The sequence below is a fragment of the Roseovarius sp. MBR-154 genome (assembly GCF_053628595.1).
Map to the genome: position 1 here is coordinate 54,028 of NZ_JBRJGR010000009.1, position 84,504 is coordinate 138,531.

The window sequence follows — 84,504 nt, forward strand, 5'->3', positions numbered from 1 at the left end:
ATCTGGCCGGGCCGGTTCGAGCATGAATTCCTACGCGACGGGCCCGAGGTCTGGCAGGTCGCGATTGCCCGCACGGCAAACCGCGAGGGATGAAACATGCGCCATGACAAGGACAGGACGATGCAGCTCGAACGCACCGGAAACGGGTTCCAGATCGATGCCGTTGACCTGGGGCCCCTGCTCGGCGTGGCCCCCGAGGAGGTGCAGCGGCTGATCCGCGAGTGTCAGATCTCCACCCTGTGCGAGGAAGGACGGGACGAGGACGCGGGCCGCCACCGGATCACCTTCCGGCACCGGGGGACGCGCGTCCGGCTTACGGTGAACGACGCGGGTGAGGTGCTGCTCCGCACGCGCACGACGGTCGCCCCGCATCCCGATGCACAAGTCCGCGCGACCGGGGAGGCGTAGCGCGGTTCAAGCGGGCGTCTCGAGGCGCGGCGTCCAGTCCTCCGTCCGCCCGCAGGCCAGCCGGCGCTCGGCCATCACGCGCCAGCGCTCGGGCAGACCGGGAAGTGCGGCGAAGGCCGCAAGCGCGTCCCGGTCCAGCCGCTCGCGGTAGAGCAGTTGACCCACGCGGGTGAGGTTCCATTCGGGATGCGGGCGGGCGATGCGCTGCGCCGTCTGCCCGGCCCCGATTTCGCCAGGCTCCAGTACCCGAAAATACCAGCCACAGCGCCCAGTGTCCTGAACGCGGCGTGCCATGTCGGGCACTCCGAAGCGCAGGTTGAGCCGCCAGCAGGGCTGACGCGACTGGGTGACCTCGAGCAGCGCTGTGCCGAGCCGCCAGCGATCGCCGAGGCAGAGATCTGCCTCGATGACGCCTTCGACCACGAGATTTTCGCCGAACGCACCCGGTGCGAATTGATCGGCAAGGGCGGGCAGGTCTGCGGCCCAGTCCGCGTAATGCGCCATCGGGTAGGCGTGAACCGCCTTGTCGCGGCCGCCGTGATTGCGCGGGTCGCCCTGTTCATCACCGGCCATTCCCTCCACTCCAACGGCCACGGATCCTGGCGAGGGCGATTTCCGGATGCCGCTCGGAACCTGCCGCGGTCCGAGCGGCCGGACCTTTCCGGTCCGCACCTCGGCGACCACGAACTCCTTCATCAGGCTGTTGCTCATGCAATCCTCGCGCGCATGGTCAGCGGTTATCCTTCCAAAAGTCGTTCGCCGCAGCCACAGTCGCGAAGTGTGTCGCGACGACTTGGCTGGAGGCGATCAGGGCATCGGCATCCTCGGCGTAGACCGGGCGCAACTTTTCGCGCACCGCAGGGTCGGGCTGGGTCAGGCCGACCGCCTTGCGCGCGAGAGTGAGCGCGAGTTCATAGCCTTCCTGTGGGGTCGCGGTCTTCAGGGTGGGGAGCCAGGTGGTCATCGGGCGTTCCTTCCGTTTCGGGTGGGGAGGCTTTCGGGTGATCTTCCGTTGTGAGTACACGCTGCGCGTTGCCTTCGGGATCGTCGAACTGGTCGGTCCTCATTGCCCAGAAAAAGGCACACAGCCCAATCAGCCCCATACCAAGCGAGACCGGGATGAGGACCGCCAGCGAGGTCATGCGTCCCGCGCGCTAATTGCGCGCCAGGCATGCCAGGTTCCGTAACCGAGCACCGGGAAAACGACGATCAGCCCCAGCAGCCCGGTCGCGGCGCTAAGCGCCATACCAGCGGCGACGATCCCGCCCCAGGCCAAGCAGGGGCGCAGATTCTGGTTGGTCATGGCAAAGCTGAGCCCGAGTGCGGTCAGCGCGTCGCGCCGTTCGACCAGCAGCATCGGCACCGCGAACAGGCTGAGCGCGAAGGCAAAGGCGGCAAACAGCCCGCCGATCGCCGATCCCACCAGCAAAAGCCCCCAGCCGCGCGGCGTGACGAATACATTCGACAGTGCATCGCCCGCCCCAGGCAACGGCGCGTAGCCGAAGAACAGCGCATAAAGCAGGTCGGCCGCGCGCAGCCAGAACAGCACCAGCAGCCCCAGAAGCAGCCCGGCATAGGCCAGCTGCGGTCCGGCGGCGGGGCGCACCAGCAGCATCTGGCGCAGCGTTGTCGTTTTCCCTTCGGCGCAGCGGCGGGACAGCGCGTAGAGCCCTATGGCCAGGAAAGGCCCGACGATCAGGAAGCCCGAGATCGCCGGCAGCGCCAGGTAGAGCAACCCCGCGGCCGCAAGCCCCCACAGCACGGCATAGGACAGCGCGACGAGGAACCCGCCATAGGCAAGGCTTTGGCTGGGCGCGGCGCGGAAGTCGGCCCAGCCCGCGACAAGCCAGTCCAGCGCGGCCCGCGTCGGCAGATCGCGCGTTAGCATCGAGGCGGGGCGTTGCGGCGGGCGGACGGTAGGAAGCGGTTCGAGCATAGTCTGGTCCCTTCAGCAGGCGCGCCTGGCCGGTGTCGCGGCCGCGCTGTCGTCGACGGTCACGCAAGCGGTCTGCGAGGTGAACGCCGCCGACACCATCGCTGCCTTGTAGGCGAACAGCAGCGCCATCAGCGCGAGCGCACCGCCAATGGCGAGGCGCTGTTGCGTACGAGCCGTCATTGCGTGGCCTCCGCAGGGGTTCCCGAGGATACCTGCGCGGTCTCCGCCCCGTCCGCAGCGACATCGTCCGGCAGACGCGAGACGTAGAGCGACAGCGCGTTGATCTCGGCATCGCTCAGCCGCGCGGACCAGTAAGGCATCACGCCCTGCCGACCGTTCAGGAGCGTCGTCATCACGGTCTCGGAATCCTGGCCGTAGATCACCGCGTCGTCGACCAGCGAGGGCGCGCCGTTCATCAACCCGCCCGCGCCATCGTCGCCATGGCAGGCCGCGCAGTTTTCGACAAAGAGGGTGGCAGCTTCGCTGTCGGGGTCGGCCTCGCCCGACGGCATCGCGGCGACGTAATCCGACAGCGACGAAAGCTCCTCGGGGTCCATCCAGTCGAAGGCGGGCATCTGCGCCCAGCGGGTTTCGGGATGCGCGGCGTTGATCCCTACCTGCAGCGTCATGGCAATGTCTTCGGGCGCGCCACCCCAGAGCCAATAGTCATCGTGCAGCACCGGATAACCCGGCCCGCCGCCGCCCTCGCGACCGTGACAGGCCGAGCAGTTGTCCTGATACAGCCTGTTGGCCGCTTGCATCGCCTGCGCCATCAGCGCCGGATCATCCGAAAGGGCGGCGAAATCCGGGTTTTCGAATCTTCCCAGCCAACCTTCACGCAAAACAGCCAGCTCGCGCAGGTGATCCCGTGCCATTTCCTGTTGGTCGAGCCCCAGCAGCCCACGTGTATAATCGCGTCCCATCGGCCAGGCAGGCAGCAGGAACCAGGTGATGACAGAATAGATGACAGTCAACACGAGCGCGATCCCGGCGATTCTGGGAAACGGGGTATTCAGCTCCCTGATGCCGCCCCAGTCGTGGCCCGTGGTATCATAGCCGGTGACGGGGTCGATTTCTCGATTGCCAGTATGCGGGTCGGCACCGGGCAACGTCTTGGGATCGGTGCTCATGCGCGCTCCTCCGCATCAGCGTCGGGCAGGATCGAGCGCGCGATCCGTTCCTGTTCGACCTTCCTGCGCGGGTTGTAGGCGCGGATCAGCACGATCAGCAGGAAACCGCCCATCCAGATCGGCCCGAAGACCTTGGCGATCAGCACCAGCGTCTCATGGCTCATGGCGCGTCCTCCTCGAACATCTCGTGGGCGGCATCGGTCAGGGTGCCAAGCGATTGGAGATATGCCACCAGCGCGTCCATCTCAGTCAGACGGTCCGGATCGCCGTCGAAGGCACGCACTGCGATGTCGTCGCCGTAGCGGTCGCGGACGCCGTCAGCGCCGTCGGAATCGGGCCTGCTCTGGGCGCGCGCGTCGGCCATGGCATTGTCAATCATGGCGTCGTCATAGGGCACGCCGAGCCGGGCGAGTGTTGCGAGGTTGTCCTCGATCAGGCCGGTATTGAGATCGCGGGTCAGCCAGGGATAGGCCGGCATGATCGACACCGGGATCACGGCGCGCGGATTGATCAGATGCGCGACATGCCAGTCGTCAGAATATTTCTCGCCCAACCGGGCGAGGTCGGGCCCGGTGCGTTTCGACCCCCACAGCATGGGGTGGTCATAGGCGCTTTCCGCGGCTAGCGAATAGGGGCCATAACGGTCGAGCTCGTCGGCAAGACTGCGCACCATCTGGGAATGGCAGGCATAGCAGCCCTCGCGGATGTAGATCTCGCGGCCTGCCAACTCCAGCGGCGTGTGCGGGCGCATGTCATCGGGGATCACGACCGTTTCTTCGATGGTGAAAAGCGGTGCGATCTCGACAATGCCCCCGACGGACGCGACCGCGATGATCGCGGCTACCAGCCCCATGGAGACCTTTTCGAGGTTGTAATGCAGCTTCAACATCGGCTCACTCCGCAGGTTGGGCGACAAGAGGACGGTCGGTTTCGTCCACCTTGTCACCAGCGGCGCGCATCGTCGCGCGGCAGTTCAGGGCGCAAAGCACCGCGCCGGTCAGAAACAGCGCGCCGCCAAGTGTCCGGGCCGCGTAATATGGCAGCATCGCCTCGACCGACTCGATGAAGCTGTAGGACAAGGCACCGCCCTCGTCATAGGCGCGCCACATCAGCCCCTGGGTGATCCCAGCATTCCAAAGCGATACGACATAGATCAGCGTCCCGGTTATCGCGAGCCAGAAATGCCACTCGACAGCCTTGGGCCAGGCCATGTCCGCGCGCCCCCAGAGCTTAGGCACCAAGCTGTAGATTGCGCCGAAAATGATCATCGCCACCCAGCCCAGTGTTCCGGAATGGACATGCCCTACTGTCCAGTCGGTGTAGTGAGACAGCGAGTTGACCGGGCGGATAGCAAGAAACGAGCCCTCGAAGGTCGACAGGCCATAAAACACCGCCGCCACGAACATGAACCTCAGCACGGCGTCGTCGCGCACCTTGTGCCAGGCACCGTTCAGCGTGGCGATGGCGTTGCCCGCCGAGGCCCAGCTTGGCACCAGCAACATGATCGAGAACGTCATCCCCAGCGTCTGCACCCAATAGGGCAATGCGGTGTAATGCAGGTGGTGCGAGCCGGCCCACATGTAGAAAAACACGATCCCCCAGAAGCTCAGGATCGACAGCCGGTAGGACCAGATGGGCCGCTGCGCCCGTACCGGCAGGAAGTAATACAGCATCCCGAGGAACCCGGCGGTCAGGAAGAACGCCACCGCGTTGTGCCCGTACCACCACTGGATCATCGCGTCCTGCACGCCCGACCAGATCGTGAAGCTTTCGCCCGAACCCCAGGTGACGGGCAGCGCCAGGTTGTTGACGATGTGCAGCATCGCCACCACGAGGATGAAGGCCATGTAATACCAGTTGGCTACGTAGATATGCGGCTCAGCGCGGCGCGCGAGCGTGCGGATGTAGAGCACGAAATAGGTCACCCAGACGACGACCAGCCACAGATCGGCATACCATTCCGGTTCCGCGTATTCCTTGGACTGCGTCTGTCCCATCACGTAGCCGGTCGCGGCCCAGACGCAGAACAAATTGAAACCGATCAGCACGAACCACGGGCTGACCGCATCTGCCAGCCGCGCCCGAGACGTGCGCTGCAAAACATAGAACGAGGTGGCGATCAGTGCGTTGCCGCCAAAGCCGAAGATCACGCCTGAGGTGTGCACGGGCCGCAGCCGCCCGTAGCTTGTCCAAGGCACAACCGGTGTCGCCTCCGGCCAGTACATCAGCGCCGCGAGCCAGACGCCAACGCCCATTCCGACTACTGCCCAGATCAGCGTCATGACGATGCCGAAGCGGGTTGGCGCGTCGTAGTATTCGGCAAGGCGCCGCACAGGTGGCTCCGGATGGTCGTAGAGCGCACCGCCCAAGTAAAAAACTAGCGCAATCCCCAGAACGAGGGCGATGCCGCCATGCAGCGCCATCGGCCCGGTCTTTGCGACTGCCGCCATCAGCAGCCCAAGGATGGCAAGTCCCACGGAAAGCACCATGCCGATCTGGCGTTCTTGGACTGTTAGCGCTGCTACCATGGCTTGTGTCCTGTTCCTGCTCATGTCACCGGCGCCGAGTCTAAAGCGATGTCAGCGAGGGTCGACTGATCCATGTCAGCGAAAAAGGCGCGCTCGGCCGAGCGAAGACGCGCCTTCAGGCGGCAGCGACCGTCAAGCGTGCAGGCGCCGCCGTCAGCGCCGAGACATTCCACGAGCGGCTGACCCTCTTCGAGCAGGCGCACAACGGTGCCGAGCCGGATCTCGGATGCGGGCCGGGCCAGCGCCGCACCGCCGCCGCCGCCGCGGCGCGTCTCCACCAGCCCGGCCTGCGCAAGGCGCTGCACGATCTTCGCCAGATGGTTGCGCGACAGCCCAAACTCGGCTGCCAGATCTGCGGTCGAGAAGGCGCAATCAGGCGCGCTCGCCATGCGCATCAGCATGCGCAGGCCGAAGTCGGTGAAGGAAGTGAGGCGCATCGCCGCGAATATCCCGTATGAATTGGTATTTACAATACCTATTATCAGGTTTAGCATTGATTGCAAGACCCGAACCGCGAGGCCGTCATGTCTACCGCCGAACCATCCGCACAGATCGCCTCCGCTCGACCGGAAATGACGGCCGCCATCATGGCGGAAACAGGCCTCGACGAGGAGATTCTGCGGGACCTTGTCCATTCCTTCTACGACAAGGTCCGCCGCGATGCGGTGCTCGGCCCGATTTTCGCCGCGCGCATAACCGACTGGGGGCCACACCTCGAGCGCATGGTCGCCTTCTGGTCCTCGGTCGCGCTGATGACCGGGCGCTACCACGGCCGCCCAGTGCCGGCACATACGCCGTTGCCGATCGATGGGGCGCATTTCCAGCGCTGGCTGGGACTGTTCCGCGAAACGGCCCACGAGGTCTGCACACCGTCAGGTGCCTTGCATGTCATTGAGCGAGCCGAACGCATCGCCCGCTCGCTCCACATCGCGGTCAAGGAGGCGCAGGCCGCCCCCGACGCCATCCCTGCCCTTCGCTGAAGAAAGAAAGGATGCCCGAATGTCCGATGCTGCCCCGACCCACGACGCCGCCGACCTGACCCGCCACATCGAGACGCGGCATCACGCCCGGCACCGACTGCAGTTGTCCGAGCTCGTCAAACTGGCCGAGATGGTCGAGGACCTGCACGAACCCGACCGCGACGTACCCGAAGGGCTGACCTCCGTCCTGCGCCGCATGAGAGGCAACATGGAGGTGCACATGAAGAAGGAAGAACTCTTGGTCTTTCCGCTGATCCGCCAGGGCGGCGGGGCAGTTCTGGCCGAGCGGATCACCCATATGCGCGCCGACCATGACGACCACGACTGCGAGATTGCCAAGATTCGCCACCTGACCGACAATCTAACTCTGCCCGAAGGGGCCTGCACACCCTGGGCAACGCTCTACGAGGGACTGGCAGAGTTCATCGCAGACCTGAGCGAGCATATCCGGCTGGAAAACGACGTGCTTTTCCCGCAATTCGAGCCTGAAAGCGCTGCCCATGTCTGAACTTCATTTTCCGCAGACAACCCGCGCCCATACCGAGCGACGGCACGCCCTTGCACCGGAGACCGACGACGCCTTCCGCGCCTTCTCGAAGGCGGTATTCGCCGAGGGCGCGCTTGATGCGCGCACCAAGCAGATCATCGCTGTCGCTGTTGCCCATGTCACGCAATGCCCTTGGTGCATCGAAGGTCATGTGAAAGCCGCCCGCAGCGCAGGCGCCACGCAAGAGCAGATCATGGAGGCGATCTGGGTCGCAGCCGAGATGCGCGCAGGCGCAGCCTTCGCCCATTCGATCAAGGCACTGGACTTAATGGAGGACGACGCCGCGGGATGACGAACGCGCCGGATATCGACCACGCACGGGTCTATGACGATCTTGGCAAGACACAAGGTGCTCGGCTGCTGGTCGACCGTGTCTGGCCGCGCGGTGTCAGCAAGGTCGATCTCGACCTCGACGACTGGATCAAGGAGGTCGCCCCGAGCGCCGACCTGCGCAAGTGGTTTGGCCACGACGCGGACAAATGGGAAGAGTTCCGGCGCCGCTATCGCGCCGAACTGGACGAGAACGAAGAGGCGGTGGAACGCTGCCTCGCCTGGTGCCGGAGGGGCCCGATCATCCTGCTCTACGGGGCGAAGGACCGCGATCACAATCAGGCCGTGGTGCTGCGGGAATATCTGCGCGAGAGGCTGGCGAAGGTGGACGCGACATGACGGACTGCCTGCATCCCGCGCTGCGCACACCGCTCTGCGACCTGCTGGGCTGCGATGTGCCGATCCTGCTGGCCGGCATGGGCGGCGTGTCGCGTTGGGAACTGGCGGCGGCTGTGGCCAATGCCGGCGGCTATCCGACGCTCGGCATGGTCCGCGAGGCGCCGGAGTTGATCGAGCGCGAAGTTCAGGCACTGCGGGCGGCGACCGACCGGCCCTTCGCGGTCAACCTGATCCCGGCGGCGACCGACCCGGACCTGCTCGACGCCCAGATAACCTGCAGTCTCGACCTCGGCGTCAGGGCCTTCTCGTTCTTCTGGGACGTGGTGCCCTCGGCTGTGGAGCGCGTGAAGGCGGCGGGCTGCCTCGTCCTGCACCAGATCGGCACGCTGCAGGCGGCGCGCGATGCCGAAGCAGCCGGTGCGGACGTGCTGGTCGCGCAGGGCATCGAGGCGGGCGGGCATGTCCATGGGCGCACCGGCGCCTTCGCGCTGACCGCCGAGGTCCTGGCCGGAACCCGGCTGCCGGTCGTCGTCTCCGGCGGGATCGTCGATGGACGGGGCCTCGCCGCCGCCCTCGCCATGGGGGCGGCGGGCGTGCATTGCGGCACAACATTTCTCGCAACCACCGAATCCTTCGCCCACGACATGCACAAGCGCCGACTGGCGGTGGCGCATGCTGCGGACACGGTTCTCACCGACGTCTTCATCCTGAACTGGCCACGCGGCGCAGCCGTTCGCGTTCTGGCCAACAGCGTGACGGAGGCGCTCGGCGACCGGCTTCTGGGCCACGACCCCGAGACCCTGCCGCGCGATCCCATCGCCTGGGACGAGGGCGTGCCCCGCCCGCGGTTCAGCACGGATTCGCCGCTGCGTACGACGACGGGGGATTTGGAGGCGATGGCGCTTTATGCCGGTCAGGGCGTGGGCCAGATCACGGACGTCGTTCCCGCCGACGAGCGCCTGCGCCGGATGGCGGACGAGGCGGCAGCCTTTCTGGGTCGCTTCCGGTTCGACGGTTGCGGGCACACGGAGGCACGTCATGGCGGGGAATGACGGGTCCGAGGGCCGCTACGCCTCTCCGCCCTGCATGGCGGGCGAGATCGCGCCCGACTATTTCGACCCGCTGGGCGTCGACCCGGAACAGGCGCGCGATGTGGCGCGCTGGCGCAGAGCCGAGCGGGTGCGACTGCGCGCCGAACGCCAGGCGCTGAGCGTAGAGGCGCGCGGCGCCGTGGGGGCCGCGTTGTCGGGTCACCTGCGCGACCTTCTGGCAGACCAATTTGGCGACATGCGGGATCGCGTCTTCTCGGCCTACTGGCCGATCAAGAGCGAGCCCGACCTGCGCCCCCTGATGGCTGATCTGCACGGGACGGGCGTCCAGGTCGCGCTGCCCCTCGTCGAGGTCAAACAGGCCCCGCTCGTCTTCCGCCGCTGGACGCCGGAGACACGCATGGTGCGGGGTGACTGGAATATCCCGGTTCCGCCGCCGCAGGCAGAGGTCGTGACGCCGGACGTGACGCTCGCCCCGCTTGTCGGTTGGGACCGGGAAGGCTATCGGCTCGGCTACGGCGGCGGCTACTTCGACCGCACGCTCGCGCACCTGTCGCCGCGTCCCTTCGTCATCGGCATAGGCCTGCAGGCGGCCGAACTCGCGACGATCTACCCGCAGCCGCACGACGTGCCGCTTGACGCGATCATCACCGAGGATGGTTTGCAGGTCATGCACCTGCCCGAGCCTGCGGAACAACCCATGGAGGGAACGCGATGGCCCTGAAACATGCCACCCCAGGCGAGGTCGTCGATCTCCGCCCGCTCGGGCCACGGCTCTCCGCCGCCAGAACGCATGCCATCGTCCGCACATCGAGCTTCGAAGCGGTGCGCTTCATCGTGCCTGCAGGTGTCGAGATCCCCTCGCACAGGGTTTCCGGCCGGATCACCCTCCAATGCATCGAGGGGCACACACAGCTCGGGCTAACTGACGAGACAATCGACTTGCGGGCGGGCGATTGGGTCTATCTCGACGGCAATGAGCCGCATTCGGTCAAAGGCATCCAGGATACATCGCTGCTCCTGACAATATTGTTCGAGCCCGATGGCAGGACACCGAAGCCAGCTCCGGAATAGGCAAGTCCCGGGTCAAGTACCGCGGCCCTGCATCCCAAGCTGCGCCAAGCCCGGACGGCAACGTTTCCTGCGACCGACGAACACACTCCGGCGCCAGATTAAGGCAATGGAGAACTATTTTCCTGTTATTTATCAGTCTTTTGCTACTGAAAGAGCGTCCGACCTCGATCTCCTGCCATCCCGCATTTGCCCATCAGACCATAATCAGCAAGGGGATGCCCGTTACTGGAAAACCGGTCAAACGGCCCTACGAAATCAGGCTTGCAACAAGTGAGGATGTGCAAATCATGTGCAGTTCGAACTGAAGGATCTCAAAGTGTAATAAACCAGATCCTGGCGCAAGAGCAGCGAAATGGTAGTTTCTCCCCCGTGTCGGCCATTCCGCCGCCACCAAGATTTCGCTAGCGCCGCGAATGTTCGGCTCGGTGAGCTGCAACGCAGCGCAGCCTAGTGTCGATGAACGACTGGTAAGGTCCGTCACCGCCGCCCTAACCTCCCCAACCGTGCCAGTTGCGCCAGCATTTTTGATCCTGAGTCTGCGGATCCTGTGCCGCCTCCGGAACCCGCCTGTCCCATGCCTTGCCGCACTGGCATTTGCTGCACGCCAAAGAACTGCCGCGCCCTGAGGGCTGCGTATTCTGCGCCGCTTGCACCGCCGATCAGATAGCGGTTGTAGGCTTGCTGGCTGCCCATCACTGCGCGAGCGAAGCTGTAGCCGCCGCCGAGACCTCCGGAGAGGGCGGGCATCATGATGTTGCCGGAGATCGCGCGGACGATAAAGGGTGTTGCGATTATGAACCCTTTGGCCATGAGGACCATCATAAAAAAGGGGATGAGCGCGCCGATGTTGGAAGCCCCTTCCGGATCACCCAACTCGCCTATGAGAGCCGAGGCCACCCCGGTGATGGTCGCGAAGACCCCTGCGACCACGATAGGGTAGATCGCGAAGGAGATAAGCGCGGATAACCAGCGCGCGAAGTAATCCTTGGTCACCTCGAACAGCGTCAGGAAGATCATCACTGGCGCGATCCCGATCAGGAGCGCGATCATCAGTCGGGAGGCCACGAGGATGAAGGCGGCCAGCCCGCCGAGGATCGAAAGCAGAAGGACGCCAACGATGTCCAGCATGGCCCCGGCCATCCAGTTCAGCTCGGACCCGGCGGCATTGAGGTAGTCGCCGAGTTCAGCGATCAACCGGTCGAATTCTTCCGCGAAGGTACCAGAAGGGCCGGGAGTCCCACCCCCGACCGAAGCCACGAGCGCCCCTGCAATGCTGTCGATCCCGGTCAGGATGGCGGAGGAAAGCGCGTTGAACTGCATCCAGTTGGTCGCGAATATCCCGATGAGCCCGATCTTGACCGCGATCCAGAAGGCCGTGTGCCCATCCATGGCCCGATATTGATAGATCATGTTGATTCCGACGAGGATCACCACCAGCGTTGTCCCCAAAACCAGGAGCGTGCCGACCGTTGCCGCAACCGCACCAAACTGGGTTTCGGCAGCGGTATCGAGATAGGCTTGGGAGGTTTCAACGAAATAGGTGACGACGCTCATCGGGGATCAGCCTTACCAATTACCTGCGGCGTCGCAGATGGCCTTGGCGGCAGGGCGGGCGGCGTTGGCGCGGCGGTTGTAGGCGTCCGAGGCCTGCAGCATCTCCCATCGTTCGTCACTCGCGTGGACCTCGCGAAACATCGCCTCGGCATCGTCCCAGGACGGGAACCGGATCTCGCAATCGCAGCTGCCAGTCTCGACGATGCGCTCAAGGTTTTGGGCACGGTATATATCTTGGACCAGCACGCGCTGATAGGCTTGGCGCAGGGGGATTTCTTGCATCCAGCTAAGTTCAGTGGGGCGGTCCGGACAGACATCGAAGCGGCGCTCCAAGGTAGGGACTAGGTCGCGCTCGGCGAACGCGGGGGTGAACGTCAGGCTGAGGCCGAGGGCGAGCGCAGCCAGGATGAGGCGAAACCGCGTCACTCTCATGCCGTGACTCCAGCGGCTGTGGTCTCACGCTTCAGGAAGACCGTGTGTCCCACATTGGCGAATTCCGAGGAGCTGATCGACACCACCTCCCAGCCTTCCGCACCTTTGGCATTCAGGCTGGCTTGCATGTCGGCAAGGCTGGTTTTGCGGGTCATGGGAAAGGACAGGATAACGTATTCAAAGGTCTTCATAGGGAAGTTCCAATCTCATTAGCGCCGGGGAGGTAGAATTCCGTGATGCCGCGTTTGCCGTCATGCCGGCCTGCCTGGATGATCACATCGATGGAATTTTCGATGTACTGGATCATGTCGGCATAGGTCATCGGGATCTCGGTCTTCAGTGCTGCGATCGCAAGCCGCTGCACGGCCAATTGCGGGGTTTCGGCATGCAGCGTGGTCATGGACCCGCCATGGCCGGTGTTGATGGCTTCCAGAAAGGTCATGGCCTCTTTGCCGCGCACCTCGCCCAGGATGATCCGGTCGGGGCGCATGCGCAGCGTGGCGGTGAGAAGCACATCGGCGGTCTGGAATTCCGCGTCACGATTGGCGATGAGGGTCACGGCATTGGGCTGCGTCGGCAGCAGCTCGGCGGCTTCTTCGATGGTCACGATGCGTTCCTCGGATGGCACGTGAGATAGGATCTTGCGCGCGGCCACGGTCTTGCCGGTGGAGGTGCCACCCGAGACGATCATGTTGAGTTTGTTCTCGACGCAGAATGCGAGCGCGTCATCGATCAAACCCGCGGCCACCACGGCGCGCAAGGCGCGCTTTTTTTCGACGCGCAGGTCTTCGAGCTTGCGCTCTTTTCCGTAGAGGAAATCGAGCGCAATACCCTCGAGTGGCAGGCTTGAGAAGAACCGCAGGCTGATCGACATGGCCGAGAGCACGGCGGGCGGGGTGATGACCTGTGCGCGGATCGGGCGACCCTTATAGGTGATCGAAACCGAGACGATGGGGCGGACCTTGCTCATCGTGGTATTGGCCGATGAGGCGATCTGGTTGCCGAGGTCCCTGACCTGAACGCCCGTCAGCCTCTGGTCCAGCGCGCGCATGAAGTGATCACCCTGGAATTCTCCCCAGCAGGTCCCGTCGGGGTTGATGCAGATCTCGATGACATCGTCGCGGGCGGCGGCGTTAATCCGGTCGAGCGAGGTTTCGAGATAGCTCAGCGACATGGGCTCAGAATATCTCCAGATCGCGGTCGACCATGACCGTGACGCGGGCGCCCTGGTCGACATAGATGACGGGGCCGATGGAGAGGTAATCGCCAATGACGCTGTCCGTGGCATCTGCCAGATCATCGCCCACGTCTTCGAGAACGTCGGCGGCAGTCTCATCCTGGACCTCGGAGGCGGCGGCACTTGGGGCGGCCGAAATCAGCGAAATCAGGGCGGCCGACCCGAAACGCTCGGCAAAGCGCGTGTCTATGAGGCCGGTGACGCCGGAGCGGCCCAGTTCATCGCCCCCGAAGGAGCTGATCTGGACGGTTTGGCCCGCGGGCAGGATGATCCGGTCCCAGGCGATCGTGACGCGGCGCTGCGCGATATCGACGCCCGAGCGATAGCGCCCGATGAGACGGGATCCGCGCGGGATCAATAGGCGCGCGCCATCGACGCTGTAAACATCCTCGGACACCACGGCACGGGTCTGGCCGGGCAGGGAGCTGTCGAGGGCGGTTTCCATGACGGCCTGGATCATGGTGCCCTGGATGATGGTGTTGGAGGGATTGGCGATCACCTCAGCCTGCGTCACCGTCGAGGGCAGCGCGCCGTTCAGCACGAAATCCGTCACCTCGCCGAAGGTGCGTTCGGTCAGAGCCGTTTCATTCGCTCCGGAGGCACCGCCAAAAGCGATGGTGGGCGAGGCGATGCGCCGCTCCTGGAAGGCGCGTTCCTCCGCGGCGCGGCGCTCCAGCTCGGCCATGCGCCGGGCTTCTTCCTCGCGGCGCAGTCGCTCTTGCTCGCGTGCGCGCAGCTCATCTTCCGTGGGGCCCGCTGGGGCGGGTTGCGGTCGGCTGGCCTCGAGTTGGGCCAATTCCAGATCCATGCGGAGTTGTTCAAGACTTCGATCCCGCGCCGTCAGTTCGTCCTGAAATCGTTGCTGCGCTGCTTCCGAGGCAGCTTGCAGCGCCGCGATTTGAGCGGTCAGCGCGTCGATCGCCTCCGCGGCGGCGGTGTCTTCCTCCACGACCGGTTCGGGGGCGTTGCGCAGCTCCTCGATCTGGGCCTGCAGGGCGGTGATCTGTGCCAGAAGCTCTGCGTTGGGCTCGACGGGGTCTGGTCCGACGAACACAACCTCGGGCTCGGGCGGGGGCAAGGTCTCGATAGCGCCAAAGCCATCCCCTTCGTTTTGGAAGACGTCCGGCGTGGCCGTCGGCAAGGCTTCCTCTTCTTCGGGCTGTGAGAGGAGATAAAGCAGTGCACCACCCGCGCCGATGACGAGGACCACGACCAGCGCGAGAAGGGGCGACCGGCGCTGCGCCGCTATGGGCGCGCGGGCACTGCCTTTCTCAAGGGCGGCGAGGCGCCTTTCCAGCTCGGTGTTCTCGGTATCGCTCATGAGGCCACCTCCGCGGGCGGGATCGCCTCGATGCAGACCACTTCTTCGCCAAGTCGCAGGACCCATTGGCGGTTCACGCCGCTGACGCGGATCACGCCGTCTTCAGGGGTTTGCGTGTTGACCGTGCGTTCACGGCCGCCCGCGTAGCGGAAGATCGCTGGCACAGGTGCGTTTCTCGGAAACGCGAAATACGTGAACGTCCCGTCATCCCAGATGCGGGTTGGCGTAAACTCGGTCCGCGCGCTGGCACCGTAATTGTAGTTTGGCGCTTGGGCGGCGATGGCCCGGGTCGGGCGCGCAGCGTCGTCCGGATAGCGGAACTGCACCACGTAGAAGGTCGGGCTGCGGAGCTCCTCGACGTTGAAATAGTAGCTTCGCCTGTTCGTGTAGACCGTCACATTGGTATGGACGCCGCGCGCGACGGGCTTGATTGCAAATGCCTGACCACCGGGCACGCCATCGATCTCAAACCCTTCCGTGTCGCCCGCGATGATCGAGCGGATGCTTTCGCCCTCCCCGAATTCGACCGTGGTGACATGGGTGAGCGACACGTTGAGACGGTAGACCTGACCCACCTGGTAGGTGGCCAAGCGCACTCGGCTGTCGTTGGGACCGCCACGCGGGATGGCTTCGGCAGAGGCGAGGCCGGGCAACAGGGCAATGACAAAAATAAGCAATCTTATAAACAACAACGTCAGTTCTCCAATCTGTCGGAGCGGATGGAATATTCGAGGACCGTGAAGCCGAAGGGGTTGGTCCAGACCTCGTCGATGGACCGGCGGGTCTCGGGACGGAACTCGAAGAGAAGCGTGGCGGTGAAGAGCCCGGTCTGGGTGCCGCCCAATGATGTCAGACGCTTGCGCAGGCGCACCGTGGCGCGGTTGGTGCCGATGCGACTGATGCTGAGGATTTCCACGTCGAGCCGGGCATTGGGGCCATAGACGGTCGGCGGATAGTCCTCATTTGCGCTGTTCCAGATCTGGCGCAGCCCGCTCTCGGCGGCCCCGTCCGAGCGGCGCAGGACGCTGCGGATGCGCAGATCGTTATCGAGCTGGTTGTAGACCTCCCGGTCGGTCACATAGCGGAAGACTTCTGCCTCGATGATCGCCTGGTTGGCGGTCACCGAAGTCGCGCCCACCGACGCCTCGGGGAGTGCAAAGCCGGTGGCGGGATCATAGGGGACAACGACGGGGGGCGGATCGACATCGAGGATCGAGACAGCCGCGGCACTCAGACAGCCGATGATACCGAAAACAAGGCCCATCAGGGCAAGGCGTTGCCAGAGCCGTTCGCGGCGCAGGGCACCGTAGACCAGTTCTTCCTCGATGATTTCTTGTTCAGTCGCCACCCGTCATGCCCCCACGATCAGTCTGCCCGGAGGTCTGGCAAGGTGAAATCCATGAAGCGCTGCTCTTCGGCGATGGTGGCGGCATCGATCACGCCGCCGGTGCCGTCACCCACGGTTTGAATTGCTTCCAGTTGCCACATCGCCACGAGGGCGATGGCCAATTCTGCTGTCACGCGCGTGTTGAGATCGACGCTTTGCTTGAGTTCTTCCATGTCGTCGATGAGCCCGACGAGGCGGTCTACCCGCTCGAGCGATTGGCCGGCATCTTCATAGCTGTTCTGGGCAGCGGCTGAGACGAGTGCGCCGGTTGTGGCCTGCGTCGCCACGCGGTTGGCCCCGGGATTGCCGCTGGTGGCCATTTCCGAGAGCGTGTCTTCATCGAAGCCGAGATCGGCCAGCACCCGGTCCATCTGGGTTTCGATTTCGCCTGCGCCGGAGCCCAAGAGGCCCGAGAAATCCCCAGTCTTGATCGCCTCAATCGTGGTGAGGATGTCGCCGAACTCCTGGTCGAGCAGGCCATTGAGTTCGTCTTCCATCTCGGTGCGGATGATTTCGGGAAGCTCGGCAAGTCGGGTGAGGGCCTCGTAGGTGCGCTGCAATTCGCCAAGTTGATCCGTGAGAAGGCCGAGCTGTTCGCGGAGCTGCGTCAGTTGCTCGTTTTGCAGGATCTCGTCTTCGATCATCTGCCGCAGCTGCTGGATGTTTTGCGCGATGTTCTGGGTGTCGACGACCGGTACACCTTGTGCTGCGGCAGGGGGTAGGGCGCTGAACTGCAAGCCAACGCCAAGTGTCGTGGCCAAGGCCGTCCTCACGAGCAAATGTCCCATCATTCAATCTCCCTGATCGTAAAATCCATGAACGCGCCTTCGGCCATGCGGGCGCTGGCCTGGGCCAGCTCCTCGGCAGAAAGGACGCGGGTGCGTGCCGCCTGAAGCCGGATGCGTGCAGCGACGAGGCGCACGAGTTCGGCGCGGGCATAGGTGTTGAGTGCGATGCTTTCCTGCACGTCTTCAGTCTCGGAAATCCGTTCGACGATGTCGGAAATGCGCAGGGCGGCTTGGCGGATCGCGGCTGGTGAGTTGCTGCCATAAAAGGCCGCCCCATGACCCGTGAGCGAGAGGTTGGCATTGGCCAGAAGCGCGGGGTCGATCGTGCCAAGCGCATCGATCCCGCCGATACGGCTTAGATAGAGATTGTAGCGTTCAGGGATGACCGACACGTAGTGCTGGGTCTCGCGGAAGGGTGGCACGCCGCCATACTCGAAAACCCGGCCGGGTCCGGCGTTATAGGCCGCGAGCGCGTTGATGATGTTGCCATCGAATGTGTTGAGTTGGGTCGCGAGATAGCGCGCGCCGCCATGCACCTGCAGGTAGGGGCTGTCATAGTATTCCGGGTTGATGCCGAGATCGCTGGCCGTGCCAGGCATGATCTGGGTGAGACCATAGGCGCCGACGGGAGACCGTGCCCCAATGGTGAACCGGCTTTCCTGCCAGATCAGCGCTTGCAGCAACGCGCGCCATTGGACGGGGGAGAGCCCTGCGCGGCCAACACCCGCAAAGCCGCTGGTCTCCTGAGCCACGCGGATGATGAGCTGCTCGATGGTCTCAGACGCATCCCCGAACATCTGTTCACCGCCGGGATTGGGGTCAATCTCGCCCGTGCCATAGACGGCTTCCACCGAGCGGTCGGGATCGCCGCTGCCGCTTTCCAGCCCCGAGACCATCGCGGGCAGGCCTTGCCCCCCGAAGCTGGTCTGAGCATCGAGAATGCGTTGCAGGGTTTCCAGCTGTTCGCGCTCGATCTCCGCGATGAGTTCGCGCACGGCAAGCTTGTCGGCCTGAACGGCCAAGTCAGCCTCGCGATCGCCGGTCTCGACGATATCGCGCGCGGTCAGCCCGCTGTCATTGGTCGGCACACCTTGGGACAGGGCGAGACCGGGCATCAGGCAAAGCGCCAGGATATGCGAGAGCCTAGACTTCAATGTCGTCCTCCGGCGCGCCGAGCGGTGCGAAGTGGCAATCCTGGGCTGTCGCTGCCGTCGAGGCGAGAAAGGAAAAGCAGTTGGCCTGCGGTTCGCGATACTGCGCACAGGAAGCGAGCAGGCCGAGTGCGGTCAGGGACAAGAGAATACGGATCATGAAAACCTCCAGAAGTCCGTGCGGTCGCGGTAATCGGTGCCAACAAGCGCTTCGCCCTTTTCCATGCCGCCAAGGATGGTGAGATTGGGCCCGAGAGCACTGAGATCGGCATCGACCACGATCGAGCCCTGATCGTCGCGGATCAGCGCCAAACGGCTGTTGCTGCCCGTGTTGAGAAGGACGTCGAGCTCCTTCTCCGTTAGGTTCAGCATGGCGTAATCCGCAGGCTGCGCGCGGATATTGGGCAGCAGGATCTGCGTCGGCACTGCTTCGACGATTGTCTTGCCGGTCCGGGTGCGCTCGAGCTGGCTTGCGTATTGCGTCATCATCACCGCGACGGTGTTCTGCTTGCGCGCGGTCACCAGCCAGTTCGACAGCCGTTCGGCGAAATACGCGTTATCGAGGGCCTTCCAGGCCTCGTCGATCACGATGATGGTGGGGCGGCGATCCTCGATCTCGCGTTCGACCCGGCGGAAAAGATAGGAGAGAACCGCCATCCGCTCCTTGTCGGCCTCGCTGTCGAGAATGCCGGTCAGATCGAAGCCCACCACATCGCCTTTGAGCGAGAACGTGTCCTCGAGGCTCTGCCCGAAGATCCAGCCATAGCGGCCGTCTTCGGTCCACTCGAGCAGGCGCTGTTGCAGATCGCCGCCATCATCGGTGGACACAAAAAGCGATGCGAAATCCCGCCAGTTCCGCAGGGCCGGGTTTGTGGCCTGCGCGTTCTGGCGCACGACTTCCTGGATGCGATTGGTCTGTGCCGGTGTGAGCGGCTTGTCAGCGCGGTAGAGCAGTGTGGCGAGCCAGTCCGAGAGCCAGGCGGTGCCGCGCGCATCGGTCTCGGTCCAAAGCGGGTTGAGACCCGTGGGCTTCCCGGCGTTCAGGGAGGCGTAGCGCCCACCATTGGCGCGCACCGCCATTTCCATGCCGAGGCGGTAGTCGAAGACGAAGATCCGGGCGCCCGCGCGACGGGCCTGGGTCATCAGGAAGGCCGAGAGCACGGATTTGCCCGACCCGGGCCGTCCCATGATCAGGGTATGCCCGCTGGTGGGTTCTTTGTCGGGCGAGCCTTGCTCGTGATAGGAAAACCGGTAGGCGCTCTGCTCCGGCGTGGGCAAATATGTGACGACCCGGCCCCAGGGCGTTTGCGCTGCGGGTTTACCGAGCTGCGTCCGGTGGAAGGCTGCGAAATCCGCGAAGTTGCGATTCGTGACGGCGCTGGCGCGGACGCGCTTGGGCTGGTTGCCGGGATGCTGGCTGAGGTAATGCGCCTTGGCCGCGACCCGCTCGCCGATCATCTTCACGCCTTCGGTCGCGGCGGCGTTTACGATCTCCGCGCTTAGGGTTTGCAGCTCTTCGAGCGTGTCGCAGAAGAGCGTCACGACCATATGGTGTTCGCCGAAGCTTTGGCGCTTGGCCTCGAGATCATCGGCGGCGATATCGAGGGCTTCCATGAGCGAGAGGGCCGCGTCCTGGCTCGCCTGCATCTGCCGCTTTTGCCGCTTGATACGGCCCGCCATGAGGTTCGAATTGATCGGCGTGAAGGAGTGGGTGACGATCATGTCGACCGGTAGGTTCAGCATGTCGAACATGGTGCAGGAGGTGCCTTCCGAGTATTCCCCGATGGTGAAGCTCTTGCCGTAGCGATGGCCCACGACGCCTTCCGAGAGTTCGAAATGATCGCCGTGGAACGTCACGCGGGTATTGGCGACGTTGACGGACAAAAAGCCGTAGATGTTTGCAGGGTAGAGCGGCAGCTCGGTGCCCGTGTTCAGCGCGCCCAGAAACCCCACCAATTCCCCCGATGCAGCCGACAGCAGGCGCGGTTTGAGCTCTGTGAGGCCCGAGAGGAAGACGTTCACGGCCTCGCCAAGGCGCTGCAGGCGTTTGCGGGTCTCCTCTCTCAGACGGTCCGGCGCGCTGCGGCTGAGGAACGGCAAGAGGCTTTTCGGGGGTGGGCGGTGAATGACGGTGAGCGTCAGCGTCTTGTCGCGCAGCCCGCTGGTCTCGAGTTTCGCGCGCCAGCGCCGGTCGACCTCTCCTGCGAAGCTGTCCTCCCGAATGGGGTCCAGATTCGGTTTGATCGCCTTGGAGACCTTGTGGACGTAATAGCTGAATTCCGGCCCAAGTTGCGCGACGATGCGGGCAAAAAGCGCTGTCACCTTGTCGAGATAGGCATCATCCGTCGTGTAGCTGTTGATCCCCTCGAGCCGTATGCACCGAAAGAGCTCGTTCACCCGGGTGCGCACGGTCTGGTCATCGACGAGGCTCACATAGGGCAGCATATGCGCGAGGCGGGTCTCGCGCGCATACCAGTCTGGCGTCATTGTGCGGAGGTCGAGCGCTTCATCACGGGGCATAGCTGTCCCCGCCATGGATGCTGCGGTTGCGCGTGGGCGGTGTCTCCTGCAGCGCCGTCATCATTACGTCGATGAAACGCGGGTCCCAATCCGCGGCCTTCCACAGCACTGGATAGAGTAGGGTGGCGACAGCCAGCACCGCGATGTGCTGGACCCAGACGAACAAGAGTACTGAGCCGAAGAGCCAGACCATCGCATACATGATGGGCAGGCCCAAAAGCTTGGGCGGGCGCACGAGACCCAGGAAGAGGGGCGAGCGTTCAGCCATGGAAAACCTCAGCTGGCAAAGACCGCGGCAACGATGGTGGGGGCGGCCGCGACACCAGCGATCCCTACGAGGACCCAAAGCGCTTGGCGCAGATCGATGATGTTGAAGAACCAGCTCAAGAAAACGCCGAGGACCGCGAGTGTGGCGATGACGACGCCAAGCGGGCCGGTCAGCGCATCGACAATGCCCTGCAACAAGCTCTGGATCGGGGAGAGATCGATGCTCTGCGCAAGGGCGGGTTCGGCAATGAGCAGGAATAGCGCCAGCGAGGCGACAAAGAGGTTTGAAATCTGTCTCATGAATTTGATCCTTCCAATCGGGCCACGACGGCCAGGACGCGGGCCACGTGGTTCTGGGTTTCTCGGTAAGGGGGAATGCCACCGTGTTGGCGCACTGCGTCTGGCCCCGCGTTGTAGGCCGCCAGCGCCAGGCGCGGATCGCCAAAGCGCTCCAACATCATCGCGAGGTAGCGGGCGGAACCGTCGAGGTTCTGCAGCGGGTCACGCGGATCGACGTCGAGATCACGCGCCGTCGCTGGCATCAATTGACCAAGGCCAATGGCACCTGCACTTGAAATCGCATCCTGCCGGTAGGCGCTTTCGACCTCGATATTGGCCCGATAGAGAGCCAGCCAATCCCTCACGGAGAGCTCTGCGCGGCGCAAACCGGGATGGCTGGCATAGCGCAGGGCCGTTGCCTCGATGCCCAGGAGAACGTCAGCGCGGGGCAGGGGTGCTGGCTGGGCGAGTGCCGCAAACCTCAGTGCGTCAGGCTCGGAAGCTGCCTCAGTCTCACCAAGAATGGCCAAACCATCGGAGGCCGATCCCTGACCAACGCCGTCATTGTAGTTCCGGGCAAAACCGCTCTGAGACCGGGACGGGGTCAGAGAGCCGTCGCTCTCCATGATCAGGACCATTTGCGCTGAGGCAGGTGCTGCGACCAGCCAGAGACAGACGAGGTTAGTTGTCAGCGCCCTTGTCTGATGGGGCTTTGTCTGGCGGGGCGAGTTTATGCGTGCGGCTTGTACCCGCCTTAAGCGGCAGGTCGACATGCGCAAAGCCAAGGCCAATGAAGAAAGACACCACGCCGGAGATCGTCTTGAACTCGCGGATCTTGATATCGTTGTAGGTCGTCCGCGTGCGGGCGGTGACGAGGAGCTTTTCCACCCCGTCATCAGAGACAACGCGCATGATCCAGACCCCGTAATAGCTGGGGCCTTTCTTATGTGCCGACTCCTGGCACAGGATTTCTGCGCTATAGCCGCTTTCCACGAGCTCGCGGAACCTGGCTTCCGTAACCACATTTGGTGCTTCGATGTCCCAGTTCATGGCCCGGCTCACGCTTTCTCCAATGGCGCGACCCTGGGCATTCCCACTTGAAGCCCAGAGTTACGATAGTATATTATCAACCGCAAGATGTAATATCGTGCTTTGGCTGTAGTTTGGTTACCCAAACACTAGTCACGGCCAATGCCCACGATCAAGGAGATAACAGGTTTGAGAAACCCAAGGTTGACAGGCCTGCTCCCATTGCAAGCTTTGGCCCTTCTGATCTGCGCCCCCGGGCCGGGTTTCACGGAATCCTGCCTCGCACCGCCCCGGCCCTTCCTGCCAAGCGATTCGCAAGCGGCCCGTGACTATGCGGACATCATCCGTGGCGATTTCGAAGGCTACATCCAGGATATCCAGAGCTACTTCCGTTGCCTCGACAGCGAACGCGCCCGCGCCTTCGAGGAAGCGCGCGAAGTCAGCGAGGACTATGGCCGATTTCTGCAGCTGGTGGGGGATTGATGGGTCACGAGGGATGCATCAGACTTGCACCCCATGAAAACAGGACGCCGATAACACCCCCAAATATCTACTTTTTAGATAACGGATTTCATCCGCTAGCGACGTCACAAAAGGTATGTGACGCGTGGCAAATACAATCAGAAGCAGGGGACAGGTGGCACTCTGTCAGGCGTTGGTCGACGCGCGTGTCAAAGCGGGCCTTGGTCAGAAAGACTTGGCGGACAGGCTCAGATGCCACCAATCCCTTATTGCCCGTCTTGAAAGCGGTCAGCGCCGGGTCGACGTCGTCGAACTGGTCGTTCTGGCGCGTGCCATCGGCTTTGACCCGTTCGAGGTTCTGGCGATCGTCGAAGCCGCCACGGAGCCCGACCACAGGATTTGAAGCATTTAATTGATTGAGAACGCGGGAGCTGAATTCATGCCGTGCGAAGGTCGTTACCACGAGGGCGAACAGTAACCGATATTAACGAGGCTCGGCATGCGGTTGCAGCAAGCGATTTGAGATCCAGGCTGCTGTCCACAACGCCGAATTGTAGGAAGTTAGTAAACAGTGAACGAAGATGAGATCGAAGGCGTCGCGATAGCGAATTTGATCGGGACGGATGGGTGTAGCGTTGTCGGTTGGGTGTATCGCTGGAATACGGGCGCGCTGGCGGTAATGTGGGACGTCAACGGCCCGCAGCTGGTTTCAAAGTGTCGGCCTGATCTCAGTGACGCTGAAAAGCGAGAAATCGACTTCGGTGGATTGGCCGAAACTCCGACGCTCGCCAGCTGGCAGGATCAGTCATAACAGGTCGAAGCCAATCGAGGATATCTTTTCATAAAGCGGTGCCTCGGGCAGAGTTGACTCTGAGAGTGTCTGCGACGAATGACGGTTGAACGCACACCTTCAAGACTCTGCATCGCATCGAAGGTCAGCTCTTTGCGAGCCCTACTGAACTTGAAGGCGGGATCGCAGTTGTCTCTTTGTAAGTCTCGACCGCGAAGAGGGTCGTATAGCGCACCACCTCAAGGTCGCTGTCGAACAGCCGGTCGCACAGTGCCTGATATTCCTCCATGTCGGTGAAGTGCCCGATCAGCACGGCATCGAGGTCACCTGTTACGCCATAGGCTTCGGTGATCGCCGCTTCCTTTGAAATTCGCGCCGCGAAGCCGGTTCGCCGGTCCTTGGTGTGATCGCGCGTCGTAACCGTGATGATGGCGCGGATGCCACGCCCGAGCTTGGAGGGATCGGCCAGATAGACGCAGCCGGTCAAAACACCACTCCGAAGGAGATCGGCCACGCGGCGTAGGCAGGTAGAGGGAGTCGAGCCGACGGCCTCCGCCAACTTCGCCTTGGTGAGTGTGCCGTCCGTTTGAAGGGCGGTGATAATGCGAAGGTCCAAATCATCCATCGTCTGTTTCCCGTGGTCCAATTCGCCGAATATTCGGTTAATTTGACCACCTTTGCCATCAGTTTCGCCGTATCAGGGCTGAAAAAGGAGCTGGTGACTATGAACTCTGCACATTTCGGCCTGATCTGGGCCTTCTCTTTCGTCATCCTCGAAGCTGCACAGGCTGGCTTTTTCGGGGGCGTCTTCCAGGACTACGATTCCTTCCTGATCGGCGCGGCGGTGTTTGGTGTAACGGCGGCAGGGACGCTGATCTGGGCGGGTGTCCGCACGCCAGGCCAATTGGTCACGGCCCGGGCGAACCCTGCCAGCCTGCTCGGGCTGAACCTTTCGACGGTTTTCGTCTGGGTCGCCTATTTCTTCGCGCTGCAAATGATCGAACCGGCGATCGTCTTTACGATCTTCTCTGGCCTGATCCCGGTTTCCATACTCGTCGCAGCGGCATTCGGTGTGCCAGAAGCCGCGCGGTTGCGGAGCCGCACCGAAGGCTTGGGCCTCGGCGTGGTCGTGATCGGCATGGGCTTTCTCGCGGCGATCACCCTGCTTGGGCAATCCGGCTTCGTGCGTGGCGGCTGGACGGTCGCTTTGGCCGGGTTGCTTCTAACCTGCGTGTCAGCGGTCAGCCTTGCGGCCATGATGATCTACAGCCAGCGGCTCGACCGTCTTGGCGTCGCGTCGGTCGCGCAATACGGGCTTCGCTTTCCGCTTTATGTAGTGGTTGCTCTGGTGTCTGCATGGCTCGGTCTCGATGAAAAAGGCCCGGTCGATCCGGGCGGGCTGTTTGTTGTCGTGCTGATCGGCTTTGCGATCATGGCCTTTCCTGTCTTTGCTATGCAAAAGGCGATCTCGCTGATGTCCACCCTGACACTGGCTGCGATCACTGCGCTTGGGCCGCTGTTTGTCTTTCTGTTCCAGATCGTTGAAGGTCGCGTGGACTACGCTCCTGCGACACTGACAGGTCTCATGATCTACTTCGCGGGCGCGGTTTTCGCGGCCTATGGAGGGGCCAGGCGCTCTAATGGAAAGGCAGCGCGAACATGACGGACATTGGACCAGTCTATCGCACGGGTTTTGCGGTCATCGCCGTCATCATCGCGGTTCTGGCGCTGTCACTTGGCGATGCGATCATAAAAGCGACATCTTTGGAGCTGCCGCTCTGGCAGATGTATGTCCTGCGGTCGGCTCTGGTCTTGCCGGTCCTGTGGTTGTTGGCCCGGCGGAGCGGCCCGCGCGCAGTCGGTTCGTTGGTCTGGGTGGTGGTGCGGAGTGCGCTGCTGGTCGCGATGTGGCTCTGCTACTATTCCGCCCTGCCACTCATGCCGCTCTCGCTGGCGGCGGCGTCCTACTACACCTCGCCCATCCTGATTACCGTTCTCACAACCCTTTTGGCCCGGCGGCAGCCTCCGTTGCGTGTCTTATTGGCGGTCTGTCTGGGCTTTGCGGGTGTGGTGCTGATTTTGCGCCCGGACACCTCCGGGTTTCAAATCTCCGGCCTTCTGCCGGTGCTGGCCGCGTTTCTCTATGCCTGTGCAATGGTACTGACCTCGCTCAAGTGCCGTGACGACGATCCGTTCGCGCTGGCGCTGGCGCTCAACATCGCGTTCATCGTCGCCGGAGCCGGTCTGGGCCTTTTCGCCGGGCAGGAGGGCTCTTTTATCTTCGGGCCGTGGCAAAGCCTGGATTTCGCGCTTATCGGGACCGTCGCGGCACTCTCGGCAGTGACCCTCATCGGCAGTGTGGGTGCCGCCATCGCCTACCAGAACGGCCCGCCCGCGACGGTGGCTGCGTTCGATTACAGCTATCTCGTGTTCAGCCTGTTCTGGGGTAGCTTGTTCTTTGCGGAACTGCCGGACGCCCTGTCGCTGGCCGGTATCGTCGTCATCGTTCTGGCCGGGTTCCTGTCGCTTCCGGGTGCGGAAAGGCGGGCCACATGACGCAGTATCCAAAGCTCGCCGCTCTTGCGGTCTTGTTGAGAGACGATCAGGTGCTTCTCGTCAAACGGCGTAACGAGCCGGATGCCGGTCTCTGGGGCTTTCCCGGGGGGCATGTAGAACTCGGTGAAACCGCGATGGAGGCGGCGGCGCGTGAGCTATACGAAGAGACGGGCGTGGCCAGCCATCCCGTTCGCTACCTGACGAATGTGGACGTAGTTGACCGGGACAGAGATGGGTCAATCCGCTTTCATTTTCTGCTGGCGGCGGTTCTTTGTGACTACTGCTCGGGCAATCTTATAGCGCAGGACGATGTGAGCGATGCGCGGTGGTGGGACGTTGCCGATGTACTCGACGGAAAACTGGACTGTAGCCCGCACGTCGATCTGGTTGTGAAAATGGCTACGTTCTGACGCGGTCATTGGCGCCGCAGCAGCGAACGTCCACAAAGTCCACATCTAACCTGTTAATCCTTTGTGAGCGACCGGAATTTCGTAAGCGTCCGGTCAGGCCGCCTTATTCGACCAGTGCCAAGGCAGGAGATCATCTACGCGGGTGATCTTGTAGTCGGGGATGCAGGCCAGCGTATCGGCGAGCCATCTCTGCGGGTCCACACCATTCAGCTTGGCGGTCTCGATCAGGGTGTAGGCGATGGCGGCGGCGCGGCCGCCGGTCTGCGATCCGACGAACAGGTAGTTCTTGCGTCCGATGGCCAGTTCCCATTCATTCTGCCCATGTCGGGCAGGTTTATCGGGTTCATTATCGATGGCATGCCTATTTTGGCGCGGACGTGAAGGTTTTCAGGACCCTCAATCGCGGTGATGGCCAACATGTCGGTCTCGAGCGCGATCCAGGTATTGCGATCCTTGCACCCGCCTGGATTCTGGATGCTTCAGTATGTCAGAGTTTCGAGCTTGGCGAACCCGTAGTGTCCACGGAGGCGCTTTTCGAACTTCATTCGGTTCTCCAGCACCTCGGTTTCCGGCGAGGGTTCAAGGGTGACGACTCACCCATGGAGGCCCCGAATGACGCATCACAGATCCCCGACACCAACCCAATTGCCACTGCCGTTGGCACCGGCACCATTGCTGACGGAACCAGAATACCGAGCGATCGTGACTGCGCTGGCGCAAGTGCTCCTGACCGCGGCAAAATCCGTTCCGGGAGGGTGCTGCGATGAATGACATGGCCCTCACCTTTCCGCCCGAGCTGCTCAAGCGTCAGGCGTTGATCTATGTGCGTCAGTCGACGCAGAGTCAGGTCATGACGAACCTCGAGAGCCAGCGCCGACAATACGATCTTGTGGAGATGGCCCGCGGGTATGGCTTTGCCGGGATCGATGTCATCGACGACGATCTTGGCGTATCAGCCAGCGGCTGCCAGGCCCGGCCCGGTTTCGAACGGCTTGTCGCCATGCTGTGTTCGGGGTCGATCGGCGCGGTATTCTGCCTGGAAGTGTCGCGCCTGGCCCGCAATGGGCGGGACTGGCACCACATGCTGGAGCTTTGCGGCCTGGTAGATGCGCGTGTCGTGGACCATGACGGCGTCTACGACCCGCGCCATCCAAATGACCGGCTGCTTCTTGGCATGAAGGGCAGCATCAGCGAGTTCGAACTCGGCGTTCTACGCACGCGGATGGTTGAAGCCGCAAGAGCAAAAGCGCGCCGAGGCGAACTGCGGTATACGCCGCCGATCGGCTACCTGTGGGATCGCGACGCCGGGGTAATGTTCGATCCCGATCTCCGCATCCAGGAGGTCATCCGGCAGATCTTCTGCCGGTTCCGCGAGCTTGGAAGCGCTCGGCAGGTTCTTCTATCCATGTCGAGCGAAGGTATTCATTTTCCCAGACCCTCAGATGGCATTCGGCTGACAAGTTTCGAATGGCAACCCATTCGCTACCGTAACGTGATCAGCGTGTTGAAGAACATGTTTTATGCCGGGGTCTACGCCTATGGTAAAACCGGGCGGCAAGCAAAAATCCGGGACGGTCGCGCGCATGTCACCTACAAGAACCGCAAGTCCCCCGAAGACTGGGATGTGGTCATAAGAGACCACCATGTCGGTTACATCGATTGGGAGGAATATGAACGCAATCAGGCGCAGCTGGCCAAGAACGCTTTCGGACGTGCTGGCGGGGTCAAGTCTGGTCGCGGCGGTGGTGCGCTCCTTGCCGGTCTCCTCTGTTGTGCGAGATGCGGACGGCGGTTGCATGTGGTCTATACAGGCCGCACTCCACGCCCCGTCTACCGCTGCGACAATCCAAACCTCCTACTCGGGCAGAAACGCTGCATCACCTTCGGTGGGTTCCGGCCCGACAAGCTCATTGCAGATGCCGTTCTTGAGGCTGTGGCGCCATTTGCCATCGATGCCGCCATCGAGGCACGTGCCATGTTGAAACAAGCTACCGAAGACAGGCGGTTGGTGCTCGAGATGGAGTTGCAGCAAGCCCGGTACGATGCATCCTTGGCGGAACGACGCTATGCCGCCTGTGACCCGGATAACCGCCTTATCGCATCAGAGCTGGAGAAACGATGGGAAGAAGCCTTGGGGCGCGTTCGCAGTTTCGAGCAGCGTCTCGATACGGATATCGCAGCGGCACCAGAGGTAGATGTCACGCGCCTTGAAGGGCTGGCGCAGGACCTTGAGACCGCCTGGACAGCTCCGGCGACATCCATGCGCGACAAGCAACGATTGATCAGGACACTGATCGAAGACATTGTAGCGGACATCGACGACGATACAGGGGAAATCGTTTTGGTCGTCCATTGGAAAGGCGGCCGGCATACCGAATTGCGCGTCAAGAAGCCGAAGACCGGAGAACACAATGCTCGAACCAGTGCCGAGGCTTTGGGGATTATCCGCGAGATGGCGGGACGCTGGTCCGATGAGGCGATCGCGGCCTGTCTCAACCGCATGGGCATGCCGACCGGTCAGGGCAAGACCTGGAATGCGAAACGCGTTTCATCCATCCGGCGTGTGAATGACATTCACGGATACATGTCTGCAGATAAGGACAGCCCGTGGCGCACTATGACCGAGGCTGCGAAAGAGCTCGGTGTTACCAATCACGTCATCCGCAAGCTGATAAAGGACGGTATTCTGCCTGCAAATCAGGTGGTCGATGGCGCACCATACCAAATACGGACAACTGACCTGCATTCGGATAACGTTAAAACCGCTCTCGAACGAAAAGGACGCCCGTGTCGCGCTGAGTTCGACGACCAGCTTTCAATGTTTTCAAACACTTACGAAGGGGGTGCATAATGAGCAACCAACGGCCACTGACCGCATGGCGCGCTCGGCCGTGTTGTTGTCCAGTTCGAGGAAGCCGTGGTCCAGATAGGGCCGCAGCCGCTTCATGCGCGTCAGTCCATATCGGATCGCCATGGCCAGCGGCGACTTGCCTGAGATCGTTGGCAGTTGGTCGTGCAGCCAGCTCTCCAACCCGTCGAAGATCGGCGCAGATCTTGCTTGGCGGATCTCGACACGCCGGTCCGGCGGCAATCCCCGCGCCTCCTTCTCGACGGCATAGAGCTGCGCGATGCGCCGAATGGCCTCGTCGGCGATGGCCGATCCCTGGGCCCTGTGGACGTCGACGAACTTGCGCCGGACATGGGCCATGCAGGCGACCTCGTGGATGTCGCCTGACCGGTAAATGTTCTCGAACCCGGCGTAGCCGTCGGCGTGCATCCAGCCTTGATAGCCTGCCAGATGATCCTTCGGATGCTCTCCCTTCCGGTCGGGCGAGAAGCAATACCAGCTGTCGGGTGGATCATCGCCATTCCAGGGCCGCTCGTCCCGACCATAGGCCCAGAGACGCGCTGTCGCCGTCTTGCCAGTGCCGGGCGCCAGCATCTTGACCGGGGTGTCATCCGCGAAGATCGCCTGTCCGCCCAGCACATGCCGCCCGATGGCATCGGCGAGCGGTTCCAGCAGTGCGGTGGACTTGCCGACCCAATCGGCCAGTGTCGAACGGTCGAGGTTGAGCCCCTCGCGCTCGAAGATCTGGCTCTGGCGATAGAGCGGCAGATGGTCGGCATATTTGGAGACCAGGACATGGGCCAGCAGGCCAGGGCCGGGGCGACCGCGCTCGATCGGTCGCGATGGCAAAGCAGCCTGGGTGAAGGCTTCGCAACCGGAACAGGCCATGCGGGGACGGACGATCCGGTTTACGATGAACCGGCCTGGCACATACTCCAGCTCTTCGGTCACATCCTCGCCCAGGCGTCGCAGCGTGCCACCGCAATGGGCACAGTCCTCGTCGCCGGTGGTCAGCTCGATCTCCTGGCGCGGGATGTGATCCGGGAGGGGACGGCGCTTCGGCTTGTCCTTCTCGTCTTCGTCCGGAAGCCGCAGCTTCGCGGTCATCTTGGCGACGGAGATCTCACTGGTTTCCAAAGCCAGTTGAAGCTGTTGGGTCGTCTCCGACGAGGTGCCAAAGCGATGGCTGCGGTGACCGGCCAGCTGGTGACGCAGCTTCTCTATCAGCATCGCCTGCGACTTCACCTCGGCAAGCAGAAGCGTCGTGAACCGTCGTAGTTCCTCGGGATCTTCGGGCAGGGATTTGGCCACGTCCAGCATGGCCAATCATAGCAAAACAAGGTTGAGACAGGAATCCCAAACGTGCGGTCGCGCTCGGTTTATCCCGCCTTCAGCGGCGCCCAGCTGCGCTGCGGCAGACGCCAGCCGATCCCCTCCAGCAGCATCGCCAGCTGCGCCGGCGTCAGCGCGATCTTGCCCTCCTTCGCCGACGGCCACACGAACCGGCCCTTCTCCAGACGCTTGCTGAACAGGCATGCACCCTGGCCATCCCACCAGATGATCTTGATCAGATCACCGCGCCGACCGCGGAAGACGAACATGTGCCCGGCGAACGGGTCCTGCTTCAGCACCGTCTCCGCCTGGGCCGCGAGCGTGGTGAACCCGCGCCGCATGTCCGTCACGCCTGCCGCCAGCCAGACCTTCGTGTTCGTCGGTACCGGGATCATCCGGACAGGCCCCGGATCAGCCGGGCAAGCGCCTCGGGATCGTAGGTCCCGCTGATCCGCAGCCGGTGGCCACCCGCGGTATCGATCTCGATCGCGCCTGCCGCGGACACCGGACCTGCGGCGGCTTCGCTATTCTCGTGCATGGGTCGCTCGACGATCTCGACGGGAAGAAAAAAGGCCGCATCCGGCTCCGCCGGGACCTCCGGCGCATAGCGCGGGTCGCGCAGCCACTTGAAGATCAGGTTGGCGTTCATCGCGTAGCGCTGTGCTACACGCGCAACCGACACACCCGGCGCCGTCGTCTGCAAACAGATCGAACGCTTCTCCTCGTCCGTCCAAAGCCGCTTCGTCCGACGCGCCATAACGCCACCATAGTGTCCACTATCTCGTGGTGGACACTATCAATCACCCTCTATGTGCGGCAGAGCAGTGACGCCGGACGCTTACGGAATTTCGAGAGCCGTCACCTAGGCAATTAACGGCTGGCTTCTCAATATCACCCCGGCCCGCAAGTGCCGCAAGAAACCGATGACGTTGGCTTGGATCGCTCGCGCCTGCGGCGCTTGCACCGGATGTGTGGCACGCCTAACCGGTCAGTAGTTCACCTGCTCAAACCCATAGTTGCCCGCGTAGTCGCGCCAGTCCACGAACACCGAGCGATTAGTGATGTTCGGACAATCCGATCCCCAGCCTTCAAGCCCGATATGAGCGTCGGGTAGAGCCGCCGGTGCAGATAATGCCCATGAAAATTCGCCCTGCGTGCTGTATGTGCCGAGGTAGACCAGTGCATGGCGTCGGCACTGATCGTTCTCTCCGGCTAGTCTCTGTGACGCGAAACGGACGTCAAAAACTCGGATAGAGCGCACGAAATTGAACTCCGGGCCGCTTATGTCGACGTCTGCACGCTCTTGGACAAGGTGCAGGGCAAAATCCACTGGGACGAGCTCGTCTGAGGTTTCGTCAAAGCGCCAAACGGCCGCTCCTGTCATTGCTTCAGGTGTATGATGGCTCGCGGGAAAGGACTGGCGCGGCCGACTATCATCTTTTGGGGACAAGGCATCGAAGATCCGGTCAGTTCTGCGCGGCCGAGGTTCGATCTCGTAAGTCGCACCCATCGGGCAGCGCCAGATCTGCAGTGGCGGCTCGACCGGCCAGGGCGTGATCCGGCGGATGAACTCCGCGCGCGCTCGAGAACAAGGGACAGATGCTGGCCAACCCCCGGACAGACAGAGGAGTATTGCGCAATCGATGGGATAGCTCTGCGCTCGGCTGCTTTTGGGAAGAAAAATATGCGCAAAAGCCAAGGCGGTCACAAAGAGAAGGACATGTTTCTTGGCCGGGAAATACATGGTAAACAAACCTCCGCAAGACACATTCAATATACATACGAAAATATATTATTGCAAGACTTAGTGTAATCAATATGGATTTAATACTTAACATAAATCTAATTATGCGCCAAAAACTTGTACGCTGGGCACATTCTAAACTGGGTTGCGACAAATCCCCTATCTTGCTGAAAAGCAAGGAGAACGGACATGGCCCATACAGAGCTGGATTTGCGTGAGCGACGCGCAATCGAAGACATGCTGAATGCGAAAGTGCCGGTGAGCACGATCGCGGCCGAGACTTCTGTCTGCGCAACAAGCGCTATGTCAGCAAGGATCTGACCCTGAAGTACGATCACAAGCGCATACGTCTGGAAGTCAACGACGTAACGCGCGGTCTGGTTGGCAAATACGCCGACACCTACGAGTTTCCCGACGGGCGCATTCAGATTCGGCACAACGGCGTTGCCCTGCCCTGCTCCATCTTTGATCCACACCAACAACGCGTCACGCACGCCGCGATCACCGAGAACAGGCACCTGAGCGCAGTCCTTTCCCACATCGCTGCCGATTACAGCAGCCGTCGCGCAGCCCATCCGATCAACTCGAAACCACGCGCGCGCCAGCCGCGCGAACGCCAGGTCCGAAGCGTGATTTCACGGGCATCTGAAATATCTCGCAGATACTGCGCCTGCAACTGCCCGGCCAAAACGCGGTCATGCGCAAAGAGGACCAGCTCCTGATTGATGAACAGGCTTCGGTAATCGAGGTTTGCCGATCCGACGATCGACCAGCCATTATCGACGACGGAAGTCTTGGCATGCAGTTGACGTGGCAAGTACTCGTAGACCCTCACGCCCGCCGAGAGAAGCTGCGCATATGCCGCCCGCGTCGCCCAGCCGGCGACCAGGGGATCGCTTCTGCGTGGCACCAGCAGACGGACGTCCACGCCGCGACGCGCGACATCCTGAAGCGCCCGGTCGACCACGGTGCCCGGGCTGAAATAGGGCGACGTCAAATAGACACAGGATTGTGCCATCCCGATCAGTCCCGCATGCAGACAGGCGAGCCTTTTCTGGCACTTGCGCGAATAGCTAGGCACCAGCAGTCCTTCGATGCCGTCGGCCTCTTCGGGAATTGCGTTTGCCGGAAGCGGGCGGGCCTCCCGCCAGAGTCGAATGAAATGACTTGCGGCAAGCGTCGCCAACGGCCCCTGGACACGCACATGGGTATCGCGCTGGCGGCTTGCACCATGAAGCCGACGCGAGTTTAACCGGCGAATGTTGAAACCGCCCAGGAAGGCATCCCGGCCATCCACGACGAGAAGCTTGCGGTGATTGCGTTGGAAATATCGCAGCGGGTGTCGGAGATCGAAGGGGCGGAACCAGCGAAACCGCACACCGCTTCGTTCCAATTCCCGCCGAAACTTGTCGAAATCCCGCTGGCCAGCACCGAAAGCGTCGAGATGCAACCGAACGTCAACCCCGCTTCGCGCCTTGGCTGCAAGGGCGGAGACAAAACGCGCGCCGACTTCGTCGGTGGCAAAGATGTAGGATTCCATCCAGATTGCTTCGGTCGCGCCCTCGATCTCCGTGATCATCGCATCGAACAGGGCATCCCCCTCGACAAAGAGCTGGAAAGCGCCCGACCCTTCGCCCAGATTTGGCACACACATCGCTGCCCGCGCCTGTGGCATCGTCAGGGAGTTTTCGCGAGGTGCGCGCGGGGTGCTCATGATCGCGGCCTACCGCCCCACTGGTTCGGTCGCAACATCGATGTCACGATGTCGGAGCCATGCTTGCAGCGCGAAAAGGCAAGACTGCACATCCGTCAGGTGTTCGCTGTTTCATGGGCGCCGTGCTGGCACCCGACACAATCGCAGTTCTCATGGCTGCAACTGCGGTCCTCCAAAGGGTTGCGGTAGTGAAAACGGGCGAGCGGCAGCAGCAGTCGCTTGGGCAATGAAAGCCGATATGCCTCGCCCAAGGCAATGCCAGTGTCGGTCGATCCCAGCTTTCCGATCAGGTAGTCGATCCCGCGGGCGCCCGTCCGGTTGAACAGGTACCGATTGACGACACCACCGCGCAGGCCGGGTTGCAGCGCCTCACGCCAGGCTTTCCTGTAGTCGACGCCGCTGATCAGGCTTTGGGCCGCCAGGGGCTCGGATCGCATCGCATAGCGCAGCCCGAATCCCGCCAGCGCGTCCTGGAAACCCGCGTGTTCGCCGATCACCGCGTTTCCACCCTGCATCGCGTGCGCGGCAATCGGACTTTCCCGAAACCGCCGAAGCCTCGCGGCGTTTTCATCTCCAGGCCCGCGTGACGCTTGAAGTATTCCACGGTTGCCGCGAGATATTTCGCTTGATCGCGAAAACCTGAAAACATGCAGCTGGCCACCGTGCCGCGCCCCCGGTGCACGAGCAGATAGGCGTAGCCCTTCGGGGCAAGCTCGGTCCCGAAGGCCAGCCACGCACCATCGGCCATAGAGGTGTCAAGGACGTAGCCCACGGCGATGATATCGGCCCGCCGTGGTCCGCCTGCCAGGACCATGTTGGTCGTGGTCTTTTTCACGCGATCGTTGAATCGCACCTCGGCCCCGGCCGCGCGGGCCTGATCCAGCAAGAACCGGTAAAGCGTTCCCGGTGCGTTGCCCCGGCGCAAAAGATAGTACAGGGGCTTCGATCCATGCACTCTGTGGGCCTTTGCATGGCTGTCGAAGACGAAGCCTTCGGTTGCACCGCGATGATCGAAATCGGCGACAACACCGGCATCAGCCAGTTCGTCCAGAACGTTCTGCGCGTCGCTCCAGTTTTCAAGGCCTTGAAAGTCGTCGTGGAACCGATGGCCGACATCTTCGTGCCACTCTCGCACCACGACCCGACGATTGGCCTTGGCTAAAACGATTGCACAGACCAGACCTGCGGGACCAGCCCCGACGATTTCAATCGTATTGTCTTCAGGGTCGGCGGAACCTGGCGTTAGCGCCATCATACGAACCCTCCTCGATACGATCGACGTCCTGACAGGCCGGGTTTATCTCCGCAACGTGAGTCAGATCCCGTAAGCCCAGGCCGGCAGGCGGCCCATATGGACCTCAACCGTCCTGACACCGGGCACGTTTTCGACGGCAACCCGGATCGCATTCTCCTCGAAATCGCTGTCGGCGACACCCCAGACGGCGACATTCCCCTTGTGCACGGTGTAGTTGATGAGGTTGACCGCTGCACCAGGCACTTCTTTCAGAGCCTCTTCAATCTTTGCACGCAGCACGCGGTCGTCCTCCAACGGCTCCGGCAGCGCCCCATCCTGAAGCGCCGACAAGGCGTGGAGCAGGTTCGCCCGGCTTACGATGCCGACTACTTTGTCGGAACTCACCACCGGCACGCGCTTGATCCGGTGCTTTTCCAGAAGACGCGCGATCTCTGCGACATTGGTGTCTTCTTCTACCGAAACCACATCCCTTGTCATCACGTCTTCGACGCGGTGGCTTTTGAGCTTCACGAAATCCCTGGCAGCATCGCCCGATCCGCCCAGCACCTCGAGCCACCATGACCGGCGTGGTCCATCTGTTTCGCGGACGCGCCGCATGAGGTCGCCTTCGCTGACAAGACCCTTCAGATCGCCCTCTGCGTCAACGACGGGCAGCGCGCTGATATTGTGGTCGAGCATCAAGCGTACCGCGCCCTCGATTTGTCCCTCCAGTGGGACCGAGATCACCGATATCGTCATGATATCCCTGGCTTGCATGTCATAGTCTCCTTCTTGAGTTTTGGCCGGTTCAGCACTTCAGGTGCCGATAACGAGTTGCAGGTCGTCGCCCAGATTATAGGGCGGGATGTCAAGGTTGCGTGGTGCCGGCCCTTTCCGGATCCGGCCTGAGGTATCGTAGTGCGATCCGTGGCACGGGCAGAACCAACCGCCGAACTCGCCCACCGCCGACCCATCCTGCCCTAGTGGAATGCACCCGAGATGGGTGCAGACACCGATGACGATCAGCCACTCGCCATCCTCGCCCGCCGCGCGGTTTTCATCCAGTGCTTGCTCTTCGCCACTTGCGTTCGGATTCTCGCCCGCTTCGTCAACAGGATCGGGAAGCTGGTTAAGATCGACGGCCCGTGCAGCCTCGATTGCGGCTGGTGACCTGCGCCAGACGAAGACCGGGCGCCCCTGCCACTTCACAGTAATACGTTGGCCCGGTTCGACGCCGGAAAGATCGACCCTGACCGTGCCGGACGCGGTCACGTCGGCCGAGGGGTTCATCGAATTGATCAAAGGCCAGACCGCCGCGCCTGCGGCAACCGCGCCGGTTGAGGCCGTTGCATAATACAGGAAATCGCGGCGCTCAGTTGCGGGCGATTGTCCGGGGTTGTCACTGGTTTTGATCATCGTGAATTCTCCGATTTAGAGTTCATCTCGGCTGCGGCGACAGGGCTTTCGACGTGAACACCCGCATCGACATGCAGCACCTCGCCCGTAATGCCCCCGGTATAGTCGCTGGCGAACAATAAGGCGGCGCGGCCCACCTCATCGGCCGTGACGTTGCGCCGCAAGGGGGCAACTCGCGCGGTCGCGTCCAGAAGACCCGCAAAGCCGGTCAACCCGGACGCCGCTCGGGTCATCACGGGTCCCGCCGAAATGGCGTTGACGCGGATGTTCGATGGCCCGAGTTCGTGGGCCAGATAGCGCACCGTGGCCTCAAGCGCCGCCTTGACCGGCCCCATCACGTTGTAGCTCTCCACGACGCGCTCGCCGCCGAGATAGCTCAGCGTGATCAGGCTGCCGCCGCCCTTCATCAGGGGTTCTGCCAGATGCGCCATGCGGATCAGCGAATGGACGGACACCTGCATCGCATGGGTAAACCCTGCGGCCGAACAGTCTGTCAGGCGGCCATGAAGGTCAGCGGGCGGCACGCTGCCCACGGCATGCAAGATGAAGTCCAGCTTTCCCCAGCGCTTGGTGATGGCTTCGAAAACAGCGTCGAGTTCGTGTAGCGCATTCACGTTGCAGGGTAGCAGGATCGGGGCCTCCAGCCGTTCGGCCAATGGCGCGACAAAGGGTTTGGTGCGCTCATCGACATAGGTGACGGCAAGCTCAGCACCCGCTTGACGGAAATGCAGGGCGGCGGGCCAGGCCAGGCTGCGATCATTGGCGATGCCGACAACCAGACCCTTCCGGCCGGACAGATCAAGCAGTTCCGCAGGATCGCAGCATGCGTCGAATTCAGGCATCCTCCGACACTGCCTCGGTATCGGCGGAAGCTTCGGACTTCTTGTCGTGCGCACCATGACGCTTGGCCGACTTGCCATGTTCGTGTCCGCCATGTCCGTGCCCAAAAAGGTGCATTGCGGCCATTCCGCCGAAAACGAGAACCAAAACCCAGTTTTCAAAAAGCCATTCCATATTCGTTCACTCCAGTTTTGATGAGTCGGACGGTTTTTCTGCCTGTGTGGTTGCTGCGGCGAACGGGAAATTGCCGAACATCGCGCCAAAGACATAGGTGATCCAGGCATCGCGTCCCTTGCGCCATGCGCCTATACCCTCGCCGGTGCGCGCCGACAGCGCACGCTCGGCCACGATCGCGGGGTGGTCGTCCGGCAATGGTGAGCGCGTCTCGCGCAGCGTTTCGGCGGTGGACTTGATCAGGGCCATCCACGGGTTCACCTGTTCGGAGAACATCGTTCTGGTCCAGCGCATGGGGTGCAGCGCACGGAGCGCCTCAGCGCTGGCCGGGGTCGTCGCGGCGCGGATCCAAGGACTGACGAAAGTCGAATAGACCGCCTCGTTGATCCGCGATATCTGCGCCACTTGTTTCAAGGCCGCATCGTCCGATGCAATGCCCAGATCATCGACCTCGCGCGGCTCGAATCGCACCTCAAAATCGCCGGTCTCGCAGTCCGGGTCACCCGACGGGTTGTCGATCACCATCTCGTAGAGACCCGGGGAAAGGGCCTCGACATCGTCCAGGCTTTCCAGAATCGCACGATGCTGGAGCCGCGCGACAGAACCGGAGACGAAGATGCCCAGATGCCCGACACGCGGATGCGTCATATAGACGATGCGCTGCCCGGCTGCCTTGAGCGCATCGGTATCGGGATAAAGCTTGCCAATCCACCCCATTGCCTGTTCGGGCGGCGTGATGTTGTCACCGTCCGAGGCGAAGATGATCAGCGGATTGCTGATGCGCTTAAGATCGACGGTGCAATGCGCATCCAGCTGCATCTCGCCCTGTTCCAGCCGGTTGCCGATGAACAGGTTCTGCGTGATGCCGAGGATTTCCTCGCGGCTGAGCGTGTAGTATCCATTCCACCAGCGTTCGAACTCAAGGAACCGCTCGCGTTCGGTGTCGGCATGGGCAAAGAGGTTCGCGTATTTGTCCCAGATCGCCTTTTCGGGTTGCAAGGTCTCAAAATTCTGTGCCAGCCAGGCACCGTCGAACCGCCCGTCCCCCAGATCGGAGATCATATGGGCGGCCCATGCCCCGCCCGACAGTGCGCCCATCATCCGCATCGGGCTGCTTGCCGCCTCGCCCGACCAGTAGCTGAGCGGCGAGCCGTTCAGTACAATCGGACCGGTCAGACCGTCGCAATCCGCCGCCAGCAGCGTGGCCGCCCAACCGGCCTGGCAATTGGCGTAGAGCACGGGGGCTGTGTCCGGGTGACGGCGAGCGACCTCGGAGACGAAGTCGCGCAAGGCATAATGCACATCCGCCAGGGTCTGACCCGGCACCGGCTCGGGAAAGAAGATCACGAAATAGACCGGGTGGCCCTCGTGCATCGCCATGCCGACCTCGCTGTCGCGCTTGAACCCGCCGATGCCCGGCCCGTGCCCGGCGCGCGGGTCGATCACGATCACCGGCGGCTTGGCCGCATCGACGCAATCGTCCCAGCAATCCTCTCCGACCCGCGTGATCCTGAGCAGTGCGTAGTTGGCGGGCCGCTCGAAATTGCGGGCGTCAAGCAAAAGCTCGTAGTCGAAATCCAGCAGCGGCGGCATGCCCTGCCGCTCATGCGCGATCATGTTGTCGGCGCGTTCGCGCAGCGCATCGAGGAACAGGATCCAGCGTTCAAAGGCGTCTTGGGCATAGGGCGTCCGCGCGCCCGTGCTCGCATCGTCAGCGACAGGTGCAGGAGCGTGTTCAGGCGGCTCCACCGCAAGGCGCAGGCTCTTGTTCATGTTCGGTTTCCTCTTGACTGGGGGTCTGTGCCGGAGGGTCGTCCAGCGAGCATCACAAGCACGAGATCCTCCGCAACATCCTCGCGCAGACCGGTCAGGAGATAGGACGCATCGCCGGGCTCGATGCCCAATGCGCACGCCGCGAGTGACGGAGGCTGGTTCATCATTTCGACCCGGTTGAACAACGCCCGCGCCATCGGGGCGTCGGCATGCCCGAAGGTCTCGGCACAGGCACAGGTCATCCGCGAGAACAAGATGCGAAGATCATCGTCGTCGGATGATGAGTGACGGGTTTCCCCTGATTTACGATCCATCGTCTTGCGTGGCATGGCTAGGCGACTCCTGTGGTTGAGCCTTCGGGCTTGGTCACAGAAGAAGACGCCGGAAGATGGAAATCGTTACAGACCCGTCGGCAGGGCGATCAGTGTGCCTGTCCCATGTCTTCGCAATCGGTTTCGTGTTCGACGCTCGCGCAGCCTTCGGGCGGACAGGAGCAATCCTCGCGGTCCTCCCGACAGCATGAGCCGCAATGCGCCGTCAGCGCCTCGCGCAAAGCGCTGCGCGCCCTGTGAAGCCGGACACCGAGGGCATTGCGCGTCAATCCGAGATCGGCCGCCACGGTCTCTCGATCCTCCTCGCCGAAATCTATGCGCCGGATCAGTTCGGACTCCGCCGGGCGCAGTTCGTAAATCAGCCCCTCATGGCAGGTGCATAGCCGCGCCATCTGACTGGGCGCATCGGCGATCCAGTCTTCGGGTTCGCGCGCCGCCGCTGCCGCCAGACGGCTGCGCCGGGTTCCCTTGCGGTAGTGGTCGTTCAGGGTGGAGCGCAGGATCGTGTAGAGCCACGCATCCATCCGGTCGACATCGCGGAGCTGATCCTTGCGGGTCAGCACCCGGATGCAGAACTCTTGCAACACATCCTCGGCATCCGCGCGGTTGCCGAGCCGTTTGACCAGGAACCCCATGAACGCGCCGCGCCCGTCCAACAGCGCGCGTTCCGGCGAAGTGTCGGGCACCTCCCGCTTGCGACTGTCTTGCGATGCCATGATGTCCCTGCCCTTTCCGCGTATCTTGCGCTGTCATGCAACGATGGTCTGACTGTTGCATCTTGCAGTTTCAATGCGGGCGGGCATTGACATGGATCAAATGCGTTGCTGCCCGTTGCGCGGGTGTGAAAGACATCGGGTTTCTGTCCGTCTGCAGCAAGGTGGCTTTCGGCGGTGACGGGATGGCCAGGATGTCGCACTGCAACCTGCCGGCGTCAGGTTTCCCTTCGGCGCGGTACGACTACCCTTGTGGTCTGCCCTTGAGATTGACGAACACGATCCCCAGAATGACCAGCGCAATACCGGAAAACTGAATGCCGGACAGACGTTCCCCGAAGAACAGCGCGCCAATCGTAAGACCGAAGATCGGGACCAGAAAGCTGAACACGATTGCCCGGTTCAACTCGACCTCCTCCAAGACCGAGAACCAGACCCAATACACCAGCGCCGAGCCGAAAAGGGCCAGCCCCAGCAAGGATAGCGTGAAGACCGCGTTCCATTGAACCGCGGTTGGATCTTCCATTGCGAAGGCCGCGATGGCCAATGGCACGCTGCCGATGAGCAGTTGCACCCCCATTCCGAAAAGCCCGTCCACCTTGTCCGCGATGGACTTGATCGCCACGTTGCTGATGGTCACGCCGACCGCCGCCAGAACGATATAGGCAAAGCCGATGGCCGAGCCGTCCTGCCCCCTGTCCAGCAGTTGCGGCAGGGCGATCACGAGGACACCCGCGAAGCCGACCGACAGGCCGATCCAGCCGATCATCGGCAGGCGCTCGCCAAGCCACGCGACGCCAAGCATCGCTGCAAGCAGGGGCTGCGTGTTGGCGATGACGGTGGCGATGCCGGGAGACACAAACTCGGCCGCATGAAACATGCCCAGAAACCCCAGGCTGGTCGCCCCAAGGCCGACGACAGCCAGTGTCACCCAGATGCGCCCGCCGCGCGGAAATGGCCGACGCAAGATCACGGCCAACCCCACCAGAGCCGCGCCTGCCAAAACCGCCCGCATCGTCGCAAAGGTCAGATGCGGCGCGTATTGCAGCCCCGCGGTGATCAGCGGAAAGCACGCCGCCCACAGGAACATGGCCAGAAAGATCTTGGATATGACGGTCGGCGACATCGAATTTCCTTATCTAGATCAGAAGCGGCAGGAATTGCAGAAAATGTCCGATGTGCCAACTCAGGGGCGAAGTAAAAAGACGTTGCGCCCGCCTAGATCTTACACTGGGAAGGCCAGAGGGCGCTGGCCGAGCCTCCGATTCTTCGAGCTCCGGCGATGCAATGACAGAACCGCAAGCAATCGGAGCAAGCGAAACACCCTGACGCTGTAACGTTTCCGGTGCTTCGGCGTTGTACTCCACAGAGGTGCGATATGAATGAGGACCGAAAACACCGATCTTCCACAGAAGATCGGCCCGACACACCCGCCAAGGCCGCAGACGCCGCCGAAGAAGTCCTGCAAGTGTTCATGCTCCGGGCCATCGGCCGCTCCGGGCAGCTTCGCGATGTGCGCGCCGTGCGTGGCTGGCTCAGCCAGATCCTCGCGTCGTCAATCGCTGACTATTGGCCCGCAGGGATAATCCAGGTCAGCGGCGCGACAAAGATGATCAGGCCGAACAGGATGGAATACGCGGTGGGAAACCGCGCCGCCATGCCCTTCCCGTCCGGTGTCTTGGTCGATGATGTGTCAGACATCTCAAGTCCCCCTTCTTCAATGTGATTTCTGCGAGTGTGCGGCGTGAAGCGGCACCTGGCCTGCCTGCGCATCGCCCTGACCGCCGCCGCTGGCGGACCCACTCTTGCCCGCACCAATACCTTCCAGCCGCGTTCGTTTCAGCAGCAGCGCGTTGACCGCCACCAGCGCGGAGCTGCCCGACATGGCAAGTGCTGCCACGGCGGGGCTGATGATCAACGGATAAAACACCCCTGCCGCCATCGGAAAGGCGACCACGTTGTAGGCCACGGCCCAGAACAGGTTCTGGTGCATCTTGCGCAAGGTGGCGCGCGACAGCTCGATGGCCCCCACGACATCGTAGGGATCGCTTTTCATCAGCACGACATCGGCGCTTTCCATCGCCACATCCGTACCCGCACCGATGGCAAATCCGACATCGGCCTGGGTCAGCGCGGGTGCGTCGTTGACGCCGTCGCCGACCATGCCGACCTTCTTGCCCTGGGCCTGAAGCTCTTTCACCTTCTCGGCCTTCTGGCCCGGCAGCACGTCGGCCAGCACCATGTCGATGCCCAGCTCGCCCGCGATGCGGCGCGCCGTGCCTTCGTTGTCGCCGGTCAGCATCGCCACCTCGACGCCGCGTTCGCGCAGCTTGGCCACGGCGGCCATCGCACTTGGACGCGGCGCATCAGCAATGGCGATCAGGCCCAGCATCCGTCCGCCCTGCGCCACATGCACAACCGTGCGGCCCTCGCCCTTCAGGCGCTCGGCCTCCGCCGTCAGGGTGCCGACGTCGATACCCTCCTCGTCCATCAGGCGCCGATTGCCTACCAGCACGGTCTTGCCTGCGACTTCGGCGCGCGCGCCGCGGCCTTCGAGGTTGAGAAACTCGGCCATCTGCGGGACGTCGAGGTCCGCAGCGCGTTCTACAATGGCGAGCGCCAGCGGGTGGTCCGAGCCGCGATCGACGGCCGCCGCAGCCCGCAGCGCGTCATCTTCGGTGCTGTCCTCAGCAGCCACGACTTCGACCACGCGCGGTTCGCCCATCGTCAACGTGCCGGTCTTGTCGAAGACGATCACGTCAAGCTTGGTCGCGTCTTCCAGCGCACCGGCATTCTTGAATAGGATACCGTGCTGCGCCCCCAGCCCGGTGCCGACCATCACCGCCATCGGCGTCGCAAGCCCCAGCGCGTCAGGACAGGCGATTACGAAAACGGTGATCGTCAGTGTCAGCGCGAAGAGAAGCGGCGAGCCGATCCACCAGAACCAGACCGCGAAGGTTGCAAGTCCGATCACGACGGCGATCAGCACCAGCCATTGTGAGGCTTTGTCGGCCAGAAGCTGGGCGGGTGCCTTGGAGTTCTGCGCCTCCTGCACCAGCTTGACGATCTGCGCCAGCGCGGTGTCGGCCCCGACCTTGGTGGCGCGGTAACGGAAACTGCCGCTCTTGTTGATGGTGGCGCCGATCACGGTGTCGCCAACGGCCTTGTTGACCGGCATGGACTCGCCTGTCAGCATGGATTCGTCGACCAGTGATGCGCCTTCGACAACCTCGCCATCCACAGGGATCTTGTTGCCGGGCCGGATCAGCACGATCTCGCCCTCAAGTACTTCGGAGGTAGGCACCTCGACGTCTTGCCCGTCGCGGATAACGGTCGCCATTGGCGGCGCAAGATCGAGAAGCGCCCGGATCGCCGCCGAGGCCCCTGCCCGCGCGCGCATCTCCAGCCAGTGACCCAACAGGATGAACACCAGCAGCACCGCCACCGCCTCGTAGAATTGCACGCCCGGAAAGAAGAAGGTAGACCCGACGCTGAACACATAACCGGTGCCAACCGACAGCACGACCAGGACCGCCATGTTGAGGATGCCGTTGCGCAAGGCGCGCCAGGCGGCGACGAAGAACGGCCAGCTTGGCCAGATAATCGCGGCACTACCCAGGAAGAACAGCCACAGATCCAGTTCCAGCCCGAAGGGCGGCGCGGGTGGCGTGAACAGGCCACCCATTGGCGAATAAGTGAAGATCGGGATGGTGAACAGCAGCGCCACCCAGAAGCGGTTGCGCATGTCGCGGACCATGCTGGCCATGTCCATGCCACCGCCGTGGCCCATCTCGTGCGCCATCGCGTCGTGGCCAGCCGGGGCCTCTGCGCCAGACATTTGATGGTCGGCATGGCAGACATGGTTCGGAACCCGCTCCCCGGCGCAGTGGAATCCGCAGGCCTCAACCGTGTTGCGCAGCTCTTCCTCGCCCACTGCCGTCTCGTCGTATTGGACTGTCACGCTTGCCGATGCCGGGTTCGCTTCGGCTCTGTGCACTCCGTCGAGAGCTGACAAATGGCGTTCGACCGCGAGATGATCGAGTTCCTCGAACAGCCCGCGGACCTCAAGGGTCAATGATTTCATGCTTGGCTCCAGTCCATATAAATCGCGATCAGGAATTACCGATTGGGTGTTTGTGTGATAGACGCGGTTCGGCTTCAGACATTACATCGGCACATCGGCGGAATTGTCCGGGCCACGTCCGCTGGGCGTGTCCTCCGCTTCAGTTTGGAAAGTATGCGGCAAGTCCAGTTGCGTAACGATGTGTCTCGTCCTGCGTCAGTTCTGAAAGAAACATTGAAATGGAGACAAGACATTGACGGTGCTCGCAAAGCCGAGCGACAAGACCCACAAATCCTTCGCCCTTGTACTCAGTGGCGGCGGCGCAAGGGGCCTGTCGCATGCCGGTGTGCTACGCGCACTCATATCCCGAGGCTATGTTCCAAGTGCAATTGTGGGCGTATCCATGGGTGCGGTCGTGGGTGCCACCTATGCCCTGAATGACGATTGGTTCGACGCATTGGTCGCCATGGACACCAGCGGGTTTCCGGCAACCCCGGGCTTTCGACTGCCAGGTCTGGCCGCAAGGATGAGGGGCCTTCGGACCGCTCTGCTTGCCGCGCGGGACATGTACTTCGGTTGGGGCGTTGGCACGCCTACCGAGACATGGGGCCGCAGCGTCCTGTCCAGTCTGACGCAAGGTAAAAATCTTAAGAATGGTCGCATCCCGATCTTTGTCTGCGCGACGGATATGCTGACCGGGAAACGTGTGGTTTTCGGCAAGGGGAATGCCACAGATTACATTTATGCCAGCGCGGCGCTCGCCGGAATATTGCCACCCCTTGTCGATGGTCCGCATGTGCTGATGGACGGGGCCTATGCCGACATAGCGCCGGTCGATGTTGCAAGGGAAACTGGCGCAAAGGTCGTGATCGCCGTGGACCCAAGCCAGAGCGAAAACACCATTGGCCCGAAAAACGGCATGCAGGCGATGCTGCGATCCATTGAAGTCTGCCAGTATGAACATGCACGGTTGCGGTTCGCGCAGGCGGACCTTGTGATCCAGCCTGAATTCGGACAGTCGATCGGCACACTTGAATTCGGTCTAAAGCGCCACTGTATCGCGGCTGGGGCCGTGGCCACCCGCCGCGCTTATGTTGATATCGAGACGCTGCTTAATTCCGGGAATGCGGAGCGAATGGCCGAGCCGCTGGCAGGCTAGGATAGCAATATCACCACTTTGACCGACTGGCACAAAACCGCGCCTTAAGTCACCCGGGAAACACTCCCGCGAACAGCCCCATCAGCGCCGTGACCAACGCGGTCGCACCTAGCACAACCAACAACGGCAGCGCGACCTCTGCCCGAACCGCTTCGCCATCGCGCGCCTGATACATCGGCACCACGATGCGCAGATAGACCGCCAGCGCCAGCACACTGTTGAGGATACCGATCACCGCCAGCCACAAATAGCCCGCCTCGATCGCGGCACCGAACAGCAGAACCTTGCCGACAAAGCCGAAGAGCGGAGGAATGCCGGTGAGCGACAGCAGGAACACGACCATCGCCACGCCGACCACCGGGCGCGCGCGACCGAAGCCCTTGAAATCGTCCAGATTGCGCCCCGCGATCATGATGACGGCAAAGGCCCCAAGGTTCATCGCCACATAGGCCGCGCCGAACACGATCACCGAAGGCAGGGCCAACGGACTGGTGCCAAGCGCCACAATCCCCAGCATGAAATAGCCCGCCTGCGCCACCGAGGAATAGGCCAGCAGCCGCACGACATTGCTCTGCACCAGGGCGGCCAGATAGCCGAATGACATCGTCACCGCCGCGATCAGCGCGACGACGACGGGCCAGCCGGTAGCGACAGGCAGATCGCGCAGCACCTGTGCAAAGGCAAAAATCGCCGCCACCTTGGTGATCACCGACAGAAAAGCCGCGACCGATACCGGCGCGCCGTCATAGGCATCGGGTGCCCAGAACTGGAACGGCACCAGCGCCGCCTTGTAGCCCAGCCCGATCAGCACCGCGACCAGCCCCGCCAGCGCGATCAGCGGCTTGTCCTGAAGCGCACCAAGCTCGGAAAAAAGCGTCGATCCGGCACCACCGAACCAGAAGGTCAGCCCGTAGATCATCACCGATCCGGTGACGGCGCCGAACACCAGATATTTCATCGCCGCCTCGGTCGCCGCATCGTCGCGCGGCCAGGCTACCATCGCGAAGGAGCCCAGACCCGTCAGCACCACGCCCAGCACCAGCAGCATCATGTCGCCATCGCCCGCCAGCATCAGCGCCCCAAGCGTCACAAGACAAAGCAGCGTATAGACACTTCCCTCGCGGTCCTTCCCGGCAATCTCGGCCCGCGTCATCAGAAGCGCCAGCGCGGTGCCTGGCAGCAGGATCAGCTTGGCCCAGCCCGACAGCAGATCGACTCGGTAGGTGCCGCCAAAGACGCTGGTGTCGGCCTCCAGCAGCGGCAACGTCAGCGCGGTGGACAGGCCCAGCCCGATCAGCCCGAATGTCAGTGCCAGACGCGGCGCACGCAGCATCTCGGCCACCAGCATCAGCACGACCGTCGAGGCCAACATCAGTTCGGGAAACAGAAAGGACAGGTCGCGCGCCATCAGAGTTGCAGCGCCCGCATCGTCACGTCGATCATGTTCAGCAACCAAGACGGCGCCACCCCGATCAGGATGATGAGGACAAGCAGCGGCACGATGGCCAGCATCTCGCCCCGGTCCAGATCGGGCATCGCCGCCCATTTCTCGTTTCGCTCGCCCAGAAATACCGCCGCGATCGCGCGCAGATAAAGCCCCGCCGTCACCACGATGGCGATGATCGCCACGATGGCCCAGGGCTGGGCATTCAGTGTGGCCAGGAAGATCTGAAATTCAGCCGGGAAATGCGCCAACCCCGGCAGCCCGAGCGAGGCAAAGGCCGACAGCACGAAGGCCCAGCCCAGCCATGGCACCTGCCCCAGCAGCCCGCCGAACGCGGTCATCTCGCGTTCGTGGGAGCGCGACTGCAACATGCCGACGAGAAAGAACAACGCCCCGGTGACGATGCCGTGGCTGACCATCTGCAAGGTCGCACCATTGAGCGCGACCGCCCGCAAGTCAGGGTCCAGCGTCAGCGCCGCCACCGCGACGCCGATCACCACATAGCCCATGTGGTTCACCGACGTATAGGCGATCATCTTCTTCAGATCTGACTGCGCCAGCGCCACGAAGGCACCGTAAAGGGCGCTGAATACGCCAAAGGCCAGCACCACCCGACCGGCCTGCGCAAAAGCGTCGGGCGTCATTTGCAATGCGAAACGCACAAGGCCATAGGTGCCGAATTTCAGCATGACGCCGGCCAGGATCACGCTTCCCACGGTCGGGGCCTGCACGTGGGCGGCCGGTAGCCAAGTATGCACCGGAAAGGACGGGATCTTGACCGCGAAGGTGAACAGCATCGCGATCAGCGCCAGCATCGCCGCCAGCCCGGTCAGCGGCGGGGTCTCGATCCACAGGCGCATGTCGAAACTTCCCGTAGCCAGATACAGCCCGATGATCGCCAGCAACAGCGGCAGCGATCCCAGCAACGTGTAGATGAAGAACATCAGTCCGGCGCGCTGGCGCTCTTCATAGCCCCAGCCGACGATCATGAAATACATGCCGACCAGCGACACTTCGAAGAAGACGTAGAACAAGAGCGCGTCCAGCGCCGCGAAGGTGCCGATCGACGCGGTTTCCAGCATCAGCATCAGCGCGACAAAGACCGCCGGGCGGTCGGTGATCCGCGCCGCATAGATCGCCGACAGGAAAAACAGCAGCGAGGTCAGCAGGATCAGCGGCAGGCTCAGCCCGTCGACGCCAACCCGGTAGGCGGCACCAATGGCCGGGATCCAGGCGATTTCCTCGACCTGCGCGAAACCGCCCGGTAGCGTGCCCCGCGCCCAGATCGCCAGCGTCACCACGAAGGTCAGCCCGGTGGTGGCGATGGAAACGCCATGGGCGATGCGCGCCGACTTGTTTGGCAGGGCCATCAGCAGCACGCCACCAAGAAGCGGCAGAAAGACGGAGATCGAGAGAAGGGGCATGGCGGGGTCGTCTTTCTTCAGGAGGACATCGGTAAGATCAGCAGCACCGCCGCGATGACGGCAATGCCCATGACTGTCAGGGCGAGTTCGCGGTGGATCAGCCCGCTTTGCAGCAGGCGCAGGCGGCGGCCGGCGGCGATTGTCCGGGCGACAAGGCCGAAGATCAGCCCGTCGATGCCATGGGTGTCGGTGTTTTCGGCGCCGTCGCCAAGGCGCAGGTTCATCCGGCCCACCTGAAGGGTCGCGGCATAAAGCCGGTTGTCTGAACGCTCGGCACTGGATGCGGTGCCAAGGCTCAAGATCCGCACAAGGCCAAGTTGCGACGCCAGCAGACGCCGTTCGAAACCTTCACAGGCGGCGGCAAAAGCCAGCGACGGGCGCAGCACCAGCCCGTCCATACCGCCCGCGACGGCAAAGCCGCGCTGCGCCATCGGCAGAACCGGCCCCATCAGGCGGGCAGGTTGGATGAACCAGCCCAGCACCAGGCCGCTCAGCGCCGCCAAAAGCCCGAGGATCATCGCGGTTCCTTCCGGCGGCAGTTCGGCCTCAAGCAGATGTTCCAGCGGCGTGAAGGCGAACCCAAGCCCCGCCGCCAGCGCCGTCAGCACCGCCATGCCCGCACCCATCCAGCCCATCCCCTTGCCCAGAACGGGCTGGGCCTCGCCCTGCCACAGCACCCGCAGCGCCCGCGCCATATAGGCCCCGGTCAGCACCGTGCCTGCCAGCGCCAGCGGCGCGAGCCATACGACCCCGGGGGCCGCCAGCGCGGCGGCAAGGATCGCGTCCTTGGAAAAGAACCCGGCCAGCGGCGGGATCCCCGCCAGCGCCAAAGCAGCAATGCCGAAAGCGGCCAGCACCAGCGGTCGTGCCCGGCCCGCGCCCGCGACCGCATCCATGTCGGTGCTGTCGCGATCATGCTGGAACACACCCGCCCCCAGAAAAAGCGTGCTCTTTATCGCCGCGTGGGCGATAAGGTGCAGCAGCGCCGCCACCGGCACCCCCGCGCCAATGGCCAGCAGCATCAGCCCGTACTGGCTGGAGGTCGAGGCGGCCAGCAGCCGCTTCAGGTCCCGCTCGGCCAGCGCGATCAGGCCGGCAACGACGGCGGTGACGCCGCCCACCAGCCCGACCGCAATCAGCGCGCCTGCGGGCAGCATCGGGGTCACGCGGATCAGCAGGATCGCCCCCGCCGCCACCAGAGTCGCGGAATGCAGCAAAGCGGAGACCGGCGTCGGGCCGGCCATGGCGCGCTGCAACCAGTCCTGCAACGGCACCTGCGCCGACTTGCCCATCGCGCCGATCAGCAACAGCAACCCGGCGACCAGTGCGGGCGTGCCGCTAATCGCCAATGTAGCCGAGATTTCCGAGGTGCCGGCCCAGCCGATCAGCACAAAAATCCCCAGATAAAGGCCCAGATCGGCGCTGCGGGTGTACAGAAACGCCCGTGTCGCGGCACTGGGCACGCCGTCGTGGCGATGCCAGAAGCCGATCAGCAGATAGCTGGAAAAGCCGATCAATTCCCACGCGGCCAGCACGGTGATCCAGTCGCCCGCCAGCACCAGCGTCTGCATCGCCGCGACAAACAGCAGCAGGATGCCGAAAAAGCGCGGCCTTTCGGGGTCGCTGCGCATGTAACCCACGGCATAGACCACCACAAAAGCCGCCACCGTCGCCACCATGGCCGAAAACACCGCCGTCAGCGGCGCCGCGACCAGCCGCAGGGGCATCTGCGGTAGGCCCGGCAGGACCAGTTGCACCGCATCGTCCGCGACGGCCCCCGCAAGGGTGCCCGTCGCTGCCAGAAACCCGATGCCGACGCCGACGAGCGCAATCGCTTCGGGTGCGCGCCGCAGCACGAGCGCCGCCAGGCCCGCCATCAGCGGCGCAAGGATGATGAGCGCGAGCATCGTCATCCCTTCAACTCCCGCGCTTCTTCCATCTCGACCGATCCGCGCACCCGGAACCGCGCGATGGCGATGGCAAAGCCGACCGCCATTTCGACCGCCATCACCGCCATCACGATAAGCACGAACATCTGACCGGCCGGTTCATCGGGATGCAAGTAGCGCCAGAAGGCCACCAGATTGACCAGTGCCGCGGCCAAAATCAGTTCGACCCCCATGATGATCATCACCAGATTGGTCTGACTCAGCGCGCCATAAAGTCCGATACCGAACAGCCCCGTGCCGACGCTTAGGGCGATCATGAGTTCCAGAATCATTTGCGCTGCTCCGCGTTGGGGACGATGGCCACCATCGTGGCCGCAACCATGGCGGTCAGAATCGTCAGACCCGCCGACTGAAAGATCAACATTGACCGGCCCAGCAATTCGCGCCCCAAATCGGCGGCCTGTTCATGCGCGCCTGGCACCGACTGGGCCACAGGCCCCCAATCGGGCAGCCAGACCAGCAGGAGGGCGGCCAGTAGCCCGATGACCCCAACCCAGAGCGACAAGCGTTTCTGGTGCGTCATGTCCATTTTGCCCATGCCGCCGGGATCCATCATGAACATCACCATGAAGATGGCCATCACGCTCATTTCCGTGGCCATCATCATGATCTGCAACACACCCAGAAACTCGGCCTGCATGACCAGAAACATCGCACCGATCGCGGTTTGCGAAAACAGCAGCGCCAGCGCCGAGCGCACCATTGAATGGGTGCGAAAGACCACGACGCCAAACCACACCGCCGCGCCGCCGAAGAACGCCAGAAAGATCATCTGAACCGTCATATCGGCACCACCAGGGCGATCACGCCCACGACAAAGATATTGGCCAGCGCCAGCGAGATCCCCAGCTTCCAGCTCAGCGCCAGATAGCGCGCCTCGCGAATACGCGGCATGTAGCGCCCGACACTCAGCATAGACGCAGCCACGGCCAGGATCTTGATCGCGCTCCAGGCCCAGGGCGGCAGCCACGGGCCCAGCCAGCCGCCCAGATAAAAGGTCACGGTCGCCCCCGCCAGCGCCAGGATAATGACCATCCGCGCCAGCCGCAGCACCGCCAGCCGCACGCCGGTATATTCCGCCTCGACCCCGCCGGCCAATTCGCCGGTCGCATCGGGCAGGTCCAGCGGCGGCAGCCAGGCCAGCCCCATCGCCGCCACGACGAACAGGACAAACCCCACCGGCTGGTACAGCACGTTCCAGAGCTGCGCCTGCGAGGCGACGATCTCAACCGTCGAGAGCGACTCCGCCCGCATGGCGACGGCGGTGATCGGCATCACGATCAGCATGGCATAGGCAATGAACTGGCCCAGGAACCGCCAGCCCGCGATCATGGCGTAGGCCCCGTTCGGCCCCCAGCCCGCCATGATCAGCGCCACCAGCACATAGGCCAGCGCAGCGTTCAAAAACAGCGCCCCGGTGGCCAGATCGGTAATGATAAGCCCCGGCGCCAGCGGGATCACCGCCACCGCCATCAGCCCCGCCACCAACAGCAGCACCGGCCCAAGCTCAAAGAACAACCGGTCAGATTTGCGCGCCAGCAGCGATTCCCGCCCCATAAGCGCCAGGGCGGCCCAGGCCGGACCCGTCAGGCTCAGGTGCCCATGCACGGCCCATCGTTCGATGACGGCCAGCGCATAGGCCCCGGCGGCGAGCGACAGGAGAACGACAAGAATGCTCATCCACGCACCTCCCAGGGCGACAGGTCGAGCGAGGCGACGGCGCTCAGGGCATCGCCCAGTTCCTGCTGCGCCGTCACCGTTTCGACAAGGGCGATGTTCACGTCTGTCGGCGTGTCGAGATCGGCTTCGACCACCTTGCCATTGGCCAGCTTCACGCGCAGCGACGCCGTGCCGCGCGGTGTTTCGATGCGAGCCTCGCCCTCGCCCGACACCCTGTCCACATCCGGCACCTGCGGCACAGCAATCCTCCCGGCGGCCGCGATCACGTCGAGACTTTGGGCGATCTCGTCGCAGCGCAGCCGCAGTCGGGCCAGCGCATCGCCGCCGTTGCGGACGCGCATTTCGAACCCGAGATCCTTCAGCGTTGGATCACCCGTTCGGGCATCCGATCCGCCACCTCGCGCCCGGTCCACCGGGCCGCTGGCCGGGGCGTCCTTGCCGATGCGCGCGATGCGTCTAAGCCGCATCCGCATCAGCGGGGCCGCCTGCACCCGGCGCGACAGCCGCCGGATCGCCCCAGCCTGCGTGGCGATCCCGGCAACGTCGGCACCTTGAACGGCCAGTTGCAATGCCCCAGCGCGCGCGGCGAGCCACAAAAAACCCGACTGAAGGCCGAACTCGGCCAGCCAGTTCAGGTGGCTGGCGATCCGCTCGCGTTCCACGGCGGCGGCGCGGCCACGGCGCGCGTCATGGTCGGGCTCGACGCCGGCGGCCACCTCAATCGCAGCGCAAGCCAGCGCGCGATAGGACACGGGGCTGAGCGGCATCATGGTGGCCAGACGCTCGACGAAATCGGCCACCCTCATCTGCGGCCCATCCATCAAGTCCGTCGCGCCGACAAGGCTCGTGGCGTCGCTGGCCGCAACGGTATCGCCATCCAGCGTCAACGTCAGCCGCAGCCCAGCCGGCAGGCCGGGAAAGAACGGCCCGAACGGCACCTTGATCCAGTCCATCTGTAACCCGTCGCTGCTGCGCGGCTGGTCCTTGGTCATCTCGACCATCGACATGAAATGCGGCTCGATCCCGTCGATAGCGGCCTTGGAGTGGCCGCCATGTCCGGCATGCCCATCGTGGCCGGAATGGTCCTGCTGTTTGCCATAACCGCCGTGATCGCCATGCCCGTGACCGTGACCGGGACCGTGGCTTTCCACCTCCTCCGCCTTCACCAGGTTCATGCCGCATTTGGGGCACTTGCCCGGTGCATCGCTGATCACCTCGGGGTGCATCGGGCAAGTATATGCCCCCGACCCGCCCGCCTTGTCGTCTTGACCGGCATGATCGCCATGCGCCGAGGGCGCGTGGCTTGCGTGCCCATGCCCATGCCCGTGACCGTGGCTTTCCACCTCCTCCGCCTTCGCCAGGTTCATGCCGCATTTGGGGCACTTGCCCGGTGCGTCGCTGATCACCTCGGGGTGCATCGGGCAAATGTATGCCCCCGACCCGCCCGCGTCTTGAGCGTGGCCCGCATGTGCGTGATCGGCGGGGTTTGGCCTGTCCTCCCGGGGCATTACGTGGCCACCGTGCCCACCATGTCCATCGGACGCTGTTTCGCGCGGCACCAGCGTCATGCCGCATTTGGGGCAGTCTCCGGGGGCGTCGCGGACGATTTCGGGGTGCATCGGGCAAGTGTATTCCACGCGCACCTCAAGAGCGGGGGCGTTAAACTCCCCGCTGTCAGCGCGAAACGCGCCCGCGGCGATCACGCGGCGCAGATCGGCCAGCCCGGATCGCAGCCCGGCCCGTGTCAGCGGGGCCGACACGTCCGCATCGGGCAACGGGGCGATGTCGCCTGCGCCCAGTGCCAGGATCGCGCGGGGGCGCGGCATCTGCGCGTAGGTGACGGCGGCGGCATCGCGCAGACCGGGGGGCAAGGGGCCAACGACGATCAACAGGTTCGCATGGCGCGGGGTACCCACGATCCGCAGGGGCGACCCGGCCAGATCAAGCCCCATCGACCGCGCGACAGACGCGCCGGGCAGCACAAAGGCTGTCAGATCGCGCGCCATGGCGGTGGAAATCAGCCTTCTCAGTCCTGTCATCGCACCCGCGTGCGCCCCGGCAATGGTCATTGCCGCCTCAACGCGCCCTGGCTCCAGCCATAGAGCAGCCCGAGAAACAGGATGGCCAAAAACACCCCCATGTCGAGCAAGGCGATCAGCCCTTCTTCGCGATAGACGACCGCCCACGGATACATGAAGGCCATCTCCATATCGAAGGCCAGAAACAGCAGAGCATAACCGGCATAACGCGCGTGGTAGCGCACCCAGACCGGATCGCGCGACAGGGTGCCGGCGGTGGCAGGCACGTCCTTGCCAGGTTCCGAGCGGGCGCGCCCGATGGCACGGGCAAGCCCGAACAGGCTGAGCACGAAACCGATCACACCGACGCTCAGCCCGAAAAGGATCGCGTATTGGGAAAGCTCGCTCATCTGTAGCAACTCCTTTAGGCTGTCGCATCCCGATCAGGTTAAGGGTTTACTCAGCGCGGCACAATCAAGCCAATGCCAGCGCCCAAGCTGCCGTTATGCACAGACGCTTTGAGCTGCGGATCATTACAGTTCTCCGAAAAATCCGGGCTTGGGACTTCAAGAATACAGGTCACCAATTGGTTTCTTCCAATTGGGTGGCCGGTGATTTAGCGTTGCATAACTGACGATCCGAACAAACGGGACAGAGGGAAGTCAAATGTGCCTGTCCGCGCAAGTCAGCTTTGCCGCCAGTGTTTTTCTTGTTGGCGGCGGCACGGCCATTTCAATTGTGGCGTGGAGGCGCAACAAACGCTATCTCCCGCTTGCCCTGATGCCGCTTTTTGCCGGACTGCAGCAGTTTACCGAGGGTTTTGTATGGGTCGGCATGAACGGAAGCGATCCCCTGACGGTTTTATGGGGGGCAATGGGGTTCATCTTTTTCACCTGGTTCATGTGGCCGATCTGGGTGCCATTCTCGGTCTACGTGCTGGAACCGGACGACAGCCCCCGCAAGCGGTTGTTTCGCCTCATGGCGTTGATCGGACTGGCCTTCGGACTGTTGCTCTACATTCCGCACGGGCTGAACAGCAGCATGGTCGTGGTGGAGATCAACAACCAGTCGCTGGCCTATGAAAAATCAATGTGGCTTGACTACATGATGCCGCGCTGGCTGACCAATACGATCTACGTGACCCTTATCACCCTGCCGCCAGCGCTGTCGCATTACAAACACATGCGCCATTTCGCCCTGACGCTGGTGGCGGTGATCGTGGTCGATATCGCCTTCCTGCAGTTTGCATACATTTCGTTTTTCTGCCTGCTGGCGGGACTGGCGACACTACATCTGGTCTACATTATCCTGACCAATAAATGCGCGCGTGAGTGCCCTGAACTCTTTGCCTGACGCCGCGGTGCCGACAAGCACACCCCTGTCCCGTTCCCGGCATCCAATGCACTGAACCTCGCGCAGCGGTGAGCGCGTGCCCTTCGCGGCGCCGGTGCGCAGTTCCACTTCCACCTCCATGATCCGGGCGGCCGCATAGGCCAGCATCTCGCGCACCAGATCCCTGTCGGCCTGCTTTTCGGTCAGATCGAAAAGCGCCATTCTCTCGTCGGTCATCGTCATCTCCATCTGGTTCAGGGTTTCGCAACCCAAAAAATTGGACGTTGGGCCAAGTAGAACCCGAACGCATTTTTGTTCGTACCCGACGGCATGGGGTAGTCATCGGTGACTCGCCCCAAAGCACCATTCTTTGTCTGTGGCCCTAGCTCTTAAGGCTCCTACACGTTCACAAAATTTTGTTTGTTTCCGGGGCACGTTAGGCGCACAGGTATCTATCCTGTTCGACCCAAAGGCGAAAAAGCATCGAGCATTAATTAGGCTGGCTGCTCATCCATTTCCTACACCACAATCGTGCTATCGACCTTCATTCAACAAGCGTGTCAGATTGCGGTTCATGCGGAAACATTTCGCCATCAACATGCCGGCCCTGCGTTTCGCGCGAAATGCACTCGTTTTCAGCCTCCTCGGCCTGATCCCGGTGCTTCTGGCTTACGTGATACTGACCCCCGGCTTCGGCACTCTTCTGCTGGGTGGTGGTCCGCCGCTGAGCAGGTTCTTGCGGCAGGTCGTGACGAACGGTCTTCCGGTTGCCTTCTTGCTGAACTACGTGAGTTTCTTTCTCTTTGCGTGGATTGTTGCCACTCCGGGTCGCAGCTACAAACTCAGTTTCATTGTTCTTGCAGACCTGCCCGTGCGTGTGCTCGGTTTTGTCGGGCTGCATGCCTTGATCTATGTCTTGTCAGCTGATTGGTTCGGATCCTTTGGGGGGAGCCGTGCGTCGGCCCTGCGAGTCGTTGCGCCGACGCTGGTGCGTTCGTTCCTTTTCGAGAACATCTCGGGCGTCTATCTCTACGCCACGCTGGTGAGCGCGCTGCCGCTCTATGTCACGGCTGTCGAGAATTCGGAGGGGTTGGGCCAGCTTGCCAAGGCATTTCCGGGACGATCTGGGTCCGTATTGTTTGCATTTGTAATATTTGCTTTTTATATTTTCGCGATGACCGCTTTTGCTGCCTTGCTCGTCTGGTGGGGGAAGGCCTGACGAGCGCCAATTTCGGCCAATGCAGCCCTCGGGCCATACTTAAAGGGAATTCTCTGAATTTTCGAAATGGTCCATGGAGCCAACCTTTGCGGCGAGTGTAGGAGCACAGATGACGGACGCGAGTTTCAAACGCCAGTTGCTGGTTTATGCCCAGCTCTTCTTCGGCATGGCGCTGTTCGGCACCGGCACCCCGTCCGCCAAGATCGTGTCAGAAGCCTTCCCCGTCTTCCTTGGGCCCTTTCTCCGTCTGACAATAGCCGCTCTGGCATTGACGCCCTTCCTCTTCATCTATCGGAAACAACTGCCCCAAATATCCCGGCAGAACTGGATCAAGATCGTTGTGATCGGCGGCGTGGGCATCGTTGCTTTCACGCTGTTCCTGCTCTACGGCATGCAACGCGTGAACGGTGTGGTCGGTTCGGTCGTGATGAGCCTGAGTCCGGCGGCGATGGCCACAGCAGCGGTGGTTTTCATGGGTGACAGCCTGGGTTGGCGCAAGCTCTTGGCCATTACGCTGGCCGTCGCCGGTGTGCTCGTGATCAACGTGTCCGGCCAGTCGATCCAGGCATCGGGTTGGACTCTCGTTCTCGGCAGCGTGCTGGTCTTCTGCGCAGTGGCCAGCCAGACGCTCTATTCGATTCTGGGAAAGCAGATGATCAGGGAATTGAGCCCCGTCGTCGCCTTGCCGCTCATCGTCTGGGTGGCCGTGCTGCTCTTTGCCGGGCCTGGACTCTACCAGGCCACGAGCTTCGACTTTGCCGAACCTTCGCTGAACGCATGGATCGCGCTGGTCGTCTGGGGCATGGGCCCGCTCGCAATCGGAACGTTGATCTGGTTTCGCGGGTTGAGCCAGGTGTCTGCAAGCACGGCGTCGGGCTATATGAGTGCGATGCCAGCGTCTGCGCTGGCTCTGTCATACCTCTGGCTTGGGGATAAGTTTTACCCGATCCACCTGGTCGGCTTTGTGCTTGTTTTCTCAAGCATTGGGCTTGTGACCTGGGCGCACCGCGTCAAGGAAGCAAGCCAGCAAGATAAGCAGCGCGCATCCGAAAGTCACAACTGCGCCCTGCCGTGTTAAACGCAATGGGCCGTAAGGCCGGATTGTCGTTTTCAGGCAGAACGATACCGGGTACCTCGTGCAGACCTAGGAGGCCTAGTGGACGAAACTGTCCGGTCGTTGAAAATGGGCGGTCGGTTCTCAAAGCTAGGGCGATGGCCATGAAGCGATATCATGTTGGTCTAGCGAACTGAAAATACAAAAAAGGGCGCCATGAGCGCCCTTCTCTGAAGACTTTGCTGTCGACTCAATCGCTGTGAGACGAGTCAATGACTTAGTGCTGCATAAAGCTGATTTCACCGACCATACCGGATTCACGGTGTCCGGGCACGTTGCACGCAAAGCCCAATTCAGTCTTTTCGCCGAAGGTCCAGGTTACTTTGGCCGTTTGACCTGGCTCCAAAAGAACGCTGTTGGCATCGTCATGCATCATGCCGGCCTGCATCATCTTGTCGTGGTTGATTTTGTCGACCGTCATCATGCCGGTGTCCATCATCTTCATCATCTCGTCCAAGTGGCCCTGCCACATTTTTTCCGTGCCGAGATTGAACTCATGCACGAATTCACCGTCGTTGCTGACCACGAAAGTGATGGTTTCCCCTTCCATGATCTCAATGTTCGACGGGTCGAACGCCATCTCGGTCATGCTGACTTCGACAACGCGATCCGCCTTTGCCGGGTCGCCGGGTTGTCCCATCATGGCTGCGTGTCCATCACCGTGACCGTCGTCGTGGCCTGCCCCGGCAAATGCCGCTGATGTTGCTAGAGCGAACACGACGCTTGTGATCGTTTTGAGATAAGGTTGCATTTCAGTTTCCTTGTATTGGTCGAGTATAGAGTTCTGGGTTGAAATCAGACCGCTCGTCGCGGAGGTGGCGGGTCAAACTCTGGCGTGAAACGGTTCGCCACCAAGGAAAACGTCAGCGGCTTCACGTCAAAGCCACGTCGTGTCCGGGTGATATTTTTCTGTTGGGTGCCAATTGCCATTAAAGAACAGGCCATGCCTGGATGACAGTCCTCTGATCGGTCGGTTTCGCCATATTCATGATGCGCCGAGGCGTTGGCTTCTGATGCAATCTGCACGTGCTGGAAATCAGTAGTCCCAAGCGACATTTCTGTTCCGCCTGAAAGAACGACCGAGATCGCAAATATGGTGAGGCAAGCGATAAGGATTACGCCCGAGCGTCGCGTCAAGTTCATCAGAAAACCCCATTTTCCTTCTGAAGCGCGCGCACATAGGCGGTGATCGCTTTCACGTCGGCGTCTGTCACGCCGTCCACCGGCGGCATGTTTCCGAAGCGCCAGTGATGTGATCGGACGCCATTCTTCGCCGCCATCACGAAGGCCATATCCGAGTGATGGTTGGGTTCGTAAATCTTGTGCACCAGAGGCGGTCCCTTCCCTTCACGACCCGCTGCATTGGCCCCGTGGCAGACTGCGCATTTCGCGTTAAAGGCGCGCTCTCCCATTTGTGCGAGGGACGCCAAGTTGTCCGGCAGTTTCACCTCGACGATGGGCGCACCTTCAGCAATACCCGACATGTCGGGCGGCGTCATGGAATGCCCCGTCTGACTTGGTGCAGGACGCATGACCTGCCATAGAAGCGCACCGCTCCCGACGACCAGAACTCCGGCGATGATCCAACCAAGTTTGCTCATGTTGCAGCGACCATTTTAAAGGTGGCGGGAATAACCGAATCGACGACGCTCCGTAGCTCACAATATTTGAACGAAGAGCTTTCGCGATGGGATGGGATTAGCTGGTCAATTTTCTCGATCAATGGCTCTTGCAAAACGGGGCAGTGACCGTCGTCACACTTGACCTTTGATGTTGGAAGGAACCGGGACCTTTCAGGAAAACCCATTGTTGAATGTCGCATATTCGACCTCAAAACACCCCATAATTTTCGAAGGGAGGCTACGTTTTAGATCTCGAAGGTCAAGAAAAATCAACGTCTTAGGAGCCTAATTAATGTAACGAAATGTATCCTTGATCTTTGATGGCAATCGCGCTTTTTTAAGTCACGAAAGGATACGGGACGTATGCGGTTTTTCAGACTGACACGGATGGCTCATATCTTGTCGCTCATCGTCTTGATGCTAGCGGCCATGACGTTTGTCGTGTCTGAAGACGATTTGCCGCAAGAAGATTGGAGCCACGTTGCCGCGATGGACGTTCGTGAATGTGGCACACATCATGTGTCGGACGATACAATTCCCGGTTGCCTTGGCATGATGGTGCATTGCGTCACTTTTTCTAACGTCGATCATGCGCTACCCGAACCGAAGTTCCTTGTCGTGCATGTTTATCATGGATCTCGCGCAATCGACGCAGAGAGCCTGAAGCTGGAAGCATCTTCGCCCCCTCCCCGAGTCTGAACGCGCTTCGATTCCCATTCCAGCATCTTACGGCTGCGGTTTCCGGTCTCGTCCAAATAAGAAACGACGTGAACGTGTGACGGGCTGCCCTGTTGGGCAATTCCTGAAGCACCTCTGGTGCTCGCGAGATCACTCCTCGGAAATTACTCGAGGCCTACCTTGGTCACGCGAATCCTCAACTCAATCATCACAAAGGAGAAGAGTATGCGACTCTTCAAAGCAAAACAGTGCGCGCTTTCAGATACAGCGCTCAGCTCGTCGGAGCATCTGGCAAGGGGTCTGTCCCGGCGTCAGTTCGGTTTAACCGCAGCGGCCGCACTGGCCATGCCGGCGGCGCTGCGCGCGCACCAATCACCTAAGATCACGTCGAAAGGGACCTATGACATCACTGTCGATCGGGTTCGCATCGATACCGGGAACTTTCGAAAAATGGGGGTCGGTTACAACAAAAGCCAGATTCCCACAGTCCTACGGTTCAAGGAGGGCGAGGAAGTCACCATCAGTGTGACCAACAACCTCAGCGAGAGCACCTCGATTCATTGGCACGGACTGATTCTGCCCTTCCGGCAGGACGGCGTCCCCGGCATCAGCTTTGGCGGTATTGCTCCGGGTGAAACCTTCACCTACCGGTTCCCGATCCAACAGGCCGGCACTTACTGGTTTCATAGCCACTCTGGCTTTCAGGAACCCGATGGTGCCTACGGGGCGATCGTGATCGAGCCGCGTGGCGGCGAGCGGGTCCGAGCCGATCGCGATTATGTCGTGCAGTTGGCCGACAAGCACCCGCATCCCGGCAGCCGGATCATGCGCAACCTCAAGATGATGCCGGATTACTACAACCGCTCACAACGCACCTTGCAGACACTGATCGAGGACTCGCGTCAGGACAGTCTGAAAGCCGCACTCAAGGATCGTGGGATGTGGGGGCGGATGCGGATGATGCCAACGGACATCGAGGATGTGCAGGGATTTACCGCTTTGATCAACGGGCGGAGCACATCGCAGAACTGGACAGGGCTGTTCCGGCCCGGTGAGAAGATCCGCCTGCGGATCGTCAATTCTTCGGCCATGACCTACTTCGACATGCGTATCCCGGGCCTGAAGATGACCGTGGTCCAGGCTGACGGCAACGACGTCAAACCGGTTACGGTGGACGAGCTCCGTGTTGCCGTGGCGGAAACATATGACGTCATTGTCCAGCCACGGGAAAACAAGGTCTATAGCATCATTGCCGAGTCAATGGGGCGCACCGCCCTCGTTCGCGGGACGCTGTCACCAAAGGAGGGATATGCCGGGGCAGTGCCACCGCTCCGGCCCAAGCCTTTGCTCACCATGGCCGACATGAGCGGGATGATGGGCGGCATGGATATGGGTGACCACGTCATGCAGAACGCGGGCGGCATGCAAGACATGACCGGTATGGACCATTCGGCCATGCAGGGCATGGACCACTCCAACATGGGTTCCGCGACCGCCCCGGCAGCGCAGGCTATGGACAATTCAACCATGAAAGGCATGGACCATTCCAAGATGGAGATGTCGGCGCAACCTGCGATGAAAGGGATGGATCATTCCGGCATGGCGATGTCAGACGGAGGTGATCCGTTCTACGCACCCGGTAGCGGGCTGACACCCAAAGCCTATAATGGTGGAAAGTTCTTGTCCTACAAGGATTTGCGCGCCGCACGGCCGCTCTATCGGAACCGTGCTCCGTCACGCACCATTGAACTCCGTTTGACGGGCAATATGGAGCGTTACATCTGGTCGATCAACGATGTGAAATACGACGATGCCGATCCTATCGTGCTCAATTATGGCGAACGCGTGCGTATCCGGTTCATCAACGAAACGATGATGGCACATCCGATGCACCTGCACGGGATGTGGTCGATCGTCGATACCGGTCAGGGCTCGCGCAATCCCATCAAGCATACTGTGAGCGTCCAACCCGGCACAACGACCGACATGGAAGTTGAAGTCGATGCCCCCGGACAATGGGCTTTCCATTGTCACCTCTCCTACCACGCGGACGGTGGCATGTTCCGCAAAGTGGTGGTCAGAGGGCACCCGGCCTGAGCCATTCAATATAAAGGAAAATCAAGATGAAATGTTTCAAACTGGCCGGACTAACCGGTCTCCTTCTGCCCCTGGCTCAGGTTGCACAGGCCGAGCAGCTGATCTGGGGTTTTCAAGCGGAGCAGTTCGAATATCGCGCGATGGATGGCGAGGATGCCTTCGTCTGGGATTTCGACGCCCTGGCAGGGTCGGACGAGCTGAAATTCGTCTGGCGAAGCGAGGCGGAGCTTGGACTCACATCGGATGATTTCGAGAAACTGGAGAATCAGCTGCGTCTGCAGTTTCCGATTTCGACGTTCTTCGACGCCGTGGTGGGAGCCTATGCGGACACGCCTGATGGCGCTCCCGACCGCTACGCTGGCGTGGTGGGCGTCAAGGGTCTTGCACCGCAGTGGTTCGAGATTGATGCTGATCTCTTTGTCTCCGATCACCCCTTCTTCCGTTTCGAGGCAGAGTATGAGGCGCTATTGACCAATCGCCTGGTTCTCACGCCGAGCATCGAGGTTGACCTGCCGCTGAAGGATGATCTGGAGCGCGAACGCGGTGCGGGCGGTGCGGTAGTCGAGATCGGCGCACGCCTCAGCTACGATGTCATCGACCGCGCGTTTTCGCCCTATATCGGCGTCAACTATGAAGCCTCGTTTGGCGATACCAAGGATATTCTCCGCGCCAATGGTGACGATACGGATGCATTCTCGATCGTGATCGGTACGCGTCTGATGTTCTGAAAATAGGTCGTCCCGGCGGCAAGTCGGGGCGACCTGCTGCTTTCATGAACGACCAGAGGGTGCGCTAAAGATTAAGAACCAAACCTGAAAGGAAGCCGTGATGAATGGAGATGGACACGCGGGTCACATGCCGCAGAGCGGACGCGGAATGGCAATTTCCGCTTGGTTAACGGGCGTCTATTTCGTCATCGAGCTGGCAATCGGCCTCTGGACCGGCTCCATCGCGGTGATCTCGGATGCGTTCCACACCTTCTCCGCTGTGGGAGGCGTCCTTGTGGCCATCATTGCAGCACGACTCGCCCGCCGTCCGGCAGATGAGGATCGCAGTTTTGGTTGGTATCGCGCGGAGATCATCGGCGCGCTGGTCAATGGCGGGTTCCTGCTTGCCATGGCGATCGTGGTGATCGTGATGGCGGCAATGCGCCTGGGATCTCCTATCGATCTGCCGACCGGTCCAATGCTGTGGGCAGCGGCTGGAGGTCTTGTGACCGAGTTCATCTCGCTCGGGCTGATCTGGAAGCAAAGCCAGAGTGATCTGAACGTCAAGGGCGCGCTCTGGCACATCATCCAGACGTTCGTCGGGAGTCTGTTGATCATCATCACTGCGCTGGTCATAAAATTCACTGGTTTCCTCCTCATCGATCCTATTCTCGGCATGGCGTTCGGCTTCGTGCTGGTTTGGGCAAGCTGGGGGATTCTGCGGGATTCCATGCACTTGCTCATGGAGGGTACTCCGAACGATGTTAGCCTTGGTGAGGTCACGCGGAACCTGGAGACCGTCGATGGCGTGGCTGATGCACATCACGTCCACGCCTGGGCGCTGACCAGCGGCAAATATGTCTTTTCAGCCCACCTGCGTATTCGCGACGGCGGCCATCCGCGGGAGATACTGAAGGCAGCCCATCAAATGTTGCGGGAGCGCTTTGGCTTTTTCTTCGTCACCTTGCAGGTCGAAGACCGTTGCATTGATGAAAGCGGTGCAGAAGCCATCGACATAACTGCGGGCACGAACCACAATCAGGCCTGACCCCACCCGATGCGCATCTATGACTGCCGGGCTGCGAAATTCCTGGATTAATTGGGCCGCTTTGCGCGTCGCCTAGCCATGCTCTTAGCCAGATCGGAAACCGGATATGAAAACTATATTGCTTCTCCTTCTGATCACCTTGTCCGAGGCGACGATCGGTGTCTTCGTTAAGCTGACCGACGGCAGAATCCCGATTCAGACGTTAAATTTCTACGCGATCCTGACAGCTGCCGCCTTCCTGATGCTCGCGTTGCCAGTCGCCACCGGTCGACCGATCCGCCTGCCCTGGGGGAATTTGAAGGACACCATTGTCATCGGTGTTCTTATCGCGACGCAGATCAGTGTCTTCAACTACGCCATGACGCTGGTACCGATTGCCAATGCCGTCATTTTCTGGAGCGTGGCACCCTTCTTTACCTTCATATTCTCGGCGATGTTCCTCGGCGAGAAGGCAGGCTTCGGCCACGTTCTCGTTTTCGGTATCGCCATCGTCGGCATCGTGCTCGCCAAACCCCTCTCAGGTGGATACATGATCGGCAATCTCGTCGCGCTTACCGACGGCGCGATCTATGCGGCGATGATCACCTACATGCGATACGAGGGTAAGTCAGAGACGGGCAACGATATCGCGTGGTCGATGCTGACGGCGGCTATTGTCCTCTCGCCGGCGCTGTTGATCTACGGCACCGGAGATGTGCTGGGCATGGCGGAAAACAAGAGGCTGGGCATTATCGTACCAGCTGGTGTATGGGCGCTGGCGCTTGGGTTGGTATCTACGGGATTTGCCTATTTCGGAATCTCTATCGTCCTAAAGACGTTAAATGCGAACGTCTATTCCCTCGTCGACATCATCGTCTCACCTGTCGTCGCGAGTACACTGGGTTTTTTGGTCTTTGCCGAGGTCCCGGCCAAGGGCATGATCTATGGTGGCGCGCTGTTGCTTTTGGCCGGGTTTCTGCTGACGCGGATGATGACCCGTGACCGGCCCGATATAGCGGCCCATCCCTGTCAGTGCGCAGAGTGACACGCGCTGTGGAGCTGGACGAGTAAGGCCGCTGCCACGCCCCTCGCTACCTACCAGATCGCTAAGCCGTTTAAGCAGGCGATTGGTCAGCTCTGTGATGTTGGCCCGCTGTGCACGTTCTCACTGGCGCTCGGTGAAGGCGAGGCCCGGCAATTGTGGGGGTTCAAGAAAAGCCAGTTTGGTCATTCGGATTCGAGTGCCAGAGTTGTTTTTGGAAGCGCGAATCAAATCCGTGTGAGGAACTTCTGCCCAGCATTTCGATACAAAACGTTACACCAAAGTCTGGAGGCACCAGCTGACACGGGCCTTTGTAAATCATACCTCGGGGTGGTGATTCAGCAATAAAGGAGATCACCATGTTTCGACACTCATTTCTCGCCCTGTCGGTGGTAGCTGCAACCGCGCTCGGTGGGGCCGCTTATGCGCAAAACGACCATGGTCATGGTTCCAAACCCAAACCCGCCGGAGGTGGAATGATGATGCAGGGCGACGGCTCCGGCATGATGGGCGATATGCCCGGGATGGGCGACATGCCCGGCATGATGAAGATGATGATGAAGATGCACCGCATGCATGGCGACATGATGGATGGCGGCATGATGGGCGGCCACGGCGGCGGCATGATGGGCGGTGCCATGATGCCGATGCTCGACGCCGATGGTGACGGCAACGTGACGCCGCAGGAGATGCGGGAACAGCTGCAGGCCAAACTGTCCGAATATGATAGCGATGGTGACGGCACGCTGTCCATCGCCGAGTTCGAGGCGCTGCACAGCGCGATGATCCGCGAGAAGATGGTCGACCGGTTTCAGCATCTGGACGCGGATGGAGACGGCGCCATCACCGGCGATGAAATGACCGCCCCGGCCAAGAAGATGGAGCGCATGAAGAAGATGCGTTCCGGCATGGGCCAGATGCAGCAGGGCCAAGCTGGCAGCGGCCAGGGCATGGGCTCCGGCATGGGCAATTCCGGCGGCACCGGCAGCAACTGAGGATAGCGGCGCCGGCCCCCGGGCCGGTGCTGTCGCCACTCCCGAAACAGGAAATCGACAGGATGGGTTTTGGAATGGGCGGCCTGTGAATGCTGCTCATCTTCGTATTGGCTGTGCTGGGGGTCTTGGCACTGGTTAAATACCTGTCCAAGTGAGCGAAAAGGCAATCGCAATGAGTTATACCTATGATCGCACTCTGCAAGGTGCCGATATCGACGAAGCGGAAGCGCGAGTCCGTGAGGCGCTGGCCGAACAAGGCTTTGGCGTTCTGACCGAAATCGACGTCAAGGCGACGATGAAGAACAAGATTGGTGCCGACATGGCACCCTATCGCATCCTCGGGGTCTGCAACCCGGACATGGCGTACAAGGCCATCGAAATCGAGCCGCGCGTCGGCGCGATGCTGCCCTGCAATGTCGTCCTTCGAGACGTCGAAGGCGGCACCGAGATCAGTGCCATCGACCCGGTGGCATCCATGCAGGCCATCGAAAGCAATGCGCTGCACGGGGTCGCGGGTAAAGTTCGTGACATGATGCGAGCAGTGGTCAACGCCGCCTGACGGCGCGTCGGCATCAGACCTTGACCTTCTAGCTGCTGGAATCCCTATGGTTAAATGGAACCGCCGAATCGACCAGTTAAAATGGGGTACCCGCAAGATGACAACCGACGAAACCCGGACCTGGACCCTTGTCCGAACGCTGGGGCCGAGCGCCGTCGGGGCAGGGCTGTTCCTCGCCTTCGCGCCGGTGCACCTGCTGGTGAGCGAGGACGTCTCGGTGGCGATCGCGGCCCTGACCTTGGCCCTGATCGGGGGGACCTATATCGGCTTCGGCGCGTCCGACGGTGCCACACGGATCTTCTGGATGGAGCTTGGCGTCGCCATCTTCTACGCCATCATGGCGCTGGCCGGCTTGCTGTGGTCCCCGCTCGCGCTGCCGCTCGGGCTGGCGGCGCATGCCGTCTGGGACCTGCTGCACCACAACGGGGCGTTCGGCGCGCCCGTGCCGAAATGGTACATCCCCTTCTGCGTCGTCTTCGACCTGCTCGCCGCCGCGTTCTTTCTTGTACTTTATCTGGAATGAGGCCCGTTTGTTGGCGCATGGCATCCCCGTCCGAACCATCGTGAAGATCGCCGTGGCGACCGTACTAATTGCGGCCGTCGCGGCGCTGTTTCTCGGCCCACTCTCCGGGCTCGTCGAAAGCCTGAGCGGCGAACGGGTCTCGGCCTGGGTGAATGCCGCAGGTGCATGGGGGCCCACCGTCATCATCCTGCTGATGACGGTCGCCATCGTCGCGACGCCGATACCGAGCGCCCCCATCGCCCTCGCGGCGGGTGCGGCATATGGCCATACGATCGGCACCATTTACATCGTCATCGGGGCCGAGCTGGGCGCGATGGTGGCTTTCGCGCTGGCGAGGCTCCTCGGCCGGGACGTTTTGACCAGGTGGCTCGGCGACAGCGTGGACAGGGGGTGGCTGGGCTCGCAGAACGCGCTGACGTTCACGGTGTTCGCCAGTCGGCTGATGCCCTTCATCTCGTTCGATATCGTGAGCTACGCCGCCGGGCTGAGCTGCCTCCACTTCTGGCGGTTCGCCCTCGCGACCCTCGCCGGAATCATCCCGGCCAGTTTCATCCTGGCCCATTTCGGCAACGAAGCGGTCAGCGGCGAGCCCGGGCGGGCCGCCTGGGCGGCCGTCGGACTGGGCGTGCTGACCCTGACCCCGCTTGTCGTCGTGGCAATCAGGGAGCAGCGCCGTAAGGAGGCAGCGCATGACTGACCCGCGCACATCACCGCAGCAACCCGCGCCGTTCCACTGGAGGACGGTGCGCTGGTGCCTGAGGCGGGAACTGCGCCGGACCTGTCGCTGGCATCTGGCGAACCGGACGCTTTACGACGAGGACGGCGGCACGATGCGCTGGCTGCGGCAGGACAGGGACAGGTTTCTCGAGACTTTGGACCGGGTCGTTGAAGAGATGCGGGAGATCGCCGGGCTGCACGCCCTCCCCAACAGCGGAAGCCGTCTGATGGTCGAACTCGCCGTCTATACCCTCGCCGCCGATGCGGCGCTGCGACGGCACGGGGTCGGAACGGATTGCGCGCATTCGGTCGTGGCCGATATCGGTTGGGATCTCTACAGCCGCATGCTGCGCCTGTCATCGCTACCTGCGCGGGTCGTCAGCCGCAATCCCGGACGCAGGCTGCGCTGGACGATTCGAACCCTGCTGGTTTTTCCGTTCCGCCCGGTCGGCGCACCCGGCTACGAAACGCGCGTCTTCCGGGAGGGTGACGACCTGCAAACGCATTTCACCCATTGTCCTCCGCAGAGTTTCGCGCGCAAGGTGGCGACGCGCCGCGCGGACCCCGAACTGCTGGAGGCGTTCCGACAGAGCTGGTGCCTCTATGACTGGCCCGGCGCGGATATCATCGCCGGCGACGGCCGGCGGGGACACTACCGCAGGCCCAGGACGCTCTCGGCCGGTGATCCGGTTTGTGACATGTGCTGGCGCGCGCGCGGCGCGAGGCCGTCGGCCCGATCCGGCGATACCCATGATCAGGCGGAGGCATTGAAATGAAGTCGGAATACAAGGCGAACAGCATCACACTGGCTGGCGCGATTGCGATGGGCACGGGCGTGATGATCGGAGCGGGCATCTTCGCGCTGACCGGGCAGATCGCGCAGCTTGCCGGACCGCTCTTTCCGCTGTCGTTCATCGCGGGTGCGCTCGTCACCGCGTTCAGTGCCTACACCTATGTCAAGATGTCAAATGCCTACCCCTCGGCCGGCGGCATTGCGATGATCCTGCAAAAGGCCTATGGCCCCACGACCATCGCCGCGGCCGCCGCGCTTCTGATGGCGTTGTCAATGGTCATCAACGAAAGCTTGGTGGCACGGACCTTCGCCACCTACCTGCTGGAAGGCATGGGGCTCAAGCGAACGGGATGGGCCGTGCCGGCCCTCGGCGTAGGGCTGATCGTCTTTTCCTATTTCATCAACGCGGCAGGCAACCGATCCGTTGGCCTGTTCTCCATCGTCATGGCCATCCTGAAGGTCGGCGGCATCGCGTTGTTCGGCGCGGCCGCGCTCTGGGCGGGTGGCGTCTCGTTCGAGGCGGCGACGGACGGTCAATCGACACAGATCGGCGGTTTCGTCGCCTCCGTAGCCCTGTCGATCCTGGCCTTCAAGGGGTTCACCACGATCACCAACAGCGGGGCGGAAGTGACCGACCCAAACCGCAATGTCGGCCGGGCGATCATCGCCTCCATCGGCATCTGTGTGATCGTCTACCTTCTGGTCGCCTTCGCCGTCGGCTCCAGCCTGACCCTGGAGGAGATCATCGCGGCCAAGGACTATGCGCTGGCCGAGGCCGCAGGGCCGACCTTGGGCCGGACGGGCTTTTACCTGACGGTTCTTCTGGCGATCGTCGCCACGTCCTCGGGTCTGATCGCGAGCATCTTCGCGGTGTCACGCATGCTGGCCATGCTGACGGACATGAAGCTGATCCCTCACAGCCATTTCGGAATGAAGGGTGCGATCCGCGATCACACCCTTATCTACACGGTGGTGATCGCGGGCTTCCTGACCGTATTTTTCGACCTAAGCCGGATCGCGTCGCTGGGGGCGTTCTTCTACCTTGTCATGGACATCATCATTCACTGGGGCGTGTTCCGCCATCTCCGGCACGAGATCGGCGCCGCGGGGGCCGTCCTGGTGACAGCGATCACCCTGGATATCGTCGTGCTGTCGGCCTTCGCGGTGCTGAAATGGCAAAGCGACCCGCTGATCGTAGTAATCTCCCTCGTGTTGATGGCAGCTGTCTTCGCCTTTGAACGGTTCTACCTGCGCCACCTGCGGGACGGCGATGCCCACCATGACTCTCACGCTAAAACCTAGAAGGACAAGACATGCTGACCGCTGCTATCCCGTTCCCGGATATCGGCACCGAACTTTTTTCGGTCGATATCGGTGGCTTTCACCTCGCGCTGCGCTGGTATGCGTTGGCCTATATCGTAGGTATCCTCATCGGTTGGCGGCTTTGCGTCCGGGCGGTCAGGCGGGCTGCGCTGTGGCCGGAGTCGGGACCGCCAATGACCGCGAAGCAGCTCGAAGACTTTCTGACATGGGTGATACTGGGGGTGATTCTTGGCGGGCGCCTCGGCTTCGTCCTGTTATACCAGCCGCAATACTACCTGCAAAACCCCCTGGAAATCCTGATGGTCTGGCAGGGCGGCATGTCGTTCCATGGCGGCTTTCTTGGCGTAGCGATCGCGGCGATTGCATTCTGCATTCGGGAAAAGAGCCCGATGCTTGGTACGGCAGACCTTCTTGCGCTTGCGACACCTCCGGGCCTCTTTCTCGGGCGCCTCGCCAATTTCACCAACAACGAGCTTTGGGGACGTCCGACGCAGATGCCCTGGGGCGTGATCTTTCCCGGCGATATGGCCCAGGCCTGCCCGGGGGTTGAAGGACTGTGCGCAAGGCATCCCTCACAGCTCTACGAGGCGCTTCTCGAAGGCTTGGTGCTGGGCATCCTGCTGCTGGTTCTGGCATGGCGAAAAGGTTGGCTAAAAAGGCCCGGCGCCCTTACGGGAATATTCCTTGTCGCCTACGGCCTGTCCAGGGCCTTCGTCGAGTTCTTCAGGCAACCGGACATGCAGTTCGTGAGCGTGGGAAACCCAGTTGGGCATGCTCTGCATTTCGGAGACTGGGGTCTGACCATGGGGCAGGCGTTGTCTTTTCCGATGGTCCTGATCGGGTTGGGACTGATCTGGTGGGCTTTCAGACCGCCGACACGGAACGCCGCGCAGAGGGTGGACCGAACCGCCTGACCTTCCGGTCGGCCGGTGTCGGTGTTGGCTCGGGGCGCGGCTGCCCCAGCCGCCCGCCACCCCGCCGGTGGTGCTGTGTTCGCCCTCAGTCCGCCTCGGCGATCATCGTCCCTGCGCGGCCTTGCAGCATGGCAAGCGCATCCTCCAGGCGGCCGACGCAGGCGAAACGGTTTCGGCCCGAGACAAAAGTCGCGGCGGCGGCCACCTTGGGTGCCATCGACCCGTCGGGCAGATCGAGATGCCCGGCGTCTTCCGGCGTTATCCTGTCGATGGCCGATTGCGCCTCGGTGCCGAAATCGCGAAACACGGCCTCGACATCCGTCAGCAGCAACAGCGCGTCGGCGTTCAGCTTGTGCGCCAGAAGGGCTGTCGCGTGATCCTTGTCGATCACCGCCTCGATCCCGATCAGCGATCCGTCCGGCCGACGGACGACCGGAATGCCGCCGCCACCTGCACAGATCAGCGTCACATCCTGCTCGAGCAGGAGCTGAAGCACCCGCAAATCCGGAATGTCCATCGGCATTGGTGAGGGGACGACACGCCGCCAGTGCGCACCATCCGCGGCGATGCTCCAACTCCGCGCCTGCGCAAGCCGTTCGGCTTCGGCCTTGTCATAGACCGGGCCGATGAACTTGGTCGGTCTGGCGAAGGCAGGGTCTTTGGGGTCGACCTCGACCTGGGTCAGCAGTGTCGCGACCGGGCGGTCATGGCCCAGGGCGTTCTCGAGCTCCTGCTCTATGAGATAGCCGATCATGCCGTCGGTTTCCGCCCCCAGCACATCCAGCGGGAACACCTCATCGGGTTTGTAGGCGGCACCCTGAAGTGCCAACAGGCCGATTTGCGGCCCGTTGCCATGAGTGACAACCAGTTGGTGGCCGGCCTCGATGATCTGTGCCAGCGATGCGGCCGCGGTGGCGACGTTGGTGCGTTGGGTCTCCGCGGTCAGAGGTTCGCCACGGCGCAGAAGGGCATTTCCCCCGAGGGCTGCAACGACAAGCATGGGCTAGTTTCCCAGCGTGGCGACGAGGACTGCCTTGATGGTGTGGAGCCGGTTCTCGGCCTGGTCGAAGACGATGGAGGCCGGGCTTTCGAACACCTCCTCGGTGACTTCCATCGCCGTGATGTCGAATTGGCTGGCGATTTCGGCACCAAGCTCGGTCTCGGCATTGTGGAACGCCGGTAGGCAATGCATGAATTTGGTGTGCGGATTGCCGGTTTGCGCCATTACCTGCTTTGTCACCTGGTAAGGTTTGAGCAGTTCTATTCGCTCAGCCCATTTTTCTTTTGGTTCGCCCATTGAGACCCAAACATCAGTGTAAATGAAGTCGACGCCCTGCGTAGCGTCGTCTACCGCATCGGTCAGCATTAGCCGAGCACCGGTTCGATCAGCAATTTCTGTGGCCTCGCTGCGTATTGCTTCCGTTGGCCAGAGGTTTTCCGGCGCACACAAACGCACATCCATGCCCATCTTGGCCGCACCGATCAGCAGGCTGTCGCCCATGTTGTTGCCCACGTCGCCCAGAAAGGCAAAGGCGACCTGACCCAGCGGCTTGTCCGAGTGCTCCTGCATGGTCAGGAAATCCGCGAGGATCTGCGTCGGGTGGAACTCGTCCGTCAGCCCGTTGTAGACCGGCACGCCGGCATATCTCGCGAGTGTCTCGACAATGGGCTGGCCGAAACCGCGATATTCGATCGCGTCATAGACCCGCCCCAGAACGCGGGCGGTATCCTTCACGGTTTCCTTCCTGCCCAGATGCGACCCAGAAGGACCAAGATAGGTGACATGCGCGCCCTGATCGTGGGCCGCAACCTCGAAGCCCACGCGGGTGCGGGTGCTGTCCTTTTCGAAGATGAGCGCGATTTCCTTGCCGGTCAGGCGCGGGACCTCGTAGCCGCCGTATTTGGCGGCCTTGAGATCGGCTGAGAGCTTCAGCAAAAAGGCGATCTCCTGAGAGCTGAAATCGCGCAGCGTCAGGAAATGGCGGTTTCGCAGATTGTAGGACATGGGGTCTCCTTTCGTCAGATAGGGTCCCGAATGGTGGGGCAACTCATGCAGTGGCTGCCGCCACGCCCCCGGCCAAGCTCGGCCCCGGGAATGGCCAGCACCTCGATGCCGGCCTTTTCGAGTGCGGCATTGGTATCGTCGTTGCGATCGTAGCCGATGACGACCCCCGGCGAGAGTGCCAGCACGTTGTTGCCGTCGTTCCACTGCTCGCGCGACTGCTCGGCCAGGTCGCTGCCGCCCGTGGGAACGAGGTTCAGGCGCTTGAAGCCCAGGATTTCGGCCGTGATCTCGAACAGGTGCCGGGCATCCCGCCGGATATCGAGCGGCGCCTTTCCTTCGCCGGGGCGCAGGTCATAGCAGGTGATCGCGTCAGCCACTTCCTTGAACGTGGTCACGACATCCCCCCCGCAATGGGTAAAAACGGTATCAAGATGCATCGCCGCGCGCGACCGCGGCATCTGACAGGCGATGACGCGCTGCACGTCGCCGCTGGCGAATAATGCCTCGGCAAGCTGTCCGACAGCCTGGGGCGTCGAGCGTTCGCCCATACCGACCATGACCACGCCGTGCCCGATCGGCATGATATCCCCGCCCTCCAGCGTGGCCGCACCGAAATCCCGCGTCGGATCACCGAACCAGACCCGCACCCGATCCGTGAATGTCGGATGGAACCGGTAGACGGCGGCCATGAGCAGCGTCTCGGGTCGGCGTGCCGCGAAATGCATAGGGTTCAGTGACACGCCGCCATAGACCCAGGCAGAGTTGTCGCGTGTGAAGATGAAATTCGGTAGTGGCGGGAGCACAAAACCGTGCTGCCCTAGATAGCTACCGAACATGCCTGAAGGGGTGAAGGGTAGATCATCTACCGTGAACCCGCCAACGAGGTAGCGAGCAAGTTCTTCTCCGGGCAATTCTTCCATCCAGGCGCGCAGGTCGTCACGCATGCCGACCCCCACATCGTTACGAGTGATGCGGTGGTCCAAAATCCAGGCCCGCGCGTCTTCGACGTCCAGAGTCTCGGCCAGCAGGGTCATGGCGTCCAGAACCTCGACCCCCCTCTCGCGCATGATCGCCGCGAAGACATCGTGATCGCGGATCGCCTGCTTGACCCAGAACACATCGTCGAACAGCAGTTCCTCGCGATTGTCTGGGGTCAGGCGCCGATGGGCTAGGCCGGGTGGCGAGACGATAACCTGCCGCAGCTTGCCGGTTTCAGAATTTACGCCAAGGGCATGATCTGTCATTGATATTTTCCTTTGGATCAGAGGGTCGCGGCAACGCTGAGCGCGGCCATGATGAAAATCGCGAGCATCAGCAGAAGCGGCCAGACGAACACCACCCAGCGGTCGAAGGATACGCGGCCGATCGCCAGACCGCCAATGACGACGGCCGAGGTCGGCGTGATCAGATTCACAAGGCCGCTCGCCGATTGATATGCTGTCACCACAAGATCACGGCTGACGCTGGCAAAATCCCCCAGCGGGGCCAGAATTGGCATCGACAGGACCGCGAGCCCCGAAGAGGACGGCACCAGAAAGCTCATCCCGATCTCGATCCAGAGCATCAGATTTATGAAGGCTATCTCGGATAGGCCACCCAACGTTTCTGCAGCGCTGTTGAGGATGGTGTCGGCGATCAGGCCCTGTTCCATGATCACAACGATTCCGCGCGCCAAGCCGATCACCAGCGCCACGCCAAGCAGGTCTTTCGCCCCGTCCACAAAAGCAGAGGTCAGTTTCTTCTCCCCCATCCGCGCGACCAGGCCTACGACGATGGCCATGCCGAAGAAGAGCGCCCCCATCCGTGCCATCCACCAACCCTGGCTCGACACTCCCCAGATCATCACCGCGAAGGTGGCGAAGAAAAGGACCAGCACCAGCTTCTGAGTTCCTGTCAGCTTCGGTTCGGTGAATTCGGCATCGTCAGCGCCCAGAAATATCCGACGATGTGCATCGTGCTGCTTGGCGACCACCGAGCGGGACGGATCGGCCTTCACCTTTGAGGCGTAGCGCATCACGTAGGCGATGCATGTCAGAAGCCCGCCGATCAGGATGACCAGCCGCAACGCCATGCCCTGGGTAAAGGGTATCCCCGCCGCGTTAGATGCGATTACGGTTGCAAACGGGTTGATCGTGGAGCCGAGGGTGCCGATGCCCGCCCCGATCAGGATGATCGCGACGCCGGTAACGGCGTCAAATCCCGCGGCTATGACTACCGGGATCAGCAGCGCATAAAAGGCCAGTGTTTCCTCGGCCATACCATAGGTCGTGCCGCCCACGGCGAACAGTGACATCAGGATCGGGATCATCCAGATCTCGCGCCCCTTCATGCGCCCCATGGCTGTTTGGATACCAGTATCGATGGCTTTGGTGGCGTTCACCACACCCAGAAACCCGCCGAGCAGGAGCACAAACAACGCAACGTCGATCGCATTGGCCGCATAGCTGTCCGGATCGTAGAACCCGGCGACGGGCGCAAGCATCACATCGACGAAACCCTGCGGATTGGGCTCGACCGTCTGATAGGTGCCCGGCACCGCGATCTCGCGTCCGACCTCTTCGTTCATGGCCCGGTCATACTGGCCCGCAGGGATAATCCAGGTCAGCGCCGCGACAACAATGATGAGCCCGAACAGGATGGAATAGGCGGTGGGAAACCGTGCCGCCATGCCATCTGCCTCGGGCTTCGAATGGGTGTTCAGATCACTCATCGGTTTTCTCCCTCCGTGTTCATTGAGTGGAGTCTTGCGTGGGTCTCAGTGCCGGAACGAAGGCAGGTACACTGGCTGCGTAGGCGTCGAATTCCTTTCCGAACGCGGCCCGTGTCTCGCGCTCTTCCGCGCGGGCCAGCCGCACATACATCCAGATAAGCACCGGATACATTGCCAGTGTTAGCAGTGTGGGCCACTGGACCAGAAAGCCGGTTAAAACCAGAACGAAGCCGACATATTGCGGATGACGCACGCGCGCATAGGGACCGCTGGTGGCCAGCCTTCCGCTCCTTTGGGCATGATAGAGCACGCGCCATGCGGCTGAGATCATCCAGAAGCCGAGACCGATGAAGACGAAACTGAGGATGTGAAACGGGCCGAAATGCGGGTTTGCCTGCCAACCGAAGAGCATTTCCGGCAAATGTCCGGCGTCGTGCGAAAACCAGTCAATTCCCGGGTAGGTCGTTTGCAACCAGCCGGACAACAGGAAAATCGTGAGAGGGAAGCCGTACATCTCAGCAAACAACGCCACTAGAAACGCACTGAAGGCCCCGAAACTGCGCCAGTCGCGCGCCGTTTGCGGCTTGAAGAAGCTGAATGCAAACATGATGAAAATGGCCGCATTCAGCAGGGCAAAAAACCATAGCCCATAACCAGGTTCGTGCATCATGACTTGTCACCCCCACCATGACCACCGTGGCCACCGTGCATGAAAACATGCATTACAACACATCCCAGAAGGAGCAGCGCGAGAAACCCGTTGCCTCCGAAAATGTGGACACGGTGTTCGAACGCGAGTAGGGCCGCACCGATCCCGAGAGCAATCAAGAGGTAGATGCCCGTGCGGGACTTCCAGAAACCCTTTTCGCGATTGTCGTGATGATTGTCCTGATCATGATGCTGCTCTGTCATTTGGTCTGGCCCTACTCAGGTTGAATGGTGGAATTGTCCGCGATAAGCGGTTCAGAATTTCAGTCGCCGCAGCCGAAGCGAGTTCACAACGACCGATAGTGAAGACGCGCTCATGGCAAAGGCGGCGAAGATCGGTCCGATCAGGATACCCAAGAATGGGTAGAGCACGCCCGCGGCGATCGGCACGCCCGAGGCGTTGTAGATCAGCGCGAAGAACAGGTTCTGGCGGATGTTGCGCATCGTGGCCTGGCTCAGCTTTCGGGCGCGCACGATGCCGTCCAGGTTGCCTTTGACCAGAGTGAAGCCCGCGCTCTCGATAGCGACGTCTGCGCCGGTGCCCATGGCAATGCCGACATCGGCCTGTGCCAGCGCCGGGGCATCATTGACCCCATCGCCCGCCATCGCGACTTTCCGACCCTGCTCCTGCAATTCCCTGATGATCCGAGCCTTGTCCTCGGGAAGGACATCGGCGCGGATTTCGTCAATGCCAAGGCGGTTCGCGACGGCCAGCGCGGTGCGCTCGTTATCGCCGGTGGCCATGATGATGCGGAACCCCAGTTCGTGCAGCGCCTTGAGGGCGGTGGGCGTGGTCTCCTTCACCGGGTCGGCCACGCAGACGAGCCCGGCGATCGTGCTGTCGAACACGATGAACATGACGGTCTCACCCTCGTCGCGCCGCGCATTGGCGGCATCCACCAGCGCACCGCTGTCCAGCCCCATGTCTCGGATCAGCGCCGCATTACCCAAGGCGACGGCCTTGCCATCGACGCGGCCCTTGACGCCCTTACCGGTCACCGCCTCGAAATCCTCGGCCTTTGCGAAATCCACGCCGCGTTCCTCTGCACCACGCACGATAGCCTCGGCCAGTGGGTGTTCCGACCCACGTTCGAGCGAAGCGGCGAGACGCAGCACCTCGGCCTCGTCATGGCCGTCTTCGGGCAATACCGCCACCAGCCTGGGCTTGCCTTCGGTCAGGGTTCCCGTCTTGTCCACGATCAGTGTGTCGATCTTCTCGAACCGTTCCAGTGCTTCGGCGTTCTTGATCAGCACACCCAACTGCGCCCCCGTACCCGTCGCGGTCATGATCGACATCGGCGTGGCAAGGCCAAGCGCGCAGGGGCACGCGATGATGAGCACCGCCACCGCCGAAACAAGGCCATAGGCCATGGCCGGGTCCGGTCCCCAGATCGACCAGACGACGAAAGACACGATGGCGACCGCTATGACAGCCGGCACGAACATGCCTGCCACCTGATCGGCATATTTCTGGATCGGCGCGCGGCTGCGCTGCGCATCGGCGACCATCTGCACGATCTGGCTGAGCATCGTGTCAGCGCCGACGCGCGTGGCTTCGATCACGAGGCTGCCGGTGCCGTTGATCGTGGCGCCGGTAACGGGTTCGCCGGCGACTTTCTCGACGGGAACAGGCTCGCCGCTGATCATCGACTCGTCCACCGAGGAGCGCCCTTCGACGACGACCCCATCGACCGGCACCTTGTCGCCGGGCCGGACACGCAGGTGATCGCCCAGTTGCACCTGGTCGAGCTCGATCTCTTCCTCGGTTCCATCGGGGCGGATCACCACCGCTGTCTTCGCAGCCATGTCCAAGAGGGCGCGAATCGCCTTTCCGGTACCTTCGCGGGCGCGCAGTTCCATGACCTGCCCCAGAAGAACCAGCGTGACGATCACGGCGGCGGCCTCGAAGTAGACACCGACATTGCCGTTCTCATCGCGGAAACCCGCTGGGAATATCTGGGGCGCAATGACCGCAAGGATACTGAATATGTAGGCCGCGCCCACGCCCATCCCGATCAGACTGAACATGTTCAGGTTCATCGTTCGGAAGGAGTGGTAACCGCGCACGAAGAACGGCCAGCCCGACCACAAAATCACCGGCGTCGACAAGACAAGTTCCAGCCAGAGAGATGTCCGTTCGCCCAGCAATTCCATGAAATAGGTGAAACCGACGAACGGCCCCATCGCGAGGACCAGGACCGGGATGGTCAGAACGGCACCGACCCAGAACCGCCGGGTGAAATCGACCAGTTCGGGGTTAGGGCCTTCGTCCTCTGCGCTGACGGTCTCGGGCTCCAGCCCCATACCGCAGATCGGACAGGAGCCGGGGCCGGGATGCCTAACTTCGGCGTGCATCGGGCAGGTGTAAATCGTTCCGGTGTAGCCTTCGGGCACGGTGTCGTATTCACCCCCCTTGACCCCCACGGTCGCGGCCCCGTGGGCGTGACTGTGACCGGAGTGATCATGGCCGTGGTGGGCGTGGTCCATGGACTCGCCCTCGGGGGCCAGGAACATGCCGCATTTCGGGCAACTACCTTCTTCCGTGCTGCGTATCTCGGGGTGCATCGGGCAGGTGTAGACCGTCCCGGCGTAGCCTTCCGGAACTGTGTCCAAGGTTTCGTGGCCTTCGGTCTTCCTGGCTGGTTGGCTTTTGCTGTCGTTCATCTTGCGTCCTTTCCTGTCCCGTTCCGGCGAGATGCTGTCTATCGCCGGACCGAGAACTCGAAAATGTGCCGGCGCCCGGCGGAAATCAGGTGTCTTCGCTGACCCGTATTCAGACAGGCGTGTCTTTCAGCTTTTCCATCTGCCGCGCCGCCCCGTTCCTCGGTTGCAGTCGATGCCGGGGCGGGTCGGACAATATCGGCACTTCACGCTCCTTTCTTTGCCGAAAAGAAATTGAATGTCGGCACGAAGATCACGGCGATATACCAGCCATAGGCAAAGCTCTCGACCAAGCCCAAAACGGCGCTGGACCAGCTGATCCAGGTCACGCCGGGCAGCAGCGGCAGCCAAGCCTGATACATTGTGGCACCGGGAAACACGAGGCCGAAGACAACGCACAGCAGGAAGCTGACCGCCAGCAGGGTCCCAAGCGCCATGCCTATGGGAACAATGCGAATAGATGCGAAATCCGACATGATTTCTCCTTTCAAACCACTTGGAGCGATCCTGTTATAGAGGTGGATGCACCCACAGACGCGCGAGTGTCACGAGGTTTTCTGTATCGTTTTGTCGCAATAACCCTCGAGGAAATCGGCCGTTTTAGGATGCCGGTCGAGGAAAATCGGGATGGCAATTTCGCTATTTCGCAGCGAGCGAGATGAGTGGATTAGAAGCAGGGTAGAGAGCCCTACAATTGCGCTTAGCGTAATCATGACTGTGATCTCCTTTCATTGCCGAATTACTGGCCTGACCTTCTCGCCATGTAAGGTTTCTTCGCGATTAGCTTCAGGTTTTGCTGCAACAGCATCCCTTGGACCGTGAAGCAGTCGCCCGGGCCACGGGCTTGACATCGGCGGCCAAGGTGACGGAATTACTGCCACAGCACCCGCCAGATTTTGGGCTTTCGGTTTGAGAGTTTTCGCTTTGGGTGGTTTTCTGGTCCATTTAGGCCTCCTTCAATTAAGGTTTCAGATCGGAGACGCCCACCACGACCTTCCATTACAGGGAAAACTGTAGATTTCGCGTATTTTCTGCTAGATCATGCAATTCCAACCTTCAGCAGCAGATCGGACCCGAGACTATAAGGCGGAAAATCGAGGTTGCGCGGTGCGGGACCTTTTCGAATTCGGCCTGATAGATCGTAATGCGATCCGTGACACGGACAGAACCACCCGCCGAATTCTCCAACGCTGGACCCATCTTGACCGATCGGCACACAGCCAAGGTGCGTGCAGATGCCTATCACGATCAACCACTCGCCAGCTTCATCGGCCGCTCGGTTCCCGTCAAGGGCAGGCAAGGGTTCACTGATATTGGGATCCCCCTCGCTGTCATCAATCGGATCAGGAAGATCATCAAGCAGTGTGGCCCTTGCCTTTGCGACGGTCTCAGGCGTGCGACGCCAAATGAAGACTGGCTTGCCAGCCCATTTAACGGTTATCCGCGTCCCCAATTGTACGCCGGTCAAATCTACGGCAATCGTTGACTGACTGATCACATCGGCCGAGGGGTTCATGGAATCGACCAATGGCCAGACCGCGGCCCCTCCGGCAACTGTTCCTGCTGCTGCGGTTGTATAGTAAAGAAAGTCGCGTCGGTTGGTAGCTTCTACACGGTCAGCAGTTTGTTGTAAAAGGGCATCGTGCTCTCCTTCGCTTGCCTTTGGTCGGTTCCGCGACAATCAGAGGCCTCGTGGCGGCCCTGTTTCTTAGCTGCCAAGGCGTCAATCTGGCGGCTTTGAATCGCTCTTGTGGTCTGCAAAATTCTGTTACGACGTCTGGAAATTCAGCAGCAGCTCACAAGTTCGGTCGCTATGTCGCGACGTAATCCGGCAGAGAGATACGCGCCGTCTATGGACCAGAGGCCCAGAAGCATCGCGGCTTCAACCAAGGTCCGGACTTCGCCTCCTACCCGCAGAAACAGTTCCTGTGAAATCGGCGCATCGACATGGCGCGAACTCGCGGCGCATGTGCGACTCAAACCCTGAACAAGGCCAAGCATTTCCTCCCAGGTGACGAGACGCTCGGGCGTTGCCGGATCCGACATATACCCCCTCGGTATATCATTTCGGGGTCTCCCGTCGTGGTGCCCGAAAACGGGCTTTTCACAGGAGTGGACGCTCCCTGACGTAAACCATTACAAGTAGTCGAGTCAGTACTCGCCTATTTGGCTAAGTCCCTTGGAGCACAATGCATCTCGTCTTCTGGGCTTTCACATCCGATCGGAGGGCAGTAGCAATCGTCCCATCCTGTCTTGCAGCACTTTCCACAATGGCCCGTCAACGCATCACGTAAGGCCATGCGGGCTCGGTGAAGCCGTACTCCAAGCGCGTTCCGCGTAAGGCCTATGTCGGTGGCAACAGCGGCGCGGTCCTCCTCGCCGAAGTCGATCCGACGGATCAGATCGGCATCCGAATCGCGCAAGGTGGATATCAGACCGTTCACGCAACGGCAAAATTGCGCCATCTGTTCGGGGGCATCATGAGCTAGTTCCTCGGGTTCTCCGCCATATGCTTCGGTCAGGCGCCCCCGACGTGCCGCCTTGCGGAAATGATCGTTCATCGTCGAACGCAATATCGCGTAGAGCCAAGAACCCACCCGCTCCACATCGCGCAAGTGCTCCTTGCGCGTAAGCACGCGGACGCAGAATTCCTGCAAAACATCCTCGGCATCCGCTTTGTTGCCCAAACGGCACATCAGAAAGCCCCCAAAAGCCTACCTGCCTTCTGAAAGCGCCATTCTGGCTGTGTCGTGGTCATGCGTGACTCCGCACGAATTATTTTCTGTGCCCGTCATACTTCGCCGCCTCCTGATTGAGATGCTGGCCGCTCGCTATCAACTTCATTTCCAAGCATCGCTTTCCGCCGGTGAACTAGCGCTATACCCAAGAATATCATAACGATCCCGATGATCTGCAACGGCGATAAACGCTCGCCATAGATCACGAAACCCAAGGTCAACCCGAAGACTGGAATGAGAAAGCTGAAGGCGTTGGCCCGGTTCAAGGGAACCGTTTCAAGCGCCGTAAACCATAACCAATAAACAAGAGCGGAACCTGCCAAGGCCAAGGCAAGAAGTGAAGCTATAAACGTGAACGTCCAATTTATTGTGGTAGGCTCCTCCGTGACCAAAGCCGCAATGGCCAGTGGTACGCTACCCAACAGCATCTGCAATCCCATCGCCGAAAGGCTATCAACCTTTCCAGCAATGGATTTTATCATGACGTTGCTGAACGTAACGCCCGCGGCTGCAAGAATGATGTAGAGAACGCCAATTGCATAACTCTCGTTTCGTTCCGCAAGGAAATCTGGCAACGCAATCAGCACGATTCCCGCGAAGCCCGCGAACAAACCCGAGCTACCTAGGATAGACAACTTTTCTCCCAGCCAAAGCGCCGCGAGAACAGCTGCCAGGAGAGGTTGTGTATTCGCTATCACTGTAGCAAGACCGGGCGAGACGAACTCTGCCGCATGAAACATCCCAAGAAAGCCGAGACTTGTCGCACCTAGGCCAACTCCTGAAAGCGTCATCCAAACCCGCCATCCGCGCGGAAAGGGTCGACCCAGGACAAGCGCCAAAAGCGTAAGAATAATGCCTGCCAGGGCCGCCCTCATAGCTGCGAAGGTCAGGTGGGGCGAGTATTCGAGTCCGGCCACGATGACGGGAAAACACAACGCCCAAAGCACCATGGCAAAGACAATCTTCAAAGTCGCAACTGGTGTCATGGGTAGTCCCAACGTCAAAAAATAACACCTTCGTCCTCAGCTGCATTTACAGGATAAAGCGCCGCTTGCCGCGGAAATCTGTCACCAAATGTAACCAGTTGGGGTTTTGCGACAGAACGTTACACGACCACTCCATGAGCCCGTTGCATAGCACATCCGATTTGCCATGTTTGTCAGGCAAAAAGCCAAAAGGAGGCATTCTATGAAACGCAACACAACACTTATCCTCGCAACCTTGTTTTCCACAGCGCTCGGCGGAGCCGCACTCGCAGACATGGGGTATGTAACCGGGCATCACGAACTGCCCGACCGCGACAACAATGTTCACATGAATGACACGATGCGCGGACATTTCGATCACGCAGACCAGAACGATGACGGCAAGGTCACGCGCGCGGAAATGGAAGCGCACATGGAGGCGGCATCAGAGTTCAAGAGCATGTTCGAAGAGCGTTTTGGCAATCCGCAGAGAGGCCAATGAGGCTACCGAACAGCCGCTCTGGCTGAAAATCGAGAGCCATCGTGTCTGCAAGTGGGAAATGGCTGCGGCGCTTGATATGCGCCGCAGTCAGGGCCGACATCGAGCGGATAATGACCATGATGTCTTCCAAGCATTGGCTCCGTTCGAATGGCGCACGATCAACACTGCGCGCCCGTCTTAGCGGCATACTGGGATCAACGCCGACACAGAAAAGCTAAGTCCGAAAGAGGAAACGATCTTATGAGAACTCCGCTCATGACTATTGGGGCTGCATTAGTGGCTAGCAGCGCTGCAATAGCCGATGTCTACATTCCTGAGGGAGAGCTCGGAACGGTTCTTCATCTGGACGAAAATTACGAGGTGGCGGGCCGCATAGAAGGGCTTGACAATGTTCACGGGCTGGCAGGCGCACCAAAACGGGGCATTCTGGTGGCCGGCAGTCTTTCGGAGACCCGAGGCGATAAGATGGCCAAGCCCTCCCAAGTTTCCGAGGAAGATCACGAAGCCCATCACGGCGGCGGAGAAATGGCTGAGCCAACCGCGGCGAGTCTGGTCACCTTGGTCGATGCCGACAGCCACAAAATACTGCGCCGCACCGAAGTGCCCGGCATTGTTCACCATGTTGGCATTTCTATAGATGAGCGCTTTGCGGCAGTGACGCATCCCGGCCTTGATGCCGTATCGTTGATAGACCTCGACAGCGGCGACGTAACGGGCACAATCGCTACGGGACCGATCCCCGAATATGTGGTTGCGGATCCGGAGACTGGGAGATTCTTCGTTTCGAATGCGGGAAACAACACAATCAGCGAACTCGATCCAGACGACGGGATCGTAACTCGGAGCTTCAAATTGCAAGGCCCACCCAAGCACATGCTGCTGCTTGCAAAAGCCCGTCAACTGATTGTCAGCGAGTCTGATACCGGCAGGGTTTCCATAGTCGATCCCGACAATGGCGAAACTCTTGATACGTTCGAAATTGGCGGCGACCTTCATGGCGTCGCGGCCGACAACGGCGCAATCTGGTCAAGCGCACGCGAACGCGACCGGGTGGTGCGCATTGATTGCAACACAGGTGAACGCCTTGAAGTTAAAGTGTAAGCATGCGGCGAGCACCGCGGCTATGCGGCCTTGACGGAGCTTTCCGTTTTGTCTGCCGGCTTCCAGTTCCACGGGAGCAATTCGTGCAGGC

Annotated in this window: 101 protein-coding genes and 2 pseudogenes (1 of these 103 only partly in view); 34 read left to right on the plus strand and 69 right to left on the minus strand. The window is 61.6% G+C overall.

Translation table 11 applies throughout. The features are described from left to right. Both ACSSV4_RS12650 and ACSSV4_RS12655 read left to right on the plus strand, forming a co-directional pair. Positions 1–93 carry the end of a DUF2249 domain-containing protein gene (locus ACSSV4_RS12650; protein WP_454275540.1) on the plus strand. It extends 192 nt beyond the left edge of the window, so only the last 93 of its 285 coding nucleotides appear in the window; its start codon lies off the left edge, out of view; it ends in the stop codon at positions 91–93. Positions 94–96: 3 nt separating this feature from the next. Next, on the plus strand, positions 97–408 hold the full coding sequence (locus tag ACSSV4_RS12655; protein WP_454275541.1) for a DUF6522 family protein: 312 nt from the start codon (positions 97–99) through the stop codon (positions 406–408). A 6-nt stretch (positions 409–414) separates the two neighbouring features. On the opposite strand, the gene ACSSV4_RS12660 is transcribed toward ACSSV4_RS12655, so the two are convergent. From ACSSV4_RS12660 to ACSSV4_RS12705, 10 genes are all read right to left on the minus strand, one after another. Then, positions 415–981: an MOSC domain-containing protein gene (locus tag ACSSV4_RS12660; RefSeq protein ID WP_454275542.1), complete on the minus strand. Its 567-nt coding sequence runs from the start codon at positions 979–981 to the stop codon at positions 415–417. A gap of 157 nt (positions 982–1,138) precedes the next feature. Next, positions 1,139–1,372, minus strand: coding sequence for a hexameric tyrosine-coordinated heme protein (locus ACSSV4_RS12665; RefSeq protein ID WP_306006850.1), 234 nt, complete (start codon positions 1,370–1,372; stop codon positions 1,139–1,141). Beyond that, a complete protein-coding gene (ccoS, locus tag ACSSV4_RS12670) occupies positions 1,320–1,550 on the minus strand; it encodes a cbb3-type cytochrome oxidase assembly protein CcoS (protein ID WP_370331538.1) in 231 nt (76 codons plus the stop codon). Before ccoS ends, ACSSV4_RS12665 begins: the two co-directional genes overlap by 53 nt. Next, positions 1,547–2,344, minus strand: coding sequence for a DUF2189 domain-containing protein (locus tag ACSSV4_RS12675; protein WP_306006849.1), 798 nt, complete (start codon positions 2,342–2,344; stop codon positions 1,547–1,549). The genes ccoS and ACSSV4_RS12675 overlap by 4 nt, the downstream gene beginning before the upstream one ends. A 12-nt stretch (positions 2,345–2,356) precedes the next feature. Then, positions 2,357–2,524, minus strand: a complete 168-nt coding sequence (locus tag ACSSV4_RS12680) for a hypothetical protein (RefSeq protein ID WP_306006848.1) — start codon at positions 2,522–2,524, stop codon at positions 2,357–2,359. Then, complete coding sequence (gene ccoP, locus ACSSV4_RS12685) at positions 2,521–3,474, minus strand: cytochrome-c oxidase, cbb3-type subunit III (protein WP_306006847.1); 954 nt, start codon at positions 3,472–3,474, stop codon at positions 2,521–2,523. Before ccoP ends, ACSSV4_RS12680 begins: the two co-directional genes overlap by 4 nt. Beyond that, complete coding sequence (locus tag ACSSV4_RS12690) at positions 3,471–3,638, minus strand: cbb3-type cytochrome oxidase subunit 3 (RefSeq protein ID WP_306006846.1); 168 nt, start codon at positions 3,636–3,638, stop codon at positions 3,471–3,473. Before ACSSV4_RS12690 ends, ccoP begins: the two co-directional genes overlap by 4 nt. After that, on the minus strand, positions 3,635–4,363 hold the full coding sequence (gene ccoO, locus ACSSV4_RS12695; protein ID WP_454275543.1) for a cytochrome-c oxidase, cbb3-type subunit II: 729 nt from the start codon (positions 4,361–4,363) through the stop codon (positions 3,635–3,637). The genes ACSSV4_RS12690 and ccoO overlap by 4 nt, the downstream gene beginning before the upstream one ends. Before the next feature lie 4 nt (positions 4,364–4,367). Then, positions 4,368–5,963 carry a cytochrome-c oxidase, cbb3-type subunit I gene (gene ccoN, locus ACSSV4_RS12700; RefSeq protein ID WP_454275580.1) on the minus strand — a complete coding sequence of 532 codons (1,596 nt, stop codon included), beginning with the start codon at positions 5,961–5,963 and terminating at the stop codon, positions 4,368–4,370. Positions 5,964–6,022: 59 nt separating this feature from the next. After that, entirely contained in the window at positions 6,023–6,439 is a 417-nt protein-coding gene (locus ACSSV4_RS12705) for an Rrf2 family transcriptional regulator (RefSeq protein WP_454275544.1), read from the minus strand. 87 nt (positions 6,440–6,526) lie between these two features. Between ACSSV4_RS12705 and ACSSV4_RS12710 the strand changes: the two genes are divergently transcribed. Genes ACSSV4_RS12710 through ACSSV4_RS12740 form a run of 7 tightly spaced genes read left to right on the plus strand, consistent with a single transcriptional unit; the run spans position 6,527 to position 10,321 of the window. Beyond that, the gene (locus ACSSV4_RS12710; RefSeq protein ID WP_306006842.1) at positions 6,527–6,982 is read left to right on the plus strand and encodes a group III truncated hemoglobin; all 456 of its coding nucleotides are present in this window, start codon (positions 6,527–6,529) and stop codon (positions 6,980–6,982) included. A 19-nt stretch (positions 6,983–7,001) separates the two neighbouring features. Continuing rightward, positions 7,002–7,490: a hemerythrin domain-containing protein gene (locus ACSSV4_RS12715; protein ID WP_306006841.1), complete on the plus strand. Its 489-nt coding sequence runs from the start codon at positions 7,002–7,004 to the stop codon at positions 7,488–7,490. After that, positions 7,483–7,821 carry a carboxymuconolactone decarboxylase family protein gene (locus tag ACSSV4_RS12720; RefSeq protein ID WP_306006840.1) on the plus strand — a complete coding sequence of 113 codons (339 nt, stop codon included), beginning with the start codon at positions 7,483–7,485 and terminating at the stop codon, positions 7,819–7,821. Before ACSSV4_RS12715 ends, ACSSV4_RS12720 begins: the two co-directional genes overlap by 8 nt. Beyond that, on the plus strand, positions 7,818–8,198 hold the full coding sequence (locus ACSSV4_RS12725) for a DUF488 domain-containing protein (protein ID WP_306006839.1): 381 nt from the start codon (positions 7,818–7,820) through the stop codon (positions 8,196–8,198). Before ACSSV4_RS12720 ends, ACSSV4_RS12725 begins: the two co-directional genes overlap by 4 nt. Further along, positions 8,195–9,250, plus strand: a complete 1,056-nt coding sequence (locus ACSSV4_RS12730) for an NAD(P)H-dependent flavin oxidoreductase (RefSeq protein ID WP_306006838.1) — start codon at positions 8,195–8,197, stop codon at positions 9,248–9,250. Before ACSSV4_RS12725 ends, ACSSV4_RS12730 begins: the two co-directional genes overlap by 4 nt. Before the next feature lie 34 nt (positions 9,251–9,284). Then, a complete protein-coding gene (locus ACSSV4_RS12735; protein WP_454275545.1) occupies positions 9,285–9,971 on the plus strand; it encodes a 5-formyltetrahydrofolate cyclo-ligase in 687 nt (228 codons plus the stop codon). Further along, positions 9,962–10,321, plus strand: a complete 360-nt coding sequence (locus ACSSV4_RS12740) for a cupin domain-containing protein (RefSeq protein ID WP_306006836.1) — start codon at positions 9,962–9,964, stop codon at positions 10,319–10,321. Before ACSSV4_RS12735 ends, ACSSV4_RS12740 begins: the two co-directional genes overlap by 10 nt. A gap of 477 nt (positions 10,322–10,798) precedes the next feature. On the opposite strand, the gene ACSSV4_RS12745 is transcribed toward ACSSV4_RS12740, so the two are convergent. Genes ACSSV4_RS12745 through ACSSV4_RS12815 form a run of 15 tightly spaced genes read right to left on the minus strand, consistent with a single transcriptional unit; the run spans position 10,799 to position 22,307 of the window. Continuing rightward, positions 10,799–11,875, minus strand: coding sequence for a type IV secretion system protein (locus tag ACSSV4_RS12745; RefSeq protein WP_454275546.1), 1,077 nt, complete (start codon positions 11,873–11,875; stop codon positions 10,799–10,801). Between the two features lie 12 nt (positions 11,876–11,887). Then, entirely contained in the window at positions 11,888–12,307 is a 420-nt protein-coding gene (locus tag ACSSV4_RS12750; protein WP_454275547.1) for a hypothetical protein, read from the minus strand. After that, positions 12,304–12,498: a hypothetical protein gene (locus tag ACSSV4_RS12755; protein WP_421087270.1), complete on the minus strand. Its 195-nt coding sequence runs from the start codon at positions 12,496–12,498 to the stop codon at positions 12,304–12,306. Before ACSSV4_RS12755 ends, ACSSV4_RS12750 begins: the two co-directional genes overlap by 4 nt. Then, the gene (locus ACSSV4_RS12760) at positions 12,495–13,481 is read right to left on the minus strand and encodes an ATPase, T2SS/T4P/T4SS family (protein ID WP_454275548.1); all 987 of its coding nucleotides are present in this window, start codon (positions 13,479–13,481) and stop codon (positions 12,495–12,497) included. Before ACSSV4_RS12760 ends, ACSSV4_RS12755 begins: the two co-directional genes overlap by 4 nt. Before the next feature lie 4 nt (positions 13,482–13,485). Beyond that, complete coding sequence (locus ACSSV4_RS12765) at positions 13,486–14,865, minus strand: TrbI/VirB10 family protein (RefSeq protein WP_454275549.1); 1,380 nt, start codon at positions 14,863–14,865, stop codon at positions 13,486–13,488. Beyond that, positions 14,862–15,557, minus strand: coding sequence for a TrbG/VirB9 family P-type conjugative transfer protein (locus tag ACSSV4_RS12770; protein WP_454275550.1), 696 nt, complete (start codon positions 15,555–15,557; stop codon positions 14,862–14,864). Before ACSSV4_RS12770 ends, ACSSV4_RS12765 begins: the two co-directional genes overlap by 4 nt. Positions 15,558–15,559: 2 nt before the next feature. Continuing rightward, a complete protein-coding gene (locus ACSSV4_RS12775) occupies positions 15,560–16,213 on the minus strand; it encodes a virB8 family protein (RefSeq protein WP_454275551.1) in 654 nt (217 codons plus the stop codon). 17 nt (positions 16,214–16,230) lie between these two features. Then, positions 16,231–17,040, minus strand: a complete 810-nt coding sequence (locus ACSSV4_RS12780) for a type IV secretion system protein (protein WP_454275552.1) — start codon at positions 17,038–17,040, stop codon at positions 16,231–16,233. Beyond that, positions 17,040–18,155, minus strand: coding sequence for a lytic transglycosylase domain-containing protein (locus ACSSV4_RS12785; RefSeq protein ID WP_454275581.1), 1,116 nt, complete (start codon positions 18,153–18,155; stop codon positions 17,040–17,042). The genes ACSSV4_RS12780 and ACSSV4_RS12785 overlap by 1 nt, the downstream gene beginning before the upstream one ends. Positions 18,156–18,183: 28 nt before the next feature. Beyond that, positions 18,184–18,351, minus strand: a complete 168-nt coding sequence (locus ACSSV4_RS12790) for a hypothetical protein (RefSeq protein ID WP_454275553.1) — start codon at positions 18,349–18,351, stop codon at positions 18,184–18,186. After that, the gene (locus ACSSV4_RS12795; protein WP_454275554.1) at positions 18,348–20,711 is read right to left on the minus strand and encodes a VirB4 family type IV secretion/conjugal transfer ATPase; all 2,364 of its coding nucleotides are present in this window, start codon (positions 20,709–20,711) and stop codon (positions 18,348–18,350) included. Before ACSSV4_RS12795 ends, ACSSV4_RS12790 begins: the two co-directional genes overlap by 4 nt. After that, on the minus strand, positions 20,701–20,979 hold the full coding sequence (locus tag ACSSV4_RS12800; RefSeq protein ID WP_454275555.1) for a type IV secretion system protein VirB3: 279 nt from the start codon (positions 20,977–20,979) through the stop codon (positions 20,701–20,703). Before ACSSV4_RS12800 ends, ACSSV4_RS12795 begins: the two co-directional genes overlap by 11 nt. 8 nt (positions 20,980–20,987) lie before the next feature. Next, positions 20,988–21,278, minus strand: coding sequence for a TrbC/VirB2 family protein (locus ACSSV4_RS12805; RefSeq protein WP_454275556.1), 291 nt, complete (start codon positions 21,276–21,278; stop codon positions 20,988–20,990). Then, positions 21,275–21,895, minus strand: a complete 621-nt coding sequence (locus tag ACSSV4_RS12810) for a lytic transglycosylase domain-containing protein (RefSeq protein WP_454275557.1) — start codon at positions 21,893–21,895, stop codon at positions 21,275–21,277. The genes ACSSV4_RS12805 and ACSSV4_RS12810 overlap by 4 nt, the downstream gene beginning before the upstream one ends. 43 nt (positions 21,896–21,938) lie before the next feature. Beyond that, on the minus strand, positions 21,939–22,307 hold the full coding sequence (locus ACSSV4_RS12815) for a hypothetical protein (RefSeq protein ID WP_454275558.1): 369 nt from the start codon (positions 22,305–22,307) through the stop codon (positions 21,939–21,941). 210 nt (positions 22,308–22,517) lie between these two features. Between ACSSV4_RS12815 and ACSSV4_RS12820 the strand changes: the two genes are divergently transcribed. From ACSSV4_RS12820 to ACSSV4_RS12830, 3 genes are all read left to right on the plus strand, one after another. Beyond that, positions 22,518–22,769, plus strand: a complete 252-nt coding sequence (locus ACSSV4_RS12820; protein ID WP_454275559.1) for a hypothetical protein — start codon at positions 22,518–22,520, stop codon at positions 22,767–22,769. A 124-nt stretch (positions 22,770–22,893) separates the two neighbouring features. Then, positions 22,894–23,151: a helix-turn-helix domain-containing protein gene (locus ACSSV4_RS12825; protein WP_454275560.1), complete on the plus strand. Its 258-nt coding sequence runs from the start codon at positions 22,894–22,896 to the stop codon at positions 23,149–23,151. 168 nt (positions 23,152–23,319) lie between these two features. After that, on the plus strand, positions 23,320–23,559 hold the full coding sequence (locus ACSSV4_RS12830) for a hypothetical protein (protein WP_454275561.1): 240 nt from the start codon (positions 23,320–23,322) through the stop codon (positions 23,557–23,559). Between the two features lie 124 nt (positions 23,560–23,683). Here the strand turns inward: ACSSV4_RS12830 and ACSSV4_RS12835 are convergent, their stop codons facing one another. Then, positions 23,684–24,163, minus strand: coding sequence for an Lrp/AsnC family transcriptional regulator (locus ACSSV4_RS12835; RefSeq protein WP_454275562.1), 480 nt, complete (start codon positions 24,161–24,163; stop codon positions 23,684–23,686). A gap of 12 nt (positions 24,164–24,175) precedes the next feature. On the opposite strand from ACSSV4_RS12835, the gene ACSSV4_RS12840 reads away from it, so the two are divergent. From ACSSV4_RS12840 to ACSSV4_RS12850, 3 genes are read left to right on the plus strand one after another with little or no spacing between them, the layout of a single operon-like run. Beyond that, the gene (locus ACSSV4_RS12840; protein ID WP_454275563.1) at positions 24,176–25,201 is read left to right on the plus strand and encodes a hypothetical protein; all 1,026 of its coding nucleotides are present in this window, start codon (positions 24,176–24,178) and stop codon (positions 25,199–25,201) included. After that, complete coding sequence (locus ACSSV4_RS12845; protein ID WP_454275564.1) at positions 25,198–26,094, plus strand: DMT family transporter; 897 nt, start codon at positions 25,198–25,200, stop codon at positions 26,092–26,094. Before ACSSV4_RS12840 ends, ACSSV4_RS12845 begins: the two co-directional genes overlap by 4 nt. Further along, complete coding sequence (locus tag ACSSV4_RS12850; RefSeq protein WP_454275565.1) at positions 26,091–26,504, plus strand: NUDIX hydrolase; 414 nt, start codon at positions 26,091–26,093, stop codon at positions 26,502–26,504. The genes ACSSV4_RS12845 and ACSSV4_RS12850 overlap by 4 nt, the downstream gene beginning before the upstream one ends. 93 nt (positions 26,505–26,597) lie before the next feature. On the opposite strand, the pseudogene ACSSV4_RS12855 reads toward ACSSV4_RS12850, so the two are convergent. Continuing rightward, positions 26,598–26,807, minus strand: a pseudogene (locus tag ACSSV4_RS12855) (transposase domain-containing protein); the annotation flags it as partial. Between the two features lie 460 nt (positions 26,808–27,267). On the opposite strand from ACSSV4_RS12855, the gene ACSSV4_RS12860 reads away from it, so the two are divergent. Further along, on the plus strand, positions 27,268–29,355 hold the full coding sequence (locus ACSSV4_RS12860; RefSeq protein WP_454275566.1) for a recombinase family protein: 2,088 nt from the start codon (positions 27,268–27,270) through the stop codon (positions 29,353–29,355). Here the strand turns inward: ACSSV4_RS12860 and tnpC are convergent. From tnpC to ACSSV4_RS12950, 18 genes are all read right to left on the minus strand, one after another. Further along, entirely contained in the window at positions 29,329–30,672 is a 1,344-nt protein-coding gene (gene tnpC / locus ACSSV4_RS12865; RefSeq protein ID WP_454275567.1) for an IS66 family transposase, read from the minus strand. The genes ACSSV4_RS12860 and tnpC overlap by 27 nt on opposite strands. Positions 30,673–30,731: 59 nt before the next feature. Continuing rightward, the gene (gene tnpB / locus ACSSV4_RS12870) at positions 30,732–31,079 is read right to left on the minus strand and encodes an IS66 family insertion sequence element accessory protein TnpB (protein WP_454275568.1); all 348 of its coding nucleotides are present in this window, start codon (positions 31,077–31,079) and stop codon (positions 30,732–30,734) included. Then, positions 31,076–31,441 (minus strand): IS66-like element accessory protein TnpA, encoded by a 366-nt coding sequence (gene tnpA, locus ACSSV4_RS12875; protein WP_454275569.1) that lies wholly within the window; start codon positions 31,439–31,441, stop codon positions 31,076–31,078. The genes tnpB and tnpA overlap by 4 nt, the downstream gene beginning before the upstream one ends. Before the next feature lie 231 nt (positions 31,442–31,672). Continuing rightward, positions 31,673–32,428 (minus strand): hypothetical protein, encoded by a 756-nt coding sequence (locus tag ACSSV4_RS12880; protein ID WP_254699983.1) that lies wholly within the window; start codon positions 32,426–32,428, stop codon positions 31,673–31,675. A gap of 98 nt (positions 32,429–32,526) precedes the next feature. Continuing rightward, on the minus strand, positions 32,527–33,003 hold the full coding sequence (locus ACSSV4_RS12885) for a hypothetical protein (RefSeq protein ID WP_454275582.1): 477 nt from the start codon (positions 33,001–33,003) through the stop codon (positions 32,527–32,529). Then, complete coding sequence (locus ACSSV4_RS12890; RefSeq protein WP_151976467.1) at positions 32,979–34,142, minus strand: phospholipase D-like domain-containing protein; 1,164 nt, start codon at positions 34,140–34,142, stop codon at positions 32,979–32,981. The genes ACSSV4_RS12885 and ACSSV4_RS12890 overlap by 25 nt, the downstream gene beginning before the upstream one ends. Before the next feature lie 95 nt (positions 34,143–34,237). Further along, entirely contained in the window at positions 34,238–34,657 is a 420-nt protein-coding gene (locus ACSSV4_RS12895; RefSeq protein ID WP_454275570.1) for a hypothetical protein, read from the minus strand. Then, complete coding sequence (locus ACSSV4_RS12900; protein WP_151976471.1) at positions 34,636–35,397, minus strand: NAD(P)/FAD-dependent oxidoreductase; 762 nt, start codon at positions 35,395–35,397, stop codon at positions 34,636–34,638. Before ACSSV4_RS12900 ends, ACSSV4_RS12895 begins: the two co-directional genes overlap by 22 nt. A 60-nt stretch (positions 35,398–35,457) precedes the next feature. Then, positions 35,458–36,135 (minus strand): CBS domain-containing protein, encoded by a 678-nt coding sequence (locus ACSSV4_RS12905; RefSeq protein ID WP_454275571.1) that lies wholly within the window; start codon positions 36,133–36,135, stop codon positions 35,458–35,460. Positions 36,136–36,192: 57 nt separating this feature from the next. Further along, a complete protein-coding gene (petA, locus tag ACSSV4_RS12910) occupies positions 36,193–36,792 on the minus strand; it encodes a ubiquinol-cytochrome c reductase iron-sulfur subunit (protein ID WP_151976475.1) in 600 nt (199 codons plus the stop codon). Beyond that, positions 36,789–37,634, minus strand: coding sequence for an enoyl-ACP reductase FabI (gene fabI / locus ACSSV4_RS12915; RefSeq protein WP_454275572.1), 846 nt, complete (start codon positions 37,632–37,634; stop codon positions 36,789–36,791). The genes petA (ACSSV4_RS12910) and fabI overlap by 4 nt, the downstream gene beginning before the upstream one ends. After that, a complete protein-coding gene (locus ACSSV4_RS12920) occupies positions 37,627–37,806 on the minus strand; it encodes a hypothetical protein (protein WP_454275573.1) in 180 nt (59 codons plus the stop codon). Before ACSSV4_RS12920 ends, fabI begins: the two co-directional genes overlap by 8 nt. A gap of 6 nt (positions 37,807–37,812) precedes the next feature. Beyond that, positions 37,813–39,579 carry a DUF3141 domain-containing protein gene (locus tag ACSSV4_RS12925; protein ID WP_454275574.1) on the minus strand — a complete coding sequence of 589 codons (1,767 nt, stop codon included), beginning with the start codon at positions 39,577–39,579 and terminating at the stop codon, positions 37,813–37,815. After that, complete coding sequence (locus ACSSV4_RS12930; RefSeq protein ID WP_254699984.1) at positions 39,576–39,908, minus strand: hypothetical protein; 333 nt, start codon at positions 39,906–39,908, stop codon at positions 39,576–39,578. Before ACSSV4_RS12930 ends, ACSSV4_RS12925 begins: the two co-directional genes overlap by 4 nt. Before the next feature lie 92 nt (positions 39,909–40,000). Beyond that, a complete protein-coding gene (locus ACSSV4_RS12935; RefSeq protein WP_151976483.1) occupies positions 40,001–40,627 on the minus strand; it encodes an RNA polymerase sigma factor in 627 nt (208 codons plus the stop codon). 241 nt (positions 40,628–40,868) lie between these two features. After that, positions 40,869–41,750, minus strand: a complete 882-nt coding sequence (locus ACSSV4_RS12940; protein ID WP_151976485.1) for a DMT family transporter — start codon at positions 41,748–41,750, stop codon at positions 40,869–40,871. 440 nt (positions 41,751–42,190) lie between these two features. Next, positions 42,191–42,325 carry a hypothetical protein gene (locus ACSSV4_RS12945; protein WP_257898314.1) on the minus strand — a complete coding sequence of 45 codons (135 nt, stop codon included), beginning with the start codon at positions 42,323–42,325 and terminating at the stop codon, positions 42,191–42,193. 16 nt (positions 42,326–42,341) lie between these two features. Further along, complete coding sequence (locus ACSSV4_RS12950) at positions 42,342–44,708, minus strand: heavy metal translocating P-type ATPase (RefSeq protein WP_151976489.1); 2,367 nt, start codon at positions 44,706–44,708, stop codon at positions 42,342–42,344. Positions 44,709–44,946: 238 nt separating this feature from the next. On the opposite strand from ACSSV4_RS12950, the gene ACSSV4_RS12955 reads away from it, so the two are divergent. Next, positions 44,947–45,846, plus strand: coding sequence for a patatin-like phospholipase family protein (locus ACSSV4_RS12955; protein WP_254699990.1), 900 nt, complete (start codon positions 44,947–44,949; stop codon positions 45,844–45,846). A 49-nt stretch (positions 45,847–45,895) separates the two neighbouring features. Here the strand turns inward: ACSSV4_RS12955 and ACSSV4_RS12960 are convergent, their stop codons facing one another. From ACSSV4_RS12960 to ACSSV4_RS12995, 8 genes are read right to left on the minus strand one after another with little or no spacing between them, the layout of a single operon-like run. Then, entirely contained in the window at positions 45,896–47,254 is a 1,359-nt protein-coding gene (locus ACSSV4_RS12960; protein ID WP_151976620.1) for an NADH-quinone oxidoreductase subunit N, read from the minus strand. Continuing rightward, positions 47,254–48,714 (minus strand): complex I subunit 4 family protein, encoded by a 1,461-nt coding sequence (locus ACSSV4_RS12965; RefSeq protein WP_151976493.1) that lies wholly within the window; start codon positions 48,712–48,714, stop codon positions 47,254–47,256. Before ACSSV4_RS12965 ends, ACSSV4_RS12960 begins: the two co-directional genes overlap by 1 nt. A 17-nt stretch (positions 48,715–48,731) precedes the next feature. After that, positions 48,732–50,627 carry an NADH-quinone oxidoreductase subunit 5 family protein gene (locus tag ACSSV4_RS12970; protein ID WP_151976495.1) on the minus strand — a complete coding sequence of 632 codons (1,896 nt, stop codon included), beginning with the start codon at positions 50,625–50,627 and terminating at the stop codon, positions 48,732–48,734. After that, a complete protein-coding gene (gene nuoK / locus ACSSV4_RS12975) occupies positions 50,624–50,935 on the minus strand; it encodes an NADH-quinone oxidoreductase subunit NuoK (protein ID WP_151976497.1) in 312 nt (103 codons plus the stop codon). The genes ACSSV4_RS12970 and nuoK overlap by 4 nt, the downstream gene beginning before the upstream one ends. Further along, complete coding sequence (locus ACSSV4_RS12980; protein WP_151976499.1) at positions 50,932–51,447, minus strand: NADH-quinone oxidoreductase subunit J family protein; 516 nt, start codon at positions 51,445–51,447, stop codon at positions 50,932–50,934. The genes nuoK and ACSSV4_RS12980 overlap by 4 nt, the downstream gene beginning before the upstream one ends. Next, the gene (locus ACSSV4_RS12985; RefSeq protein WP_151976501.1) at positions 51,444–52,343 is read right to left on the minus strand and encodes a complex I subunit 1/NuoH family protein; all 900 of its coding nucleotides are present in this window, start codon (positions 52,341–52,343) and stop codon (positions 51,444–51,446) included. The genes ACSSV4_RS12980 and ACSSV4_RS12985 overlap by 4 nt, the downstream gene beginning before the upstream one ends. Then, positions 52,340–54,382 carry a heavy metal-binding domain-containing protein gene (locus tag ACSSV4_RS12990; RefSeq protein WP_199861176.1) on the minus strand — a complete coding sequence of 681 codons (2,043 nt, stop codon included), beginning with the start codon at positions 54,380–54,382 and terminating at the stop codon, positions 52,340–52,342. Before ACSSV4_RS12990 ends, ACSSV4_RS12985 begins: the two co-directional genes overlap by 4 nt. Before the next feature lie 26 nt (positions 54,383–54,408). Continuing rightward, entirely contained in the window at positions 54,409–54,771 is a 363-nt protein-coding gene (locus ACSSV4_RS12995; protein WP_151976503.1) for an NADH-quinone oxidoreductase subunit A, read from the minus strand. A 256-nt stretch (positions 54,772–55,027) separates the two neighbouring features. Between ACSSV4_RS12995 and ACSSV4_RS13000 the strand changes: the two genes are divergently transcribed. Next, positions 55,028–55,714 (plus strand): DUF6629 family protein, encoded by a 687-nt coding sequence (locus ACSSV4_RS13000; RefSeq protein WP_151976506.1) that lies wholly within the window; start codon positions 55,028–55,030, stop codon positions 55,712–55,714. On the opposite strand, the pseudogene ACSSV4_RS13005 reads toward ACSSV4_RS13000, so the two are convergent. Beyond that, positions 55,715–55,930: pseudogene (locus tag ACSSV4_RS13005) on the minus strand (IS256 family transposase); the annotation flags it as partial. A 337-nt stretch (positions 55,931–56,267) separates the two neighbouring features. Between ACSSV4_RS13005 and ACSSV4_RS13010 the strand changes: the two are divergent. Both ACSSV4_RS13010 and ACSSV4_RS13015 read left to right on the plus strand, forming a co-directional pair. Beyond that, positions 56,268–56,912 (plus strand): hypothetical protein, encoded by a 645-nt coding sequence (locus tag ACSSV4_RS13010; RefSeq protein WP_151976508.1) that lies wholly within the window; start codon positions 56,268–56,270, stop codon positions 56,910–56,912. Positions 56,913–57,021: 109 nt separating this feature from the next. Then, positions 57,022–57,990 (plus strand): DMT family transporter, encoded by a 969-nt coding sequence (locus tag ACSSV4_RS13015; protein ID WP_199861177.1) that lies wholly within the window; start codon positions 57,022–57,024, stop codon positions 57,988–57,990. A 253-nt stretch (positions 57,991–58,243) separates the two neighbouring features. Here ACSSV4_RS13015 and ACSSV4_RS13020 read toward each other — a convergent pair whose 3' ends face one another. Genes ACSSV4_RS13020 through ACSSV4_RS13030 form a run of 3 tightly spaced genes read right to left on the minus strand, consistent with a single transcriptional unit; the run spans position 58,244 to position 59,627 of the window. Further along, on the minus strand, positions 58,244–58,777 hold the full coding sequence (locus tag ACSSV4_RS13020; protein ID WP_151976512.1) for a cupredoxin domain-containing protein: 534 nt from the start codon (positions 58,775–58,777) through the stop codon (positions 58,244–58,246). 44 nt (positions 58,778–58,821) lie between these two features. Next, positions 58,822–59,169, minus strand: a complete 348-nt coding sequence (locus ACSSV4_RS13025) for a hypothetical protein (RefSeq protein ID WP_143100557.1) — start codon at positions 59,167–59,169, stop codon at positions 58,822–58,824. After that, entirely contained in the window at positions 59,169–59,627 is a 459-nt protein-coding gene (locus ACSSV4_RS13030) for a c-type cytochrome (protein ID WP_085818079.1), read from the minus strand. Before ACSSV4_RS13030 ends, ACSSV4_RS13025 begins: the two co-directional genes overlap by 1 nt. Before the next feature lie 408 nt (positions 59,628–60,035). Here ACSSV4_RS13030 and ACSSV4_RS13035 point away from each other — a divergent pair, with 408 nt between their 5' ends. From ACSSV4_RS13035 to lgt, 12 genes are all read left to right on the plus strand, one after another. Beyond that, positions 60,036–60,347, plus strand: coding sequence for a hypothetical protein (locus ACSSV4_RS13035; protein WP_454275575.1), 312 nt, complete (start codon positions 60,036–60,038; stop codon positions 60,345–60,347). A 324-nt stretch (positions 60,348–60,671) separates the two neighbouring features. Further along, complete coding sequence (locus ACSSV4_RS13040; RefSeq protein WP_439958420.1) at positions 60,672–62,423, plus strand: copper resistance system multicopper oxidase; 1,752 nt, start codon at positions 60,672–60,674, stop codon at positions 62,421–62,423. A 26-nt stretch (positions 62,424–62,449) separates the two neighbouring features. Next, positions 62,450–63,151 (plus strand): copper resistance protein B, encoded by a 702-nt coding sequence (locus ACSSV4_RS13045; protein WP_151976521.1) that lies wholly within the window; start codon positions 62,450–62,452, stop codon positions 63,149–63,151. A 100-nt stretch (positions 63,152–63,251) separates the two neighbouring features. Then, positions 63,252–64,178 (plus strand): cation diffusion facilitator family transporter, encoded by a 927-nt coding sequence (locus tag ACSSV4_RS13050; protein WP_199861179.1) that lies wholly within the window; start codon positions 63,252–63,254, stop codon positions 64,176–64,178. Positions 64,179–64,284: 106 nt separating this feature from the next. Next, positions 64,285–65,202, plus strand: a complete 918-nt coding sequence (locus ACSSV4_RS13055; protein ID WP_151976525.1) for a DMT family transporter — start codon at positions 64,285–64,287, stop codon at positions 65,200–65,202. A 356-nt stretch (positions 65,203–65,558) separates the two neighbouring features. After that, a complete protein-coding gene (locus ACSSV4_RS13060) occupies positions 65,559–66,194 on the plus strand; it encodes an EF-hand domain-containing protein (protein WP_176236606.1) in 636 nt (211 codons plus the stop codon). A gap of 172 nt (positions 66,195–66,366) precedes the next feature. Continuing rightward, the gene (locus ACSSV4_RS13065; RefSeq protein WP_085818075.1) at positions 66,367–66,753 is read left to right on the plus strand and encodes a DUF302 domain-containing protein; all 387 of its coding nucleotides are present in this window, start codon (positions 66,367–66,369) and stop codon (positions 66,751–66,753) included. Between the two features lie 97 nt (positions 66,754–66,850). Next, positions 66,851–67,276 carry a DUF6010 family protein gene (locus tag ACSSV4_RS13070; protein WP_085818074.1) on the plus strand — a complete coding sequence of 142 codons (426 nt, stop codon included), beginning with the start codon at positions 66,851–66,853 and terminating at the stop codon, positions 67,274–67,276. Positions 67,277–67,316: 40 nt separating this feature from the next. Beyond that, entirely contained in the window at positions 67,317–67,973 is a 657-nt protein-coding gene (locus ACSSV4_RS13075) for a TVP38/TMEM64 family protein (RefSeq protein WP_454275576.1), read from the plus strand. Then, positions 67,966–68,769, plus strand: a complete 804-nt coding sequence (locus ACSSV4_RS13080) for a hypothetical protein (protein WP_139837412.1) — start codon at positions 67,966–67,968, stop codon at positions 68,767–68,769. Before ACSSV4_RS13075 ends, ACSSV4_RS13080 begins: the two co-directional genes overlap by 8 nt. After that, positions 68,766–70,088 (plus strand): APC family permease, encoded by a 1,323-nt coding sequence (locus ACSSV4_RS13085; protein WP_085818072.1) that lies wholly within the window; start codon positions 68,766–68,768, stop codon positions 70,086–70,088. The genes ACSSV4_RS13080 and ACSSV4_RS13085 overlap by 4 nt, the downstream gene beginning before the upstream one ends. Positions 70,089–70,099: 11 nt before the next feature. Further along, complete coding sequence (gene lgt / locus ACSSV4_RS13090; RefSeq protein ID WP_085818071.1) at positions 70,100–71,023, plus strand: prolipoprotein diacylglyceryl transferase; 924 nt, start codon at positions 70,100–70,102, stop codon at positions 71,021–71,023. Between the two features lie 85 nt (positions 71,024–71,108). Here lgt and arcC read toward each other — a convergent pair whose 3' ends face one another. The 12 genes from arcC to ACSSV4_RS13150 all read right to left on the minus strand — a co-directional run bounded on the left by arcC (position 71,109) and on the right by ACSSV4_RS13150 (position 82,831). After that, positions 71,109–72,023, minus strand: a complete 915-nt coding sequence (gene arcC / locus ACSSV4_RS13095; RefSeq protein ID WP_085818070.1) for a carbamate kinase — start codon at positions 72,021–72,023, stop codon at positions 71,109–71,111. Between the two features lie 3 nt (positions 72,024–72,026). Further along, on the minus strand, positions 72,027–73,028 hold the full coding sequence (gene argF, locus ACSSV4_RS13100; RefSeq protein ID WP_085818069.1) for an ornithine carbamoyltransferase: 1,002 nt from the start codon (positions 73,026–73,028) through the stop codon (positions 72,027–72,029). A 14-nt stretch (positions 73,029–73,042) separates the two neighbouring features. Then, positions 73,043–74,272, minus strand: a complete 1,230-nt coding sequence (locus ACSSV4_RS13105; RefSeq protein WP_085818068.1) for an arginine deiminase — start codon at positions 74,270–74,272, stop codon at positions 73,043–73,045. A gap of 17 nt (positions 74,273–74,289) precedes the next feature. Beyond that, positions 74,290–75,738, minus strand: a complete 1,449-nt coding sequence (locus tag ACSSV4_RS13110) for a YfcC family protein (RefSeq protein ID WP_085818067.1) — start codon at positions 75,736–75,738, stop codon at positions 74,290–74,292. 19 nt (positions 75,739–75,757) lie between these two features. Continuing rightward, positions 75,758–76,408: a methyltransferase family protein gene (locus ACSSV4_RS13115; protein WP_199861181.1), complete on the minus strand. Its 651-nt coding sequence runs from the start codon at positions 76,406–76,408 to the stop codon at positions 75,758–75,760. Then, positions 76,405–76,650: a DUF2933 domain-containing protein gene (locus tag ACSSV4_RS13120; protein ID WP_085818066.1), complete on the minus strand. Its 246-nt coding sequence runs from the start codon at positions 76,648–76,650 to the stop codon at positions 76,405–76,407. Before ACSSV4_RS13120 ends, ACSSV4_RS13115 begins: the two co-directional genes overlap by 4 nt. A 51-nt stretch (positions 76,651–76,701) precedes the next feature. Beyond that, entirely contained in the window at positions 76,702–79,110 is a 2,409-nt protein-coding gene (locus tag ACSSV4_RS13125; RefSeq protein WP_454275577.1) for a copper-transporting P-type ATPase, read from the minus strand. Positions 79,111–79,313: 203 nt separating this feature from the next. After that, positions 79,314–79,583 carry a DUF5676 family membrane protein gene (locus tag ACSSV4_RS13130; protein WP_085818064.1) on the minus strand — a complete coding sequence of 90 codons (270 nt, stop codon included), beginning with the start codon at positions 79,581–79,583 and terminating at the stop codon, positions 79,314–79,316. A gap of 563 nt (positions 79,584–80,146) precedes the next feature. Beyond that, positions 80,147–80,788, minus strand: a complete 642-nt coding sequence (petA, locus tag ACSSV4_RS13135; protein ID WP_085818063.1) for a ubiquinol-cytochrome c reductase iron-sulfur subunit — start codon at positions 80,786–80,788, stop codon at positions 80,147–80,149. A gap of 104 nt (positions 80,789–80,892) precedes the next feature. After that, positions 80,893–81,153 carry a hypothetical protein gene (locus ACSSV4_RS13140; RefSeq protein WP_121143692.1) on the minus strand — a complete coding sequence of 87 codons (261 nt, stop codon included), beginning with the start codon at positions 81,151–81,153 and terminating at the stop codon, positions 80,893–80,895. 116 nt (positions 81,154–81,269) lie between these two features. Next, the gene (locus ACSSV4_RS13145) at positions 81,270–81,803 is read right to left on the minus strand and encodes an RNA polymerase sigma factor (protein ID WP_254699985.1); all 534 of its coding nucleotides are present in this window, start codon (positions 81,801–81,803) and stop codon (positions 81,270–81,272) included. Positions 81,804–81,898: 95 nt separating this feature from the next. Next, a complete protein-coding gene (locus ACSSV4_RS13150; RefSeq protein WP_151976527.1) occupies positions 81,899–82,831 on the minus strand; it encodes a DMT family transporter in 933 nt (310 codons plus the stop codon). A gap of 202 nt (positions 82,832–83,033) precedes the next feature. On the opposite strand from ACSSV4_RS13150, the gene ACSSV4_RS13155 reads away from it, so the two are divergent. Together ACSSV4_RS13155 and ACSSV4_RS13160 are read left to right on the plus strand one after the other, a co-directional pair. Next, positions 83,034–83,312 (plus strand): hypothetical protein, encoded by a 279-nt coding sequence (locus ACSSV4_RS13155; protein ID WP_151976529.1) that lies wholly within the window; start codon positions 83,034–83,036, stop codon positions 83,310–83,312. A gap of 240 nt (positions 83,313–83,552) precedes the next feature. After that, a complete protein-coding gene (locus tag ACSSV4_RS13160; RefSeq protein ID WP_454275578.1) occupies positions 83,553–84,413 on the plus strand; it encodes a YncE family protein in 861 nt (286 codons plus the stop codon). Positions 84,414–84,504 lie beyond the last annotated feature (91 nt).

What these genes read in the sequence shown, in the direction of transcription:
- ACSSV4_RS13000 (WP_151976506.1), top strand. Translation starts at nt 55,028, where the DNA reads ATGTGCCTGTCCGCGCAAGTCAGCTTTGCCGCCAGTGTTTTTCTTGTT.
- tnpA (WP_454275569.1), bottom strand. Translation starts at nt 31,441, where the DNA reads ATGGCGCGTCGGACGAAGCGGCTTTGGACGGACGAGGAGAAGCGTTCG.
- ACSSV4_RS12890 (WP_151976467.1), bottom strand. Translation starts at nt 34,142, where the DNA reads ATGAGCACCCCGCGCGCACCTCGCGAAAACTCCCTGACGATGCCACAG.
- ACSSV4_RS13065 (WP_085818075.1), top strand. Translation starts at nt 66,367, where the DNA reads ATGAGTTATACCTATGATCGCACTCTGCAAGGTGCCGATATCGACGAA.
- ACSSV4_RS13035 (WP_454275575.1), top strand. Translation starts at nt 60,036, where the DNA reads ATGGCTCATATCTTGTCGCTCATCGTCTTGATGCTAGCGGCCATGACG.
- ACSSV4_RS12780 (WP_454275552.1), bottom strand. Translation starts at nt 17,040, where the DNA reads ATGGGACATTTGCTCGTGAGGACGGCCTTGGCCACGACACTTGGCGTT.
- ACSSV4_RS12800 (WP_454275555.1), bottom strand. Translation starts at nt 20,979, where the DNA reads ATGGCTGAACGCTCGCCCCTCTTCCTGGGTCTCGTGCGCCCGCCCAAG.
- ACSSV4_RS12740 (WP_306006836.1), top strand. Translation starts at nt 9,962, where the DNA reads ATGGCCCTGAAACATGCCACCCCAGGCGAGGTCGTCGATCTCCGCCCG.
- ccoS (WP_370331538.1), bottom strand. Translation starts at nt 1,550, where the DNA reads ATGACCTCGCTGGCGGTCCTCATCCCGGTCTCGCTTGGTATGGGGCTG.
- ACSSV4_RS12735 (WP_454275545.1), top strand. Translation starts at nt 9,285, where the DNA reads ATGGCGGGCGAGATCGCGCCCGACTATTTCGACCCGCTGGGCGTCGAC.
- ACSSV4_RS12885 (WP_454275582.1), bottom strand. Translation starts at nt 33,003, where the DNA reads ATGGGCTGCGCGACGGCTGCTGTAATCGGCAGCGATGTGGGAAAGGAC.
- ACSSV4_RS12920 (WP_454275573.1), bottom strand. Translation starts at nt 37,806, where the DNA reads ATGGAATGGCTTTTTGAAAACTGGGTTTTGGTTCTCGTTTTCGGCGGA.
- arcC (WP_085818070.1), bottom strand. Translation starts at nt 72,023, where the DNA reads ATGCTTGTCGTTGCAGCCCTCGGGGGAAATGCCCTTCTGCGCCGTGGC.
- ACSSV4_RS12730 (WP_306006838.1), top strand. Translation starts at nt 8,195, where the DNA reads ATGACGGACTGCCTGCATCCCGCGCTGCGCACACCGCTCTGCGACCTG.
- ACSSV4_RS13140 (WP_121143692.1), bottom strand. Translation starts at nt 81,153, where the DNA reads ATGTCGGATCCGGCAACGCCCGAGCGTCTCGTCACCTGGGAGGAAATG.
- ACSSV4_RS12765 (WP_454275549.1), bottom strand. Translation starts at nt 14,865, where the DNA reads ATGAGCGATACCGAGAACACCGAGCTGGAAAGGCGCCTCGCCGCCCTT.
- tnpC (WP_454275567.1), bottom strand. Translation starts at nt 30,672, where the DNA reads ATGCTGGACGTGGCCAAATCCCTGCCCGAAGATCCCGAGGAACTACGA.
- ACSSV4_RS13145 (WP_254699985.1), bottom strand. Translation starts at nt 81,803, where the DNA reads ATGTGCCGTTTGGGCAACAAAGCGGATGCCGAGGATGTTTTGCAGGAA.
- tnpB (WP_454275568.1), bottom strand. Translation starts at nt 31,079, where the DNA reads ATGATCCCGGTACCGACGAACACGAAGGTCTGGCTGGCGGCAGGCGTG.
- ccoN (WP_454275580.1), bottom strand. Translation starts at nt 5,963, where the DNA reads ATGGTGCTTTCCGTGGGACTTGCCATCCTTGGGCTGCTGATGGCGGCA.
- ACSSV4_RS12860 (WP_454275566.1), top strand. Translation starts at nt 27,268, where the DNA reads ATGAATGACATGGCCCTCACCTTTCCGCCCGAGCTGCTCAAGCGTCAG.
- ACSSV4_RS13060 (WP_176236606.1), top strand. Translation starts at nt 65,559, where the DNA reads ATGTTTCGACACTCATTTCTCGCCCTGTCGGTGGTAGCTGCAACCGCG.
- lgt (WP_085818071.1), top strand. Translation starts at nt 70,100, where the DNA reads ATGCTGACCGCTGCTATCCCGTTCCCGGATATCGGCACCGAACTTTTT.
- ACSSV4_RS13085 (WP_085818072.1), top strand. Translation starts at nt 68,766, where the DNA reads ATGAAGTCGGAATACAAGGCGAACAGCATCACACTGGCTGGCGCGATT.
- ACSSV4_RS12795 (WP_454275554.1), bottom strand. Translation starts at nt 20,711, where the DNA reads ATGCCCCGTGATGAAGCGCTCGACCTCCGCACAATGACGCCAGACTGG.
- ACSSV4_RS12665 (WP_306006850.1), bottom strand. Translation starts at nt 1,372, where the DNA reads ATGACCACCTGGCTCCCCACCCTGAAGACCGCGACCCCACAGGAAGGC.
- ACSSV4_RS12655 (WP_454275541.1), top strand. Translation starts at nt 97, where the DNA reads ATGCGCCATGACAAGGACAGGACGATGCAGCTCGAACGCACCGGAAAC.
- ACSSV4_RS13040 (WP_439958420.1), top strand. Translation starts at nt 60,672, where the DNA reads ATGCCGGCGGCGCTGCGCGCGCACCAATCACCTAAGATCACGTCGAAA.
- ACSSV4_RS12965 (WP_151976493.1), bottom strand. Translation starts at nt 48,714, where the DNA reads ATGCCCCTTCTCTCGATCTCCGTCTTTCTGCCGCTTCTTGGTGGCGTG.
- ACSSV4_RS12790 (WP_454275553.1), bottom strand. Translation starts at nt 18,351, where the DNA reads ATGATCCGTATTCTCTTGTCCCTGACCGCACTCGGCCTGCTCGCTTCC.
- ACSSV4_RS12995 (WP_151976503.1), bottom strand. Translation starts at nt 54,771, where the DNA reads ATGAGCGAGCTTTCCCAATACGCGATCCTTTTCGGGCTGAGCGTCGGT.
- ACSSV4_RS12760 (WP_454275548.1), bottom strand. Translation starts at nt 13,481, where the DNA reads ATGTCGCTGAGCTATCTCGAAACCTCGCTCGACCGGATTAACGCCGCC.
- ACSSV4_RS12805 (WP_454275556.1), bottom strand. Translation starts at nt 21,278, where the DNA reads ATGAGACAGATTTCAAACCTCTTTGTCGCCTCGCTGGCGCTATTCCTG.
- ACSSV4_RS13160 (WP_454275578.1), top strand. Translation starts at nt 83,553, where the DNA reads ATGAGAACTCCGCTCATGACTATTGGGGCTGCATTAGTGGCTAGCAGC.
- ACSSV4_RS13125 (WP_454275577.1), bottom strand. Translation starts at nt 79,110, where the DNA reads ATGAACGACAGCAAAAGCCAACCAGCCAGGAAGACCGAAGGCCACGAA.
- ACSSV4_RS13120 (WP_085818066.1), bottom strand. Translation starts at nt 76,650, where the DNA reads ATGACAGAGCAGCATCATGATCAGGACAATCATCACGACAATCGCGAA.
- ACSSV4_RS13045 (WP_151976521.1), top strand. Translation starts at nt 62,450, where the DNA reads ATGAAATGTTTCAAACTGGCCGGACTAACCGGTCTCCTTCTGCCCCTG.
- ACSSV4_RS12750 (WP_454275547.1), bottom strand. Translation starts at nt 12,307, where the DNA reads ATGAGAGTGACGCGGTTTCGCCTCATCCTGGCTGCGCTCGCCCTCGGC.
- ACSSV4_RS13080 (WP_139837412.1), top strand. Translation starts at nt 67,966, where the DNA reads ATGACTGACCCGCGCACATCACCGCAGCAACCCGCGCCGTTCCACTGG.
- ACSSV4_RS12745 (WP_454275546.1), bottom strand. Translation starts at nt 11,875, where the DNA reads ATGAGCGTCGTCACCTATTTCGTTGAAACCTCCCAAGCCTATCTCGAT.
- ACSSV4_RS12980 (WP_151976499.1), bottom strand. Translation starts at nt 51,447, where the DNA reads ATGACGGTTCAGATGATCTTTCTGGCGTTCTTCGGCGGCGCGGCGGTG.
- ACSSV4_RS12950 (WP_151976489.1), bottom strand. Translation starts at nt 44,708, where the DNA reads ATGAAATCATTGACCCTTGAGGTCCGCGGGCTGTTCGAGGAACTCGAT.
- ACSSV4_RS12850 (WP_454275565.1), top strand. Translation starts at nt 26,091, where the DNA reads ATGACGCAGTATCCAAAGCTCGCCGCTCTTGCGGTCTTGTTGAGAGAC.
- ACSSV4_RS12755 (WP_421087270.1), bottom strand. Translation starts at nt 12,498, where the DNA reads ATGAAGACCTTTGAATACGTTATCCTGTCCTTTCCCATGACCCGCAAA.
- ACSSV4_RS13055 (WP_151976525.1), top strand. Translation starts at nt 64,285, where the DNA reads ATGAAAACTATATTGCTTCTCCTTCTGATCACCTTGTCCGAGGCGACG.
- ACSSV4_RS13155 (WP_151976529.1), top strand. Translation starts at nt 83,034, where the DNA reads ATGAAACGCAACACAACACTTATCCTCGCAACCTTGTTTTCCACAGCG.
- ACSSV4_RS12710 (WP_306006842.1), top strand. Translation starts at nt 6,527, where the DNA reads ATGTCTACCGCCGAACCATCCGCACAGATCGCCTCCGCTCGACCGGAA.
- ACSSV4_RS12905 (WP_454275571.1), bottom strand. Translation starts at nt 36,135, where the DNA reads ATGACGATATCGGTGATCTCGGTCCCACTGGAGGGACAAATCGAGGGC.
- ACSSV4_RS12815 (WP_454275558.1), bottom strand. Translation starts at nt 22,307, where the DNA reads ATGAACTGGGACATCGAAGCACCAAATGTGGTTACGGAAGCCAGGTTC.
- ACSSV4_RS13150 (WP_151976527.1), bottom strand. Translation starts at nt 82,831, where the DNA reads ATGACACCAGTTGCGACTTTGAAGATTGTCTTTGCCATGGTGCTTTGG.
- ACSSV4_RS12715 (WP_306006841.1), top strand. Translation starts at nt 7,002, where the DNA reads ATGTCCGATGCTGCCCCGACCCACGACGCCGCCGACCTGACCCGCCAC.
- ACSSV4_RS12835 (WP_454275562.1), bottom strand. Translation starts at nt 24,163, where the DNA reads ATGGATGATTTGGACCTTCGCATTATCACCGCCCTTCAAACGGACGGC.
- ACSSV4_RS13115 (WP_199861181.1), bottom strand. Translation starts at nt 76,408, where the DNA reads ATGATGCACGAACCTGGTTATGGGCTATGGTTTTTTGCCCTGCTGAAT.
- ACSSV4_RS12705 (WP_454275544.1), bottom strand. Translation starts at nt 6,439, where the DNA reads ATGCGCCTCACTTCCTTCACCGACTTCGGCCTGCGCATGCTGATGCGC.
- ACSSV4_RS12725 (WP_306006839.1), top strand. Translation starts at nt 7,818, where the DNA reads ATGACGAACGCGCCGGATATCGACCACGCACGGGTCTATGACGATCTT.
- ACSSV4_RS13070 (WP_085818074.1), top strand. Translation starts at nt 66,851, where the DNA reads ATGACAACCGACGAAACCCGGACCTGGACCCTTGTCCGAACGCTGGGG.
- ACSSV4_RS12925 (WP_454275574.1), bottom strand. Translation starts at nt 39,579, where the DNA reads ATGAACAAGAGCCTGCGCCTTGCGGTGGAGCCGCCTGAACACGCTCCT.
- ACSSV4_RS12960 (WP_151976620.1), bottom strand. Translation starts at nt 47,254, where the DNA reads ATGGCGCGCGACCTGTCCTTTCTGTTTCCCGAACTGATGTTGGCCTCG.
- ACSSV4_RS13010 (WP_151976508.1), top strand. Translation starts at nt 56,268, where the DNA reads ATGCGGAAACATTTCGCCATCAACATGCCGGCCCTGCGTTTCGCGCGA.
- ACSSV4_RS13015 (WP_199861177.1), top strand. Translation starts at nt 57,022, where the DNA reads ATGACGGACGCGAGTTTCAAACGCCAGTTGCTGGTTTATGCCCAGCTC.
- ccoP (WP_306006847.1), bottom strand. Translation starts at nt 3,474, where the DNA reads ATGAGCACCGATCCCAAGACGTTGCCCGGTGCCGACCCGCATACTGGC.
- ACSSV4_RS13110 (WP_085818067.1), bottom strand. Translation starts at nt 75,738, where the DNA reads ATGAGTGATCTGAACACCCATTCGAAGCCCGAGGCAGATGGCATGGCG.
- ccoO (WP_454275543.1), bottom strand. Translation starts at nt 4,363, where the DNA reads ATGTTGAAGCTGCATTACAACCTCGAAAAGGTCTCCATGGGGCTGGTA.
- ACSSV4_RS12720 (WP_306006840.1), top strand. Translation starts at nt 7,483, where the DNA reads ATGTCTGAACTTCATTTTCCGCAGACAACCCGCGCCCATACCGAGCGA.
- ACSSV4_RS13050 (WP_199861179.1), top strand. Translation starts at nt 63,252, where the DNA reads ATGAATGGAGATGGACACGCGGGTCACATGCCGCAGAGCGGACGCGGA.
- ACSSV4_RS12940 (WP_151976485.1), bottom strand. Translation starts at nt 41,750, where the DNA reads ATGTCGCCGACCGTCATATCCAAGATCTTTCTGGCCATGTTCCTGTGG.
- nuoK (WP_151976497.1), bottom strand. Translation starts at nt 50,935, where the DNA reads ATGATTCTGGAACTCATGATCGCCCTAAGCGTCGGCACGGGGCTGTTC.
- ACSSV4_RS12895 (WP_454275570.1), bottom strand. Translation starts at nt 34,657, where the DNA reads ATGCAGGGTGGAAACGCGGTGATCGGCGAACACGCGGGTTTCCAGGAC.
- fabI (WP_454275572.1), bottom strand. Translation starts at nt 37,634, where the DNA reads ATGCCTGAATTCGACGCATGCTGCGATCCTGCGGAACTGCTTGATCTG.
- ACSSV4_RS12985 (WP_151976501.1), bottom strand. Translation starts at nt 52,343, where the DNA reads ATGAGCATTCTTGTCGTTCTCCTGTCGCTCGCCGCCGGGGCCTATGCG.
- ACSSV4_RS12900 (WP_151976471.1), bottom strand. Translation starts at nt 35,397, where the DNA reads ATGATGGCGCTAACGCCAGGTTCCGCCGACCCTGAAGACAATACGATT.
- ACSSV4_RS12810 (WP_454275557.1), bottom strand. Translation starts at nt 21,895, where the DNA reads ATGGTCCTGATCATGGAGAGCGACGGCTCTCTGACCCCGTCCCGGTCT.
- argF (WP_085818069.1), bottom strand. Translation starts at nt 73,028, where the DNA reads ATGTCCTACAATCTGCGAAACCGCCATTTCCTGACGCTGCGCGATTTC.
- ACSSV4_RS12845 (WP_454275564.1), top strand. Translation starts at nt 25,198, where the DNA reads ATGACGGACATTGGACCAGTCTATCGCACGGGTTTTGCGGTCATCGCC.
- ACSSV4_RS12970 (WP_151976495.1), bottom strand. Translation starts at nt 50,627, where the DNA reads ATGACGATGCTCGCGCTCATCATCCTTGCGCCGCTGATGGCGGGCCTG.
- ACSSV4_RS12930 (WP_254699984.1), bottom strand. Translation starts at nt 39,908, where the DNA reads ATGCCACGCAAGACGATGGATCGTAAATCAGGGGAAACCCGTCACTCA.
- ACSSV4_RS13020 (WP_151976512.1), bottom strand. Translation starts at nt 58,777, where the DNA reads ATGCAACCTTATCTCAAAACGATCACAAGCGTCGTGTTCGCTCTAGCA.
- ACSSV4_RS13030 (WP_085818079.1), bottom strand. Translation starts at nt 59,627, where the DNA reads ATGAGCAAACTTGGTTGGATCATCGCCGGAGTTCTGGTCGTCGGGAGC.
- ACSSV4_RS12690 (WP_306006846.1), bottom strand. Translation starts at nt 3,638, where the DNA reads ATGAGCCATGAGACGCTGGTGCTGATCGCCAAGGTCTTCGGGCCGATC.
- ACSSV4_RS12990 (WP_199861176.1), bottom strand. Translation starts at nt 54,382, where the DNA reads ATGACAGGACTGAGAAGGCTGATTTCCACCGCCATGGCGCGCGATCTG.
- ACSSV4_RS12675 (WP_306006849.1), bottom strand. Translation starts at nt 2,344, where the DNA reads ATGCTCGAACCGCTTCCTACCGTCCGCCCGCCGCAACGCCCCGCCTCG.
- ACSSV4_RS12680 (WP_306006848.1), bottom strand. Translation starts at nt 2,524, where the DNA reads ATGACGGCTCGTACGCAACAGCGCCTCGCCATTGGCGGTGCGCTCGCG.
- ACSSV4_RS13130 (WP_085818064.1), bottom strand. Translation starts at nt 79,583, where the DNA reads ATGTCGGATTTCGCATCTATTCGCATTGTTCCCATAGGCATGGCGCTT.
- ACSSV4_RS13025 (WP_143100557.1), bottom strand. Translation starts at nt 59,169, where the DNA reads ATGAACTTGACGCGACGCTCGGGCGTAATCCTTATCGCTTGCCTCACC.
- ACSSV4_RS12785 (WP_454275581.1), bottom strand. Translation starts at nt 18,155, where the DNA reads ATGCCCGGTCTCGCCCTGTCCCAAGGTGTGCCGACCAATGACAGCGGG.
- ACSSV4_RS12880 (WP_254699983.1), bottom strand. Translation starts at nt 32,428, where the DNA reads ATGTATTTCCCGGCCAAGAAACATGTCCTTCTCTTTGTGACCGCCTTG.
- ACSSV4_RS13105 (WP_085818068.1), bottom strand. Translation starts at nt 74,272, where the DNA reads ATGACAGATCATGCCCTTGGCGTAAATTCTGAAACCGGCAAGCTGCGG.
- ACSSV4_RS12945 (WP_257898314.1), bottom strand. Translation starts at nt 42,325, where the DNA reads ATGTCTGACACATCATCGACCAAGACACCGGACGGGAAGGGCATGGCG.
- petA (WP_151976475.1), bottom strand. Translation starts at nt 36,792, where the DNA reads ATGATCAAAACCAGTGACAACCCCGGACAATCGCCCGCAACTGAGCGC.
- ACSSV4_RS12935 (WP_151976483.1), bottom strand. Translation starts at nt 40,627, where the DNA reads ATGGCATCGCAAGACAGTCGCAAGCGGGAGGTGCCCGACACTTCGCCG.
- ACSSV4_RS12660 (WP_454275542.1), bottom strand. Translation starts at nt 981, where the DNA reads ATGGCCGGTGATGAACAGGGCGACCCGCGCAATCACGGCGGCCGCGAC.